Raw genomic sequence first — 115343 nt, 5'->3', positions numbered from 1 at the left:
CGCGCGGACGCTGCGTCGCCAGCTGAGCGGGGAAGAGGCGGAGAGGCTCGCCCGCGCGGAGACCGACGACCCCGAGGCCTATCGCCTGTACCTCAGGGCCCGGAGCTTCCTCGTCGGCAACCAGCAGGAGATGGACAAGAGCATCGACCTCTTCCAGCAGGCGGTGGCGAAGGCGCCGGAGTACGCCCTCGCCCACGCCGGGCTCGCGGAGGCCCACACCCGCCAGGCGTTCCTCCGCGGGAGCGGGCGGGAGGAGCCGCTGCAGAAGGCCCGCGCGGCCGTGGAACGCGCGCTCGAGCTCGACCCCGATCTCCCCGAGGTTCACGCCGCGCTCGGCCTCGTTCGGTTCTATTTCGAATGGGACTGGGCGGGTGCGGAGGCGGAGTTCCGGCGGGCGATCGAGCTGAACCCGGGGAGCCGGGTCGGCCAGGAGGAGTACGGGTGGTTCCTGACCGCCCTGGGGCGCCTCGACGAGGGGCTCGCGCACAGCCAGGAAGCGGCCCGGCTCGACCCCCTCTCCGTCGGCCCGGTCCACGACATCGCGATCAACTACATGGTGCGGGGCGAGCTGGAGCAGGCGGCCGCGACCTTCCGGCGTGCGATCGACATCGACCCCAACTGGACGTGGGGCTACGTCAAGCTGGGCCGCACCCTCGCGATGCAGCGGAAGTGCCCCGAAGCGATGGCCCAGGCCGAGGTCGCCGAGAGGAGGATCGCGGACGGCGGCGCACCGCTCTCCCGCGCCTGGCTGGGCGCGACCTACGCGATCTGCGGCGAGGCCACGCGGGCCCGGCAGAAGCTCGACGAGCTCCACGCCCTCTCGAAGGAACGATACGTGGACCCGTCGACCTACGCCGACATCCACGCCAGCCTCGGCGAAATAGACGAGGCGCTGCGCTGCTACGAGAAGGCCTGGGAGGACCGGACGCCGAACATGGCCTACGCGTCGATTGCGTCCCGGATCAACCCCCGGCTCGCGGGCAACCCGCGCATCGAGGCGATCGTGCGCCGGATGAGCTTCCCGGAACCGAAGCGCTGACGGGACGACGAAGCTAGACTGACCGGGACGCGGGTCTCCCGCGAGTGGCGGCCAGGTTCACCGCAGGCGGTCGCCGAAGGGCTGAAATGAAGCGTCTCGCGTTCCTATTTCTCGTCGTTGCCGCAGGCTGGCCGCGATGCATCCTCGCCCAGGTGACGGCGGCACAGGGGGCCAACGCCGCGGAGGCCGGGAAGCAGACCGAGTTCGCTTCGCCGATGGTGCTCGACATTCCCTTCCCCGACTTTCAGAAGCTCCCGCCGGAGAAACCCTGGACCACGACGGAGGCCAGTCGGTACTTCTGCGAGGGAGTCGGCGTCGCGTCGCTGACCGTCATTCCCGGCAAGGCGAGGAAGACGTGGCTGCTCGACGGAAGCGGCAAGGAGCGGGTGGTGGAGTACATGCTGGAGATGAGCCTCCGGGTCCTCCCTTCCCAGGACCGCATCGTCGACCTGCTCGTCGAGCTCAGGCTCGGCGATCGGACGCTCGCGTCCACCGCCATTCGAGGCATCGATGCCGAGGAGGAGAAGGTGAAGCGGGCAAGGGCGAATCTCGTCGCCAGGGCCGCAGACGTCGCGTCGCTGTTCACCGGTGAGGCGAAGCCGATGCTGCGCCTCACGATGTCCGTGCACTGAAGACGGCCTCGCACGCGAGGGCACCTCAGCCGAGCACGGCGATGCACTCCACTTCCAGCATCAGACCCGGAGCGGCGAGGGAGGTACAGCCGATCCAGGTGGATGCGGGCGGCGCGGCCGCGGTCCGTCATCGCGGAGCGCTCATTTGCCGCGGCGCGCCCGGGGCGCGCGCCGGGACGGCGACCGCGCCGTCCCGGCGCGGGTCGCCCCCCGCCTCCCAGGCCCCGGCGCGGGCGTTCCAGCCGACCGCGTTCAGGGCGCCGAAATCGCCGACGTCGGGGCCGGGGGCGTAGCGCTCCAGGTCGGCGTACCCGACGGCCCAGAGGAGGTTGGCGTCCTCGAGGAGGTAGGGGAGCGCGAGCTCGAGCTTCGGGGGTTCCGGCGTGCGCCCCTCCGACCAGATCGACCTGGGAGCCGCGACCGCCTCGGCGACGCCGAGATGGCCGTCGACGTAGCCGACGGTGACGTTCGCGATCGCCGGGGGGATCCGGTTGCTCCCGGCCGCGCCGAGGACGAGGACGGGGCGGCCGTCGCGGACGAGGATCGTCGGCGACACCGCCGTCCGGCTGGCCGCGTTCGCCGCCAGGTAGGCCGGCGACGACGGGTCCTCCACGTTGTAGGTCTCGAGGAACCCGTTGTAGGGGAAGCCGAGGCCTGGCGTGACGTGGGCCGAGCCCCACGTGTGGCCGAGGCTCTGTGTCAGGGAGACGGCGTTGCCCTCCCGATCGACGACGGAGAGGTGCGTCGTGTCGCGGTCCGAGAAGGCGACGGAGCGCGCCGAGCGCGGGAGGTCGTCCTGCGCGAGGAGCCGGCCGAGGCGGATGAGGCGGGCCCTCTTCTCGCCGAAGGCGGCGGTGAGCCGCGGCGACCGCCAGGGCCCCTCGGCCACCTCTTCGCCGGCGAGCGTGGGGCCGGCGTCGGCGAAGGCGATGCGGGCGGCGTCGAGCAACAGCTGAATGCGGGCCCAACTCTGCTCGGCGAGGACCTCGGAAGGGAACGCCTGGAGGATGTGGAGCGTCTCGAGGACGAGCGCCCCGCCGCACGGGTCCGGGAGGGAGAGAACGTCGACGTCCCGGTATCGGCCGCGGAGCGGGCTCGTCACGATGATGCTCGCGGGGACCCGGGCGAGGTCGTCGGCCCGGAGGAAAGCGTCGTATCGCTTCAAGTCGGCGACGATCTCCGCGGCGATCCTCCCGCGGTAGAAGTCGTCGGGGCCGGCCTCGGCGAGTCGCCGGAGAGTCCGCGCGAGGTCGGGGTAGACGACCCTCTGCCCCACCGGAACCGTCACCGCGTTCGCCTCGGCGTCGCAAACACCGGTCAGGTAGAGGGGGCGCAGGATCGGGGCGCCCTCGATTCTGGGCGCGTACCTGGCGAGGAAGCGGTGGTCCGTCGCGCTCACGGGGGAGCCCGTCTCGGCGATCGCGATCGCCGGCGCGAGCAGCTCGGCCCAGGGCCTCGTGCCGAAGCGGGCGTGGGCCTTCGCGAGCGTCGCCACGGTGCCGGGAGCCGTCATCGCGAGTGGCCCGGACATCAGGTCCCTCCGATGCGCCATGCGGGCCCGGGAGATGCTGACGTGGCGCGGCGCGCGCAGCGGGGACAGGAACGCGACGTCCTCGCCGGCGGCCGTGTGGACGAGGATCCATGTGTTGCCGCCCAGACCGGAGGCGCCCGGCGCGGCGGATCCGAGCGCGAAGGAACCCGCGATCGCCGCGTCGATCGCGTTGCCCCCCTGCTCCAGGACCTCCACCGCGGCCCGCGACGCCTCCGAGCGGTCGGAAGCGACCGCCCCGTACGGGGAGATCGCGCCGATCGGGGCGAAGGGCGACCCGACCTCGCCCAGGGGGAGCTGTTTGGCCCCCGTGGCGGGCCGTGACGGGGTGACGGCCGCCGCGAGGGCGAGGAGGGCGGCGAGGGCGGCGACGTAAGGTCGGCGGCGGGTCGGGCGGAACGGCATCGCGCGGGATGACAGCCCCTTCGTCCCCGCGTGTCAATTGGAGCCCGGCGCGGTTCCAGCCTGGTGGGGAAAGGTCAGGGCCGACCTGGAGCGGGGCCGGCCCGGACTCACCTCCGCTAAGCTCCTCCGGCGAGGTCCGTCACATGGAGCAGAAGTCGTCGGTGATCGTCGTCGGGGCGGGTGTCATCGGCTGCAGCATCGCGTTCCAGCTGGCGCGGATGGGCCAGCGGGAGGTCGTGGTGCTCGAGCGGGAGGCCCTGCCGGGGACCGGCTCGACGGCCCGGGCGAACGGCGGCATCCGGGCCCAGTTCACGACGGAGGCGAACGTCAGGATGTCCCTCCTCTCGATGGAGATCCTGGACGCCCTCGAGGAGGAGATCGGCCAGCCCCCGGCCTACCGGAAGGCGGGCTACCTCTTCCTCACCGACAGCCCCGAGAAGCTCGCCGCGATGGAGCGGGCGGCAGCGTACCAGCGAGGCTTCGGCGTCGACGTCGAGGTCCTCGACGCGGACGGGGTCCGAAGGCGCGTGCCCTGGGTCTCAGGGGAACGGCTCGCCGGCGGGACGTTCGGGGCGCGGGACGGCTTCATCGACCCGGGCCGGCTCTGCGCCTTCTTCGCCTCCGCGGCGGCGCACGCCGGCGTCTCGTTCCGGTACGGGCAGGAGGTCGTCGCGGCGGAGGAGACGGCGGGCGGCTTCGTCCTCCGGACCGCCGACGGGAGCTCGCACGCGGCCCCCGTCGTCGTGAACGCGGCGGGCGCCTGGTCCGGGCGGGTCGCGGCCCTCCTCGGCGTCGAGGTGCCGGTCGAACCGGTCCGCCGGCACCTCTTCCTGACCGGTCCGGTCCGCGACCTGCCTCCGGAGATCCCGATGACGATCGACGCGGACACGGGCGTCCTCGTGAGGCGGGAAGGGGAGCGCGTCCTCGTCGCCTGGTCGAACGCGGACGAACCGGCGGGCTTCGATACGGCCTGCGATCCGGAGTTCCCTCTCCGATTCGCCGAGGCGCTCGAAGCGAGATTCCCGTCCGTCGCCGCGGCCGGGATCGACCAGAAGCGCAGCTGGGCGGGCCTCTACGAGGTGACGCCGGACCACCACGCGATCCTCGGCCCGGTCCCCGGCCGACCGGGACTCTTCCTCGCCACCGGCTTCTCGGGCCACGGCGTCATGCACGCACCGGCCGCGGGGCGGTGCGTGGCCGAGATGGTCCTGCGCGGGCGCGCCGAGAGCATCGACGTCTCGGCCCTGTCACTCGCGCGCTTCGCGCGAGGCGAGCTGATCCACGAGACGATGGTCCTGTGACGTGACCGGAGCCGGCGCCGGCGGCCGGAGCGGGCGCCGGACCTCCGATCTCGCGTTCGGGCGAGGCATCATGGACAATGCCCGGTGGTGGCGGCTCCGAGAGTCCTCTTCGTCTCACCCGGCTGGCCGAAGGGGCGCCTCTGGGGCGAGATGTCGTTCCGGTTCCCGAGCCTCTCCCTCGCCGTCGTCGCCGCGTCGACGCCGCCGCACTGGCAGACGGACCTCTGCGACGAGGGGTTCGGCCCCGTCGACGTCTCCACCGAGGTGGACGTCGTCGCGATCACCGGCATGACGGCGCAGGCCGTGCGGGCCTACGAGATCGCGGACGCCTTCCGGAGCCGCGGAAGGACCGTCGTCATGGGTGGCTTCCACGCGAGCAACCTCCCCGACGAGGCGCTCGGGCACGTCGACGCCGTCGTCGTGGGCGAGGCCGAGGCGGTCTGGCCGCAGCTCCTGGCGGATTTCGAGGAGGGACGCCTGCGGAAGGTGTACCGGGCGGACGCCCTGGTCGACACGGCCGCGATCCCGTTGCGCGGCGCTCGATCTTCGACGGGAAGGGCTACCTCCTGACGAACACCGTCCAGACGACGCGCGGCTGCCCGTACGACTGCGAGTTCTGCTCGGTGACGGCGTTCTTCGGCCGGAAGTACCGCAAGCGCCCCGTCGAGGCGGTTCTCGCCGAGCTCGGCGAGATGAAGAAGCGGGGCTCGTACGCCTTCTTCGTCGACGACAACATCGTCGTCGACCGGACGTACTCGCTGAAGCTCTTCCGGGGGATGAAGGCGCTCGGGCTCAGGTGGCTCTCCCACGCCTCGCTCGACCTCGCCGAGGACCCGGAGCTCCTGAAGGCGATCGGGGAGTCGGGCTGCATCGGTCTCTTCGTCGGCTTCGAGTCGCTCGACGAGGACGCGCTTCGGGCCATGGGGAAGAAGACGAACCGGGTCGCCGGCTACGTCGACGCGGCGAAGGCCTTCCGCGACAACGGCATCGGAATCCTCGGCTCGTTCGTCCTCGGCCTCGACGGCGACGGGCCGGACGTCTTCGAGAAGGTCCTCCGGTTCTGCGAGTCCGCGCGCATCCAGGCGGGGATCTTCCCGATCCTCACGCCCTACCCCGGGACGAGGGTCCGCGAGCGCCTCCTCGCCGAGGACCGGATCCTCTCGAGCGACTGGCGGAACTACGACATGGAGCACGTGAACTTCCGGCCGAAGGGGATGACCGCCGAGGAGCTGCAGGCGGGCTACGACTGGCTGATGGAGAGCTTCTACTCCTTCGGCTCGATGTGGCGGCGCCTCTCCTTCCATCGTTCCCTTCCGGCCTTCGGCCCGATGAACTTCGGCTTCCGCAGCGCCCTCCGGCGCAAGGTGGCCGATGCCTGACACGCCGCGCGAGAGGGAGAACGAGGCGTGAGGGTCCTGATGATCTCGGCGAACCGGGAGCGGGATCCCTCGCCCGTCTTTCCCCTCGGCCTTGCCTACCTCGCGGCCGCGATCGAGAAGGCCGGCCACGCCGCACGCCTCCTCGACCTCTGCTTCGCCGGGGACGTCGGCGCGGAGGTGTGCCGGGCTCTCGACGAAACGGTCCCCGGGGTCGTCCTCGTCTCGATCCGCAACCTCGACAACGTCACGTGGCCCTCCTCCCGCTCCTACGTCGACGGAGTCCGGGAGGTCGTCGCCCTCTGCCGCGACCGGGCGGTCGTCGTCCTCGGCGGCTCCGGCTTTTCGCTCGAGCCCGTGTCGCTCCTCGCGGCGACGGGGGCCCACTGCGGCGTCGTGGGAGAAGGGGAGGAGGTCCTTCCGTACCTCATCGAGCGCATCGAGGCGGGCGTGCCGCTCCAGGGTCTTCCCGGCGTCGTCGTCGCGGGAGACGGCAAGCCTGCGAGAGCGCGGATACCGGCGTCGGTCGGGACGCCGAGCCGGAGACTCTTCGACGTCTCGCGCTACCTGACCGAAGGGGGAGCGGCGAACGTCCAGACGAAGCGAGGCTGCCCCTTCGGCTGCGTCTACTGCACCTACCCGATCCTGGAGGGAAGCCGGGTCCGCACCCGCCCGGCGGCCGACGTCGTCCGCGAGCTGCGCGGCCTCGTCGACGAGCACGGCGTCGACTACGTCGAGTTCTGCGACGACATCTTCAACTTCCCCGAAGCGGCCGCGCGGGAGCTCTGCGAGGCGATGATCGCCGACGGCCTCCGCCTCTCGTGGTCGGCCTTCGTCAACCCGGGCCACCTCGACGCGCGGCTCCTCGACCTGATGGTGCGCGCCGGCTGCGACGCCGTGGAGCTCGGCACCGACTCGGGCTCACCCGCCATGCTCCGGAGCCTCGGCAAGTCGTTCACGGTCGAGGAGGTCCGGCGGTCGTCGCGCTTCTGCCGGGACGCGGGCGTCGCGACGGCCCACTACCTCCTCTTCGGCGGCCCCGGCGAGAACGACGGGACGATCGCCGAGAGCGTGGCCTTGATGGACGAGCTCGCGCCGGACGCGGTCATCGTGATGATCGGGATCCGGATCTACGCCGGGACCGGCCTCTACGAGGTCGCCCTTCGCGAGGGGGTCGTGTCCGAGGGCCAGAGCCTCCTCGAACCGGTCTTCTACCCGGCCGAGCCGGAGCTGCGCCGGATCGCGGAGCGGGTGGCCCAGGAAGCGGGCCGGCGCCGGACCTGGATCGTCCCCGGCCTCGACGTGAACACGTCCACGCGCGTCCTGGAGATGCTCCGGAGACGCCAGCAGCGAGGGCCGGTCTGGAAGGTGCTCGGACAGCGCGCGACGTGGCGCGGCCGGACGCGGCAAGCCGCGGAGGCGGGCGCCGGAAGCCTCCCGGGACAGGGGCGCGTCCCTCTCAGTTGACCGACAGGACGATCCCCAGCCGGGTCAGGGTCACGGGGTGGCGGAGAAGGCCGCGGAGCCTGATGGTCCCGCGAAACACCTTCGACGCGACGGCGCGGCCCGCCGCGTCGAAGAGGTAAGGAAGCCCGCCGACGATCCGCACGTTCGAGAGCTCGAGGATGGAGTCGGAGTCGGCGGTGACGCTGGTCCTCGTCCCCGGGAGAATCCCGTCGTGGACGACGCATCGCCCGCGGTCGAAGACCAGGGTCAGGGAGACGCCGGCGTCGGTCGCACAGAGTCCGACCGACCCCTTCATGCGGCAGAAGACCCTCTTCTTGTAGGCGTTCGACTCGGTATTCGCCCTGAGGAGCTCGGCCACCATGTTGGCGAGCCCGTTCTCCTCGGCGCTCCTGTCGACGGTGATTCCCGGCTCGGTCACGCGCGGACTCCGTTCCGGCGTCCTAGAACGCGGCCCGGTAGACCTCGAGCAGCTCGTCCGCTCCGAGGACCGTCCTGCCGTTGTAGATGATCGAGGCGTCGGCGAGGGTCGCCTCGGCCAGCTCGGGAAGGGCGCTCTCGGGCACGCCCTGCGAGGAGAGCGTCTGCGGCAGGCCCGTCTTCGCCGCGAGGTCGGAGAGGCGCTCGGCCACCAGCTCGGCGCAGGCCTCGTCGGTGAGGCCGTCGACGGCGATCCCCAGGGCGGCGGCCACGGGGCGGTAGGTGGCGGCCACCTCGGCGGCGTTGAAGCGGACGACGTGCGGCATGACGATGGAGTTCGCGAGCCCGTGGTGGATCCCGTAGCGCGCCCCGACGGTGTGGGCGATGGCGTGCACGAGCCCGACCTGCGCGTTCGAGAACGCGGCGCCGGCCATGTTCGAGGCGATGAGCATCTGCCCGCGGGCCACGAGGTCCTTGCCGTCCGCGACGGCGCGCGGCAGGAACTCGCGGATGAGGCGGATGGCGTGGAGCGCCAGGCCGTCGGCGATCGGCTCGTTCTGCTGGGAGTGGATCGACTCGACCGCGTGCGACATCGCGTCCATCCCCGTGGCGGCGGTGAGGCCCGCCGGGAGACCGACGGTCAGGTCGGGGTCGAGAAGCGCCGTGTTCGGGATGATGTTGTAGTCGCCGAAGAGGAGCTTCTGGTGCGCCTCGTGGTCCTTGATGACCGCGACGTAGGTCACCTCGCTCCCCGTGCCGGCCGTCGTCGGAATCGCGACGTGCGGCGTCTGGGGCCGCTTCAGGACCTGGAACCCCTCGTAGTCGCGGAGGGAGCCGCCCTCCTTGAGGACGATGGCGATCCCCTTGGCGGTGTCGATCGCGCTCCCGCCGCCGACGCTGACGATGCAGTCGGCGCCCCGCTCGCGCGCGAACGCGGCGCCCGCGTCGACGATGTGGACGCCCGAGTCCGGCACGACGCCGGAGAAGACGCCCACGCAGGTGTCGCCCAGCGACTTCTCGATGCGCCCGGGGACGTCGGTGCCTCTCGCCAGACCCTCGTCGGTCACGATCACGGCTCGCGAGCAGCCGAGGGCGCGAACCTCTTCCCTCACGTCCCGGGACGAGCCCGAGCCGAAGACGACCCGGGTCGTGTTCATGAAGATGAACGAGAGGCTCGAATCGTAGGTCATGGCTCGTCCAGGAACTTGGTCGGCACGCGCGTGGCGCAGGTGACGAGAGCCTGGGCCGCCTTGACGTTGCGGACGATGATCTGGAGGTTGCCCTTGAGCTTGAGCTTGCCCTGCATCATCCCCTTGACCGGCTCGAGCTCCTTGTGGATGACCTGCTTCCATCTGGCGTAGTCGCCGAAGATGCAGAAGGGCGCGGTCTGCGCTTCCTCGACCGTGCAGTGGTGCGCCTCGCGGCAGACCCCCTCGTGGAGGTCGAGCCAGATGCCGTACGCGTCGGCGAGCCCGATCTCGGGCTGCGCGTTGACGACGAGGGCCGTCACGCCGTACGTCCACGGCTTGCCGCCCTCCTTGTACTCCGGGCTCTCGTTGATGGCCGTGAAGAAGGCCGTGACCCACTCTTCGGAAGGGAACTGAATCGACATGCTTTCCTCCGCAGTCCGCCGTGCTTCTAGGTTTCCTGGTGAAGGGCCACGCCGACTTCGGCGAGGCCCGCCTGCTCCAGAACCGCCCTGTGCGGCCGTCCGCTCTCGTCGAGGCCGCGCTCCTCGTAGTACTCGCGCAGCAGCAGCGCCTCGTCGGGGACGAGGCCGGCGGCCGCGCCGTCGGGAACCGGCGTCCGGATCTTCAGGGGCAGGCGGTCGTCGGCCCGCGTCACCCCCATCAGGTTGTTCAGGGACCGCTTCAGGAGCCAGAGGCGCTCCCCGGTGCGGCGGTACTCCTCGACGGAGTAGTCGGCCCAGCCGGTCACGGCCCGGATCGCCCGGACGAGCTCGTCGAACTGGTAGCACCACATCTCGAACTCGCAGAGGGCGAGCGCGTTCAGCGGGAGGCCGAGGTCCTCGCCGATGCGCACCATCGGCGCTTTCCCTCGCTCGTCAGGCCGTCGTAGTTCTCCTCGAGGCCGACGTCCTCGTAGGAGGCCAGCCCGTGCTCGATGGCCTCGACGAGGTGGGCCTTGTGGCAGGCGCCGCGGTAGGAGGTCATGTACGAGAGGGCGAGCCCGTGCGACCCGCGGGGGTCGTGCATCGGGATCTCGAGGCCCTTGATCTCTGCCGTCAGCTCTTCCGAGCCGCGCCCCAGGCGCCGGGCCGCTCCGCGGCTCCCCTCGGCGAGGAGGTCGCCGATCCCCTCCCGGCGTGCGATCTTGTGCAGCATCGCGATGGCGCCGTCCACGTCCCCGAACTCGAGCGCGATGCCTCCCGTGTCCTCGAGCGTGAGGAGCCCCTTCGAGAAGCAGTCGTAGGCCCACGCGATGGTGCACCCGGCGGAGATCGAGTCGACGCCGTAGCGGTTGCACCACTCGTTCGACTTGATCACCCCGGCGAGGTCCTTCTGGGCGAGCATCGTCCCGAAGGAGGCGCACGTCTCGTACTCGGGCCCGGGGCCCACCGCCATCTTGTACGGGCCGTCGGGGACCTCGACCTCGCGGCGGCAGGCGATCGGGCAGGCGTAGCAGGCGAGGCCACGCTTCAGGTAGGTCTCGGACATGGTCGGGCCCGAGAGGGCGTTCGAGAGCTCGAAGTCCTCGCCGCGGGACCAGTTCGCGATCGGGATGTCGCCGATCATCATCCCGAGGTCCATGGCCGAGTCGGTGCCCATCTCCTTCAGGGCCTGGGCGGGCACGGCCTCCGAGATCTTCCCGAGCAGCTCCTTGCAGATCGCCTTGTAGGCGACGGGATCGGCGATCGGGACGGTCCCCTCGCCGCGGCAGACGATCGCCTTCAGGCGCTTGCTCCCCATGACCGCGCCCATCCCGGTGCGTCCGACGAAGTCGTGCTTGTTGTTGGCGATGGCCGCGAAGCGGACGAGGTTCTCGCCGGCCTGACCGATGGAGAGGACGCTGGGCCGTTTCTTGCCGGCCATCGTCTCCCGAAGGCGGTCCGTCGTTTCGTAGGTGTCGAGGCCCCAGAGGTCGGTCGCGTCCCGGAGTGCGACCTCGCCGCCGTCGAGGACGAGCATGACGGGCCTCGGCGACTGGCCGGTGAAGACGAGACCGTCGACGCCGCAGCGCTTGAGGGCCGGGGCGAAGTCGCCGCCGCAGCTCCCTTCGCCCCAGATGCCGGTCAGCGGCGAGCGCGCCGCGACGGCGAAGCGGGAGCTCCCGGGCACGAGGGTCCCCGAGATCGGGCCCGTCAGGACGAAGAGGTCGTTGTCGGGCCCGAGCGGATCGGCCGTGTACTTCCCGCGAAGGAAGAACAGCCAGGCTGCCAGTCCGCTCCCGCCGAGGTACTTCCTCCGGACCTCGTCCGAGACCGGGAGCTCGCTGATCGAGCCGTGGGCGAGATCGACCTCCAGGTACCTGCCGACGTAACCGCCCATGCGTTCCAGCTCCTCTCTTCCGTTCGGGATCGAAGCCCGGACGAGTGTATGACGCGTCTTCCCGGGTGGTTTCTGTGAACGGTTCTCGAACGAACGGGGGCCTCTCATGAAGCTAGGCGCCGCCGTACCGGATGTCAACAGGCGAGTCCCGGCGTTGACAGCCTGCGGGCCGGTGCTAGCGTTCCTGGCGGAGGCGACGTCGATGCCGAGCATTCTCGTGACGCTCCCCGCACCGCTGCATCGCGCGGCCGGAGGGGTGGGCGAGCTGGTGGCCGAGGGCGAAACCCTCGCGCTCGCCCTCGCTGCGCTGAGAGGGAGCCGGCCCGCCGTGACGCGCCTGTTCCTCGAAGAAGGCAACGCCCCGCGGCGCGGGGTGAGCCTGTTCCTGAACGGGCGCGACGTGCGGACGCTCGAAGGGCTCGACACACCCCTTCAACCGGGGGACCGCCTCTCGGTCGTGCTGCTCATGGCTGGGGGGTAGCATGCCGAGAGCCGCCGTACTGGTCCTTTCCCTGGTCGTTTCGATCCTGGCCCCCGCGGCCCGGGCGGTCGAGCCGATCACGAACGCCGAAGCCGTCCGGATGACGTCGAAGGTGCTCGGCGAGGAGCGGACGATCCTGGTCTCGATCCCGCGCGGGTACGAGAACGGGGAAGGGCGCTTCCCGGTCCTCTACCTGACCGACGGGGACGCGCACCTTCTCCACACGCGCGGCACGGTCGACTTCCTGGCCCGCAACGGCCTGATGCCGGACCTGATCATCGTCGGTGTCACGAACACCGACCGGACCCGCGACCTGACCCCGACCCGGGCGTTTCGCCGTCAGGCCGACGGAACGACCGCGCTCGTCCAGGGCAGCGGCGGCGCCACGAAGTTCCTCGACTTCTTCGAGAAGGAGCTGATCCCGTACGTCGAGGCGACCTATCGGACCGAACCCTTCCGCCTCTTCGCAGGGCACTCGCTGGGCGGCCTCTTCGCGCTTTCCGCTCTCGTCGAGAGGACCGGGCTCTTCAACGCGACCATCGCCGTCTCACCGAGTCTCGACTGGGACGACGACGTGATCCTCCGCCGGACCGCGAAGTTCCTCGAGGGCCGCAAGGAGCTCCGGCACACGCTCTTCGTCACGATGGCCGACGAGGAGGCGGGCGACCTGCCCCCGACCCGCTTCGAGCGCCTCCGAAAGACGCTGAAGGGCGCGAAGGCCGCGGGCTTCGTCCGGGCCACGGAGCTGATGGAGGACGAGGACCACGGCAGCGTCGTCCTCCGCTCCCACTACGACGGCCTCCGGAAGGTGTTCGAGGGCTGGCGCCTTCCACGGGACCGGAAGGCGGGTGGCTACCCGGGGACGCTGGACGCGCTGAAGAAGCACTACGGGCAGCTCTCGGAGCGGCTCGGATACGCCGTCAGGCCGCCGGAGCTCACCGTGAACCTGGTCGGCTACCAGCACCTCCTCCGAAAGGACGTGAAGGGCGCCCTCCCGTTCTTCCTCTGGAACGTCGACCTCTACCCGGAGTCCGCGAACGTCCACGACAGCCTGGGAGAGGCCCTCGAAACGGCCGGAAAGAACGCGGAGGCCCTCGCCAGCTACGAGAAGGCCGTCGAGGTCGCGAAGAAGCTCTCCGACGCACGACTCGAGGTCTTCGTACGCAACCGGGACCGGCTGGCCGCCGCGGCTGGAAAGTAGCGGAGCGCCGGGGCATCGGGGAGGAACCGGTTCGAGGCCGTCAGCGTGCGGCGCGAGGCCGCATGTCCTGCGCCCGCACCCTGCGATCCTGCCGGGCCGTCCAGCTGATCCCGTCGCTCACGGCATAGAGGTTGGACCTCACGACGAGCGGGATCGCCGGTAGATCCTCACGAAGGATGGCGAGCGCGTCGCTCATCAGCTCCTGTCGCCGGTACGGGTCGAGGACACGGCCGGCCTCGTCGACGAGCCCGTCGAATGCGGCGCTCGCGTACCCGGAGGTGTTCAGCGCACCCGAGGAGGCCGAGCGCGAGTGAAAGACGGCGTCGAGGAGGTCCGAGGCGTCGCCCGTCCCCGCCGTATACGCGAATCCGCAGAGGTCGAGGTCGCGCCGCAGCCAGCGCGCGTGGTAGTCGTCCCACGGCAGCGTTTCCAGCCGGACCCGGATCCCCGCTTCCCCCAGGAGCGTACCGAGACGCGCACCGAGGGTGGCCTGTGTGTCGGGAAGGACGAGCGTGGCGTCCATCCCCGTGGGGTGACCGGCTTCGGCGAGGAGGGCCCGCGAGCGGGCGAGGTCGTGCCGCCACGGGCGGGACGGCGGCGCGTACCCGAAGACGGCGCCGGGGACGAACTGATCCGCGTTCACCGTGTACTCGCTCTCGGCGGCGTCGATCATCCGGGACCGGTCGATCGCGAGGGCGAACGCCTCGCGGACCCTCCGGTCGGCGTACGGGCTTCCCTCGCGAAGCGAGAAGCCGAGGAATGCCACGCCGAGGCCGATGCGCGCGGCCAGCGTCACCCCTTTACGGCTCCGGGCCCACGAGGTGAACTCGAACGGGAACCTGGAGACGACGTCCGCCCGGCCCTCGACGATGGCGTGCGCTCGCGACCGGGCATCGGGCAGCGGCACGACCCGGACGCGGTGAAACGCGGGGCGAGGTCCCCAGTACCGGTCGAACGCTTCTCCCTCGAGGGCCTCGCGAGGGGCACCCGAGACGAACCGGTACGGGCCGGTTCCCACCGGGCGAGAGATGGCCCGGTCTGCGGTCGACCTCGGCACGATGGCCACGAAGGCGAGCTTGTTGAGGAGGAGAGGGGAGGGCGAGGAGGTGATCACCTCGACCTCACGGGCGGTGAGGGCGGTCACGCTCGTGACGTTCTGGAGGTAGTGGACGACCTGCGAGCCTGGCAGGCGCCCGGCCCGCCTGAGGCTGAGGACGACGTCCTCCGCGGCGAGCGGCGTGCCGTCGTGGAAGAGGACTCCTTCCCTCAGGGTGAAGCGCCAGACCGTGTCGGTGGGGTTCGTCCACTTCACGGCGAGCTCGGGCCGGATGCTGAGGTCCGGGCCGAAGGCGACGAGCCGCTCGTAGAAATGGGAGAGCGCCGAGTGCGTCGACTCTTCGTCGTGGAGGTGCGGATCGAGACCGGTTGCGGACGTGACCTGGCCGATGACGACGGTCCGCGGCTCGGACTCGGGAGCGCGCTGGCAGGAGGCGGCGAGCAGGATCACCGCGAGGCTCCCGGCGAGGACGGGGCGGATGTTCATTCCCAGGAGAGCAATGACAAATTCTAACCGCGCACGGTCGTCGCGCCGTCGCACATTCTCGAGGGGACGTGAGGTCGACGGCGCAGCCTCACGTCGGCCCACTGCCGCCAGCCGTCAATTTGCAGGTCGACGGTTGCGCGGAGCAGGAAGGGAATCAGACGACGCGGATGCGTCCCGTCCCCGGCCCGGTGAAGCGCCCGATGCGCCGGGCCTCGGGAACGCCCTTCTCCCCCAGCGCCGCCAGGAGCGCCTCGCACCGGGCGTCCGGGACCGAGACGAGGAGACCGCCCGAGGTCTGCGCGTCGGCGAGGAGGACCTTGTCGACGCGCGAGAGGGCGGGCGCGAAGTCGACGTGGGGCGAGACGTGCGCGAGGTTCTCGAGCGTGCCGCCCGGGACGACGTCGGCGGCCGCGAGCTCGCGGGCCGGGTCGATGATCGGGACCGCCGCCATTTCGACCTCGGCGTCGAGGCCGGACGCCGCCGCCATCTCGCGGAGGTGCCCGAGGAGCCCGAAGCCGGTCACGTCGGTGCAGGCGGAGACGCCGGTCTCCAGCATCGCCTCCGCCGCCGCGCGGTTCAGCGTCCGCATGACGGCGACGATGCGCCGGGCCACGTCGTCCCCGGCTTGCCCGCGCTTGACGGCCGTCGCGAGGATGCCGGTGCCGATCGGTTTCGTCAGGACGAGTGCGTCTCCCGCGTGGGCCGAGGCGTTCGTCAGGACGCGGCCGGGGTGGACGACCCCCGTGACGGCGAGGCCGAACTTCGGCTCGGTGTCGTCCACGGTGTGCCCGCCGAGGATCGGGATCCCGGCCTCGCGCGCGACCTCGGCCGCTCCCGCGAGGATCCGTTCCAGGACGGAGAGGGGGAGCCGGCGCGAGGGGAAGGCGACGACGCTCAGCGCGAAGAGCGGCCGCGCCCCCATCGCGTAGACGTCGCTCAGCGAGTTCGCGGCGCTGATGGCGCCGAAGTCGAACGGGTCGTCGGCGATCGGCGTGAAGAAGTCGACGGTCGAGACGATCGCGAGGTCGTCGGTCAGCCGGTAGACGGCCGCGTCGTCGGAGTGCTCGGGGCCGACGAGGACGGCGGGGTCCGTCACCTTCGGGAGGGACTTCAGCACCGTCTCGAGGTCCTGCGGCCGCAGCTTGCACGCGCAGCCCATGCCGCGGGTGAAGCGGGTCAGCCTCACGGGGCCGTCGCCCTCGGGCATCGCCGGGGCGGCCGGGAGGTCGGGGCGCATCCGGTGCACGGCCTCGGCGACGACCCGGGCCGCCTCGTCGACCATCGACGGGGTCGTCCCGCGGCCGACGGAGAAGCGGACCGTTCCCATCGCGTACTCGAGCGGAACGCCCATCGCCTGGAGGACCGTCGAGACCTCGACGCCGGCGGCGTGGCAGGCCGCGCCCGCGGACGCGGCGACCTTCGCCCCGATTTCCGTCAGGAGCGCGCCCGCGTCGACGCCCGGGAAGCCGACGCTGAGCGTGTTCGGGAGGCAGCGCTCCCACGGGCTGTTCCGGCGCAGGCCCGGCACCTCGCGGGAGAGCGCTTCGAAGAGACGCTCCCGGAGCTCCTCGAACCGGCGGGCGTCGTGCGGGAGCCTCCGCGCGGCGACCTCGCACGCCTTTCCGAGGCCGACGATCTCGAGGACGTTCTCCGTGCCGGCGCGCCGCCCCGCCTCGTGGGACGCCCCGTGCAAGAGGCGGGGAAGCTCGATGCCGGAGCGGATGTAGAGCGCCCCGACGCCCTTCGGCGCGTAGAGCTTGTGCCCGGCCAGCGTGAGGAAGTCGACGCCGAGGGCCCCGACGTCGACCGGCACCTTTCCGATCGACTGGGCCGCGTCCGTGTGGACGAGGACGCCCTGGTCGTGCGCGAGGCGGGAGATCTCCGCGAGGTCCTGGATCGTCCCGACCTCGTTGTTCGCGTGCATGACCGAGACGAGGATCGTCTCGGGCGTCAGCGCCTCGGCGACGTCGCGCGGGTCGACGCGCCCCGACCCGTCCACCGGGACGCGGGTGATCCGGAAGCCCTCCTCCTCGAGGACGGCGCACGGCTCGAGGATGGCCGGGTGCTCGACGGACGAGGTGACGACGTGCCGCCCCTTCGCCCGGAGGAGGCGCGCGACGCCGTGGAGGACGGTGTTGTTCCCTTCCGTCCCGCCGCTCGTGAAGACGATCTCCTCGGCCCTCGCGCCGAGGAGCGCGGCGACCTGGCGCCGCGCTCCTTCGACGGCGGCGCGCGCTTCAGCACCGAAGGCGTGGCTGCTCGATGGGTTCCCGAAATGCGTCGTGAGGTACGGGAGCATCGCCTCGGCGACTTCGGGGTCCGGGGGCGTCGTGGCGTTGTAGTCGAGGTAGATCGGGCGCTCGGACATGCGCCGATTATTGGGGCAGGCGACGCGCGTCCTGGAGAAAAGCGGGTGCCGGAGGGCCGCCTTCACCTCCGGCACCCGGCGTGTCAGGGGAACGTGAACGTGCAGGCCTGGACTTCCGCGGCCGGCGAGACGTCGAGGAGCCCCGCGCACTTGCTTCCGGTCGTCGCCTGCGCCGCGTAGCTGAACCGGATCGTGGACGGGCTCCCCGTGCAGGTGGCTGCGTGCTTCACGAAGAGCGTGTACGTTCCCGGCGGGAGGCCGGTACCCTGGTAGATGACGCTCTCGGTGCGGTTCCCCGTACCGCAGGCTGCGGGGAGCCTCCGGCCGCCCGGCTGGGTGGCGACGTCGATGCCTCCGGGACCGGCGACCCGGACGTCCAGGTCCGAGTCTCCCGACCAGCTCGCCGTCGCGCCGAGGAACTGGGGAGTGCCCTGCGGGTCGACCCGCACGCTCGCGACGTTCGCGTTCGTCGCGGTGCCCCCCTTGCCGTCGGTGGCCGTGACGGACACGGTGAACGTACCGGCCGTCTGGTAGGTGAAGGTCGCGTTCGTCCCCGTCGCCGTCGCCGGGCCGAAGTTCCACGTCACGGTGACCGGGTCGTTGTCGGGGTCGGAGGTTGTCGCCGAGGCCGTCACCTGGAGCGGGACGGCTCCGTAGAGCGGGGTCACGGTCGCCGAGCCGATCGTCGGATTCCGGTTCGCGGGGGTCTCGTCGCCTCCGCCGCCGCTGGACGCCGCTACGGCCACGCCCACGCCCACAGCCGCGACGCCGGCGCCGATGCCGACGATCGCGCCCGTCGAGAGCCCTCCCGTCTTCACGGCCGCGGCGGCGCCCACCTTGGCTGCGGTGCCCGCTCCGGCCGCCGCGCCCGTCCCGGAGGCCAGCGCCACGGAGAGAGCCACCACGGCGCCCGTCACGAGGATGACCTTCGCGATGTCGTCCTTGTTGAACCCGGAGGGGACGGGAGCCTGGCCCGCGCGTGTGAGGCCGATCGTCAGCCCCGGCTTCGGCGCCGCGGGCCCGACAACGCCGGGCGATACCGCCCGCTCGTCGCGACAGACCGTCTTGTCCGTCACGGGCGGCGCGTAGTCCGGCGTCTTCTTCGGATGGCTCTCGCGATCGAGCGCCTGGACGAAGTAATCGATTCCCGTGAGGCCGGGAAGCGGCCGGGGCAGCTCGGCCACGACGTCTTCGGGTGCCCGCGGCCTCATCACGACGTAGTAGAAGTCCTCGGTGCCCGAGGCCCGGAAGAAGACGAAGCTCTGCTCCATCTCCTTGCCCGGCAGGACCCGGGCGTCCACGAGGGCGCGCGCGTCCGTCGAGAGGCACTTCAGCGGGTCGTGGGCGATCGAGAGCCGCGTGCTCTCGCCGGGCGCGGCCTTCTTCACGACCGGGTCCGCCTGGGGTGCCGGCGCGGCGAAGGCGCCGGAGGCGAGCGACACGGAGAGGAACGCCGCGGCGGCCTGCCGGACGGAGGACGGGACCCTGGGGAACGGCAGCGCGTATCTCACTTGAAGTCCTCATCGAAGCGCACGACGACGGGCCTGTCGGAAAGGATCCTGGCATCGAGGGTTTCCGGGAAACCCTGCGGAAGGAACGCGGAGAGGTCGAGGCGGGGCGACTCGCCCGCAGAGAGGGCGATGCGCCGCTCGACGACGAGGACGCCGAAGCGTTCGAGCCGGAGGAAGACGGTCGCCGCTTCCTCGGCATGCAGCCTCAGCGCGGGCCTCCGGCCCGAGCCGAAGCGGAGGCCGTCGACCGACGCTGCGAGGGCGGGCTCGACGTCGCCGCCCGGCGCCCTGGCCGATCGGGCGGGAGACGTGGCCGCCGTGACGGTCACCATGGTGAGCGTCGAGAGGCTGGAGCCGGACCCGTTCGTCGCCATGAGCCTCACGAGGTAGACGCCAGGCGCGGCGAACGCGAAGCGCGGGTTCTGCACGGAGGAGAAGCCGGCGTTCCCGAAGAACCACGCCCACGCCGTGGCCTGAGGGCTCGAGGTGTCGGTGAAGGCGATCTCCTCGCCGACCCGGGCGGACGTCTTCGAGGCGCTGAACGACGCGCCCGGCGGCGCCAGGGAGTAGGTGGCGCTGCTCGATTCCGTGCTCGGCCCCTGCTCGGGTACGCAGGCGTACGACCTCACGAAGAGCGTGATCGGGTCGAGCCTCCCGCGCGGTGCGATCCTCTCGACGCTCGTCTGGGTGGTCGAGGCGAAGGCCTCCGAGTTGATGCGCCACTCGAACCGCGAACCGTAAGACTGGGCCGACCACCGGGCGGTGAGGAAGTCCGTGGCCGTCACCGGTGCCGCCGGCGTTCCCGTCGGGACGATCTCCGGCGAGAGGGGCGGGATGGGAGGCGGGCAGGCGACGAATCGCGCCGAGCCGGCGCCGCGTCCTCCGCCGAGGATCGGCACCGCGAAGGGCTGTGCAGCGGACCGCGTGAACGGGGCCTTCACGAACAGCCCCGGCAGGCCGCCGCCCTGGCCGCTCGCGTCCTTGCCGCTGTTGCCGGTGATGAGGGCGAGCTGTCCGTCGTTCGAGATCGCCACGTCCTCGAAACCGGTCTCCGAGGTCACGAAGGCCTGGGGCAGGGCGATCTCCTCCACCGCCGACCCGCTCCCGAAAGGCGCCGCGATGGAGAAGAGGCGCGGAGAGAACGCGCTGACGACGAGGCACCGCTGTCCGTCGGGGGTGCAGTTGATCCCGTCGAGCCCGTCCGTGCCCGGGATGGTGAGGGCCTCCGGGACCGAGGAGGCCGAGAACGGAGCGCGGAAGACGTAGACGCGGCCCGCGTCCGGCGAGGTCGCCGTGGTCAGAATCGTGCTCCCGTCGGGCGTGATCGCGATGGCGCCGCTGCCGAGGTTCTCGACGGGCATCCGGAACGCGACGGAGGAGTACGGAGGATCGAGGACGTTCACCCAGCCCTGGATCGAAGCGGGCGGGTTCTCCGGATCGAAGCTGGGGCGCGTGAGAATGAAGGCCCGTCCGTTCCGGTCGAAGACGATCGCCTGCGTCTGGTAGGAGGCGACGTGCCCCTCGATGGCGAGAGGCGTGATCACGGGGTTGTCGAACGGCGCCCGGATCAGGGCGAACGTCGGCCGCCAGTTCGGGCTGCTGTAGGTCGAGCCGGCGCCGATCATCACGTCGAGCCTGGGAGAGACCGCGATCGTTCCCGTGCCGTCGTAGGCGCCCGTCGTCGGGATCGTCCTCACGAGCGTCCCCGTCGAGACCTGGACCACGTGGAGGCGGAAGCGGTTGAAGTCGGCGATGACCGCCTGGTCGCTTCCGATCACGGAGACGCCGTGCGGGAAAGCATCCTGCGGCAGGCCGGTGACCGCGCGCTGCTCGGGCGTGGGCAGGTTCGTCCCCGGAGAGGGGAGCAGGACGGCGAGGTTCCCGTCGCCCGCGGTTCCGAAGATCGCCTGCGCCGCGGCTGGAAGGGCCCCCAGGGCGAGGAAGAGGCCAAGGGCCGGGACGAGGACGCCACGCGAAGGACGATCACGCATCGCATACCTCCAGGACGGTTCTTTCCGTGTTGCTGCCGGGACTATATGCCGGATTTGAAAGCCCGTCTCAGGAGTGACTCGGGTCACATTCAGGTGCGGAGATCGGCAGAGAAGGGCACCTGTTCTTGCTAGCCTCCGCAGCACGTGAGCAACGCGAGGGGAGCCGGGACGCCGCAGCTGGTCCGCGCGTGGGGCGTGGGGGACTGCGTCCTCTTCGTCGTCGGGTCGATGGTCGGAACGGGGATCTACCTCTCGGCCGGAAACGTCGTCCGGAAGATCCCGTACCCGTCCTGGATCCTCCTCGTCTGGCTCGTCGGAGGCTTGCACGCTCTCGCCGCAGGCCTCACGTACGCCGAGCTCGGAGTCCGCCGGCCGGGCGCCGGCGGGCCCTACGACTACCTCCGCGAGACGTTCGGCGACCTCACCGCGTGGCTCTTCACCTGGGCGTTCTCGTTCGTCGTCATGACCGGCGCCGGGGCCGCTCTCTCGACCGGGCTCGCCGAGTACGTCGGGGCCTTCTTCCCGGCGCTCGGGACCCGCGTGCCCGCCTTCTCCCTCGGGCCGCTCGACGTCTCGCGCGGGCAGCTCGTCGCCGTCGCCCTCTGCTTCGCGGCGACGGCGTGGAACATGCTCGGAATCCGCGAGGGAGGGACGCTCAACAACGTCCTGACGGTCCTGAAGATCGGCCTCCTCCTCGCGTTCGTCGGCGCGGGTTTCGCCGCCCCCGCCGCGAAGCTGCCGCCGGTCGAGGCCTTCGCGATGCCGTTCTCTCTCCCGATCCTCGCCTCGGCGGGGGCCGCGCTCGCGGGAGCCCTCTGGGCGTACGACGGCTGGGTCGGCCTGTCGGCGCTCGGCGCCGAGGTGAAGGACCCCCGGAAGGACATCCCGGCCGGGCTGTGGGGCGGGGTTCTCGTCGTCGCCGGTCTCTACCTGGCGGCCAACCTCGTCTACCTCGCGGCGGCTCCCGTGTCCGCGCTCGGCGCCTCGCCCCGGGCCGCCGAGACGGCGATGCAGGCCCTCTTCGGGCCGGGCGCCGCCCACTGGCTCAACCTGGCAATTCTCGTCTCCATCGCGGGCTCGCTCGTCGCCAACATCATCCCCGGTCCGAGGGTCGCCTACGCCGCGGCCGTCGACGGCCGCCTGCCGCCGAGGTTCGGGAGCCTTCACCCTCGCCACGCCACCCCGGCCTTCGGGCTCATGGTCCAGGCGCTCATCGCCGCCGCGCTCGTGCTCTCGGGAACGTTCGACGGGCTCGTGGCGACCGTCGCCTCGTTCGGCACGTTCTTCTACGCGCTCGGCGGCGCCGCGATCTTCGTCTACCGGCGTCGCGAGCCCGACGCCGCCTGGAAGATGCCCGGCTACCCGTGGGTCCCGGCCCTCTACGTCGGCTCGTCCGTGGTCTTCGCGGTGACCATCGCGATCGATGCCCCGAAGGACGCCCTGCGCGGCGCCGTCGTCCTGGCGGCGGGCGTCGGCGTCTACCTCTGGGAGGGGAGGCGGCAAAGGGCGCGGAAGCCGGCCTGAACGGTCGCGTGCCGATCTAGACTCGATCGTTCATGCGGCCGCGCCTCCGCTTCCTCGACGACGCCCTCGCCGACCGGATCCTCGACGAGGCCCGCTCCGTCCTCGCGACGCTCGGCGTGGAGCTGCACGACGCCCAGGGGCGCGACCTCCTCGTCGCGCACGGCGCCACGGTCGCGAGTGGCGGAAAGAGGGTCCTCATTCCGGCGGACCTCGTCGATCGCGCCCTCGCGACGGCGCCGCGCGCGTTCGCCCTCTACGACGTCCTCGGGAACGCCACGCACGACCTCTCCGGCGAGAACGTCCACTTCACGCCCGGCTCGGCGGCGATCCGCGTCCTGGACCCGGCTACCCGGGTGCTTCGCGAGCCCGTCACCGCGGACTACGTGAGGTACGCGAAGCTCGTCGCGGGCCTGCCGCACCTGGCGGCCCAGAGCACGGCGTTCGTCCCGTCGGACGTCCCGCCCGGAATCTCCGACAGCTACCGGCTCTTCCTCGGCCTCCTCCACTGCGAGAAGCCTGTCGTCACCGGGGCGTTCTCCGCCGAGGCCTTCCGCGTGATGCTCGACCTCCAGCTCGCCGTCCGCGGCACGCCGGAGGCGCTCCGCACCAGGCCCCTCGCCGTCTTCACCTGCTGCCCCACGTCGCCGCTGGCGTGGAGCGAGGCGACGGGCCGCAACCTCCTCGACTGCGCCCGGGCGGGAGTCCCGGTCGAGATCGTCGCGGTGCCGCTCGCCGGCTTCCTCTCCCCGGTGACGCTCACCGGGACGCTCGTCCAGGGGGCCGCCGAGAACCTGAGCGGCGTCGTCCTCCACCAGCTCGCCGCGCCGGGAGCGCCGCTCCTCTGGGGCACCTCCGCCGCCGTCTTCGACATCCGCTCGGAAGGGGCCGCGACCGGGGCGATCGAGACGGCGATGCTGACGTGCGCGATGGGGGAGCTGGGCAAGCGGCTCGGTCTGCCGACGCAGGGCTACGCGGGTGTCTCCGACGCCAAGGAGCTCGACGCCCAGGCGGGCCTCGAGACCTCGTCGGGCGCGCTCCTCGCCGCGCTCTCCGGGATCAACAGCATCTCGGGGCCGGGCCTCCTCGACCTCGACAACGGATTCAGCCTCGAGAAGCTCGTCGTCGACCACGAGATCTGCGGGATGGCGCTTCGACTGTCGCGCGGTATCGAGCCCCGCGACGACTTTCCCGCGCTGCCGCTTCTCGGCGAGCTCCTCGCCGAGAAGCACCTCCTCATCGCGCGCCACACGCGGCGTCACCTCCGCAGCGAGATCACCTTCCCGGGGCCGGCGATCGACCGGTCGAGCGAGGCCCGGTGGCGCGAGGACGGCGGAGAAACGGTGCTCGCGCGGGCCGCCCGCGAGGTGGAGCGGCTCGTCGCCGCGTGGATCCCGTCCCGGCTGCCGGACACCGTGAAGCGGGATCTCGCCGGGGTGATGGAAGCCGCAGCGAAGCGGGCGGGGCTCGACGGGCTTCCGGCGCGGGGCGACGCGTGAGAAGGGTCCTCCACATCGACACGGCGGACATCCTCCCGTCGAGGCGCCGGGTCCTGCTGCGCGTCGGCGTCCCGGTGGACCGGATGCCCTCGTCGCGAACCCTCGCCCTCGTCAGGGAGGCCGTCGGCCTCTTCGTCGACGAGGCCCGGCCCGTCGGCGTCTTCGAGGAGATCTCGATCGAAGCGCTTCTCGCCATCCACCGGGACGCGCGGCCGCCGGGGGAGGAATCCGTCCTCGAGCGGGTGGCGCCGCAGGCGAAGCATCTCGCGCTTTTCGCCGCCACCGTTGGCGAGCCGGTCTGCGCGCGGATCCGCCAGCTCTTCGACGAGGGAGACGCCCCGCTGGGGTACCTCCTCGACGCCGTGGCCTCGGAGGCGACGGCAGCTCTCGCCGAGGAGCTGGGAGACGCGTTCCTCGACGATCGGCGCGGTCCCGGACTCGCCGTCCTCGCCTACAGCCCGGGGTACTGCGGCTGGCCCGTGACGGGGCAGCGGGCCCTCTTCGCGCGTCTCGAACCTGGTGACGCCGGGATCTCTCTCGGGGAGAGCGCCCTGATGGCGCCGGTGAAGTCGGTCTCCGGCGTCCTCGTCGCGGCGCCGCCGGCGGCCCACCGCTTCCGTCCCGACTTCGCGTTCTGCGAGGCCTGCACCGACCGCACGTGCCTCGCAAGGATGGCCTCGCTCCGGTCGCCGGCGGGGGATGCGCCCGCCGAAGAAGAGGCCTCGTGGACCTCCTGAATCAGCTCGCCGAGGACCTCCGCCTCGGTGAGGACGACGCCGTCCGGGCCGGGACCCAGGCCGCGCTCGCCGCGGGCGTGGCCCCCGGGGAGATCCTCCGGGAGGGCCTTCTCGCCGGGATGGCGGTCGTCGGCGAGGAGTTCGGACGGCGCGAGATCTTCCTCCCAGACGTCCTCCTCGCGGCTCGCGCCATGCAGGCCGGCATGGAGATCCTGAAGCCGCACCTCGCCAGCGACGGGGCCCCACCGGCCGGCCGCGTCGTCCTCGGGACGGTCCAGGGGGACCTCCACGACATCGGCAAGAACCTCGTCGGCATCCTTCTCCGCGGGGCGGGGTGGGAGGTCATCGACCTCGGCACCGACGTCCCCGCCGCGCGGTTCCTGGAGGCGGCGGAGAGCTCCGGGGCGCGCGTCATCGGCCTCTCGGCCCTCCTGACGACGACGATGCCGCGGATGGCCGAGGTCGTCGCGCTCCTGCGGGAGCGCGGCCTCGCCGGGCGGGTGAAGGTGGTCGTCGGGGGCGCGCCGGTGACGCAGGCTTTTGCGGACGAGATCGGGGCCGACGGCTGGGGCTTCGACGCCGAGAGCGCGGTCCGCAGCGTGAAGACTCTGATGGAGAGCGTATGAGTGTGGAGCCCTTTCTCGAGCGGCTGCAGCGCGGACCGGCGATCCTCGGCGACGGCGCCTGGGGAACGATGCTCTTCGCCCGCGGCCTTCCGACCGGAGATGCCCCGGAGCGGGTCTGCCTGGAGCGTCCCGAGCTCCTGACGGAGATCGCCGCGCTCTACCTCGAGGCCGGCGCCGAGGTCGTCACGACGAACACGTTCGGGGCGAACCCCGAGAGGCTCGGCCTCCACGGCCTTGGCCCCGATCTCGAGGAGATCTGCCGTGCGGCGGTCTCGGCAGTGCGGCGGGCGGTGGGGGAGCGGGCATGGATCTCGGGCTCCATCGGTCCGACGGGAGTGCTCCTTTCTCCCCTCGGCAGCCTCGATCCGTCCGTCGCCCGCGCCGGTTTCGCCCGCCAGGCCGCCGCGCTCGCCGCCGCCGGCGCCGACCTCCTCTGCGTGGAGACGATGACCGACCTCGCCGAGGCCGAGCTCGCCGTCCGCGCCGCCCGCGAAGCGGCCCCCGCTCTGCCCGTCGTCGCCACGATGTCGTTCGAGGCGACGCGGCGGGGTTTCTTCACCGTCATGGGGGTCACGCCGGCGAAGGCCGCCGCGCGTCTCGAGGCGGCTGGCGCCAGCGCCGTCGGAGCCAACTGCGGCGACGGTGACACGATGGCCGGGATCGCACGGGAGTTCCGCGCGCACTGCGCCCTGCCGATCGCCGTCCGGCCGAACGCCGGACTCCCGACGATCGCGTCCGGCGCGCTCGTCTACCCGGAGACGCCGGAGGCGATGGCGGCCCGCGTTCCCGGGCTGCTCGAGGCCGGCGTCGCGCTCGTCGGCGGCTGCTGCGGGACGACGCCCGAGCACGTCCGCGCTCTCTGGGAAGCGCTCGGCCGAAAGGTATGAAGGAGTCAGAGTGATGAACCAGGCCCCGCCCGAGATCACCTGGAACCGGTCAGCCGGGTGGCCCGGCGTCCCTCTGCTCATCGTCGTCGCCGTCCTCGCGGCGTCAAGCCTCGCACGCGCCATGGAAGCCTCGACCGTCGGGGTGAACGCCGGAGTCGCCGAGGCCGCTGCTCTCTACGACCTCTGGGCCGCCGAGCAGCTCGCCTACAACGGCGTACCGGGGGTCGTGGTCGGCGTCGTGACCCGGGACGGGCTCGCCTGGGCGAAGGGCTACGGCACGACCGACCTGGCGGGCGGCGTCCCGCTCACTCCGGCGACGCGATTTCGCATCGGGTCGGTGAGCAAGGTCTTCACCGCGACGGCGATCCTGCAGCTGCGCGACGCGGGGAAGCTCCGGCTCGACGACCCGGTGGTGAAGCACCTCCCCTGGTTCAAGGTGCCGAACCCGTTCCCGACCGCGCCGCCGATCACCGTCGAGCACCTCCTGACCCACACGTCGGGCCTCTCGCGCGAGGCGCCCTTCGACGCCTGGACGACCCATCAGTTCCCGACGCGCGAGGCGCTGCGCGCCGCGATGCCGCGGGTCACGGTGATCTCGCCTCCCGGGAAGACCTACCGCTACTCGAACCTCGGCGTGGCGCTTCTCGGCGAGATCGTCGCGGCCGTCTCCGGTGAGAGCTGGGCCGGCTACGTGCGCGCCCACATCACCGCCCCGCTCGGAATGACCTCGACGACCGGCGCGCCGACGGCCGCCGAGATCGCCTCTCTCCCGCGGCAGCACCGCCGGAAGCAGGCCGACGGCAGCCGCGGGACGCTCGACTACTACGAAACCGGCGCGATCGCCCCGGCGGCGGCGATCGTCTCGACGCTCGAGGACCTCGCCCGCTTCGCCGCGTTCCAGCTCACCGCCGACCCCGCCGGCCCCCCGGCCGGCGGAGCTCGGATCCTCTCCGGGCCGACGCTCGCCGAGATGCACCGTCCGCATTTCGTCAACGCGAAGTGGACCGGCGGTCGCGGCCTCGGGTGGGGCGTCTCGCGCCGCGACGGACGCACGTACGTCTCCCACGGCGGCTGGATCGGCGGCCACCGCGCCGACGTCCTCCTCGACCCCGAACGCGGCCTCGCCGCCATCGCTCTCACGAACGCCGACGACGCCAGCCCCGGCTTCTTCGCCCGACAGGCGCTCGCGGTCGTCGGCGGCGCCGTCGCGGCGTCCGGGGCCGGACCCTCCGCGGCCCCGGCACCGCCCGACCCCGGCTGGAAGCGCTACGTGGGCACCTACACGGATCCCTGGGACTGGGAGATCGAGGTGCTCGTCCTCGACGGCGCCCTCGCTCTCTACGAGCACTCCTACCCTCCCGAGGAAGCCGCGGAGGATGCGGTCAGCCGTCTCGCCCCCGCCGGCGAACACACCTTCAGGCTCCCCGACGGTGAGACCCTCCGCTTCGAGCTCGACGCGACGGGCAAGGTGACGAGGATGTACAGGCGATCGGACTACTACCTGCCGAAGGGTGCTGCCAGGTAGGAAAGGGAAGCTCCGAAGCCGCTGGCCGCCGCTCTGGTCGCTATGATGCCGAGCGGGGGTTGCCGCATGCGCGCACGTGTTCCTCGCCCGTTCGTCCTCTCGGCTGCCGTCGTGGCGGCCCTCGTTGCTCTTTCCGCTTCCGGCGCCGAGACGCCGCCGAGCTGGGACCTGCCGGCCGCCGACGTGCAGAAGGTCCTCGCGAGGGCGGGCGGAGCGGACGCCTTCCCCGGCGCCGCCGTCGTGACGGTCTTCGACCGCCGCGAGGTCGTGGTCGAGGAGAGCGGCATGGCGCGCACGGTGCAGCACACGCTCGTCAAGGCGCTCACGGCCGCCGGCGCGCGGCAGCTCGCCGTCGCCGAGCTCTCCTACGACCCGATGTCGGCCGCCGTCGAGGTGCTGCTCTGCCGCGTGCTGACCGCCGCGGGAGGCGTGCGCGACGTGGACGTCGCCGGCGTCCAGGACCATCCCGACACCCAGGGGACGATCCTGTGGAACGCCCGCCACAGGCTGGTGCCGGTCGGGCGGCTCGACGTGGGCGACGCGGTGGAGCTCGTGACCCGGCGGGTCGGCTTCACCTACGCGCTCCTCGACGGTGACGAAGGGTCTGCGGAGGCCCGGTTCGTCCCCCCGATGAAGGGCCACTTCTACGACATCGTGCCGTTCTTCGCGCCCAACCCGGTCGTCGAGCAGCGCTACCGGGTGACGATCCCGGCCGCGAAGAACCTCCAGTACCAGCTCTTCATCGGCGGCGCCGAGGTCGAGGACCGCACCGCCTCCGGGATGCGCACGGTGACGGTCACCCTGAGGGGCTGGAAGCCGTCGGAGCCCGAGAAGAACATGGTCGATTGGCCGGACGTCGCGCCGAAGCTGCTCCTGACGACGTCGCCCGACTGGCAGGCCAAGGCGGTCTGGTTCCACGGCGTCCAGGAGGACGCGAAGGCCTTCGCGGTGACGCCCGAGCTCAAGAAGGTGGCCGACGAGGTGACCGCCGGGCTCGAGCGCGCCGACGACAAGGTCGCCGCGCTGACCCACTGGGTCGCCGAGAACATCCGGTACATCGGCCTCCACATGGGCGAGGGCGAGGGCTACACGCTGCACCCCGCGGCGATGACGCTGCGGGACCGGGGCGGCGTCTGCAAGGACAAGGCGGGGATCCTCACCGCGCTGCTGCGCGCCGCCGGGTTCGAGGCGTACGCCGGCATGACCATGGCGGGCGAGCGGATCGAGAAGATCGCCGCCGACCAGTTCAACCACTGCATCACGGTGTGGCGGCGCCCCGACGGTGCGGCGCAGCTCCTCGACCCGACCTGGGTGCCGGGCGCCCGCGAGCTCTGGTCGAGCCGCGAGCAGCAGCAGGAGGTCCTGATGGGGCTGCCCGAAGGGGCGGACATCATCACGACGCCGATCTCGCCCCCTTCCGACCACCCGCTGGGCTTCACCGTCCGCTCGACGCTGCTCGCCGACGGCACCCTGAAGGGGACGCTGCGGCTCACCGCCGACGGGCAGTCCGACTCGGGCCTGCGCCGTCCCTACCGCGGCCGCACGCGCACGCAGTGGGCGGCGATCGACGAGGGGCTGCTGGCGGCCGTCGACCCGCGCGCGGTCGTCCGCGTCACGTCCCGGACCGACCCCGACGACCTCAGGGTGCCGTTCACGATCGAGGCCGAGTTCACGATCCCGGGCTACGCCCGCGTCCTCGACGACGGCGCGCTCCTCCTGACGCCGCTCGCGGCGCGCCACCCGGTCGGGGTCGCGGCGCGCGCCGAGGAGATCACGCTGCCGCTCAAGCCGAAGGAGCGGAAGTACCCGGTCCGGATCGGCTGCTCGAAGGTGGTGCGTCTCGACGAGCGCATCACGCTTCCGGCTGGCGCGAAGGTGGAGGGCCTCCCCGACGACGCGAAGCTGGACGGCGCGGGGAGCCTGCAGTCGACCTGGAAGCACGCCGGGAGCGAGCTCGTCGTCAGCGAGACGCTCACCCTCGACCGCCGCATCTTCGCCCCCGAGGAGTGGCCCGCGCTGCGGGCCGCCCTCGAGTCGTTCCGCAAGCTCGCCGAAACGCCGCTCCTCGTCAGGCCGGCCGGCAAGGGAAAGGGGAAGGCGTGATGCGCAACCCGGTTCGCTCGGGATTCGTCTTCCTCTGCGTCCTCCTCGCCGGGGCCGCGATCGCCGCGCAGCCGCAGGTCGTCACGAAGGCCACGGCCCCCTCCGCCAACGCGCCGAAGGCGTTCGCCTTCCCGGGCGGCCCGGACGCCGAGGCCCTGCTCCTCGCCGACCGCTACACGCTTCGCGCGGACGGGGCCGTCGTCCACGAGCGCACGCTGCGGATGAAGGTCAATTCCTCGCTCGCCATCAACCGCGACTTCGGCGAGAGCCGGATCGTGTGGGACCCGGCGGTCGAGACGTTCGAGGTGCTCTACAACCGCACGGTGCGGCCGTCCGGCGAGGTCGTGGAGGGGCCGGCCAACGCGATCGTCGACGAGCTGCCGCCCGGGGTCCACAGGAACCCCCTCTGGAGCAAGCTGCGCCGCAGGGTGATCGTGCACACCGCGCTCGAGCCGGGCGCGGTGATCGAGGCGTCGTGGCGCGTCACCCGTGCCGCTTCCACGCAGGCCGGGATGACCGTCGCCGAGCCGCTCGCCTTCGCCTTCCCCGTCGCCCAGCGCCTCGTCGAGGTCGAGGCCCCGGCCGGCGTCGAGCTCGTCGCTTCGGCCGCCGCGGAGGGCGGACCGGCGGCAGAGTGCACGACCACGGGAGCCAGCCGCACGTGCCGCTGGAGGCGCGAGAGCGTCGCCGCGCTTCCCGCGGAGCCCGGCACGCCCGCGCGCGTGGAGTTCGAGCCGTACGCGCTCGCTGCGGCGGGATCTCCCGCGGGAAAGGGCTGGGCCGCGGACGAGCTCCAGCGGCGCTGGGACGCGGCCGGACCGGTGCCCGCCGGCGCGATCGAAGCGGTCCGCAAGGCGGTCGGCTCCGAGCCGGATCGCGAGCGCGCCCTCCTCGCGGCGCTGACGGCCCTCTCCGACGCCATCAACGTCTCGGGCGCGCTCCCCGCGTCGCACACGGGCTGGGCCATTCACCCGCTCGCCGCCGTCTGGGCGGCGGGGTGGGCGTCGCCGCTCGAGATGGCGGCGCTCCAGGCGCGCGTCCTCGGCGAGCTCGGCTTCGAGGCCCGTCCCGGCCTCCTCCTGGCCGGCCCGCAGGCCGGCCGGGCCCCGGGTTTCGCGCTCCACGACCGGGCCGTCCTGCTGGTGCGGTTCGGCGCGGGCGACGATCGTCTCTACGACCCGGCGGAGCCGAAGGCCGAGACGCCTCTGGAACGCCACCTCGACCGCGCCCACCTCGTCGTCCCGGGCGACTCCGTCGATCTCGGCGCGCTCGCCGCGCCGTGGCGGCGCCGTCTCGTGGCTTCGCTGAAGATCGACGAGAAAGGCGGCGTCAAGGGTGAGCTGGCGCTGACGACGATCGGCGGCGCCACGCCCCACGTGGGGCTGGTCCGCGACCCGCAGAAGCTCGCGGAACGGCTCGCCGGCGGACTGATCGAGGGCGCCAAGGTCACGAGCGCCCGCACGACGCGGCTCCAGCGGGGCGAAGCGTCGCTCTCGGCGTCATTCGAGGGCGCGCTGCCCGAGAAGAACGCGCGCGGCCTTCACGCCGTGACGCTCGCCGGGGTCCCCGGCGGCGTCACGGACGAGCTGCCGCCGCTCCCCGGCGCCGGCCGGCTTTCGCCGATCGCGCTGCCCGGCCCGGGCAGCGAGGAGCTCGAGGTCACGCTCGACCTGCCCAAGGGCTGGACCGTCGCGACGCCGCCGAGCTCGGCGAAGGTCGCGAACACCCTGGGGGAGGTCGCCGCGAGCGGTACCTCCGGAGCCGACGGCAGGGTCGTCGTGCGAAGGAGCATCTCCCTCGCCACGCGCAGCGCGCCCGCCGCGGACGCGGGCAAGGCGAGAGAGCTGCTGGTCGCCTGGAGCTCGCCAGGTTCGCGCGTGCTGCTGCTCCGGCCGCCCGCCGGGAAGCCGTAGGACCCAGGACCGGCGTCCGGCCCCGGCCGTACGGCCGGGACCGGACGCTTTCATCGGGGTTCGGCAGGTTGGACCGGCAGGGCAGCCCAGGCCCGCACGCGCTCCTCGACGAACGGGAAGAACGGGTTCCAGGTGAGGCGCATGAGCTGCTCGACCGGGACCGTGAGGACGGCGCGTTCGCCCCGCGGCTGAAGCGTCCCGAGCTGGACGGGGAACGGGTCGTCGAGCGCGGGCTCGCTGCCGTAGAGGGGATCGTCCGGCGGGAACGGCAGCGCGACGTGGGAGAGCGAGTAGACCCCGTCAGGCCACGAAAGGCCGAGCGGGCGGACCCCGGCGTCCTCCCTCCCCGCGGCGACGTTCCGCTCGACGACCTCTCGTGTCCCGGCCGCGGCGTTCGTGACGACGGTCAGGCGGTAGGGCCGCGGGCGGCGCGGGAGAAGCCGGTCGAGGCGGCCCTCCTCGCGGCGCCTCAGGAAGGGCCTGACGACGGAACTGCGGTTCACGTCGAAGACGACGAGCTCGCTCCCGTTCGAGCCGAGCCGGTCGTAGAGGTCGCGGACGGTGGAGTCGGTTCTCACGGTCGCGTCGACGAGCGAGACGAACGTGAGGATCGGAGGGAGGCCTCCGATCGTCCTCGTCTTCACGGCGCGCGTCGTCTTCGCCCGGATCGCCTTCGTGAGGGCCGCGGTCTGCGTGGCGGCGTTCACCGGGAAGGAGACGTACTTGAAGGGGATGTACTCCGGCATGACGTCGAGCCAGCGGGACGTCTCGAAGTACGGGAAGACGCCGAGGAGCCCGAAGACGCGGGCGAAACCCGCGGCGCGCCCGACCCCGATCATCGGCGAGACGAGGACGAGGCGGTCGGCCTTCGGGAGCTTCGCGCCGTCGAGGACGTCGAGGGCGTAGTCGACCGCGAGGGCCCCGCCGTTCGAGTAGCCGACGATGTGGAAGGGAGCCCCTTCCCCGGCGCGGGCCTTCACGTGGCGCGCCCCGACGCGGACGGCCGCGGCCCAGTCGGTCCAGTCGGTCCGGGTGAGCGCGCCCGGGACGGTCCCGTGACCCGGCATCCGGAGGGCGAGGGCGTAGAACCCCAGGTCGCGGTAGATCTCCGCGAGGCGCCGCATGCTGTACGGCGCGTCCGTGAGGCCGTGGACGAGGAGGACCCCGCCGCGGATCCGCTCGGGGACGAGCTCGAACGTCCTGTTCCAGTCCTTCGGGAGCCGCGAAGGCGAGAGCGGCCCGTCGGGCCAGTAGCGGTTGGCGGGCTCCCGGTCCCCGGGGGCGATCACGGACTCGACGCGGGTCCGCACTTCTTCGAAGACGATCTCCTCGCGCGCGAGGTACTGCCGGATCGAGAAGGCGTCGTCGAGGTCGCGGGCGGTCACCTCCGAGGCCGGAGCGACCCTCTGCCACGGCTTCAGCGGCCCCATGTGCCGGGCGTCGAAGGCCCGGACCAGGACGATCGTGGCGAGGACGACGGCGGCGGTGGAGACGAGCCCGATGGCGGTCCGGCGGAGGCGGCGCAGGATGTTCATTCCGGCCCGCTCACGGCGCGAGGAGCGGCAGGACGAGGGGCAGGCGGGCGAATCTCGGCATGGAACGACCTCCGGCGCTCGCCGGGCGAGGCGCGGAGGGAGCATAGGCGAGGGCCGTGCGAAGGCGCTGACGGGTATCCTCGGCGGCCGGGTGCAGAGACGAACGCTCTTCCGCGTGCTTCTCCTGTCGGGCCTTCTCGTGGCCCTGTCGGGCTGCGCGACGGCGCTGCGCCTGCGCTACCGGCCGGCTCTGACTTCGCCCACGGCCGACCCGCTCGCCGCCTTCACCCTCGCGTCCGGGAACGAGCCGGTCGGGGGGAACACCGTCCGGCCCCTCGAAAACGGCGACGGCACGTTCCCGGCGATGCTCGGCGAGATCGCCTCGGCCGAATCGAGCATTCACCTCGAGGCCTACATCTACCGCGACGGCGTGATCGGCCGCCAGTTCGCCGAGGCGCTGGCCGAGCGCGCCCGTGCCGGCGTCGCCGTCCGGCTGCTCGTCGACGCCATCGGATCGTCCGGGTTCGGGGAGGCGAACGAGAAGCTCCTCCGAGACGCCGGCGCCACCCTCGTCTACTTCCGGCCGATCGGCGCTTCGACGCTCCTCAAGGTGCACCTCCGGACGCACCGGAAGGTGCTGATCGTCGACGGCCGGGTCGGCTACGTGGGCGGGATCTGCATCGACGACGACTGGCTCGGCGACGCCGACCGGCCGACCCGCTGGCGGGACACGGTCGTGCGCGTGGAGGGCCCGGTGACGCGCCAGCTCCAGTCCGCCTTCGGCCGCGCCTGGCTGGAGGCGACGGGCGAGCTGCTGGCGGGCCGGGCGCTCTATCCCTCCAACGGGAGCGCCGGCGAGGCGGTGTGCCAGGTCATGGATTCCACCCCCGGCTTCGATTCGAACCCGGCGCGCCTCTCGTTCCTCGTGGCGGTCGGCTCCGCCACGAGCCGGCTCGACATCACGAGCGCCTACTTCGTCCCGGACGGCCCCGCCAAGCGCGCGCTCGCCGACGCGGTGAAGCGGGGCGTCTGCGTGCGGGTCCTCCTGCCGGGGCCGCACACCGACATCCCCGCCGTGCGGTACGCCGGCCGAAGCGACTACCACGATCTCCTCGAGGCCGGCGTCGAGATTCACGAGTACCAGCGGTCGCGCCTGCACGCCAAGACCCTCGTCGTGGACGGCAAGTGGGCGAGCGTCGGGTCGTCGAACCTGACGAACCGCTCGTTCTCGTGGAACTACGAATCGAACGTCCACGTCTTCGACACCGGGTTCGCGGCGGAGATGGAGCTGATGTTCGAGCGCGATCTTCAGGAGTCCCGGCAGATCACTCTGGCCGCGTGGAAGAAGCGCTCCCTCGGACAGAAGTTCCTCGAGTGGATGTACGGTCTTCTGCGGTCGCAGTACTGACCGTCCCTCCCTCGATCCGGAGGAGCTTGCCCTGGACGAGCGCTTCCGCGACCCGGTGCCGCGCGTCCGCGACGATCCGCCCGAACGTCGCCCTCGAGACCCCCATCCGCGCTGCCGCCTCCTCGTGGTAGAGCCCCTCGAGGTCGGCGAGCCGCAGGGCCTCGAGCCCGTCGAGTCCGAGGACGACCTCTTCGAGGAGACGTCCCGGGATCCCGGCGGGCTTGAAGATTCCGGCCGGAGGTTCTCCGGCGATCCGGCGGCAGCAGCGCGGACGGGGCATCGGTTGCTTACGGGGGGCGGCCCGCCCCCTACTTGCTTCCGCGGGTGAAGAGGAGGTCGAGGTCTTCCTTCAGGCTCTGGAGGTCCTCCTCGTGCTCGACCTCCTGCTCGAGGATGGTCAGCGCCAGGTTGTACGTGACCATGTCCTTGTCCTTGGTGGCGTCCATGAGCTTCTTGTACGTGTCGATGGCGCACTGCTCTCCGGCGATGTTCTCGTCGAGGAGGACGGCGACGTACGGGTCCTTCGGGGCGTCGTAGGCGCAGGGGCTCTGGGCGAACCACTCCCGCGGGTCGAGGACGGGCGTCCCGCCCAGCTGGATGATGCGGCCGGCCAGGAGCGTCGCGTGGCTCAGCTCCTCCGTGGCGTGAATCGTCAGCTCCGCGGCGATCGCGTCCTTCATCGGCCCCTTGATGAGCTTCGCCCCGAGCCAGTACTGGTAGTACGCGAGCCACTCGCTCGCGTAGGCCGCGTTGAGCATCTTCAGCAGCGTGTCGACGTCGATCCCGACGATCTCGCGTCCTCTGGTTCCCATCGTTCTCTCCTTCGTGTCGAGCGCCGGCCCGGCGGGCGGACCGGCTCGACGGGTGAGCATATGCCCGTGCGCCGGGGATGGAAACCCCGGCAGCGCGACGAGGGGCGGGCCGGGGCGGTCGTCCTCTGCGTCATCACGAAGGAGCAGGCCCGCCGGCGCGGGACGGGGCGCCGTGCCCGTGATCCCGGACACGGAAAAAGGCCCGGGGGCCGAAGCCCCCGGGCCTTCCTGGACGGTCTCTCGAGGGTGCGCTCAGCTCTTCGGGGCAGCCGGCGCTTCCGCCTTCTTGGCGGCGTCGGCGGCGCACTTGGCCTTCTCTTCAGGCGTGCACTTCTTGCTGTCCTTGCAGGTGGCGGGGTCGCACTTCTTGTCGGCGGCGGTCGCGCCTTCCTTCTTCGCGCAGCACGTGGTCTTGCTGGCGTGACCGGCGCAGTCGGCGGCGAGGGCGGCCGGGGCGGCGAAGAGGGCGAAGGCGAGGGCGAGGGAAGCGATCTGACGCATGGAGGACTCCTTGGTTCTTTCGAATCTCGTGAGGTGAATCGTGCCGGCTCGCGCCGTTCACGGTGAGTTTCGTCGTGCAGGAGAAGGAGGTGCGGTCCGCTCTCGCGGCGCGGGGGACGAGCGGCCCCTCGCCGCGCCGGTCAGTTCCGGAACGTGCAGGCCAGGAGCCGGGGAGGAGGGGAAGCCTCTCTCACGGCCGTCAGCCGGACCGCCGAAACGGCGCGTGCCGGACCCGCCTCGACCGTCTCCGAAGCCGAGGTCGTCGACTCGGGGGAGCGGGAGTCCCGGGACTCGGGCGACGCCTCACCCGGGGGCAGGGCGGCGAGGGCGCAGCAGGTGGCCGTCCGCGATGGGGCTGCAGGCGCCGGCGACCGTCCCTCTCCGGGGCAGGCCGGGCAGGCCGGCGGTGCGCTCCGGGGGCAGCAGCCCGCGGGCATCGCCGCCGCCGGTGCGGCGCAGATCGCCTCCGCCGACGACGTCGCGACGAGAGGCAGGAGCCCCGTCACGAGTACGAGGGCGAAGAGCGATCTCATCTGGAAGGCGTGCCGGAGAGGCATCGAGAACATCCTATCGAAGATCCGTGCCAGGGGGCCGACCCGAACCGTTAGGATCCGCGGACCGCAGCCGGATTGCCGCGGTTTCCGAAGGAGCCGGCATGAACGAGCGTCTCTCGAGCACGACCTATCTCGTCCGTCGCAAGGTCTTCACGCTGGCCGGAGCCGCGTTCCACTTCTACGACGCTGAGGGCCGGCTCGTCCTCTATTCCAAGCTCAAGGCGTTCCGTCTGAAGGAGGACATCCGCCTCTTCACGGGGGAGGACATGAGGGAGGAGCTGCTGGCGATTCACGCGCGGAAGGTCCTCGACATTTCCGCGACCTACGACGTGACGGACTCGCAGACGGGGGAGAGAGTCGGTGCGATTCAGAGGAAAGGGATGCGGTCGCTCCTGCGCGACGAGTGGGTCCTCCGGGACGCCGCCGACCAGGAGATCGGCCTCGTCCGCGAGGACTCGATGGGCCTGGCGCTCCTGCGCCGGTTCCTGACGAACCTCGTTCCCCAGAGTTTCGACATCGAGGTGATGGGGGAGAAGGTCGCCACCGTGAGGCAGGACTTCAACCCGTTCGTCCTGAAGCTGACGGTGGACTTCTCCCGGGACCCGACCGGGCTCCTCGACCGGCGCCTGGGGCTGGCCGCCGTCCTCCTGCTCTGCGCGGTCGAGGGGCGCCAGGGCTGAGGGCGGAGGCCGCAGGAGACCTCAGCCCGAGCGCCCGCCGGTCTTCGCGTCCTTCGCGGTTCGGGCCGGGGCGGCAACGGGTTTCTCGATGAGCCGCCTCTCCACGGGCGAGGAGAGGACGATCGACGTCGACGTCGTGCCGAACGGGGTGAGACGGTCGATGAGGGCCTCGAGGTGGGCCACCGTCGCGACGGCGGCCTTGATCGTGAACGAGTCGCCGCCGGTGCCCCGGTGGCACTCGATCACCTCCGGCAGGCCCCGGACGAGGGTCGTGACGCGCGGGAGGACGTCGCCCACGACGTTCAGGCGCACGATGGCCAGGATCGGCAGGCCCAGCTTCTTCGGGTCGACGTCGGCCCGATAGCCCGTGATGACGCCGGCCGACTGGAGATTCCTCACGCGTTCGGCGACGGCGGGGGTCGAGAGGCCGACCCGGCGGCCGAGCTCGGAAAAGCTGAGTCGGGCGTCGAGCTGGAGCTCCCGGAGAATGGCCCAGCCCTTCGCATCGAGGAGCTTACTGGTCGGAAGCACTTTCTGACAAAACTCCTGCCATATGTTAAACGAATCTGCTGAAAGCCTTACGTTTGGAATTCTCCGGGACGGTCGCCGTCACTACGATTCCCCGTGACAGGAGGACGAGACGTGCCGCCCACCACACCTCTCCACGAACCCCACAAGATCAAGACCGTCCGGCTGATCTCCTTCCCGACCCTCGAGGAGCGCAAGAGGAACCTCTCCCGGGCGCACTTCAACACGTTCAACCTGGTGCCGTCTCAGGTCGCGTTCGACATGCTCTCGTACGGGACGAGCGCGATGAGCCAGGACCAGATCGCCGGTCAGCTCGTCGGCGACGAGGCCTACGCCGGGGCGCGCAACTTCGACACGCTCGTCGACGCCGTGAACCGCGTCCTCGGCCACACCTACGTCTGCCCGACGCACAACAGCCTCGGGGCGATCAAGCTCCTCGTCACGACGATCATCCCGAAGAGCTCGCTCGTCCCGAGCAACGCGATCGGCCGCGTCGACGTCTGGACGCCCCGCGCGATCGAGATCGCCGACGTCCGCGACCGCTACGAGCCCGTCTTCACCGGCAACGTCGACGTCCCGAAGCTCGATTCGCTGCTGTCCCAGCAGAAGGCCGCCGTCGTCCTCCTCCAGTCCTTCGCCGACGGGCAGCACCCCTTCAGCCTCGCGAACCTCCGCGCCGTCCGCGCCACGGCCGACCGGCACGGCCTCCGCCTCGTCCTCGACGTCTCCCGCGTCATCGAGAACGCCTGGTACATCCAGCGCCACGAGGCGGGGCAGGCCGAGCGGTCGATCGCCGACATCGTCAAGCAGATCGCCAAGACGGCCCACGTCGTCCTCCTCGACGGCGCGCAGGACCCGAAGTCGAACACGGGCGGCCTCCTCGCCACCGGACAACCCGGCCGACCACGAGCACTTCATGAACGAGGTCGTCCTCTACGAGGGGCTCCACACGTACGGCGGCATGGCCGGGCGGACGATGGAGGTCTTCGCGCGCGGCCTCTCCGAGATGTGCGCCGAGGACGAGGTCCAGTGGGTCATGCACCAGACGGAGCGCTTCACGGCGCGCCTGCGCGAAGGGGGCGTTCCCCTCGAGCGGGGCTGCGACGGCGCCTACATCAAGGCCGACGAGTTCCTGCCGCACGTGGCGGACGCGTTCCCCGAGCAGGCCCTCGCGGCCGCGCTCTACCAGTCGGCCGCCGTCCGCACGGTCGTCCCGGGGCGAAAGGGCCACGACCACCTCCTCCCGGTCCAGATCCCGCGCCTCGCGATGACGAACTGGCAGCTCGACCAGGTGGCCGACGCCGTCATCTCGCTCTTCCGCCAGCGCGAGAAGGTCGCCCCCCTCGACGTCGAGGCGGACAGCCCCTGGAACGACCAGCTCCGCTTCCGGTCGGTCTACGCCGACCTCGCCACCTACGAGTTCGACTGCTACCCGTTCGTCATCCACACCGTCGAGCCGATCGGGATGACGACCCGCGAGCAGCGCGAGAAGGCGGTCCGCGAGGCGGGGTGGAACACGTTCCTCCTCCGCTCGGCCGACGTGACGATCGACCTCCTGACCGACTCGGGCACGACGGCGATGTCGACCGAGCAGTGGGCCGCCTACGACGGCGCGAACGCCACCCCCGCGACGAGCGAGGCGTACCACCGCTTCGTCGACGCGATGCGGGAGATCTACGGCTACCAGTACATCCTCCCGACGCACCAGGGGCGCGCGGCCGAGCACATCCAGAGCGAGGTGCTCATCAAGCCCGGCCAGTACGTCCCGGGGAACATGTACTTCACCACGACGAAGGCCCACCAGGAGCTGCCGGGCGGCATCTTCGTCGACATCATCGTGGACGAGGCGCACCAGCCCGAGAGCGAGTTCCCCTGGAAGGGGAACATCGACATGAAGAAGCTCGACGCCATCGTGCGGGAGCACGGCGCCGCCAAGGTCGCCTACATCTCCTTCGAGCTTTCCGTGAACATGGCCGGCGGCCAGCCGGTCTCGATGGACAACCTCCGCGAGGTCTACGCCTACTGCCGCCCGAAGGGGATCCCGGTCCTCTTCGACGCGACGCGCGCCGTCGAGAACGCCTACTTCATCCAGAAGCGCGACCCGCGCTACGCGGACACGCGGATCCGCGACATCGTGCGCGAGATGATGGCCCACGGCGACGGCTGCACGGTGTCCGGGAAGAAGGACTTCCTCATCAACATCGGCGGCCTCCTCGCCTTCAAGGACAACGCCGAGTGGGCGCGCCTCGCCGAGGAGAAGCTCCGGATCTACGAGGGGGGCGTCCACGACGGCGGCCTCCCCGCGGCCGACCTCGCCGCGATGGCCCGCGGCGTCGAGGAGATGCTCGACGACCGCTACATCCGCACCCGCGTCGAGCAGGCCGCCTGGCTCGCGGCCCGGCTCGTCGAAGCCGGCGTGCCGGTCGTCGCCCCCACGGGGAGCCACGCGGTCTTCGTCGACGTGAAGCGCTTCCTGCCGCACGTCGACCAGGACGAGTACCCGGCCCAGCGCCTCGCCTGCGAGATCTACCTCGAGACGGGCGTCCGCGTCATGGAGCGCGGCAACGTCTCGAAGGGACGGGACAAGAACGGGAAGAACTACCGCCCCGCGCTCGAGCTCGTCCGGCTCACGATTCCGCGGCGCGTCTACTCCAACGAGCACATGCGCGCCGTCGCCGACGGCATCGCGCGGCTCTACGAGCGGCGCAACGAGATCAAGGGCCTCAAGTTCGTCTACGAGCCCCCGGCCCTGCGCTTCTTCCAGGGGCGCTTCGAGCCCCTGCCCTGACCCTCCCTCCTCCTTCGAAGCGCGGGCGGGGTCCGACCCCCCGCCCGCGCGGCCGCGCGATGAATCGTCTCGAGACCGCGAGACGTGTGTCAGAAGACGTCGCGAGACACGCCAGGCACACGGTCGCCGGCACGGGATGGTCGCTCGGGCCGGTGGTCCTGGCGGTGCGCGGTCATTCGCCACGCGGCACGACGCTTGCGTTCCACTCGACAGGAGACGAAATGGCGAGCGAAGGAACCAGCAAGGCGCGTTGGAGAATGCTCGTCATCGACGATTCCTCGTTCGTCCGGAAGCTGACCAAGGCGGTTTTCGAGGAGATCGGCTTCGAGGTCCTGACGGCGGCGGACGGCACCGAGGGCGCGCGGCTCGGGCTCGACGAGCTGTTCGACGTGGTCGTGGTGGACGGAGTCCTTCCGGGCCTCACCGGGCCGGACGTCTGCAGGAAGCTGGCGGCTCAGCCGCCGGAGCGCCGCCCGATCATCGTCTTTCAGTCGATGACGATGAACGACTACGCGTCGCGCCAGGCGGCCCTTTCCGCCGGGGCGAACATCTGCCTGCCGAAGGAGGCGCTCGGAAACAACCTGGTGGACTGGGTCCGGCAGATGCTGGACGCACGCCAGGTGACGGCGACCGCGGCCTGATGGGCCGAACCGCGGCACCGCCCCAGCCCCGGTCCGCCCGGAACCCGCGAGGCGGGGCGACCGGTTCGACTTCCTATTGCGACAGAACCGACTCGATCAGGCGCTCCAGCTCGGCTTCGCCGACCCGGGTCGGAGCGTAGAAACGGACACGGCCCTTCTCGTCGACGAGGGCGTACGTCGGAGTCGCCGAGGCGCCGTAGCGGACCATCGTCTCCGTGTCGACGGGGACGCTCACGCCCTCGAGGCCCGGATAGGCTTCTGCGAAGACCTTCCGGACGTGCGCCTTCTCTTCCGCGGGAGTGGCGTCCTTCTTCGCTTCGACCGAGCCGTAGAGCCGGGTGGGTGCCACGAGAACGAGGCCTCTCTTTGCGTACTTCTCGCGAAGGCGCGCGAGCTTGGCCGATTCGGCCTTGCAGTCCCCGCACCAGCTGGCCCAGAAGAAGAGAAGGACGGGACGGCCGGAGAGGTCCGCGATCCGAACCGGCGGGCCGGAGAGGGTTTCTGCGCCGAGGATCTCGGGAGCCAGCTCACCCTCGAGGGTCAGGATGTTGAGGTTCTTCCGGATTCTCGACCTGAGGGCAGTGTCCTTCGCGAGCGCCAGCTGGCCGTCGAGAAACCGGATCGCGGCGCCCCGTCCTCCGCTGGCGAGAGTCAGCTTTCCCTCGACTTCGATCGCGGCGCCGAGGGGAACGATCGTCTCCGGGGCTTCCCCGCGGATCTCGCGCCGCAGCTCGCCGACCCACGCGGCCGCTTTCTCACGCTTCCCGAGCATCTCGGCGCCGCGCGCGAGCCAGCCGACGGCGTTCAGGTACTCGGCATCGACGCCCTTCGAGAGCCGGTAGGCTTCGACCGCGGCCTCTCCACTCGACAGGTCGGCGGCGGAGAGCTTCGAACGGACGCCCTGGACCAGCTCCGCGGCTCGCACCGGGCCCGCGACGGGGACGACGGAGAGGAGCGAGGCCAGGGCCACCCGGAGGCGAACGGACAGATTTCGGCGACGTTGCATCGACGACCTCCTCGGTATCTGCCTGATCGGCAGGCAGGGCCGGGGTAGCGAGGGGCATGCCAGTGGAGGGGTGGGCTCTATAGTAGAAAATCAAGACCTGACCCCGGGCTCCGGGAGGGTCGCTATACTCGAATGATGAGAATGAAGCCGCTCCTGGCCGTCGCGCTCCTGGCACTCGGAAGCTCCTCTCTCGCCCTCGCCCAGCAGGGCCTCCCGGGCGACTGGGAGAAGAAAGTGGCCGCCGTCGTCCCCGAGGCGGAGCGGGCCCGGAACGTGTCGGAAGCCGGACGAAAGTACGACGCGACGCGGCAGGCGTCTCTCGACGCCATGAAGGCGTCGGCGGAAGAGGTGAAGAAGGCCTTCTTCAGCCAGGCCTCGTCCGTGGGCGAACGCCAGCTCTCCGTCGGCCTGCTCAGGGACGACCGCCGGAAGGCCGCGATGGCGGCCGTCGACGCGCTCTTCCGGGTGCGGTACTTCGTGTCGAAGAAGGAGTGGTCGCAGATCTGGCCCGAGGGCTACTTCGCTCCCGCCGGGCTGCCTCCTCTCATGGCCGGCAGGGTCCAGAAGGCGCTTCCGTCCGTCGTGACGGATCCGGCTCGCCTGAAGCAGGCGGACGGGGTCGCGGCGACCCTGACGGCGGCCGCGAAGAAGGACGAGTCGGCCCGCCTGAAAGCGACCGACAAGTTCTGGAAGCTCCTCGAGAACTACGATTCCCGGCGCGACGAATTCATCGACCTCGTGAACACGCTGGAGGAGACCCAGGTGAAGGCGGACGACGCGCTCGTCGGCTCCTCGGGCGAGCTGCAACGGATCCTGACGCCCGAGGAGTGGACCGCGCTCATGCGCCAGCTCTCCCCGGCGCCCTGACGGCGCAGGGCTGCACCCCGCGAGGCGGCGCGAATGCGGACGTTCCTATAATGGAAAATCAAGACCTGACCCCACGCTTGGTTCTCGTCGTCGCACTGGCTCTGGCGGGGCCGGCGTCGGGACAGGAGGCCGTTCCCCGGGGCGCGGTGACGGAGGCCGGTTCTGCCGCGGCGGTGGACACGAAGCCCTTCGAGCAGGTCGTCAAGCTCTGGAAGGCGGGGCTCTCGGAGGAGTTCCTCCTCAGGAAGGTGGAACGGGAGCCGGTCGTCTACCGGCTGTCGACCGACGACATCATCGCGTGCAAGGCGGCCGGGGTCCCGGAGTCGATCATCGAGGCGATGATGAAGACCGAGGGCCGGGAGGCGCGCGGAGCGGTGCCCACGGCACCGCCGGCGGCTGCCGCCCCGCCCGCGCCTCCCGTCGCGCCGCCGTCGGGGGCCGAGCTCGCGTGGGACGGCCTCGTCCGGCGGAGCCCGGGCGTCGTCCTGTTCCGGAATCCCTGGGAGCCGGGAAGCCTCTCCTTCCGGGGGGGGACGCTGTCCTGGCGCGCCACGGGAGACGCAACGAAGAACCTCGACCTGGCGGCGTCGGCGATCCGCGAGCACTTCCTCGTCTGTCCGAAGGACGCCTCCTCCGACGAGGCCTGCTTCGAGTGGGGCGTGAAGACCGCGGACGCCGAGTTTCGCTTCCGCGACGCGGCCTGGCAGCGCAAGGACAGCGCGAGGCCCCGGGAGATGTTCGCGTTCCTGGAAGCCCTTCATCCCGGCCTCGCGACGGCGCGGTATCGGGTGGAGAAGAAGAAGTAGACCGGCCCGCGTCGGTTCCCGGCTCAGGGAACGGCGGCCGCGAAGGGAAGACCGATGGCGGCGATCTGCGAAGAACGGGTGAAAAGCGCCGAGGGCGCCCAGGGCGCGCTTGCCCGGGCAAACAACCCATGTTACACCTCTGCCGTGCCGACGCGACGGACGCGCCCTCCAGCGAACGACGGACCCCGCTGGGGAGTCGAGCTGACGCGCATCGAGACGCTCCGCCTCCGCGAGGTCCTGAAGCTCGCCGGCCTGTCCACCACTTCAGCCCGCGTCGCCGTCCTCTGGGGCCTCCAGCGAGCCGGCGGCCCCTCCACGCTGGCCGAGGTGGCCGAGCAGTTCGGCAAGATGGGCTGGACGCGAACCGCGATTTCCAGGGCGATCAACGACCTCGTCGGGGCGGGCCTCCTGACGAGGGAGACCGTAGCCGGCCGCGGCGTACAGCTGCTGGTGGCCGCCACGGAGCCTCAGCTTCCCGACGGGACCGAGTATTACCTCTGCGAGGGATGCTCGGTGAACGAGTGCCTCGAGGATGCCCACGTGATCGGCGCGGGGCCCGGGAGCGGTCCGAAGGCGCTGCCGAGGGCCAGGGTCGACGAGATGGTCAGCGGGCTCTGCACCCGGCGCGAAGAGCGCGAGCAGACGCTTCTTCCCGCCCGGGCGCGCTCAGCCGAAGAGTGACACCGCGGCGAGGCCGCTAGCAGATCCGCGGGAGCTGGTCGCCCGTCAGGAGGTCGACGACGCGCCGGCCGCCGACGCGGCTCTTCAGGACGACCCTCCCCGGGTGCTCGTCCGTCACCTCGCCGACGATCGCCGCCTCCGCGCCGTAGCGGTGGGCGCGCAGCAGGGCGAGCGCCTGGTCGGCACGGTCGCGGGCCACGAACGCGAGGAGCTTCCCCTCGTTGGCGACGTAGAGAGGGTCGAGCCCCAGGATCTCGCAGGCGCCGCGGACCTCCTCGGCGATCGGGAACGCGGTCTCCGTGATCGACACCCCGGTCCCCGCGGCCTTCGCGATCTCGTTGAGGACCGAGGCGACGCCGCCGCGGGTCGGGTCGCGCAGGACGTGGACGTCGCCGCCGAGGGCGTCGAGGAGGCTCGCGACCATTCCGTGGAGCGGCGCGGAGTCGGTCTCGACCGTCGTTCCGAACTCGAGCCCTTCGCGCAGCGCCATGATCGCGATGCCGTGCTGGGCGATCGCTCCGGAGACGAGGATGACGTCGCCGGGCCTCGCCCTCCGCGGCGAGATCTCGATGCCGTCCGGGACGAGGCCGACGCCGGAGACGTTGACGAAGATGCCGTCGCCCTTTCCGCGATCGACGACCTTCGTGTCGCCCGTGACGATGGAGACGCCCGCGGCCTTCGCCGCCTCGGCCATCGACCGGGTGATCCGCCAGAGGTCCTCCATCGGGAGCCCCTCCTCGAGGATGAGCGCCGAGGAGAGGGCGAGGGGCCGCGCCCCGCACATCGCGAGGTCGTTCACGGTGCCGTGGACGGCGAGGGAGCCGATGTCGCCGCCCGGGAAGAAGTAGGGGCGGACGACGAAGGAGTCGGTCGAGAAGGCGAGCCGGCCGGCCGGGACGGGCAGGACCGCGCCGTCGTGCATCTCGGAGAGCGCGGCGTTGTCGAACGACGCCGCGAACATCTTCTCGACGAGCATCTGGGAGAGGCGGCCGCCGCCGCCGTGCCCGAGGAGGATGTTGGGGGTGTCGGAGACGGGAACGGGGCAGGAGAGCGCCAGGAGCTTCTCGCCGAGGTCGTCGCTCATCGCTCTCCCCCGATCCTCACTCGCGGCCGTAGGAGTAGTAGGCCGCGCAGGCCCCTTCGGAAGAGACCATCGGCGCGCCGAGCGGCTTTTCGGGCCTGCACTCCCTGCCGAACGCGGCGCAGTCGCGCGGCTTGGCGAGCCCCTGGAGGATCGATCCCGCGATGCAGACCGCGGGCTCCTCTGCGGTGACGGTCTCGACGTCGAAGCGCTTCGCCGCGTCGAACCTCAGGAAGCGTGGGGTCAGGGCGTAGCCGCTCTTCGGGATGACGCCGATGCCGCGCCACGGCCTGTCGCACGTCTCGAAGACCTCCGAGAGGAGCTTCTGCGCGGGCAGGTTGCCGCCGGGCGTGACGCAGCGGGAGTACTGGATCTCGACGCCGTGGCGCCCTTCCTCGAGGGCCGCGAGCGTCATCCGGATGCCGACCATCAGGTCGAGCGGCTCGAATCCGGTGACGACGATCGGGATCCGGTATCTCTCCGCGATCGGGTCGTACTCGTGCGTCCCCATGACGGTGCAGACGTGCCCCGCGGCGAGGAACCCCTTCACGAGGCAGGCCGGTGAGGAAAGGAGCGCCTCCATCGCGGGCGGGACGAGAACGTGCGACACGAGGACCGAGAAGTTCGGGAGGTCGAGCCGTTCCGCCTCGAGGAGCGCGCCGGCGATGGCCGGGGCCGTCGTCTCGAAGCCGACGGCGAAGAAGACGACCTGCCTCTCCGGCAGCTTCTGCGCGAGGCGGACCGCGTCGAGCGGCGAGTAGAGCATCCGCACGTCGCCGCCGCGGGCCTTCACCGAGAGGAGGTCGAGCTCGGAGCCGGGGACGCGGAGCATGTCGCCGAACGAGGCGAACGTGACCTCGGGGCGGCGGGCGATGGCGACGGCCCGGTCGATGAGCTCGAGCGGCGTGACGCAGACGGGGCAGCCCGGCCCGTGGACGAGCGTGACGAGGTCGGGGAGCATCCGGTCGAGCCCGTACTTGATGAGCGTGTGGGTCTGCCCGCCGCAGATCTCCATGAGGGTCCAGGGACGGGTGACGAGCGCGCGGATCGAGTCGGCGACCTTCCGGACGTCCGCCTCGCTGCGGTACTCGTCGACGAATTTCACGAAGCGTCGGCCTTCGTCGGGCTCTCGGGGCCCCCGAGCTCGCCCATCTCCTCGAGCGCCGCCCAGATGTCGTTGGCGTGTTCCTCGTCGATCTTCGAGATCGCGAAGCCGACGTGGACGAGGACGTAGTCGCCGACCACCGCCTCGGGAACGTAGGCGAGGCAGATCTCCTTCGTCACGCCGCCGAAGCTGACGATCCCCATCGTCATGCCGACGGGGCTCTCGTCGATGCGGAGGATCTGGCCGGGAACACCGAGGCACATGGCGACCCCCTTCGGGAAGGCGGGAAGTATAGGGCGAGGCGATCAGGCGCCGGTGGTGGCCGCGACGGCAGGGGAGGTGGTCCGGAGCGGCTCGCGGTCGAAGACAGAGGCGAAGTGGACGATGAAGCGCTCCGCCGCTTCGGCCACGGAGGGCGGAGGAAGTCCGGGACGCGCCCGCTCGAGCGACGTCACGCCGCCGTCCGGGATGCCGCACGGGACGAACAGGTCGAAGCGCTCGAGCTGCGTCGAGACGTTCAGGGCGACGCCGTGCGTCGTCACCCAGTCGGAGAGGTGGACGCCGATGGCGGCGAGCTTGTCGTTTCCCACCCACACCGACGACCACCGTGCCGGGACGTCGCTTCTCCGGGCGTCGACGCCGAAATCGGCCGCCGTGAGGATGAGGACCTCCTCGAGGCGCCGCACCAGGAGCTTGACGTCCCTCTCTCCTCCCTCGAGGCGGAGGATCGGGTAGGCGACGAGCTGGCCCGGCCCGTGGAACGTCAGCTTCCCGCCGCGGTCCGACGTGCGGAGGGTGATGCCGAGGCTCTCGAGCCGGCCGGCGGGGACGTGGAGGTCGCCGGTCCCCGCGTTCCTCCCCACGGTGATGACGTCCTGGTGCTCGAGGAGGAAGAGGGTTTCCCGCCCTCCCGCCTTCGCCCGGTTCCGGGCGTCCTGCTGGAGAGCGACGACGTCGTCGTAGGGACGCGGTCCGAGCGGGAGGAGGGAGACGACGTCGAGGTCGCGGCGCATTCTGGCGGGAATGTAGCAGCTCGTCAGGAGCCGGGAACCGGTCCGGGAGCGAGAGTGAGCCCGGCGTGACAGAAGAGGCTTCGCCGGAACCGGCCGTTGTCGAGGAAGTCGAGGTACTGCTCCCGCTCGATCCGGCTCGTGGCGAGCCGGTCGAGGGTCTGGTCGACCTCCGGGGCCCGGGTCTCGTCCGGGCTCCCGTGACGCACTTCCGCCACGTACTGGAGGCCGTGCCTTCCGACACGCTCGACCATCTCCGAGAAATAAACGGGGTTGTTCTCCGCCTCCAGGTCGTCGTGGAGGAGGTACCAGTCTTTCGCTTCCTCGACGTACGAGGCCTGCTCCTCGAGGAGGATCGACCAGAGGGTCCCTTCGGCCTTCGCGGAAGTTGCGAGGAAGCGCATGAGCTCCCGCACCTGGCGGAGGCGCTCGGCGGGGTCCGGGGTCTTCCGGATCCGGAAGAGCATCATCTCCCGGAACATGAGCCCGAGGTGCCAGCCGGGGAAGGTGTTGTAGCTGAGATAGACGATGCCGTTCGGCGACAGCCGCTGCGCGCAGACCTCGAGGAGCGCCTCCTGGACGTCGGGCGGGACCCACGAGTAGAGGCCGTGCCCGATGACGTAGTCGAACCGGCCGAAGCTCTCGTCGAGGTCGCGAAGGTCCATTGCGTGAAACGTGGCGTTCGCCGTTCCAGCCTCCGCGGCCGTGGCCTTTGCTTCCTGGATCTGCTTCTGGGAGAGGTCGATGCCGACGAACGCGGCGTCGGGCATGGTCCAGGCCATGGGGACGAGGTTCGCGCCGCGGCCGCAGCCCAGCTCGAGGACGCGGGCGCCGGCGAGAGGGGGCGGTTCGAGTCCGCACCTGAGGGCCGTTGCCGCCAGGACCTCCGGATGCGTGTGCGCGAACGAGGCGGCCAGGTAGGGCACCTCGTCGTAGGTCGTTCCTGCGAATCCCCTCACGCGCCTCCCGTCACCGCGGCTTCCGTGCTGCCGGAACGAGAACGGGGAGCCCGGAGGCCCCCCGTTCCCGTTTCCCGCGGCCGTGCGAGGCCGTCCTCAAGTCAATCGATCTCCGGGAAGCTCCCGCTCTCGAGCGTGGCCTTGACGACGCCCATGAACGCGTCGGCCTCGGCGCCGTCGACGAGCCGGTGGTCGAACGAGAGAGCCAGGTAGCCCATCGTCCGGACGGCGATGGTGTCGGTGCCGTCGGGCAGCTCGACGACCTTCGCCCGCTTCTCGATCGTCCCGATGTTCAGGATGGCCACCTGCGGCTGGTTGATGATCGGCGTGCCGAAAAGGGAGCCGTAGACGCCAGGGTTCGTGATGGTGAAGGTGCCTCCCTGCACGTCGTCGGGGAGGAGCTTCTTCGTCCGCGCCCGGCCGGCGAGGTCGTTGGCGGCGCGGGCCAGGCCGACGAGCGAAAGATCGTCGGCGTTCTTGATGACCGGGACGATGAGGCCCCAGTCGAGCGAGACGGCCACGCCGAGGTTGATGTCGCGGTGGTAGACGATGTCGTCGCCCGAGACCGACGCGTTGACGGAGGGCCGAGCCTTCAGGCCGGCGATGACCGCCTTGAAGATGAAGGGCATGTAGGAAAGCTTCGTCCCGTACTGGGCTGCGAAGCGGTCCTTCACCTTCTCGCGCAGCTTCGCGATGGCCGTGTAGTCGACTTCGAACACGGTGGCGACGTGGGCCGAGGTCGCCTTCGACTCGACCATCCGCTGGGCGATCTTCTTGCGCATCGGCGACATCGCCTCGACCGACACGTTCGCGCCGGCGGGGAAGGCAATGACGGGAATGGCGGGCGTGGGCCTGGTGGGGGCGGCCGGAACGGGAGGAGCCGCCGCTGCGACCGGGGCGACGGGCGCGGCAGGGACTGCGACGGTGGCCGGGGCCGGAGCCGGCGAATGCGCGGTGGCCGCGGCCGCGGGAGCGGGAGCGGGAGCGGGTGTGCCTCCGGCCTCGAGGAACGCGGTGAGGTCCGACTTCGTCACGCGACCGGAGATGCCCGTGCCGGGAACCTGCGCCAGGTCGACACCCTTCTCCTCGGCGATGACCCGCACCACCGGCGAAGAGCGGCGCTTCTGGAGGTCTTCCTTCGTTTCCCCTTCCTGGGGCGGGGTCGTGAAGTGAGGGGCCGCCGGGGGAGCCGTGGACGCGGGCGGCGGCATCACGACGAGGGCGGCCGGGGCCGGGGCCGGAGCGGGAGCGGCGACGGGCGCGGCCACGGGGACGGGAGCCTCGGCCGCGGGGGCCGGTGCAGGAGCGGGACCGGCTGCCGCCTCCGCAGGGGGCGCGGCCGCCGTCGCCTCGCCCGCCTCGCCGATCTTCGCGACGACGGTGTTGATCGGAACGGTCGTCCCCTCCGGAACGAGGATCTCGAGGAGAACGCCGGCGGAAGGGGAAGGAATCTCGGCGTCGACCTTGTCGGTCGAGATCTCGAAGAGCGGCTCGTCGCGCTTGACGCTGTCGCCGATCTTCTTCATCCAGCGGGTCAGGGTTCCCTCGGCGATCGACTCGCCCATCTGCGGCATGATCACGTTCGTCGGCATGGTCCGATTCTCCGTCAGTCTTTCATCGGGTCAGTACGCCGCGAGTCTACGCGCGGCGGCGAGAAGGGTGGAGAGGCCGGGCAGATACGCCGCCTCGAGGCTCGGGGCGAAGGGTATCGGGGTGTCGGGGGCGGTCACGCGGAGGACCGGCGCGTCGAGCCACTCGAAGGCCTTCTCCGCGAGCGTGGCGGCGATCTCGGCCCCGATCCCGAGCGTCCGGGCGTCCTCGTGGAGGAGGAGAGCCCTCGACGTCTTCTTCACCGACGCGACGACCGTCTCCTCGTCCATCGGGAGAAGGGTGCGCAGGTCTATGACCTCGGCCTCGATTCCCCCTTTCGCGAGCTCTGCAGCCGCGTCGAGGGCGAGCGGGACCATCGCCCCGTAGGTCACGATCGTCAGGTCGCGGCCGGTGCGCCGGACGGCCGCCTTCCCGAGGGGGACGACGCCGTCGCCTTCAGGAAGGACTTCCTTCGCCCGCCGGTAGAGGAGCTTGTGCTCGAGGAAGAGGACCGGGTCCTCGTCGCGGATCGCCGCCTTGAGGAGGCCGCGGGCGTCGGCGGCGGTCGAGGGAACGACGACCGCGAGACCGGGTGTCCGGGCGAAGTACCCCTCGGGGCTCTGGGAGTGGAACGGCCCCGCGTGGACGCCGGCGCCCGACGGCCCGCGGATGACGATCGGGACGCCGAGGCCGGTCCGGTAGCGGTGCTTCGCCGCGAAGTTCGTGATCATGTCGAACGCCCGCGCGGCGAAGTCGAAGAACTGCATCTCGACGACGGGGCGCAGGCCCCTCAATGAGGCGCCGATGGCCGCGCCGACGATCGCCTCCTCGACCACGGGCGTGTCGATGACTCGCTGCGGACCGAATCGCTCGAGAAGGCCCGCCGTCGCCTTGAACGCGCCGCCGTAGACGCCGATGTCCTCGCCGAGGAGGATCACCCGCTCGTCGCGATCCATTTCCTCCGCGAGGGCGATCCGGATCGCGTCGACGTAGGTGACCTCGTGGTCCGTTCGGCCGCTCAACGGAGCCCTCCGACGAACGTCTCCGCCCGCCGCCTCACGGCGGCTTCCTCGTCGGCTCTCACGCCCCGGAACTCGGGGTCGGGGACCGGTGCGGGGGAGGCCTCGGCCTCGGCCACGGCGGCGTCCAGCTCCGCGTCGATGTCAGCCCTCACGGCCTCCCGCGCCGCGGCGTCCATCACGCCGGCCGCGTCGAGGTGCCGCTCGAACCGGGCGATCGGGTCGCGCCGCGTCCACTCGGCCAGCTCCTCCGCGTCGACGTAGGCCTGCCCGTCGTGCTCGGCGTGCCCCTTCCGGCGGTACGTCTTGCACTCGAGGAGGAACGGGCCGTTTCCCGCGCGCGCCCATGCCACGGCGCGCCGGGCCGCCTCGACGACGGCGAGGACGTCGTTCCCGTCCACGATCGCGCTCGCGACGCCGTAGCCGGCGGCCTTGTCGGCGAGGGTGGCGGCGCCGCACTGCATCTCGGACGGCGTCGAGTAGGAGTAGCGGTTGAACTCGAGCACGACGACGAGAGGGAGCTTCTGAACCGCGGCGAAGTTGATCCCCTCGTGGAACGCGCCCGTCGAGGTCCCTCCCTCGCCGAGGTAGGTCATCCCGACGGTCCTCTTCCCGAGATACCGGTCCGCGAGGACCATCCCGGCGACCACCGAAACGGCCGTCCCGAGCATCGCGATCGCGGAGTAGAGCCCCTTCTCCGGCAGGCAGAAGTGCAGGAACCCGTCGCGGCCCCTCGCCGGGGCGTCGGCCTTCGTCATCACCTGCCGGAGGATGTCGACGGGCCGCGCACCGCGCACCAGGGTCGCGCCCAGGTCGCGGATGATCGGAACGAGGAGGTCTCCCTCCTCCAGCGCGAACGCCGTCCCGACGGCCGTCGCCTCCTGCCCCAGGCACCGGAACAGCCCCCCGGTCATCTTCCCCTGCCGGTAGAGGCTCACCATCCGCTCCTCGAGGAGGCGGGTGAGAAGGAGGTGCCGGTAGAGGGTCTTCTGCTGTTCGGGAGAGGTGGTCATGGCGTCGGGCGGAGGCCCAACTCGTCATTATCGGCACCGGTTCCGCAATGCGTCAAACTCGGGGAGTGACCCGCCGCCCTCCCAAGACTTCCCGCCTCGGCCGGCTCTTCGAGCTGGGGAGCCTCGCCGCCCGGGCGGGAGCGTCGACGGTCGTCTCCCGCCTCTCGGGCGTGGGCCGCCCGGCGCCCGCGCGGGCGGCTCTCCGGTCGGCCGACCTCGTGAAGAACGCCCACCGCCTCGTCGCGACGCTCGGAGACATGAAGGGCGCGGCGATGAAGGTGGGGCAGATGCTCAGCCTCCAGGAGGCGTTCCTGCCGCCGGAGGTCGCGGTCGTCCTCCGGTCGCTGCAGGGAGAGACACCGAGCCTGCCGCTCGAGATGGTCGAGGACCAGCTCGCCGCGGAGCTGGGCGACCCGCTGCAGATCTTCGCGAGCTTCGAGCCCGAGGCGTTCGCGGCGGCCTCCATCGGGCAGGTCCACCGGGCCGTCCTGCGCGACGGGCGGCGGGTCGCGGTGAAGATCCAGTACCCGGACATCGACCGGATCGTCGAGGCGGACCTCGGGAATCTCCGGAGGGTGCTGAAGTCGGTCGTCGCGCTCTTCTCGAAGGTCGACTTCGAGCCGATCTGGAAGGAGCTGCAGGCCAGGCTCCGCGAGGAGCTCGACTACCTCCACGAGGCCGAGCGGATCCGCCGGATGACCGAGCTCCACGCCGGAGTCCCCGAGATCGTCATACCGCGGGTCGTCGAGGAAGCCTCGACGGCGCGCATCCTGACGATGACGTTCGAAGAGGGGCTCTCGCCCGACGAGGCCTGCTCCGACGCGATTCCGCAGGAGCTGAAGGACCGGTGGGGCCTCGTCCTCTTCGACTTCCTCCTGCGCGGCCTCCTCGAGCACCGCCTCCTCCACGCCGACCCGAACCTCGCGAACTTCGCGTTCCGCAGGGACGGCCGGGTCGTCGTCTACGACTTCGGCTGCGTCAAGGAGGTCCCTCTCCGGCTCGCGCGCGGGTACCGCGACCTCTGCCGGCGCGCCCTCGCCGGCAGGGTCGACGAGCTTCCCGACCAGCTGAAGAAGATGGGGCTGCACCGGATGGACGGCCGCCCGCTCGACCAGGCTCTCGTCGCGCCCTGGGCCGCGATCGTCCTGGAGCTCCTCCGATCCGCCCCGCCCTACCGCTTCGGCGCGGACGACACCGTGGCGACCCGGATGTTCGACGCGGCCCGGACGAGCCTCGCCGAGGCGGCGGACGTCCGTTTCCCGTCCGACATCGTCTTCGTGAACCGGACGGTCGGTGGGCACTTCGGAAACCTGACGCGGCTGAAGGCCGAGGGGGCCTGGCGAGCGACGCTGGAGCGGTACGTCGGTGCGTGAACCCTTGCCCGGGGGAATCGAACTTCCTATCCTCGGCTGAATGCTCGCCGTCTTCGTCCTCTACATGGTGGCGACGGTCTTCATCGCCTGGTGGTATTCGCGCGGAGAGAGGACGCACAGGGAGTTCGTCCTCGGCGGCGGGCGCTTCTCGGGGACGGCCCTTGCGCTCTCGGAACGGGCCACGGGCGAGTCGGCCTGGCTGCTCCTCGGCCTGACGGGGCACGCCTACGCCGACGGGCTCAGCACCATCTGGGTCGCCCTGGGTTGCGTGATCGGCATCCTGTTCATCTGGATGGTCATGGCCGGCCGGCTCCGCGAGGAGACCGAGAAGACCGGCGCCATGACCGTCTCGAGCCTTCTGGCGCGAAGGTTCCCCGGGGCGGAGAAGCCGATCGGCATGCTCTCGGCCGTGATCCTGATCTTCTTCTTCCTGCTCTACATCGCCGCGCAGTTCAGCGGCTCCGGCAAGGTGCTCCAGGGGACGTTCGGCCTCGACCCCTTCTGGGGAATCGTCATCGCCTCGGTCGTCGTGACCGTCTACTGCGGCCTTGGCGGTTTCATCGCGGTCGTCGTGACCGACGTCTTCCAGGCCCTCCTGATGATCTTCACGCTCGTCGCGTTTCCCGTCATCGCCCTCTTCATCGCGGCCAGCCACGACCTGCAGATCGCCGGGGCGCTTCGGGAGGCCGGACCGCACTACCTGTCGCTGACGCGGGGGATGACCGGTTCCTCGGCCGTGATCCTCGTCCTGAGCGGCCTCAGCTGGGCGCTCGGCTACACCGGCCAGCCGCAGCTGCTCACGCGGATGATGGCGATCCGAAACGAGAAGGAGGTCCGGCGCGCGGTGGGAGTAGCCACGGTCTGGACCCTCCTCGCCTACACCGGGGCTATCCTGATCGGCCTTTTCGGCGTGGCATTCGTGAAAAGCGGGCTCCTCGGGGCCGGGGCCTCCGCGGTTTCGACCGATGCCGAGAAGATCCTGCCGGCCATGGTCGTCGCCCTCGTGAGCCCGATCCTCGCCGGGGTCCTGCTGTCGGGCGTCATCTCCGCGATGATGTCGACCGCGTCGTCGGAGGTGACGGTCTCTTCGGCCTCCTTCACCGAGGACATCTTCACGAACCTGAGGAAGAGGGCCACCTCCCCGAAGGGAATGCTCTACCTGAACCAGGCCGTCACGGTCGCGGTGGGGGCGGTGGCCATCGTCCTGGCCCTGACGATGCGGGACACCGTCTACAGCCTCGTGTCCTACGCGTGGTCGGGCATCGGCTCGTCGTTCGGGCCGGCCCTCATCCTCCTCCTCTTCTGGAAGAGGCTTTCCCGTGCGGGGGTCTTCGCCTCGCTGATCACCGGCACGGTGGCGACGGTCGTCTGGAAGACGTTCTTCGAGCAGCCGACCGGGGTCTCGGAGAGGCTCGCCAGCTACGTCATCTCGTTCACGATGGCGGTCCTCTTCTCGCTCGTCTTCCCGGAGAAGGGCGGCGGCCGGCCGTCCCCGACGAGCACAGTGTTGACACCGACGGGCGGGCCCGCCTAGAGTCCGGCCGCAATGAGCCCCTGCTCCACCCGAAAGCGGACGACGACCACGATGAAGCGCACGCCGCGAGGCGGGCCGGCGGGGGACCGGACGACCGTGTAGGACACGGGCGTACGGAACCGGAGAAAACGCAGGGCCCGCCGGCGACGGCGGGCTCTTTGATTTCCGGCGGGAGCGCCGGGGAACGGAACGAGAGGACGAGATGGCAGCGGAAGGACGAGACAGCCGGATCCCGGTGGCGATCCTCGGGGCGACGGGGGCGGTGGGGCAGCGGATGGTGTCGCTTCTCGCCGGGCACCCGCAGCTGAGGCTCGCGGAGGTGGCGGCCTCGGAGCGCTCGCAGGGGAAGACGTACTTCGAGGCGACGCGTTGGATCCTGCCGGGCGACGTTCCCCAGGACGCTCGGGGCCTCGTCGTGAAGTCGGTCGAGGAAGCGCTGGGATCGCGCCTCGTCCTCTCGGCCCTCGACGCGAAGGTGGCGGACACGGTCGAGCCCCTGCAGGCCTCGCGCGGCCGGCTCGTCGTCTCGAACACGAAGTCGTTCCGGATGCAGGCCGACGTGCCGCTCCTGATCCCCGAGGTGAACGCGGACCACCTCGCGCTCCTCGACCGGCAGGAGTGGGCGGCCGCGGGCGGCGGCATCGTCACGAACCCCAACTGCGTCGTCGTCGGCCTCGCGATGGCGCTCGCGCCGCTCCACCGCGCGTTCGGTATCGAGGCGGTCTGCGTCACGACGCTCCAGGCGCTGTCCGGGGCGGGCTATCCGGGCGTTCCCTCGCTCGACGCGCAGGGGAACGTCATCCCGTTCATCGACGGCGAGGAGGAGAAGATCGAGACCGAGCCGGGGAAGATCCTCGGAACGCTCGAGAACGGTCGGGTCGTCCCGGCAGCGTTCCCGATCTCCGTCTCGGTCAACCGGGTCCCCGTGCGCGACGGGCACACGGAGTCGGTTTTCGTGAAGCTCTCGCGGAAGGCCTCGCTCGGGGAGATCCGGGAGGTACTCGAGGGGTTCAGCGGAGAGCCGCAGCGCCTCGGCCTCTCCTCGGCGCCCCCGCGGCCGATCGTCGTCCGCGACGAGCCGGACCGGCCGCAGCCGATCCGGGACGTGGAGGCCGGGCACGGGATGGTGGTCAGCGTCGGGCGGCTGAGGCCCGACCCGGTCTACGACGTCCGCTTCACGCTCCTCGTCCACAACACCGTCCGCGGCGCGGCGGGGGCGGCGCTCCTGAACGCCGAGCTCCTCGCGGCGACGGGGCGGCTCTGAGGGCCTCTCCATGCTCGTGATGAAGTTCGGCGGCACCTCGGTCGGGACCGGCGAGCGGATCGCGGGGGTGGCGGAGCTCGTCGCGTCGAGGCTTTCCGAGGAGCCGTTCGTCGTCGTCTCGGCGATGGGGGGCGTCACCGACGCCCTCCTCGCGCTCTCCCGCGCGGCGCGCGAGGGGGACCGGGCGGCCGCGGCCGCGGCGCTCGTGACGCTCGGGGAGAAGCACGTCGCCGCGGTCGAGTCACTGGGCCTCGCGGGCGGGGCGGCCGGCGCGCTCCGGGAAGAGATCTCGCGCGAGATGGCGAGGCTCGAGAGCCTGACCACCGGAGTGGCGCTTCTCGGCGAGCTCTCGGCCCGCACGTCCGACGCGATCTGCGCGGCGGGGGAGCTCCTCTCGGCGGCGCTGACCGCCGCGGCGCTTGAGAAGCGGGGCGTCGCGGTCGCGCGGGTGGATCCCCGCGAGTGGATGGCGACCGACGCGACCTGGGGCGCCGCGACGCCCGACGAAGCCGCCCTCGCGCGGAAGGCCGCGAGCCGGCTCCTGCCCGAGCGCGCCGCCGGAAAGGTCGTCGTCACCGGGGGTTTCGTCGGGGCGGCGCCCGACGGCTCGACGACGACGCTCGGGCGAGGCGGGTCGGACTTCTCGGCAGCACTCCTCGGTGCGGCGCTTCACGACGCCGGCGCGCCGGTCGAGGCGATCGAGATCTGGACCGACGTCGACGGGATCCTGACGGCCGACCCGCGCCTCGTCCCGGGCGCGCGCCTCGTACCGGAGGTCGGCTACGCCGAGGCGGCGGAGCTCGCGTTCTTCGGCGCGAAGGTTCTCCACCCGGCGACGATCCGGCCGGCCATCGCTCGCGGCCTCCCGGTGCGCGTGAGGAACACGTTCCGGCCCCAGGTCCCGGGGACGACGGTGCGGGCGGAGGCGTCCGGCGCGGGCGTGAGGGCGCTCGCGATGCGGACGGGCGTGGCGGCGCTCTTCGTCGGGAGTCCGCGCATGCTGATGGCCCACGGCTACGCGGCCCGCGTCTTCTCGGTGTTCGAGCGGCACGCCGTCGCGGTGGACGTCATCGCGACGAGCGAGGTGTCGATCTCGATCACGGTCGACGGCGGGGCTCCCGTCGCGGCGCTCGTCCGGGACCTCTCGACGTTCGCGGAGGTGTCGGTCCTCCACGACCTCGCCGTCGTCTCGGTGGTGGGGCGCCGGCTCAGGACGACGGCCGGGGTCGCGGCGCGGGTCTTCGCGGCGCTCGGCGACATCAACGTGGTCCTGATCTCGCAGGGAGCCTCGGAGACGAACCTGACGTTCGTGGTCCAGGCTCCGGATGCGCCCGAGGCGCTTCGGAGGCTCCACCGCGACCTGTTCGAGAAGGAGGCGGCGTGAAGGCTCTCATCGTGGGCCCGGGAAAGATGGGACGGGCCATCGAGGCGGTCCTCGTCCAGCGCGGGCACGGCGTCCGCGCGCGGGTCGGGCGGCGTGACGACCTCGAGGCGCTCGAGCCCGACGTCGTCGACGTGGCGTTCGAGTTCACGACGCCGGAGGCCGCGCCGAGGACGGTGGCGGCGCTCCTGATGCACCGGGTCCCGGTCGTCTGCGGGACGACCGGCTGGGACGTCGCGCCGATGAAGCGGCTCGCGGGGGAGCGGAACGTGCCGTTCCTGCACTCTCCGAACTTTTCCATCGGCGTCGCGGCGCTGCGGCGCGCGGCGATGGTCCTCGGCGGCGCCCTCGCCCGCTTCCCCGAGTTCGAGCCGGCGATCGTGGAGCGCCACCACTCCGCCAAGAAGGACGCGCCGTCGGGGACCGCGAAGGCGATCGCCGAGTCCGTCGGCGTGGGGCGGGCAGCGGGGGAAGAGATCCCGATCGTCTCGCTGCGCCACGGGGGCCAGCCGGGGGAGCACGTCCTCGTCTTCGAGGGGCCTGACGAGTCGATCGAGCTCGTCCACAGGGCCCGTTCCCGGAGCCTCTTCGCCCTCGGTGCCGTCCAGGCCGCAGAGTGGCTCGTCCGGTCGGGGCTGACCGGGCCCGTCAACTTCGACGACTTCCTCGACCGGAGGACCGCATGAAGACGCAGGAGCCGACCCGCATCCACCTCACGGGGGTCTTCACGGCGCTCGTGACTCCGTTCACGGAGAAGGGGGACCTCGACGAGCCGGCCCTCCGAAAGCTCGTGCGTCGCCAGGTTGCGGGAGGCGTCGCCGGCGTCGTCCCGTGCGGGACGACCGGGGAGTCCGTGACTCTCGATCCCGACGAGCACGAGCGGGTCGTCACCGTGACGGTGGAGGAGGCGCGGTCGGCCCGGCGCGCCATCCGGGTGATCGCCGGCTGCGGGTCCAACGACACGCGGAGGTCCCAGAAGCTCGCCGAGCGGTGCCGAAAGGCAGGGGCCGATGCCCTTCTCGTCGTCACGCCGTACTACAACAAGCCGACGCCGCGCGGCCTCCTCGAGCACTTCCGGGCCGTGGCCGACGCCGGGCACCTGCCCGTCGTCGCCTACAACGTCCCCTCGCGCACAGGGGTGAACATGCTCCCGGAAACGGTCCTTCAACTCGCGGAAGACACGCGGATGTGCGCTGTAAAGGAAGCCTCCGGGAGCCTCGACCAGGCGTGCGAGATCCTGCGGAATCGGCCGGCCGGCTTCTCCGTCCTCTCGGGCGAGGACTCGCTCGCGCTGCCGATGATCGCCTGCGGCGCCGACGGCGTCATCGCGGTCATCTCGAACGAGGTGCCCGCGCTCCTGGTGGCGCTCGTGGAGGCCGCCCTCACGGGCGAGCGGGGCGAGGCCGCGCGCCTCCAGGCGAAGCTCCTGCCGCTGATGCGGGCGAACTTCCGCGAGTCGAACCCGATCCCGGTGAAGTGGGCCCTCCACCGCCTCGGCCTGATCCACGACGTCCTGCGTCTCCCGCTCGTTCCGCTCTCGAAAGGGCAGCACAAGCCGATGGAAGAGGCCCTGAAGGAAGCCGGGCTCCTCGACGACGCGGGGAACGCGGTCGAGGAGGCGTCGTGAGCGGCGTGCTCTCGCGCGACGAGGTGCTGGCGCTGCTCGACCGGCTCGAGAGGGGAGAGCTCCGCGCCGCCGAGCCCGTGGGCGACGGCTGGCGCGTGAACCCGGAGGTGAAGGAGGGGATCCTCCAGGCCTTCCGGCTCGGCGTCGACACCGACCTCTCGATGCCGCCGTTCGCCTTCCGCGACCGCGACACGCTCCCGCCCCGCGGCGGGCTGCCACCGGGCGTCCGCGTCGTCCCCGGGGGAACTGCCATCCGGCGCGGCGCGTTCGTCGCGAGGGGCGTCGTCGTCATGCCGCCGGCCTACGTGAACGTCGGGGCGTACGTGGACGAGGGAGCGATGATCGACAGCCACGCCCTCGTCGGCTCCTGCGCCCAGGTGGGCAAGAGGGTCCACCTCTCTGCCGCGGCCCAGCTCGGCGGGGTCCTCGAGCCGGTCGGCGCCCTCCCGGTCGTCGTCGAGGACGACGTCTTCGTGGGCGGGGGCGTGGGCCTCTACGAGGGGGTCCGCGTCCGCTCCCGCGCCGTCCTCGCCGCAGGGGTCATCCTGACCGCGTCGAGCGTGATCTACGATCTCGCGAACGAACGCGAGCTGCGTGCCACGGGATCGGCACCCCTCACCGTGCCGGAGGGGGCGGTCGTCGTCCCGGGCTCCCGCCCGGCGCCCGGCTCCTGGGCGCACGTGCGGGGCCTCTCGATCTCGGCGGCGGTCATCGTCAAGTACCGCGACGGCAAGACCGACGCCCGGACGGCCCTCGAACGGGCCCTCCACCGAACGGACTGAATCCCTGGGACGAGGAGGCCACTTCATGACGACCGCAGCGGCGAGCAGCTACGACGAGGTCCCGTACAGCGATCGGTGCTTCTTCATGACGCATCCGGATCACCTCGCGACCCTGGCGATCGTCCACGGGGTTCCCGTGCCGCCGGTGGAGCGGTTCCGGGTGCTCGAGCTCGGCTGTGCGCGAGGGGGCAACCTCCTGCCGATGGCGCTCGAGGCCCCGGAGTCGACCTTCGTCGGCGTGGACCTCTCCGTCCTGCAGATCGAGGAGGCTCGCGAAAGGGCGGCGCAGCTCGGCCTCGAGAACGTCGTCCTCCACGCCATGAGCCTCGCCGACATCGACGCGTCCTTCGGGCTCTTCGACTACATCGTCTGCCACGGCGTCTACTCCTGGGTGCCGGACTTCGTGCGCGAGCGGATTCTCTCCATCTGCTCGGAGAACCTCTCTCCGAACGGCCTGGCCTTCGTGAGCTACAACACCTACCCGGGCTGGCACGAGCGGGGCATGGTCCGCGAGCTCATGCTCTACCACGCGCGCCACCCGGCGAGCGTGTCGGAGCGGCTGGAGAGGGCGAGAGGCATCGTCGAGGAGCTGACGGGGGTCCTTCCGAATCCCTCCAGCCCTTACGGGACCGGTCTTCAGGTCGAACGTGAGGTGCTTCGGGACGTCTCTGATGCCTACCTCTTCCACGAGTTCCTCGAGGACGAGAACCAGCCGACGCACGTCCACGAGTTCCTGACGCGCGCGGCGAGATTCGGGCTGGAGTTCGTGGCCGAGGCGAGCACGCCGGGGCTGCTCCTGGGCTTGCCGGCACAGGCCCAGGAGGCGATCGCCCGCTGGGCGACGGACGTCACGTCGCGAGAGCAGTACCTCGACTTCGTCATCAACCGGTCTTTTCGGCGGACGGTCCTCAGGCGGGCCGGCGGACCCGCGGCGACCCGCACGTCGCCCGACGTGGTCGCCGGACTCTGGGTCACCGCGGCGGTGATGCCGGGCGTCCCCGACCCGGTCGTCTCGGACGACTCTGCCGTGGAGTTCGCACGGCCCGAGAAGGCCGGCTCCGTGACCACGAACAGGCCCGTCGTGAAAGCCGCCCTTCTGACGCTCTTCGAGGAGCGTCCGCGCGCGCTCGACTTCGAGACGCTGTGGTCCGGGGTCCAGGCGCGCCTCGCAGCACCGGGCGGGCCGGTCATCGCGGGCGGGACCGAGCTGCGGAACGAGCTCATGGGCGCGATCCTCCAGCTCTACGTCTCGGATCTCGTCGGCCTTCACGTCCGGCCGCCCCGCCCGGTCACCGAAGTTTCCGAACGCCCGGTCGCGAGCTCGTACGCGCGGCTTCAGGCCGCGACCGCCACGCGCGTGACGAGCCTGCGACGCCGGGGTGTCGAGCTCGAAGAGTTCGACCGGGCCGTCCTTCTCCTCCTCGACGGGACACGCGACGTCGATCGCGTACTGGACGCGCTCGTCGAGGAGGTCCTGGCGGGGCGCTTCGACTTGAGCCAGGCGGGCGAGCCCGTTCGGGACCCGGACGTCATCCGGGCCGTCTTCGCGAGCGAGGTCGAGACGACGGTTCGACGCATGGCGTCCGATGCCCTCCTGATGGGTTGACGGGAGGCGGACAGCCGGGGTGCGATCGGGCCGATCGTCCGGAGGGAACGCGGCGGAAGGCCCTGCGGCCTACTGCCGGCCCGGCTGCGTCAGGAAGACCCGGACCTTTCGCGGCGTCACGCGAAGCCGCTCGCCGGACTGCGGCGCGAGCTGCTCGAACCGATCCCGGGAGATCTCCACCTTGAGAGTGGAGCCGTCGTCCGGGTCGAGCTCGAGGCGTACGACGGCGCCCGCCACCGCGACGTGACGGACCGTCGCGAGGAATCCTTCGGTGCCGCCGGTGTCCCGGGCCAGGTCGATCTCCCACGAGCGCGCGTAGCCGGACGCCGGGGCCGGCTCGGAGTGGGGGTGTTCGGGGTATTCGACGGAGAGGGGCCCGAGGAGGGCGCGGCCGCTCTCGACCCGGCCGTGGAAGATGTTCACCGAGCCGAGGAAGTCGAGGACGAAGGGGGTGGCGGGCCTCTCGAAGAGCTCCTGGGGGGTGCCGTCCTGGACGATCCGTCCGCGGTCGAGGAGGACGACGCGGTCGGCGACCTCGAGCGCCTCCTCCTGGTCGTGCGTCACGAAGAGGCTCGTGAGGCGGATCTCGTCGTGGAGCCTGCGGAGCCAGCGGCGCAGCTCCTGCCGCACGCGGGCGTCGAGCGACCCGAACGGTTCGTCGAGGAGGAGGACCTTCGGCTCGACGGCCAGGGCCCGCGCGAGGGCGACCCGCTGGCGCTGGCCGCCGGAGAGCTCCGAGGGGAGCCTGTCGCCGAGCCAGTCGAGCTGCACGAGCTTCAGGAGGTCGGTGACGCGCTTGCGGACCACGGCCTCGGGCGGCCGCTCGTCGCGCGGCTTCACGCGCAGGCCGAACGCGACGTTCTCGAACACCGTCATCCGCCGGAAGAGGGCGTAGTGCTGGAAGACGAAGCCGACGCGGCGCTCGCGGGCGTCGCGCCGCGTCGCGTCCTCGCCGTGGAAGAGGACCGTGCCCCGGCCGGGCTCCTCGAGCCCCGCGATGATCCGGAGCAGGCTCGTCTTTCCCGAGCCCGAGGGGCCGAGGAGGGCGACGAGCTCGCCGTCGCCGACGCGCAGGGAAACGTCGTCGAGCGCGAGGAAAGTCCCGAAGGACTTCGAGACGGACCGGACCTCGATGCTCACGGGGCCTCCTCCCCGGCGTGCCGGGAGAGGAACGCCTTGGCCAGCATGGCGGCGAGCGCGACGAGGGTGAGGAGCGACGCGGCCGCGAACGCGCCCTGGAACGCGTACTCGTTGTAGAGCGTCTCGACGTGCAGCGGAAGCGTGTTCGTCGCGCCGCGGACGTGCCCGGAGACGACGGAGACGGCGCCGAACTCGCCGACGGCGCGGGCCGTGCAGAGGACGATGCCGTAGAGGAGCGCCCACTTCACGTTCGGGAGGGTCACGCGGAGGAACGTCGTGAAGAACCCGGCGCCGAGGACGCGCGCCGCCTCCTCCTCGTCGGTTCCCTGCGACTGCATGAGCGGAACCAGCTCGCGGGCGACGAAGGGAAAGGTGACGAAGACGGTCGCCAGGACGATGCCCGGGACGGCGAAGACGACTTCGACGCCGTGCGCGGCGAGCCAGCCGCCGAGGAGGCTCGACCTGCCGAAGGCGAGGACGAAGACGAGCCCGGCGACGATGGGGGAGACGGCGAACGGCAGGTCGACGAGCGTCAGGACGAGGTTGCGACCCGGGGAAGCGGAACTTTCCGAGGGCCCAGCCGGCGGCGAGGCCGAAGACGGCGTTCACCGGGACGGCGATCGCCGCGACGAGGAGCGTCAGCTTCACCGCGTGCCGGGCGTCGGGGTCCGAGACCGCGGCGAGCCACGCCCCGGTGCCGTTGCGGAAGGCTTCGACGAAGACGGCGGCGAGCGGGACGATGAGGAAGAGGCCGATCGCCGCGAGCGCGAGGCCGATCAGGACGAGCTGGACGGCGCGCGGCTCGCGGGGGCGTGGGGCGCTCATCGCCTTCGACCTTCTGCCCACGCCTCGAGCCGGTTCAGGACGAGGAGGAGGAGGAACGAGGAGACGAGGAGGACCACGGCCAGGGCGGTGGCCCCGGCCACGTCGTACTGCTCGAGCTTCGTCATGACCAGGAGCGGGGCGATCTCGGTCTTCATCGGCATGTTCCCCGAGATGAAGACGACCGAGCCGTACTCGCCGAGGCCCCGCGCGAAGGCGAGAGTCGTCCCCGTCAGGAGGGACGGGAGTACTTCCGGGAAGAGGACGCGCCGGACGGTTTCCAGCCGCGTCGCACCGAGACTCGCGGCGGCATCCTCGACCTCGGGGTCGAGGCTCGCCAGGACGGGCTGAAGGGTCCGCACGGTGAACGGGATCCCGAGGAAGACGAGCGCCACGCCGATGCCGAGCGGCGTGAAGGCGACAGGGACGCCGAGGGCGGCGAGCGGCTTGCCGAGCCAGCCGTTCGGGGCGTAGAGCGTCGTGAGCGTGATGCCGGCGACGGCCGTCGGCAGGGCGAAGGGGAGGTCGATGAGGGCGTCGAGGACGCGCCGGCCGGGGAACCGGTACCGCACGAGGACCCAGCCGAGGAGAAGGCCGAGGAGGGCGGAGACCGCCGCGGCGCCGAGGGAGAGGAGGAAGGAGAGCTTCAGGGCGGCCAGGACGCGGGGGGTCGTCACCGCCGCGACGAACGCCTCGGGGCTGCCGCGCAGGGAGGTCGCGAGGAGCATTGCGAGCGGCGCGAGGACGACGAGCGAGAGCCCGAGGAGCGTCACGCCGAGGGCCGGGCCGAAGCCGGGGAGGAGCGACGGGGTGACGCGCGCCCTTCTCACCGGTTGACGAAGAGCGCGTCGAAGACGCCGCCGTCGTCGAAGTGCTTCTTCTGCGCGGCGCGCCAGCCTCCGAAAAGCTGATCGACGGTGAACGTGGCGACCACGGGGAACGTGCGCCCTGCCCTCGCGGCGGCCTCCGGAACGCGCGGCCGGTAGTGGTGCTTCGCCGCGAGCGTCTGGCCTTCGGGCGAGTAGAGGAAGCGGAGGTAGGCCTCGGCGACGGCGCGGGTCCCCCTTCCGGTCGACGACGGCGTCGACGACGGCCACGGGGGGCTCGGCGAGGATGGAGCTCTTCGGGACGACGATCTCGACGCGGCCTCGGCCCGTTTCGGCCAGGGCGAGGTGAGCCTCGTTCTCCCAGGCGAGGAGGACGTCGCCGAGACCGCGCTGGACGAACGTCGTCGTGGAGCCGCGGGCGCCGGTGTCGAGGACGGCGACGTTGCGGAAGAGCCCGGCCACGAGCGCCCGGGCGGCGGCCTCTCCCTTCCCGGCCTGCAGCGAGGAGCCCCACGCGGCCAGGTAGTTCCACCTCGCGCCGCCGGAGGTCTTCGGGTTGGGCGTGACGACGGCGATCCCCGGACGCGCGAGGTCGGTCCAGTCGAGGATCTTCTTCGGGTTGCCGGGCCTTACCAGAAAGACGATCGTCGAGGTGTAGGGCGTGGAGTTGTGGGGGAGCCTTGCCTGCCAGCCGGGCCTCACGAGGCCGCGGTCGGCGAGGACGTCGACGTCGTAGGCGAGGGCCAGCGTCACGACGTCGGCCTGGAGGCCGTCGAGGACGGCGCGGGCCTGCTTTCCCGAGCCGCCGTGCGACATCCGGACCGTCACGGACGTGCCGGTCCGCTCCCGGTACTGTTTCGCGAAGGCGGCGTTGACGTCCTTGTAGAGCTCCCGCGTCGGGTCGTAGGAGGCGTTCAGGATCTCGACCGGAGGCGGCAGGCCGGCGGCGTGTCCGGACAGGGCGTGGCCGAGAGACAGAAGAACGGCCGCGGCGCCGGCAAGGGAGCTGCCGCGGCCGGGCGAGCTGTTACCGAGGAATGTCACTTCGGCTCCAGTGCGACGTCCGCTTCCTCGTGCCGCGCGACGAGGATCCTCCGGTCGCGCTCGAGGAGGTCGGCCAGGGTGGTGTTGTCGAGGATTGCGGCGGCGGCGTTTCGGACCTCGAGGAACAGGTCGAAGAGGCCGGCGTGGCGCGGTTCGGTCTTCACCAGGCGCGCGAGCTCGGCAGCGTCTCCGAACGGGGCGAGCGGCCCGTCGAGGAGCCTCACGATGTCTCCCACGACGACCTCGGCGGGAGGGCGGCGCAGCTCGTAGCCCCCTTCCCGGCCCCTCCGGCTCTTCACGATCCGGGCGTTCTTGAGGGCCAGCAGGATCGCCTCGAGGAACTTCTCGGGAATGTCCTCGCTTTCGGCGATCTCGTGGGTCGTAACGGTCCCTCTATTCCACCTTTCCGCGAGGTGGATCAGCGCCTTGAGGGCATAGAGGCCGCGCTGGGAGATTCTCAGATCTATTCCTACCGGAATACTAGGGTATTCGCGATGGAACGAAGGGTCAAGGAGGTCGAAGGGCGAGTCGAAAGGAGACGCGTCCGAGACCTGTCGGCACAGCGGGTGTCGACCACGGTTTTCACGACGAACGACTGGGGTTCTGTAGTCTCCAACCAGTTCAACCGGTCCGTTGGCAGCACGAACGCCGTTCGTCGGGGGAACCATGAACGAGAAGCGGACGTTTTCGAGATTGAAGAAGCGGCTCCTCGTCGACATCGCCGTCGAAGGAAGGACGGCCTCCGGCTTCACTTGGGATATCTCCCACACCGGGCTCTCCATTTCGAGCCAGTACGTGCCGAAGCTCGGCGAGCATCTCCAGACGACCGTGCACCTTCCGAACGGGAAAACGGTGAAATGCCATGGGACCGTCGTTCGCGTGCGTCGCGTTCCGCTCGCGCTCGCGGATGAGCTGGGGGGAAGCGGCTTCTGTCTCGCTCTCGGGGGCTACTTCGAGGAGTACTCCCGCTTCCTGGGAGACCTGAAATAGGAATCGCCCGGGAGCCAGGGCTCCGGGGCGATCCCGTGGGCGAAGGACACCGGGAGTCTCAGCGGTCAGGCTCGGGGCAGAAGCGGTCGAAGCCGCGCGCCCGCTCGCGCCGGGCGAGCCGGTCGTCCTCGGCAGGCAGGATCCCGAGGCGCACGAGCTGGGGCCGGAATTCGTAGCGGATCCTCAGCCGGGCAGCAGGGGTCCGTTCGAGCTCGAGGTCGACGCGCGTCACGTCGTGCCGTGTCCGCTCTCCCATTCCCGTCGCGGCGTACTCGTCGGCGAGCGACGAGGCGGCGCTCTTCTCCTGCCGCGAGGATTCGGCTTCTCCCTTCGCCCTCGGTGCCGGCGCCTCGGCGGCGGGCCTGCCGGCGGAGTCCTTCGAGTCGCATCCCTGCGGCAGGACCGGCACGAACCGGCGGACCTTCTCGCGGAAGAAGACGGCTTCGATGACGCCGAGGTTCTCGGTCCTGCCGAGGGCTGCGCCATAGGAATCCCGCTCGCCGGTGAAGACGAACCGGCGGGCGTCGGAGAGGTTTACCTGCCACCCCTCGAGGACGATCGACTGGTACGGCTCGAGGATCCACTTCGTCGCGGAGACGGCGTCGCGGTGCGAGGCGTCCACGGTGTTGAGGCCGTCGACGGCGAGGGCGACGCCGACGCGGACCCCGAAGGGGTTCGTGACGCGCAGCGCGTACTCGCGCCCTTTCAACGCCTCCACGTAGACGGTTCCGCCCTTGTGGAACTCGGGGCGCGGGGCGCCGTCGACGAGGACGGAGAGCTCGAACCCTCCCCGGGCCGCGGCGTGAGCCGGGGCGGCGGCGGCGAGGGCGAGGGTCAGGGCGGCGGCGATCGGCGTTCTCATCGATGTCCTCCGCCGGGTGAGACCCGCACGGGGCCGGTCGGTTCCCGCTCCCCCGGTGATTCGCGAGATCCCCGGGGCTCGCCCGCCGCAACGCAGCGCGTTATGATGTCCCGCTGGCCTTCTACGCGCCCCGGAAGTGGTTTCCGGCGGGTGTGGGGAGGCAACACCGGAGACGCCATCAGAACCAGAACGACACGCCGGAACGCTGCTCGGACGAACGCGGGGAAGAGCCCTTCCCGGCGGCCTCGCCCGGCATCCCCCGGCACGGGAAGAAGAGCATGAACGTACTCGTCCTCAACTGCGGATCCTCGTCCCTCAAGTTCGCGGTCATCGACCCCGACACCTCCGTCGAGCACGTCTCGGGCATCGCCCAGAGGCTCGGCTCGCCCGAGGCCTCCCTCGACGTCAAGCGAAACGGCACGAAGACGTCGAAGCCGATCGCCGGCGCGCTCCACGACGAGGCGCTGCACGCCATCGTCGACGTCCTTCGCGAGCTCGGGCTCGCCGACGGCCTTCTGGCGGTGGGGCACCGCGTCGTCCACGGCGGCTCGAAGTTCGCGGGCTCCATGGCGATCACGCCGGAGGTCATCGCGAAGGTCGAGGAGTGCATCCCCCTCGGGCCGCTCCACAACCCGCCGAACCTCGTCGGCATCCGGATCGCGCAGAACCTCTTCCCGGGGCTCCTGCAGGTCGGGGTCTTCGACACCGCCTTCCACCAGACGATGCCGCCGGTCGCCTACACCTACCCGGTGCCGCACGAGTGGCTCGAGAAGTACGGCGTCCGCCGCTACGGCTTCCACGGGACGAGCCACCGCTTCGTGGCCCGCGAGGCCGTACGCCTTCTGGGGCTCCCCGCGGACGACCACGGGATCGTGACGGCTCACCTCGGCAACGGCTGCTCCTGCGCGGCCGTGAAGAACGGCAAGAGCGTCGACACGACGATGGGGCTGACCCCGCTCGAGGGGCTCATGATGGGGACCCGCAGCGGCTCGATCGACCCGGCGATCATCGGCCATGTGGCCGACGCGATGGGCACGCACCCGAAGGAGATCCTCGACGTCCTGAACAAGAAGTCGGGCCTCCTCGGCGTCTCGGGGCTTTCGAACGACATGCGGACGGTCGAAGAGGCGGCGGCCGGAGGGAACGAGAAGGCGAAGCTCGCCCTCGACCTCTTCTGCTACGGCCTCGCCAAGGCGATCGCGGCGCTCGTGGTGCCGCTGGGCCGTCTCGACGCGCTCGTCTTCACGGGCGGCATCGGAGAGAACTCGACGACGGTCCGCCGGATGACGATCGAACGACTCGGATTCCTCGGCCTGACGCTCGACGCGGATGCGAACGCCACCCACGGACGCTCGCAGGGCGGGCGCATCACGACCGGTACGAGGCCCCAGGCCCTCATCGTCCCGACGAACGAGGAGCTGATGATCGCTGAAGACGCCGAGCGGATCGCCCGCGCGGTGTGAAGCGGAAGGGAAACGGAGACACCATGCGTACGACCGTCCTCGTCGCCCCCGCCGGCCGCGGCGTCGGCATCACGACAGCCTGCCTCGGCATCGTCCGCGCCCTCGACCGCGAGGGAATCCGCGTCGCCTTCGCCAAGCCGGTCGCGAACCGCGAGCCCGACCACACGATCCCGCTCCTCTCCCTCGGCGCCCACTTCGCCATCCCGCCGGCCGTCCCGCGCGGCGAGGCCGAAGGTCTCCTCGCCGCGGGCGACGACCAGACCCTCATGGAGCGCGTCGTCGCCATCGCCGACCAGGCGGGCGAGGACGTCGACGTCCTGATCGTCCAGGGGATGCACCCCGAGATGGGGATGGTCCACTCCACGCGCGTCAACGCCCTCATGCTGAAGGCGCTCGACGCAGAGCTCGTCCTCGTCGCCGCGCCCTCCGACCAGACGGCGGTCGAGCTGGCCGAGACGGTCGCCATCGCGGCACGCGGCTTCGGCGCCCTCTCCGAGGGACGGACCGTCGGCTGCATCCTGAACCGGATCTGCGAACGAAGGGGGGAGCCTGGCGAGGTCGACACCGACTCGTTCGGACCGGGCTCCGCCGGCTGCGCGGGGTGCGCCGTTCCCGGGCTCTCGGAGGCGTGCCTGAAGGAGCACCGCGCGGCGCTCGAGGCCGAGGGGCTGCGCCCGATCGCGATCGTCCCGTGCAACTCGGAGCTGATGGCGCCGCGGGTGAAGGACATCGGCGACGCGCTCCACGCCCAGGTCCTCTTCCCGGGCGAGGCCCGGACCCGCCGCGTGAAGGACGTCGCGGTCTGTGCGATGACCGTCCCGAACGCCCTGAAGGCGATGAGGCCGGGAACTCTCATCATTACCCCGGGCGACCGGAGCGACATCCTCCTCGCCGCCGCGATGACGGTCCAGAGCGGCACTCCGCTCGCGGGCGTCGTCCTGACCGGCGGCCTCGCCCCGGACCGGCGCGTCCTCGACCTCTGCCGGAAGGTCTTCGACGCCGGCCTCCCGCTCCTGCAGGTGCAGGCCTCGAGCTACCGCGCCGCCACGCACGTCGCCTCCATGAACCCGACGATCCCGGTCGACGACGCCGAGCGCGTCGAGAAGACGATGAGCTACGTCGCCGACCACGTCGACCTCGTCTGGGCCCGGGCCTTCGCCAAACCGGCGCGCGTGCCGCGTCTTTCGCCGCCCGCCTTCCGCCACCGCCTCATCGAGACGGCCCGGGAGGACGTGAAGCGGATCGTCCTCCCCGAGGGGTCCGAACCGCGCACGGTGGCGGCCGCGGCGATCGTCGCCGCCAAGGGCATCGCGAAGTGCGTCCTCCTCGGCAACCCCGACGAGATCCGCGACGTGGCGGGCCGCCAGGGAATCACGCTTCCTTCTTCCGTCGAGATCGTGAACCCCGTCGAGGTGGCCCCGCGGTACGTCGATGCGCTCGTGGAGCGGCGCAAGGCCAAGGGGATGACCCCCGACCGCGCCGAGGTCGAGCTGCAGGACCCGATCATGGTCGGGACGATGATGATGGCGCTGAACGAGGCCGACGGCCTCGTGTCCGGCGCGATCCACACGACCGCCCACACGATCCGGCCGGCGCTCCAGATCATCAAGACGGTCCCGGGCTGCAGCCTCGTGTCGAGCATCTTCTTCATGTGCCTCCCCGACCAGGTCCTCGTCTTCGGGGACTGCGCCGTGAACCCGAACCCGACGGCGTCCGAGCTCGCCGACATCGCGATCCAGAGCGCCGACTCGGCCATCGCCTTCGGCGTCCCGGCGCGCGTCGCGATGCTGTCGTACTCGACCGGGGCGAGCGGCACCGGCGAGGACGTCGAGAAGGTCAAGGAAGCGACGCGGATCGCGCGGCAGCTGCGCCCCGACCTCGCCCTCGACGGCCCGCTCCAGTACGACGCCGCGGTGATGCCCGACGTCGCGCGCCTGAAGGCGCCGAAGTCGGACGTCGCGGGGAAGGCGACCGTTCTCATCTTCCCCGACCTGAACACCGGAAACGTCACCTACAAGGCGGTCCAGCGCTCGGCGAACGTCGTCAGCATCGGGCCGATGCTCCAGGGCCTCGCAAAGCCGGTGAACGACCTCTCCCGCGGCTGCCTCGTGGAGGACATCGTCTTCACGATCAACCTCACCGCGATCCAGGCCCAGCAGACTGCGCGGGCGAAGGCGGGCACCGTCTAGAAGCAGCTTCGCCGGGGACGCGGGCGCTCTCGCGCCCGCGTCCCCCGCATCTCTTCCCGCGCCGATCGTGCCGGGCCGCCCTATCGCCTTCCGAGGAGCGAGAGGAGGCCGACGGACATCGCCGGGACGTAGGTGATGAGGAGGACGCCGGCGCCGAGGATCAAGAGGTACGGCACCGCGTGCCGGTAGAGCCTCGTCAGCGGTATGCCGAAGCGCGACGAGGTGAGGAAGAGGTTCAGGCCGACGGGCGGGAAGAGGAAGCCGAGCTCGAGGTTCGCGAGGAAGATGACCCCGAGGTGGATCGGGTCGATGCCGAAAGCGGCCCCCATCGGCGCCACGAGCGGCGCCAGGATGACGATCGCCGAGTAGATCTCGAGGACGCTCCCGAGGACGAGCAGGATCACGTTCAGGACGAGGAGGAAGACGAGCGGCGAGGAGACGTGCGTCTTCACCCACGCCAGGAGCGCCGTCGGGACCTGGGCGTCGACGAGCCAGCTCGTCAGTCCCATCGCGACCGAGAGGAGGAGGAGGACGGCGCCCATGAGCGCGCCCGCCTTCACCAGGACGCCGGGGAGGTCGCGGAAGGGGTGGAGGTCGCGCGTGACGAAGCACTGCACGACGGCGGCGTAGGCGCAGGCGGCCGCCGACGCCTCGACCATCGAGGCGAAGCCGCTCGCGAAGAGGCCGATGACGAGGAGCGGGAGGGCCAGCTCCCACTTCGCGTGCCAGAACGAGACCGCGAGCTCGCGCAGGTGGAAGGGAGGCCGCTTCCGGCCCGCCGCGTCGAGGCGCAGCCCCTGCCGGATCCCCCAGGCGGCGACCAGGACGACGAGGAGGAGGCCGGGGAGGAACCCGGCAATGTAGAGCGAGTCGGCCGGGACCGACGCCACGACGCTGTAGAGGATGACGGGGAGGGACGGCGGAAAGAGGAGCCCGAGGCTCCCGGCGGCGGTGACGAGGCCGAGAGAGAACCCCTCGGGGTAGCCGTCCTCGCGCAGGATGGGGTAGACGAGGCCGCCGAGGGCGATGATCGTCACCCCCGAGCCGCCCGTGAACGTCGTGAAGAGGGCGCAGACCGCGGCGACCATGACGGCGATGCCGCCGGGCATCCAGCCGAAGAGGGCGCGGAAGAAGCGGACCAGCCGCCTCGAGGCGCCCCCCTCCGCCAGGATGTACCCGGCGGCGGTCAGCAGCGGGATCGCGGGAAGGGTCGGCGAAGCGACGAGCCGGTAGACCTCGGCCGAAACGGCCGCGACGGGGACGGCGTCCTTCCAGAAGAGGAGGCAGGCGAGGCCCCCCATCGCAACGAAGACGGGCGCCCCGAGGAGCGCCGCCAGGAGGATGACCGCCGCCAGGGGGAGAACGAGCATGGGAGCGGCTGCCTCGGGGAGGAGGGCGAGGAGTGCCGGGGAAGCGAGCGTCACGAGGGCCGCGGCACGCCCCCTGAGCCCGTCGGTGGCCATCCACGCGAACCGCACGGCCATCAGCAGGAGGGCGGCCGGCATGATCGTCTCGGCGACCCACTCCGGAAGGCCGAACGAGAGGACCTTCCCCTGCTCCCGGTCGGCCCTCACGAGGCCGACGCTCGCCCACGCGAGGACGGCGCAGACGGCGGCGGCGACCGAGAAGGAGAAGAGCTTCGCGACGCGCCGGACGCGCTCGCTCCGGATCAGCTCGACGGTGGAGAGGGTGAGGTGCTTGCCCTCGCGCGTCGCGATGAGGCCGCCGACGAAGGCGGTCCAGAGCGTGACGAGCTGGAGGATCGAACCGGCGCCCGGGACGTGGAAGCCGCCGAGCGGGCGCCCGAAGGCGTCGAGGAGGGGGAGGACCGTCGCGACGGCGAGCGCCGCCACGAGGAGCCCCTGCTCGCCCCGCCGGAAGAGGACGCCGGCCGTCACTTGCCGCCGGTCGCTGGCTTCTTCGATCGGTATTCGGCCAGGATCCTGCGCACGTCGTCGAACGCCGCCTCGGGGACGACCTTTCCGCGGGCCTTCGGGTAGGCCGCCTCGGCAGCCGCCCGCCAGAGGGCCTCGGCCTTCGCGTCGACGGCGACGACGTTGAGGCCGCGCTTCTTCATCGCGGCGATGTCCCTCTCCTCGGAGGCGCGGCTCTCGGCCCGGAGGCGCGCGCCCGCCTCGGCGGTCGCGGCGCGGATCGCCTTCTGGTCTTCGGGGGAGATGCGGTCCCAGGTGGGCTTCCCGATCATCGTTGCCCCGAGGAGGACCGCCCACTTCACGTCGGTCATGTTCTTCGCGTGCTGGTACCACTGGAGGAGGACGGCGGCCTGGGGCGTCGTCGGCAGGGCCGAGACGAGGCCCGTCTGGAGGGCCGTCGAGATCTCGGTGGACGGGAGCGGCACGGGGTTGAAGCCGGCGTCCTTCCAGATCTCGATGTAGTCCGTGTCGTTCCCCCAGGCGAAGAGCTTGAGAGGCTTCAGGTCGTCGGGCGTCTTCACGGGCGTCTTCGTGAAGAAACGGACCCAGCCGGCGTCGGCCCAGTTCAGGACGACGAACCCCTTTGCCGAAAGCGCGGCCTCCAGCTTCGGGCCGTAGACCGAGAGGACGTGGTCGACCTCCTCGTACGAGGAGTAGAGCATCGGCACCTGGAGCGCCATGACGGACCTGTCGACGGCCGCCACGCCGGCGCTCGTCAGGAGGCCGGCGTTCAGGCTCCCGAGTCGCATCTTGCGGACGACGTCGGTGTCGTCCCCGGCGACGCTCCCCGGGTAGAGTCGGACGGTCACGCGCCCCTGCGTGGCCGTCTTCCACTTCTCGGCCATTTCCTTGAGGATGAGGTGATAGGTCGAGCCGTCCGGGGCGAGCGTCGCCATCTTCACGAGAACGTCGGCGCGACCGGGTAGGGCCCCGCCGAGGACGAGCGCGAGCGCGGGAACGAGGAGCCGCGCGAAGGCGGCGTGTCGGCGACGATCTGTCATCGGTCTACTCCAGGAAGAGCTCGTCGGCGCGGGCGAGGAGCCAGGCGGCCCGGCGTTGCGAGACGGTGTTGGCGAGCCTCAGTCCGGGGACGGCGTCGGGGTCGACGGCGAGTGCCTTTCCGAGCATCTCCTCGAACTCGGCGCGATTCTGCGCGCCCACCGAGACGCTCTCGGCAAAGGAGACGTAAGGGGCAGCCCGTTTTCCGTGGGAGAGGGCGACGGCGCGCTCGAGGTGACCGCGGGCTCGCTCGACCGAGCCGCCGGCGGCGGCGGGCCGGGCCCCCTCGAAGGCGATGAAGAAATCGTGGATCGTCCCCTGGCCGAACCCCTCGTCGAGAGCGAGCGCGCGCCGCTCGAGCGCCTCGACGAGCCCCTGGTCGGCTGTCAGGTCGGCGTTCTCCTTGGAGAGGGAGATCGCGGCGCCCCAGGCCGCTCCGGTCCAGTAGAGAAACGGGACGTCGGCCTTCGTCGCCGCGCCGAGGGTCTTCTCCCGCAGGCTGTCCTCGCGCAGGCCCGCCTCGAATCCGGGGTGCCTCACCTCCAATCCCCGGAGACCGTAGCGGAGGGCGCGGGCGTAGAGCTTTCGGGCGCGGGCCCTGTGGGCGGTCGCCCGGGCGAGGTCCTTCTCCTCGACGATGTCGGCCTCCGCCTGGACGAAGGCGTACGCGTACTGGGTGAAACCGCCTGACGCGGCGAGCAGAAGGCCTTCGTGCCGGGGGCTCTCGGCGAGGAGAGCCTCGATCGTCTTCAGGCCGAAGGGGATCGCCGCTGCGACGAGATCGGGGTCGTCGTCGGTGGCGTAGGTTTCGCCCCCGGCGGCGAGCGCGCCGGCCAGGGAGTTCACGGCCACTTTCCGGACCGAGCAGCAGGGGCAGAGGACCCCGGCGAGGAGAACGAGCATGGCGGGGCTGGCGGAGCGCCGGATCGAGGGGAACATCCCTTACGAGAATAAACCGCCCCGAGGGATACCCGCATCGCCGGTTGCTGCTAAAGTCGAGCTAACCGGCCCACGGACAAGAGACGCCTGAGGTACCCGACCAGGGTCCCTGAGGCAAAAAAGGAGCGACGATGTCGCAGAGAGCGATCCTCCGCGGTTTCTTCCTCTGCATCCTTGCCGTCCTCGCGGCGATGCCCGGCTGGGCGCAGACGATGACGATCTCGCCGAGCACCGTGAACTTCGGTATTGGCGAAACGTCCCCGCTCATCACGGCCCAGATCGAGTTTCCGGTGGGCGCACCGGTGCCGACCGGCACGGAAACGCTCTACTTCAGCTTGCCGTGGGGCGTGTCGACCTTCCCGTCGACGATCACGTACACGGTCCCCGCGGGACAGTACTCGGCGACGGTCACGTTCCGGCTCGTCGCCTCCCAGGAAGCGTGGCCGGGAGGTTTTGAGGCGTCGATCTACAGCTCTCCGAGTCAGGTTTCGGGCTCGTACTACATCGACATCAACGGCCTCACGGTCACACCCTCGACGGTGAACGTCACTGCCGGAGACGAATCCCGGGACTTGAGCGCGCTGGTGGGTATCCTGACCGAAGGGGACCCGGGTCCCCAGGAGCTCGTCTTTACGGGGCTTCCCCGCGGCGCCTCCCCCGTACCCTCTCCCGTGTCCTTCGTCTTCCCGACGGGGCAGCAGGGATACGGATACCAGCGGTATGCCATCGTCGGCTTCCGCATCGCCGCAGACGCGGGAACGAACCCTGGCACTTACGAGGTGGGTGTCCAGACGACTCCCTCCACGACCGGGTCGGACACCTTCAGGCTCACCGTCGTGGCACCTGTCGTTCCCGGCGACCTGGGGATCGCAGTGGAGAAGCCCTCTGTGAACGCCTGCCCGGGCGGCCCGGCCGTCGCGAACTCCGTCACCATCACGCCGCTCGACGGCTACTCAGGGTCGCCGACAGTCACGTTCCCGTCGCTTCCGTCCGAGCTCAGCATCTCGCCGACCTCGATTCCGGTCGGCTCTCTTCCCCCGGCCCGGTCCGTTTCCTTCGAAGTCACTGCCCTTCCGGGGGCGTTGCCGGGGCAGAAAGTCGTGAACGTACTGGTGAAGGACCCGGGCGGGCCGGCCGGCTTCACGAGCTTCGTCGTCAACGTCGGGGCGGCTGATTTCTCCCCGGTCATTTCACCCGCGACGATCGAGCTCACTTCGGGGGGCGACCCGGTGCCGGTCACGGTGTCCCTGGCTCCTGGCGCCTGCTCGCCGCCGTCCTCGATCACCGTCACTCCGACCGGCCTGCCGGCCGGTGTCACCGTGACTCCGGCATCGGCCGACCTGCTGGCCCCTTCGTACTCTCCGGTCGTCTTCACGTTTTCGGCCGCCTCCTCGGTTCCCGCGGGGACCGTGGAGGCCACGTTCACTTTCACCCCGTCCACGGGTGAGCCGAAGTCGACCACGACCCCGGTCTCCGTCGTCAGGAACGGGCAGATCGGCGTATCGGTCGAACGCGCTGCGATGGACGTCTGCCCGGGAGGCGCCGGTGGCACGAACTCGCTGACGATCACGCCCCTGGACGGCTACTCCGGCACGCCGACCGTGACGTTCCCGACCCTGCCCGACGGACTCACGGTGACGCCTTCGACGATCCCGGTCCCGGCGATGCCGCCGGTCCGAATCGTGTTCTTCGACGTCGCGGCTGCCCCGGGCACTCCGTCCGGTCCGGCGACGCTGACCGCGCTGGTCAGCGACCCGCGCGGCATCACCTCGACCGCGACGTTCATCGCCAACGTCCTTCCGCCGGCCTTCACTCCGGCGGCGGCTCCGTCGGCCGTTACCCTCAACGCGGAGGATCGGCGGGCACGATCACCGCTTCGCTCGTGGCGGGGGATTGCATCCCGACGTCCGACATCACCGTGACACCGTCCGGGCTCCCGCCCGGGGTCACGGTCACCCCCGCGTCGGCCGCGATCGTCCCTCCCGCCCTTGGTCCGGTCACGTTCTCCTTCGAGGCCTCGTCTTCGGCAGCGCCGGGCCCGTCGACGATCGTCTTCACCTTCCGGACGGGCGAGGGCCTGGACAGGACCACGACGGCCGTGATCACGGTCTGCGGGCCGCCCGAGGCTCCCGTGTCGCCGGTCGTGTCGCCCCAGGGCAATCCGCAGGGACCCGTCACGGCGACGGACTTCCTCGCCCTGAAGTGGGGTGCTCCGGCTTCCGGGTCCACGCCGACGCGCTACGAGTGGAGGATCAACGGAGGCACGTGGAGCTCCGTCGCGGGGACCTCGGCGTCGGCGCCGCCGCGCGGCGCGATCGACCCGGTGCAGCTCTTCGTCCGCGGTTACGCCTGCGATCCCGAGAGGGGGCCGGGAGCGGAAGCGGCGAGCCCCGTCTACTCCCTCGCGGCACCCGTCGCGAGCTTCGCCGTTCCCGCCTCGATCGTGGCGGGCCGGGCCGTGACGTTCACCGACACGTCGTCCCCGCAGGCGACGAGCTGGCTCTGGTTCCCCGGTGACGGGATGCCCGCGACGACCGTTCAGTCGCCCACCGTGACGTTCCCGGCGGCCGGGCCGAAGGTCATCGTCCTCGTTGCCTCCAATGGTTCCGGCTCGTCCTCGAAGGCGACGACCGTCAACGTCCTCCCGGCCTCGGCGGTGCGGGCGGCGGCGGGCTTCGCCGTCCGGTCGCTGGAGCGCCAGCCCGACGGCCGGCTCGCGCTCGGCCGCGTCGAGGTCGAACCCGGAGCGACGCTGCTCCTGCGCCGGCTCCAGGGCGAGGGGGAGGCCGTGGCGTTCCTTCGGTTCGTCGAGCCCGACGGAAGAGTCGTTCTCGAGAGGCGGCTCGTCCTGGCCGCGGGAGAAGAAGCCCGCCACGACCTCTCGGCCTGGGGCGCCTCCGGCGCGTTCCGCGTCGAGCTGGTCGGTCCGGACGGCCTCGAGGCGGCCGTCGAGGAAATGTCCATTCCCTTCGGAGCGCCGGAGCTGCCGGTGACGCCGCGGCACCCGCGCAGCACCGTGATTCGCTGAAACGGGAGGGGACCGGGTCGTCGACCGTCAGAGGCGGACGACGACCCGGTTTCGCCCGGCCGACTTCGCCTCGTACATCAGGCCGTCGGCCCGCTTGAGGATGTCGGCGATCTCCTCGCCCTTCCTCACCAGCGTCGCGCCGATCGACACCGTGACCTTCAGCGACCCGTCGGCCAGCGGCAGCTCCGAGTGCTCGACGAGGCGCCGGGCCCTGTCGGCGACGAGGGGAAGGTTGAAGTCGGTCACGTTCGCCAGGAGGACGACGAACTCCTCGCCGCCCCAGCGCCCGACGAAGTCGAGTGAGCGGGCCGAGCGGGCCAGCGTCGTCGCGACCATTTTCAGCGCAGCGTCACCCGTGTCGTGTCCGTGGGTGTCGTTGACGTCCTTGAAGCGGTCGACGTCGACGAAGAGAACGCCGAACCGGAAGCCGTAGCGCGTCAGCTCGGCCATCTTCTCCTCGAGGACGACCTCGGCGTAGCGCCGGTTCCCGATTCCCGTGAGCGGGTCGAGAAACACGATCTCGGTCAGCTCCTCGACGCGACGGATCGCCTCCATCCGCTCGGTCTGGTCGGTGAAGACCTCTACGGCGCCGACGACGGAGCCCGCGGCGTCGCGGACGGGGACGACCTCGACGCGGACCGGGACGCGGTGTCCCGCCCGGTGGTGGAGGAAGACGTCGGCCCGGTGCGGCTTTCCGTCTTCGATCGTGGCCGAGATCGGACAGCTCGTCCGGCAGAGCTCGTTCCCTTCGGCGTCCACGTGCCTCAGAACCGCGTCGGGGCAGGAACGGCCGATGACGTCGCGAGGCGCCCAGCCCGTGATGGACTGGGCGCCCCGGTTCCAGAACGTGATCTTCCTGTCGCGGTCGACGAAGTAGACGCCGTCGTTGAGGTGGTCCAGCAGCTCCTGCGTGAAACCCTCGGGAAGTACCACGCGGCGTTTCTTCCCGGCCTCAGAAGGGGGGGTTGAAGACCTTCAGGACCTGCTCGGTCGTCAGGTCTTCGTACCCCTCCATCGCTTTCACACGTTGCGCCTCGAGCCTGTCGAGAAGCGAGGGTTCGTGCGCCTCGTAGAGGACGCCCGTCGTCAGGACTTCCCTTTCGCGCATGTAGCCGAAGGCCGCCGCCCTGCTGGTGCGGTCGTAGCCCTCCGGGAGGCTCCTGAGCTTGGCCTTCATCACCTTGAACTGGTCGTCGCCGCGCCACGTGACGCACGGGGACATGACGTTCAGGAAGGCGAAGCCGTGGTGGCTCATGCCGGCGACCATCAGGTCGACGAGGCTCTTCATGTCGCCCGAGAAGCCGCGCGCGACCCACGTGGCGCCGAACGAGATCGCGAGCTCGCACGGGTCGACGGAGGGTTCGGGGTTCCCGAAATAGGTCGACTTGGTCTTGTCGCCCGTCGGGGTCGTGGGCGCCGCCTGCCCCTTCGTCAGCCCGTAGATCTCGTTGTCCATCAGGACGTAGCAGATGTCGAGGTTCCGGCGGGAGGCGTGGAGAAAGTGGTTGCCGCCGATGGCGAGTCCGTCGCCGTCGCCCCCTACGGCCACGACGTTGAGCTCGGGCTTGGCCACCTTGATTCCCGTGGCGATCGGGAGCGCGCGCCCGTGGACGCTGTTGAAGCCGTAGGCCTCGACGTAGCCGGGGAGGCGCGAGGAGCAGCCGATACCGGAGACGACGACGGTGTTCCAGGGCTCGAGCTGCAGCTCGGCCATCGCGCGGTACATCGCGGAGACGACGCCGAAGTCGCCGCAGCCGGCGCACCAGACGGGTTTCAGGTCGCTCTTGTAGTCGCCCGGCTGGAAGCGGGGCAGGGCGGGGGTTTCGACGACACTGCTCACGCGGTCACCTCCTCGCGGACGCCGGTTCCCGAGAGGACGCTCTCGATGCGGCCCTTCACTTCGGTCACGGAGAGGTTCATGCCGCCCGACCGCGAGAAGACGCGCGTTCCGGCGGGGAGATCGACGATGGTCCGCAGGTAGTGGTAGAGCTGCCCGACGAAGTTCACCTCGAGGAAGACGAGCGTCTTCACGCTCGCCATGTACTCGAGGAGGGCCTTCTTCGGGAACGGCATGATGATGCGCGGGACGAAGGCCGAAACGCTGACGCCCCTGGCCGCGAGCTCCTTCAGCGCCTCTTCGACGGGACCCTTCGAGGAGCCCCAGCAGACGATCCCGATGTCGGCCCTCTCGGGGCCGAGGTGGACGAAGAGCGGGTACTTCTCCTCGACGAACTCGAGCTTCTTGAACCTCTTCCTGCTCATCTTCTCGTGCATGACGTGCGAGGAGGCGGGGCGCGCCGTCTCGTCGTGCTCGAGGCCATTCGTCTGGTAGATCCCGCCCTTCGTCCCGGGGACGCTCATCGGCGAGACGCCCGTGGGGGTCTGGGCGTAGCGCTTGTAGTCGGCGAGCTCGTCTGCGTTGGGCGTCCGGCGGTCGATGACCTCGTGGACGAGGTTCGCCTTCTCGACGGTCTGTCGGCTCTGACCGACCGCCTGGTCGGAGAGGATGATGACCGGGAGCTGCGTCTCCTCGGCGATGTTGAAGGCGTCGACGGTGGCGTGGAAGCAGTCTTCCACGTCGGTCGGCGCCAGGACGATGCGCGGCATGTCGCCGTGCGAGCCGAAGACGGCGAGGTAGAGGTCCGACTGCTCCGACTTCGTCGGGAGGCCCGTCGACGGGCCTCCGCGCTGGACGTCGAGGATGACGGTGGGCACCTCGGCCATCGCGGCGAGGCCGAGCATCTCGGCCATCAGCGAGAGGCCGGGACCCGACGTCGAGGTCATCGACTTCACCCCGGCGAAGGAGCCGCCGATGATGGCGCCCAGGGCCGACAGCTCGTCCTCGGTCTGGATGATCCGGCCGCCGGCGCGGGGAAGCCACTCCGAGAGGAAGTGGAGGACCTCGGAGGACGGGGTGATCGGGTAGCCGGCGAAGAAGCGGCAGCCTGCGTGGATCGCCGCGACGGCGCAGGCCTCGTTCCCCGTCATGACGAGCTTGGACTCGGTGACGGTGTACTCGAGCCTGCGGGCCGAGACGTCGATGCCGAGGGACTGCGCGAACTCGCGCCCCGCGGTGAACCCCTTCAGGTTCGCCTCGAGGACCCCCGCCTTCTTCTTCCCGAACTTGAACTCGACGGCCCGCCTCACCGACTCCGGCGGAATGCCGAACAGCTCGGCCAGGATGCCCAGAGTGACGATGTTCTTGGCGGCCTTCGTTCCGGTCGCTTTCGTGGCGAGCTCGATGAAGGGCACGGGGATCCACGTCGCCTTCTCGGCGGCGGGGATCTGCACGTCCGAGATGGGCGTCGGGTCGGCAGCCTCGTAGAGGATGACCGCGTCGACCTTCGGCACCACCTCGCCCTTGAAGCGGGTGAAGTCGGCCCAGTTGAAGACGACGAGGACGTCGACGGCGTCTCCCTGCGCGGAGATCGGCTCGGCCGACATCCGGAGGGTGCAGGACGACTCGCCTCCACGGATCTGCGGCCCGTAGGCCTCTACCTTGATGACGTTCAGGCCGTCGCGGGCGCCGGCCTGGGCCATCATCTCGCCCATCGTCACGACGCCGTCGCCGCCCGAGCCGATCATCGCGAGCGTGAGGTCTCTGGTAGGCATCTTAGGAACCCTCCACGGGCCGCCACGCGGCCCCCAAACAGTCGCAGGAGTCTCTCCCCGTCGCGCGCCGAGATCCATGATGCCGATGCATCAGGGACTCCCCGCCGAGGCGCATTACTATACTCTCGGCAATCGCATGAGCTCTTTCCTGGGGCGTGCTGTTCTGGCCCTCCGTCCATCTTCGACCCGGGTTCCCGGACCCTTCGACGGATTCGTCGATTCCGTCGTCCAGAAGCTCGAGAACTGTCGAGCGGGGCTGACGGACGAAGCGCTCGCCCGTGGCCCCTCCGGGGTGGAGGCCTGGGCCGAGGCGCTCTACGTGGAGGAGGTCCCCCGCCTGAGGGACGCCATCCGGCAGGAGGAGCCGCACCTGACACACGAGGCGCGGGAGGAGCTCTTCCGGAAAGCGGACGACCTGGTGAGGAGAGTCGTCGTCCCCGGCTGGGTCCGGCTCGCGTCCCGCTTCACGTCGCGAGAGCGGAACGGCTTCTACGCCCTCGCCGAGCCGCTCCACGGCGTCGAGCGGGCTCTGTGGGCCGTGCTCGGAATGGCGATCGGGCTCTTCGTCGTCTGGGCTCCGTTCATCCCGCTCTGGTCGAAGGAGTGGGTCCTGCCGTTCGCGGTGGGCGGCCTCGTCTTCCCGGAGCTTCGCCGCTGGCTCTCCCTGCGGCAGTACGAAGGCGAGCTCAACCAGCTCGTCGGGAGAGCCGACCGGGAGATCGCCCGCGTCGACCTCGCCTATCTCACCGAGTCGACCGCGGTCGCCGAGCGCGAGGCGCTCGACTCCGAGGAGGCGGTGCGCGCAGCGGCCCGGGCGAGGGCCGCCGGGGGCGTCGCCGGAAAGGAAGGGTGACGCGATGGTCACAGTCGCAGGCGCGGAGGGGGCGCTCCGGAAGCTTCTTGGTTCGATTCGACGCATCGGCCTCCTCTCCGGGCTGACGGTCTTCGGCGTCCTCGTTTTCTACGGCGCCTGCACGGCACGCGTGAATCCGAACGAATGGGGCGTGGAGCAGGTGCGCTTCGGGCTCAAGACCGGCATCAAGGAGCGGGCCTTCACGCCCGGCCTCTACTTCGTCCCGTTCGGGACGACGATGCACGACTTTCCCCGTGAGATCCACGTCCTGGAGGCGTCGTTCGACCGGACCGAATCGCTCGGCAAGGCGAAGACCGAGGACGTGAGGGAAGGGGTCGAGAAGTACTTCCAGCGCCGCGACAAGGTCCTGGGACGCGCGACGCACCGCGTCATCGACGCTTTCAACGTCCAGACCTCCGACGGCTACGCCGTCATCTGCGACGTGACGCTCCTCTATTCGATCTCCGACCCGGTGCGGATCGCGAAGGACTTCGGCTGGGGCTCGCTCTACGTCGACAGCTTCGCCGTCAACACCTTCCGCAACGGCGTCCTCCAGACGATCGGAAAGATGAATGCCGAGACGTTCTACAACGAGGAGCTGCGGATCGCGGCGGTGAAGGACGCCGAGACGTTCCTCAGGGCCCGGTTCGCCGAGCGGGGCTTCAAGGTGGAAACGCTCCTCCTTCGCAACTACGTCTACGCGGAGAACTACGAGAAATCGCTCCAGGAGAAGAAGGTCGCCGTCCAGATGGCGGAGAAGAACCGCAAGGAGGCGCTCGTCAACGAGGAGCACGCCAAGCTGGAGCAGATCCAGTCGAAGGGGAACGCCGCCATCACGATCGCCGAGTCGGCGGTGAACGCCGAGATCGCGAAGATCCGCGCCGAGGCCGAGCTCTACGCCTCGCAGACGCGGGCGAAGGCCGACAAGGAAGTGAACGTGGCGCAGGCGGAGGCGAAGCGGCTCAAGGCCGACGCCCTGAACAGCACGGGCGGGCGGTACGTCGTGGCCCTCGAGACGGCGAAGATGTTCGAGAACATCGAGGGGGCCGTCATGACCCCCGAGCAGTACATCTCCTTCATCCGCAACGCCTGGGCGGTCATCGGGGTCAGCAGCGGGACCGCCCCTGGTCCGGCGCCCGTCGGGGTGGGGGTGAAGAAGTGAGGCGCGCGACGGCTGCCCTCGCGGTCCTGGCGTCCACGGTCCTCGTCGGCTGCCGGCCCACGAACTCGACCGAGGTCGGCGTGAGGACGAGCCTCTTCGGCATCCTGGAGAAGCGGGGCGCCCAGGAGGTGTACTCCCCGGGCGGCGTCTACACGGTCCTGCCGGTCGTCAACTCCTGGACGACGCTCTCCGTGGCCCAGCAGAACCTCCTCATGAACGCGAACCCCGCGGAGGGGGACCGCCCGATTCCGGACGACATCACGTTCAAGACGAAGGACGGCAACAACGTCCACATCGACGTGAACGTCATGTGGCGGATCGACCCGAAGAAGGCCGGCTTCCTCATCACGAACGTCGGTCAGACGGTCGAGGAGATCCGGGAGCGCATCGTGAGGCCGGTCTCGCGGTCGGTGATCCGCGACATCTTCAACGAGATCACCTCCGAGGAGTACTACCAGGTCGCCATCAAGAACGCGATGGCGGAGAAGACGAGGAAAGCGCTGGTCGCTTCGCTCTCGCCGTACGGAATTCTCATCGACTCGCTCCAGGTGCAGCAGCACCGCTTCGACCCGGCCTACCAGGCCGCGATCAACGCGCAGAAGCAGGCCGAGGCCGACCAGCAGAAGCTCGTGGAGCAGCAGAAGTCGATGGAGGTCCAGAAGCGCTCGGAGCTCGAGGGCCGGCGGGCCGGCTGGAACAAGCTGCTCGAGGACGCCCGGGGCGAGGCGGGGCGCCTGCGCAACGAGGCCGACGGCTACTTCCAGACGAAGACGAACCAGGCCAAGGCCGTCGTGGCCGTTGCCCAGGCCGAGGCGGAGGGAATCCGCAAGGAGGCCGAAGCCCTCGGGAAGATGGGGGGCGACGCCTATGTGAAGATGCAGGTCGCCAAGCAGTTCGCGCAGAAGAAGATCCTCATCGTCCCGGGATCGAACGTCTCGACGATGAACGTGAACGAGATGGTCGACTTCCTCGTGGGACGTGCCGCGAGGCCGGTGCCGGGCAGTGTGGCACCGGCGCAGCAGCCCGTTCCGGCGCCACAGGAGCCGGAGAGGCGGTAGCGAGAGGGGCGTTGGGGGGCCAGGCGGCAGGGGAACCGGAGGAAGTACCATTGGAGGGCATGAAGACGCACTCCTACCGCTCGTCGTCCCTCGCCGTCCTCTTCCTCGCGGCGTCCCTGTCCCTCGGCTGCAGCAAGTCGGCAACCCCCGCCGCAGAGGCGCCGCCGGCCACGCCCGAGGTCGCCCTCGCCGGAGCCCACGACGGCGCGCCGGCCGCGGCGGGGTCGAACGCCGCCGTCACCTCCGTCACCGGCACGATCCTCGAGACGATGGACGCGGCGGGCTACACCTACCTGAAGCTGAAGACGGCTGAGGGGGAGACCTGGGCCGCGGTCAACGAGTCGAAGGTCGAGAAGGGCCAGACGGTCACCGTCCTGAACCCGATGCCGATGAACGGTTTCGAGAGCAAGACGCTGAACCGGACGTTCGACGTGATCCTGTTCGGGACGCTCGCGCCAGGAGCGGGCTCCGCCGCGACGGCGGACGCGTCCGCCGCCCCCGCCATGCCTTCGGGGATGGGAGGTGGCGCATCGGCGGTCCCGGCCTCGATGGCCGCTCAGCACGCCGCCGCGGCCACCGGCCCGGACGTGACCGAGAAGATCTCTGTTGCCAGGGCTGAAGGCGCAGAGGGGCGGACGGTCGCCGAGGTCGTTGCCCAGCGCGCCACGCTGAAGGGGAAGACCGTCGCCATCCGGGGCAAGGTGGTCAAGTTCAACGCCGGCATCATGGGGAAGAACTGGATCCACCTCCGGGACGGCTCCGGGACGCCCGAGGGGAAGGACAACGACGTCACGGTCACGACGAACGACACCGTCGCCAAGGGCGACGTCGTCCTCGTGAAGGGAACCGTCGCCGTCGACCGGGACTTCGGCTCGGGCTACACCTACGCGCTCGTCGTCGAGGACGCGAAGGTCACGAAGTAGGTCCGTCGCCCCGGCCGCCCGCCTTCCCGAGCCAGTGCGGGTCGGGGAGGCGGAGGCCGAGCCGGACGGAGGCCATCCGGAGCAGGACGATCGTCGCGAAGCCCGCGCCGTCGGCGTATGTCTGCGAGATCTCGAGCCACGGCCCGGCGAGGACCACGAGGCAGCCGAGGAACGATGCCGCGGCGTAGAGGGGGCCGGGCCGGAATATGGCGGGTATCTCGCGGATGAGAACGTCGCGCAGGACGCCGCCGAACGTCCCGGTAATGACCCCCATCAGCGACGCGGGGAGAGGCGGAAGGCCCGCCTCGAGGGCGTACCGGACGCCCGTCAGGCTGAAGAGGGCGAGGCCGAGGGCATCGATGAACACGGCCCTGTTGTCGAGCACGCCGGCGAGCGCGAAAGCGCGGCGGTTGTAGACGAAGGCGAGGCAGAGGAGGAGCGTCAGGAAGACGTACCCCTCGTTCGCGACCCAGAAGAGGGGCCGCCTCTCGAGGACGAGGTCCCGGAGAGTTCCCCCGCCGAACGCGGTGACGAGGGCGAGGGTGAACGTCCCGATCAGGTCCATCCGGGCACGCGCCGCCGTGATCATCCCCGAAACCGTCGCGACGACGACGGCGGCCGCCTCGACGGCGGTCGTGAGCTGAGGAAGGGCAGGCTTCACGGCGGGGGGAGTGTAGCGGGGGTCCCGGGCGGCCCGGCGACCGGCTTCAGGCGCGCGAGCGGTACGAGGTAGAGGGCGAAGACGACGCCCGTCGCGGCCAGGGCGCCCCGCAGGCCGACGGCCTCTACGAGGGCGCTGCCGGCGAGAGGGCCGACCATCATGCCGACGGCGTAGGCGACGTTCACGAGGGAGAACACGCTCCCGAACGAGCGGGTCCCCATCGCCTCGACGGCGTCGGCGAGGCCCGGGCTCACGGGGCTCATCACGAAAGAGGCCGTGACGCCGAGGGCCGCCATCGAGAGAGCAACGGCTCCCTTCGAAGAAAGGAACGCCGGAATGGGAACGAGGAGCGCCGCCAGGACGAACCCGACCCTGATGACCTTCAGCCGGCCGACACGGTCCGAGAGCCGGCCCATGAGGGGCGAGGTGAGCGTGTGCGCGAGCGCCGCGGCAGCGAAGAGGATGCCGATCTCCGAGGCGCGCATCCCGAGCGTGGCGTCGAGGTGGAGCGGGAGCGTCGACTCCAGGATCGCCCAGAGCGCGGCCCCGAGCGCCATCGCCCCCGCGAAGGTCCGAACGGTAGCGTTCGTGAGGAGCCCGGAGAGACCGACACGTTCCCCCGGCGGAGGATCGGCGTCCCGCAGGAACCCCACACGGGCGGCCGCGTCGGCCAGGGCCAGGCCCGCGGCGAGAAGGAACGGGCTTCGCGGCCCGAAGCTCTCGGTCAGGAAGCCCGAGATCGGCGGGCCGAGAAGGACCCCGATGTTGGCGGCGGCGAAGGCGGTCGCCATCGCCTGGCCACGGCGCTCCGACGGGAATCCCTCGGCCAGCAGCGCCAGCCCCGACGTCCAGGTCGCGGCCGCGGCCAGGCCCTGCAGGACGCGGGCGAGGAGCAGGAGCGGATAGGAGGAGGCGAAGGCGAAAAGAACCGTTGTTGCAGCGAGGCCGACGAGACCCCACAGGAACGGCTTGCGGCGGCCGATGCGGTCCGCGAGGCGGCCGAGCGGCCAGGTCCCGGCGAGGATGGCGGTCGCGTAGGCGCCGAAGAGGACTCCGACTTCCATCTGCGTGAGGCCGAGGGACTTCGCGTAGTGGGGGAGGAGCGGGACGAGGAGGTAATAGAGAACCGAATCGGTGAAAAAAGCGAGGCCGACGACGAAAAGGAGCATGGCGGGAGAGGTGCGGCGCGGCACGCCAGGCATGGTATCCGGACGAGCGGGCGAACGCTCCCGCGCCTAGAATGTCGTCGAGGGTCCTCGATGACGGAAAAAGCACTCGGGGCCACCTGGCAAGTCTTCCGCCTCACGCTGCGCGATACCGCCGGGGAGTACGCGAGAGCTCACCTGGCTCGGGTCTCGGCGTTCCCTCTGGAGCCGACGGCTCCCGAGCGGCTGGCACCGGTCGTCGATGCGATCCTCGCCGAGCTCGACCGAAGCTGCGCCGCGGAAGAGGCGAGCCCGGTCCTGCGCGTGATCAAGAGGACCTTCCGTCCGAGCCGGGAGGAGCAGTACCGAAAGCGACTGAAGAAGGCGTTCGACGCCTACTCCGGCGCCTGGAGGGCGCGGGCCGCGAGCTGACGGCCGATCCCGGGTCCGGGTTCAGGGTAGGAAGCGCCCGGCGAGGTGAGCGGGCAGGCGAGGGCACGTTCCCCGTGGCCGTGCAAGGAGCCGCCCACGGGTCCGCGCCACGGCCCGATAGACGCCGTCCCTGAGAGGTCGGGGGACGACTTTCACGACGCCCGCGACGAATCGCCAGGCACCGCCGAGCCGGTCCAGGGCGTGCAGTACGGCGTCGCTCCTGGTCCGGAGCCGGCCCGTCTCGTCGAGAACCGCCACGGTCCCGGAGGGAAGCGGCCCGTCGCCGCCAGCCACGAGCCGGACCGTGGCCGTTGGGCCTCCGAGGGGCGCGAAGACGAAAAGGCTCCCGTCCCGGTCGCGCCGGGCCAGGAATGCCACGCTTCGGTGGCAGAGGCCGCATCCACCGTCGTAGAGGACGAGGTCAGGCACGAAGCGAGTGTGCTCCCGATCGGTCCGGGAATCGCGCCGGATCCATGACGGACGTCATGCGGGGGGGCATGAACCGTTCAGAAGGCTCTTGACGCGATGCGTCACACGCCCGACAGTGCGGGCGTGAACTCGAAAGCCGGTCTTCCCACAGCACCGGAGGCGGGTCCGTGAGGCGGGGCATTGCCCTCGCCGAGACGCTGGCGGGCCTTCTCCTCGGCACGGCCCTGGGCGTCGGGACCTACACCTTCGTCTACGCGAAGGGCGCCTCGTACCTCTCCAGCGACCCGAACGCGTGCGCGAACTGCCACGTCATGACGGAGCAGCTCGACGGCTGGTCGCGGGGGAGCCACCGGGCGGTCGCGACGTGCAACGACTGCCACACCCCCCCGGGCTTCGTCGCCAAGTACGCGACGAAAGCCTCGAACGGGTTCTGGCACTCCTTCGCCTTCACGACGGGGCGCTTCCCGGACCCGATCCGGATCACGGAGCGAAACCACCGCGTCACCGAGAAGGCCTGCCGGAAGTGTCACGCGGACGTCGTCCACGACATCGACCGGATCACCCGCAAGGGCCGCGAGCTCTCCTGCGTCGCGTGCCACCGGTCCGTCGGCCACCAGCACTGAAGAGAAAGCGCGAGAAGCGAGGCATCGAGATGACCGAGAAGCAGACCAGCACCGCGAGGACGATCCTCGTCACCGCCGCGATCGCCGCGTTCGCCGCCGTCGGCGTGACCGCCCTCCTCGTCAACATCATGGAGCACAAGCAGGAGGCGAAGAACCCGTTCTTCCGCGTCGTCGAGCTGACCGACGACACCGAGGACCCGGCCGCCTGGGGGAAGAACTTCCCCGTCCAGTACGACTCCTACAAGCGGACCGTGGACATGGTGCGGACGAAGTTCGGAGGGAGCGAGGCGCTTCCGCGGACGCCGACCGAGAAGGACCCGCGCGGCCTCGTCACGACGTCGAAGATCGAGGAGGACCCGCGGCTGAAGAGGATGTGGCTTGGGTACGCCTTCGCGATCGACTTTCGCGAGGAGCGCGGCCACGCCTACATGCTCGACGACCAGACGTTCACCGAGCGCCAGCAGGTGGTGAAGCAGCCCGGGACCTGCATGAACTGCCACGCCTCGACGTACGTCACGATGAAGAAGCTCGGCGAGGGAGACGTCGTGAAGGGCTTCGAGAAGATGAACCAGATGACCTACTTCGACGCGCGCAAGCTCGTGAAGCACCCCGTTGCGTGCATCGACTGCCACGATTCGCAGTCGATGGCGCTGCGCATCACGCGCCCCGGCTTCATGGAGGGGATCCGGGCGTTCAAAGCCTCGCAGGGGGTCACCGACTACGACGTGAACACGCAGGCGACCCGGCAGGAGATGCGCACCTACGTCTGCGCCCAGTGCCACGTCGAGTACTACTTCAAGGGACCCGAGAAGCGCCTCACGTTCCCTTGGCACAAGGGCCTGAAGGCCGACGAGATCCTGGCCTACTACGACGAGGTCGGCTTCAAGGACTGGACGCACGCCGAATCGGGCTCACCGAACCTGAAGGCTCAGCACCCCGAGTTCGAGATGTACAGCCAGGGAATCCACGCGCGGTCGGGCGTGGCGTGCGCCGACTGCCACATGCCCTACACGAAGGTCGGAGCGATGAAGGTCTCCGACCACCACGTCAGGAGCCCGCTCCTGAACATCAACAGGGCCTGCCAGACGTGCCACCGCTGGTCCGAGGAGGAGCTCAAGGGGCGCGCCGAGACGATCCAGGCGCGGCACACCGAGATGCGCAACCTCGCGATGGACGCCCTCATGTCGCTCATCGACGACCTGAAGGCCGCCAAGGAAGCGGGGAAGAGCGACGACGAGATGGCGGTCGCCCGGAACTTCCAGCGCCGCGCCTCGTTCCTGCTGGATTTCGCCGAGGCCGAGAACTCGGTGGGCTTCCACGCGCCGCAGGAAGGGGCGCGGATTCTCGCGCAGTCCATCGATGCCTCCCGCAAGGGGCAGCTCGCCATCCGCGGGGCGCTCCCGGCGACGCCGCAGCCGCAGCAGAAGGTTTCCGCGCCCCCGGTCGCGCCGGCTCCGGGCGTATCCGTGAAGGTCGCGGCCGTCTCGACGCCCTGACGCTCCCGGACGCGGGCCGGGCGAGAATCCCCGCATGGACCGCCCGGCCTACGACGCCTTCACCCGCGCCCTCTCGACCGCCCTCGCCGGCGACCCCCGGATCGTCGGCCTCGTCGCCCTTGGCTCGATGTCGGGGGATGGGGTCCCGCCCGACGCTTATTCCGACCACGACTTCTTCGTCGTCACGGTGCCTGGCGCACCTGAGTCTTTCCGGACGGATCTCGCCTGGCTTCCCGGCGCGGACCGGGCGGCCCTCGTCCACCGCGAGACGGCGCACGGGCTGAAGGTCGTCCTGCCGGACGGCCACCTCCTCGAGTTCGCGGTCTTCGACCTCGACGAGCTTCTCGTCGCCCGCGCGAATCGATACGCGGTGCTCCTCGACCGCGGCGGCGTGGCGGCGAGGATGGCGGAGATAGCGGGCAAGCCCGTCGAATCTCACCCCGACCGGTGGCTCTGCGGCCAGCTCCTCGGAAACCTCCTCGTGGGCGGGGTGCGCGCGGCGAGGGGCGAGCTCCTGTCGGCGCGCCTCTTCGTGGCGGGGCACGCGACAGGGCACCTCCTCCGGCTCCTCGCCCGCCACGTCCCGGCGGAGGCGGACGTCCCTCTCGACGACCTCGATCCGTTCCGGCGTTTCGAGAGGGCGTATCCCCGTCTCGGCGGCGAGCTCGACGGCGCTCTGGCCCGGGACCCGCTCGAGGCGGCGATCGCCCTCCTCGACCTCGCCGGGCGCGAGCTGCGGCCCTATTTGCCCGAATGGCCCTCGGCCGCGGCCGAGGTCGTCGGAAATCGGCTCCGTGAAGCCCGGGACGGGCTTGCCGCCGGGTAGAATCCCCGGTTGCCATGCTGTTCAAGACGATCATCGAACCCTTCCGTATCAAGTCGGTCGAATCGGTCAAGTTCACGACCCGCGAGGAGCGCGAGAAGGCGCTCGTCGAAGCCGGGTACAACGTCTTCCTCCTCCGGGCGGACGACGTCCTCATCGACCTCCTGACCGACTCCGGGACGGGCGCGATGTCGTCGGCGCAGTGGGGCGCCCTGATCCAGGGCGACGAGAGCTACGCCGGGAGCCGGTCGTTCTACCGCTTCCGCGACGTCGTGACGGACCTCACCGGGTTCAAGCACGTCATTCCGACCCACCAGGGACGTGCGGCGGAGAGGATCCTCTTCCACACGATCCTGAAGCCGGGAATGGTCATCCCGAGCAACACCCACTTCGACACGACGCGCGCGAACATCGAGGTCGAGGGGGCCGAGGCCCGCGATCTCGTCATCGCCGAAGGGAAGGTCCCGTCCCTGATCCACCCGTTCAAGGGGAACATGGACCTCGCCAAGCTCGAGAAGACCCTCGTCGAGGACGGCCCGCGGGTCCCGATCGTGATGGTGACCATCACGAACAACTCCGGCGGCGGCCAGCCCGTCTCCCTCGAGAACATCCGGGGAATCCGCGCCCTCTGCGACACGTACGGCAAGCCCTTCATCATCGACGCCTGCCGGTTCGCCGAGAACGCCTGGTTCATAAAGGAGCGCGAGCCGGGGCAGTCGGAGCGGACGCCGAAGGAGATCGCGCAGGAGGTCTTCTCCCTCGCGGACGGCGCCACGATGTCGGCCAAGAAGGACGGCCTCGCCAACATCGGCGGCTTCCTGGCGATGAACGACGACGCGCTCGCCGCCTCCTGCCGGAACCTCCTGATCCTCACCGAGGGCTTCCCGACCTACGGTGGCCTCGCCGGGTACGATCTCGAAGCGATCGCCCGAGGGCTCGAGGAGGTCGTCGAGGAGCCGTACCTGCGCTACCGGATCCGCTCGACGGCCTACCTCGCCGACAAGCTGACCGGCGCGGGCGTCCCGATCATTCAGCCGCCGGGCGGCCACGCCGTCTACATCGACGCACGGGCGATGCTCCCGCACGTCCCGCCCCTCCAGTACCCCGGCATCGCCGTCGCGAACTCTCTCTACGTCGAGGCCGGCATCCGGGGCGTCGAGATCGGGACCGTGATGTTCGGCATGCAGCCGGACGGAACCGAGAAGCCCGGCGCGATGGACCTCGTCCGTCTCGCCATCCCGAGGCGCGTCTACACCCAGTCGCACATCGACTACGCGGCGGAGGGTGTCCTCGAGGTCTTCCGCAAGCGTGACGGGCTCCGGGGCCTCAGGATCACCGAGGCCCCGAGCGTCCTCCGGCACTTCACGGCGAGATTCGCGCCGCTCTGACCCGCGTCAGGTCCGGGGAGGCGGGCCGGGCGGCACGTCGAACGCGCCCGAGCGGGGGGGGGCGGAGCCGTCGGGGATGCGAATCGTGAACGCGCTCCCGAGTCCCGGGGTGCTCCTCACGGAGATCTCCCCGCCCAGGAGGGAGACGAGCCGCCGGGTCAGTGCGAGGCCGAGGCCGGTTCCGCCGAATCGGCGCGAGGTGGAGGAGTCGGCCTGGGTGAAAGGCTGGAAGAGCCTCTCGAGCTGATCGGCGGGGATGCCGGGGCCGTCGTCCTCGACGACGAAGACCGCCTCGGCCCGTCCGGCCCGGTTCTCCCGGACGATCGAGATCGTGACATTTCCGTTCTCGGTGAACTTGCAGGCGTTCCCGGCGACGTTCACGAGCGCCTGGCGCACCTTCGTCCGGTCGCTGGTCAGGGCGCCGGCGGCCTCGGCGCCGCGGAACATGAGGTGGTTGCGGTTCTTGAGGGCGAGGGGCTTCACGAGCGCCTCGACCTCGGCGCAGAGGTCGAGGACCGGGAACGTCTCCAGCTCGATCTCCATCTTCCCGGCCTCGACCTTCGAGAGGTCGAGGATCGTGTCGATGAGCTGAAGCAGGTGGCGCCCGGCGGCGCGCACCTTGCGGATGTCTCCCGTCAGCTCGGGCCGTCGCGCGAGGTGGACCTCCTCCTCGAGGATCTCGCTGTAACCGATGATCGCGTTCAGCGGCGTCCGGAGCTCGTGACTGACGTTCGCGAGGAACGTGCTCTTGGCGATGCTCGCCTGGCGCGCGCGCTCCTCCGAATCCGAGAGACGCTCGACGGCCTCCTGCAGCTCGGCGGTCCGCTCCACCACCCTTTGCTCGAGCGTCGAAGCCCTCGCGCGCAGCTGCCGCAACCTCCACTGGACGGTCGCCCCGACGAGCAGCGCGGCGGCCAGCCCGTAGAGAGCCCAGGCCCACGGCGCCCGCCACGGCGCGGTCGAGATGGAGAACGGGAAGGAAACGGGCCCGGAGACGTTGCCCGAGCCATCCCGTCCGCTCACGTGGAAGACGTAGTCCCCCGGCGGCAACGACGCGTATTCCTTCTTCCAGTCGGGAAGCCAGTCGGACTCCGTTTCGTCGAGCCCCTCGAGCCGTGTCCTGTAGCGCGTTCCCGATTCCCGGTAGTCGGAAAGGAGCGCGAACTCCATCACGACGTGGTTCTCGTCGTGGCGGAGCCGCTCTCCTTTTCCGAGGGCGCGGGAGCGCCCGCCGACGCGCGCGGCTTCCAGGATCAGGGGCTTCGGGGTGGTGTCCGCCTCCTCGCGGGAGACGTCGAGAACGGCGAGCCCCCCGACCGTGCCGGCCCAGAGGCGGCCCAGACGGTCGAGGTGCGCGGCGAAGCACTCGTTTCCCGGGAGGCCGTCGTCGACGTCGTAGGTCGAGACGTCGTACGCCGCCGGATCCGCGTCGCCGGGAGTGCGAGGGGTGAGGCGTGCGACGCCCCGGTTCGTCAGCACGTAGACGCGTCCGCGACCGTCACTTTCGATCTGGTTCACGGAACGCCCCGGGAGGGCGGGGACGGTCGTGTCGGACAGGAGCACGAAGCGCGGGGGGCGGGAGGTGGGATCGATACGGACCGCGCCGCCCCGCGTCGCCGCCCAGATCCAGGCGCCGCCGGCCGGGCGTTTCTGGAGATGCAGGGAGACGACGACGTCGTCGGGGAAGCCGCCGCGACTGTCGAGGAAGCGGATCTCTCCGTCCTCGAGCCACGCGAGCCCTCCCCCGAAAGTTCCCATCCAGAGGACCTTCTGTCCGTCCGCGTCGAAGGTCTCGGCCAGCGACGTCACGGGATTGGTCGGAAGGCCGTTCGCCATGGTCCATGTCTCGAAACGCCCGGCCCCGAGGCGCGCGAGGCCGCCGTGAGTCCCGACCCAGAGGTCGTCGCCCGAGGGCAGGAGCGCCCAGATCCTGTTGCTCGGCAGCCCGTCCGCGGTCGTCCAGCTCCTGAGTCGCCTGTCGGCGAGACGGGCGAGCCCCCCTTCGGTTCCGATCCAGAGGGCGTCTCCCGATGCCCGTGGGACGGGTGCGAGGGCGTTCACGGACGCGTCCGGAAGGCCTGAGGCGCGGTCCAGCACGGTGAACCGGCCGTCGGCGAAACGGGCGAGGCCGGCGTCGGTGGCGATCCAGAATGCGTGCCGGTCGTTCGGCTCGTGCGTCTCGCGGATGGCGTAGACGGTGTTGTTCGGCAGGCCCGCGAGCTTGTCGAGGGTGCGGAACGCCCCCAGGCGGAGGCGGACCACGCCGCCTCCTTCCGTGCCGACCCAGATCGTGTCCCCGGCGCCGCCGCCGCGCAGGAGCGCGAGCGCTCCGTTGGTCGGAAGGCCGGCGGCCGTTCCGTACGAGACGACATCCGTCGGGCCGATGAGGTGAATCCCGCCCCCGAGCGTGGCGACCCAGAGATGGGCGCCGTCGGGGCCGGAGGCCTCGAGCAGGGCGTTCACGGTGGAGCGCGGGAGGCGCCGGTCGGTCTCCGGCGTCGTCCAGCCGCTCGTGGAGAGGACGTAGAGACCTCTTCGGGTGCCGACGAAGAGCCGGGTGCCGCCATTGCGGGCCGGTGTCTCGAGGAGCGCCTTGACGGCCGGGCGCGGGTCTTCGGGAGGGGGCGGAACGGCAGTGACCTTTCCTCCCTCGAGAAGGACCAGGCCCGCCGTCGTCCCGACCCAGAGGGCCTCGGGGTCCCCGGCCGACCGGGCCGGAGCGAGCGCCTGGACGGCGTTGGCAGGGAGTCCGTCCTTCGTCTCCCACCGCATCCAGGATCCGGCGCGCAGCCTGTAGAGACCCCAACCTGCGGTGCCGGCCCAGATCGAGCTCTCCCCGTTTGCCCCGCGCGTCTCCGCCAGAGACCAGACGACGTCGGCCGGGCCGGGCAGCGGCGGGACGCTCGTGTCGAACTCGCCGTCCCGGTAGTGCAGGAGTCCGCTTCCCTCCGTCCCGATCCAGAGGCTTCCGTCGGATGCGGCGAGGAGCGTCCGCACCGATTGGGACTTCACTTCCCGGGGAAGCCGGACTCCCCGGAAGACCCGGCCGTTCCACACTCCCAGCCCGTCCTGGGTGCCGACCCAGACGTAACCGCGGGTGTCGAGCGCGAGGGCCTGGCCGGTATTCTGGGGAAGGCCCTCCCGGTCGGTGAAGACCCGGAACGAGGGTCGCGCGAGGGCCGCCGGGTCGTCCCGATCCGCGGCTCCCGCCACGCCGGTACCCAGGAGGAGCGCGAGGAAGAGTCGTCTCAAAGGGAGATGGACCCCTTTCGAAACGACGTCTTTCCGAGAAGCGCATTCACCACGACGGGGCGGCCCGTCCGGGCGCGACGGAACGCCTCGGCGAGCACGGCAGGAGCTTTGGCCGGGTCGTCGAGGAGGAGCCCCTCGCCGCCGAGGCCGCGGGCGGCCTCGTGGTAGTCGGTCGCGCGCAGGACCGTGCCGACGTCGTCCTTCAGCACCTCTACCTGCTCGCGCGCAATCTGCGTCCAGCCGGCATCGTTCCCGATGACGGCCACGACGCCGAGGCCGTGTCTCACGAACGTGTCGACCTCCACCAGGCCGTAGCCGGCCGAGCCGTCGCCCCAGAGAAGGAGGACGTCCTCGTCCGGTCGGCAGAGCGCTGCTCCGAGCGCGAATCCCGCGCCGACACCGAGCGTTCCGAAGGCTCCGGGGTCCAGCCACGAGAGTGGTCCGCGCGGCCGGAGGACGTACGACGCCGTGGCGACGAAGTCCCCGCCGTCGGCGACGACGACGCTCCTGGGCGGGAGGACCTCCTCGATCTGCCGGCAGAGCGTGACCGGGTCGAGCGATCCCTTCTCTCCCTCGGGCGAAGCAGCGATCTCGGCGTTGCGTGTCGCGTCGCGCCCGCCGAGCCGGCCGAGCCAGGTGGCGCGGGGGAAGCCAGCAGGGACATCCGCGGCGAGCGAGCGGACAAAGAGCGCCGGGTCGCCGTGAACGCCCAGCGTGGGGCGCCTGTTCAGCGTCAGGGCGCCCCGATCGCGGTTCACGGAGACGAGCGTGGTCGAGCGGCCGATCTGCCTCCCGTAGTCGAGGCGGAAGTCGCAGGGCACGCCCGCGAGGAGGACGAGGTCGGCCTCGCGCAGCGCCTCTTTCCGCCGGTGGCGGACCTGCAGGGTCGAGGCCGGCCCGAGAAGCCCTCGGGCCGTTCCCGAGAGGAAGACCGGGAGTCTCAGCGTGTCGACCGCCCGCGCGAGGCTCGCCGCGTCGGCGGGCGACATCATCGCGCCGCTCCCGAGGACGAGCACGGGGCGCTCGCTGCGCGCCAGGAGGAGCGCCGCGGTCCCGACGCTTCCGGCCTCGGGCGCCGGAGGGGCCGGCGCCTCGGAATCAACCGGGGCCGCGTCGGCCGCCCCTGCGAAGATCGCGTCGAGGTGGCGGCCGAGGTACCACTTCGTCGCCGTCTCGACGAGCCCCTTCGGCTCGCCGGACTTCCCGCCGTACCAGCTGCGGACGAGCGCCTCGTCGTAGAGGAGATCCACCGGGCACTCGACGAAGACCGGACCCGGGACCCCTTCGCGACAGACCGAAAAAGCGCGTTCGAGCGCCGGGACGAGGTCCCGAACCTTCGTTACCGCCGTCGCCCACTTGACGATGGGCCGGATGAAGCCGAGCTGGTCGATGTCCTGGAGCGCGCCGCGCCCCCTGAGGACGGTGGCCGTCGCCCCGCCGAGAAGGACGAGGGGCGACTGTGCGAGTCGGGCGTTCTGGAGCGCGGTGACCGCGTTCGTCACGCCCGGGCCGGCCGTCACGGCCGCCACGCCCGGCACACCCGTGAGCCGGGCGACGGCATCGGCCGCAAAAACGGCGGTCGCCTCGTGCCGCGTGTCGACGACGCGGACGCCGCGCGCCTTCGCCGCGGCCAGGATCGGCGAGATGTGGCCTCCGCAGAGCGTGAACAGGAACCTCACGCCCTGCCGGACGAGGACCTGGGCGACGAGTTCGCCCCCGGACGTCACAGACACTCCCCGTGGGGAGGAACTCCGGCGGACCGCATCATCTGAACTCCCGTGAGGAGATTAGCAGCGGTTGCCGCATGCGTCTTCCTTCGGCGCTGCTCAGCCGAGAGCGCCGCCCCCGCCCCCCGTCGCAAGCCGGGCGAGGGGGAGCGCGGCCGAGAGGAACGCCGAGCGGAGCGGCGCGATGGCGAGAGCCGCCTTGACCGGCGGCGCGGACTCGAGGAGCTTGACGACCCGCCCGATCGCCTGCATCGGAAGGCTCTCGACGTCCTCGAGGAGGAGGTCGGCGAGCTTGCCGCGCTCGATCGCCATCGCGACGTAGCGCTCGAACGTGTCCTCCGGGGTGAAGACCTTCTTCTCGCGCGGCCGCATCGAGATGGACCCGAGCCGGCACGCCGAGTGGCAGACGCCGCAGCCGAGGCAGAGCGCCGGGTCGACGACGGCCTTGCGGCGCCGCCGGCCGCTCTCGTCGACCTCCACGAGGCCGATCGCGTCGACGGGGCATGCCTTCTCGCACTTCCCGCAGCCCCCGCACTTCTCGCGGTCGACCTCCATCAGGAAGCTCGAGCTGACGATCGCCTTCGTCATCCCGTGGGTCTTGAAGGCGCGCATCATTCCGCAGCAGCAGCCGCAGCAGTTGCAGATGTAGCCCACCTCGCGCTTCACGTTGTCGCCGGTCTGCGCCAGGCCCGCCGCCTGCGCTTCGCGGAGGATCCGGAGCGCCTCGGCGCGGTCGACCCGCTCGGCGTGGCCGGTCCTCACGAGGGCGTCGGCACCGGGCCCGAACGAGAGGCAGACGCGCCGGGGGGCGTCGCAGGCCGTCCCGAGGTGCTCGGAGTGGTGGCGGCAGGCGCAGAGAGAGACGGCCGCGCTGCGGGCCGTCTCGACGATCCGCGTCGCCCGCTCGTGGTCGAGGACCTCCGTCGCGTCCTCCGGGAGGGCCGTCTCCCGGACGAGCGAGCGTCCGATCTGCGTGTCGCCGCCGAAGACGGCCTTCGCGAAGGCGGCGTCTCCCTCGAAGAAGTACTCCTCGAAGAGGCGCGCCAGCTCGGCGCGGGGCAGGTCGTCGCCCGCCCGCATGAACGTCAGCTCGAAGAAGCCGATGACGACGGGAGCGAGCGAAACGTACCGCGTGCCGTTCTTCGTCAGGTCGAAGACGAGGCCGCGCCGGGCCATGTCGGCGAGGCGCTCGTCGAGGCGGGCCGTGTCGAGGCCGAGCCGGGCGGCGAGGCGGTCGACCCGGATCGGCTTCGTCGGCACCTGTGCGGCGAGGTCGGCGTCCTCGGGGCTGAAGAGGATCTCGAGCGCACGGCGGAATGCGGGGGAGTCGGGTGCCCCGGTGACGTTCCGGTCGAGCCGCTCCTGGAGCCTGTCGTAGCGGCGGTCGGAATTGACGAGGTGGTGGCCCATGATCGCCTCTCCCTTGCGCGCCCCGGACGCCGGGGCCCGGACGGCGGGCCTTCTCGGGCCTCGTTCCGCTCCAGTTTACCGCGCAGCCATGGCGCTGGCAGAGCGCAGGAGGCCCTCGAGGCGGGTCACCCGCTGTCCTGCCGACGACCTCTTCGCCGCGATCGCCACGGCCCGCCGGTCGCCGACGAGGACGACGAGCTTCCTGCCGCGCGTCACCGCGGTGTAGAGGAGGTTTCGCTCCAGCATCGCGTAGTGGGTCATGCCGAGCGGGATGACGACCGCCGGGTACTCCGACCCCTGCGACTTGTGGATCGTGGTCGCCCACGCGAGCTGGAGGACGTCGAGCTCGTCGAAGCCGTACGTCACTTCGCGCCCGTCGAAAGAGACGCGGAGCTCTCCCTCGTCGAGGTCCACCGCCGTCACGACGCCGAGGTCGCCGTTGGTGACCTCCTTGTCGTAGTCGTTCTCGACCTGCATCACGCGGTCCCCTGGAGCCAGCTCCTGGCCGAAACGCGACACGCGGGGCGTCCCGCCCGGGTTCAGCGCCTTTCCGAGCGCCTCGTTCAGCGCGCGCGCGCCGAGCGGGCCACGGTGGACCGGGACGAGGACCTGCACGTCGCGCGTCGGGTCGAGCCCGAACCGGCGCGGGATCCTCTCGGAGACGACCTCGACGACGCGCCGTGCGGCGTCTTCCGGATCCATCGCGTCGAAGAAGAAGAGGTCGGTGCCGGGCGGGTTCGTCAGGTCGGGGAGGTGCCCGTCGCGAATCCGGTGCGCCCCGACGACGATCCGGCTCTCGGCCGCCTGCCGGAAGATCTCGGTCAGGCGCACCGCCGGGACGGCACCCGACTCGAGGAGATCGCGCAGGACCTGACCCGGGCCGACGCTCGGCAGCTGGTCCGCGTCGCCCACGAGGAGGAGCGCGGCGCCCGGCGGCATCGCCTCCAGCAGCGAGCGGGCGAGGAGGACGTCGATCATCGACACCTCGTCCACGACGACGAGGTCGGCCTCGAGAGGGTTGTCGCGCCCACGCCGGAAGCGCCCTGTGGACGGGTCGACCTCGAGGAGGCGGTGGATGGTCTTCGCCTCCATCCGCGTGCTCTCCGAGAGGCGCCGGGCCGCGCGCCCGGTCGGGGCGGCGAGAGCGATGCGGAGCGACTCGGCGAAGACGATCCGGAGGAGGGCATCGACGAGCGTCGTCTTCCCGACGCCCGGCCCGCCGGTGAGAACGAGGACCTTGGACTTCAGGAAAGCGGCCACCGCCTCGCGCTGGCTCGGCGAGAGGGTGATTCCTGCCCGCGCCTCGACCCACGGGATCGCCGTGGTGGGATCCGAGTGGCGCCACGGCGGAGTGCCCGCCGCGAGCGCGGCGATTCTCTCGGCGATGACCCGCTCGGCGGCGTGAAGCGACGGGAGAAAGACACAGGGCTTTCCGCCGGCATCGTCGGCGACGACGTGGCGTTCGGCGAGCTCCAGCTCGAGGGCCTCGGCGACCTGCTCCTCGGGCCGCTCCAGCAGTTCGGCCGACCGCGGGACGAGAGTCCCGCGCGGGAGGCCGCAGTGCCCCTCGTCGAGCGCCTCGGCGAGGACGTGCGAGACGCCGGCCCGGACGCGGATCATCGCGTCCTCCGGGATGCCGAGCCGCCGGGCCAGTGCGTCCGCCGTCACGAAGCCGATGCCACGGACGTCGCGGGCGAGGCGGTAGGGATCCTTCGAGACGACCGAGATGGCGTCGGCGCCGTAGGTCCGGTAGATCCGGACCGCGCGCGACGTGCCGACCCCGTGGGAGTGGAGGAAGACCATGATCTCCCTCACCCCCTTCTGCTCCGCCCAGCTCGCGACGATCCGCTCCGCCCGGAGCGGGCCCACGCCCGGCACCTCGCGTAGTCGGGACGGCTCCGCCTCGATCACCTCGAAGACAGCCGTACCGAACGCCTCCACGAGCCGCCGCGCGAAATGCGGCCCGACTCCTTTTACGAGGCCGGAGGCGAGGAAGCGCTCGATCCCCTCGGGCGAGGTCGGCGTCACGGTCGTCACCGTCTCCGCCTTGAACTGCGGGCCGTGCTTCGGGTCGTTGGTCCAGGTCCCCGAGGCGCGCAGCTCTTCTCCGGGCGAGATCGCGGCCGCGTGCCCGACGACCGTCACCGCGTCGTGCTTGCCGCGCACCCTCACCCGGAGGACGGCAAAGCCCGACTCCTCCGAGTGGAACGTCACCCGCTCCACCTGGCCGGCGAGGAGCTCGCGTTCCGGTGCCTCCCGTTCGGGCTTCATGCGGAGGCATCGTAGCCGCAGAATGGACGCCGTGAGACGCGCCATTCTCGCCGGGCTCCTGCTCTGGTTCGGGAGCCATCTCGCGGTTCTCGCCGGCCCGCAGGAGCCGTCGCGGAAGGGAGGCATATCGGCGAAGGCTGCCGTCGAGAAGGTCCTCGTCGACGCCTACGTCCTGGGTCCGCGGGGGGGCGCCCTCCTCGACCTGACACCTGCCGATTTCCTCCTTCTCGTCGGTGGTGAGGAGGTGCCGGTCGAAGACGTCGAGTTCATCCCGGCGGCCCGTTCCGAGCTGCCGCCGAGGGCGCCGGACGCCGTCGGGGAGCCGGGGACGCCGGAGTTTCCCGAGGGGCGGCTCATCGTCCTCTTCTTTCAGGCCGACTTCGGCCGCTACCGGACGAAGGGGCTCATGCGGATGGCGAACGAGATGGTCGCCTTCCTCGACCGCCTGCTCCCGACGGATCGTGTGGCCGTCGTCTCGTACGACTCCCACCTCAAGCTTCGCCTCGACTTCACGGACAACCGGGCGGCCATTCACCGTGCGCTCTTCGACACCCTCAAGATCGGCGGCGCTCCCGAGCCGCCTCCCCCGAACCCGTTTCCCTCACTCGCCGCCCACTTCGACGTGAATGCCGCGCGCAAGTCGGCCACCGTCGAGAAGGGACTGTTCGTTCTGGCCCAGGCGCTGCAGAAGATCCCCGGCGGCAAGGTGATGTTTTTCCTCGGCTGGGGGCTCCACGTGAACCGGCAGCCGACGGAGTGGAGGTGGCACGCCCTCGCCGTCAACGCCCTCCAGCAGGCGCGCGTCAACGTCTTCACCCTCGACGTCTCCGACGCCGACTGGCACACCCTGGAAGGGACGCTCATGCAGCTCGCCGACCTGACCGGCGGCACCTACGCGAAGACCCACGTCTTCTCGGCCCAGGCCCTCGATCTCGCTTTCCGCGCCATCGAGGGGCGGTACGTCGTCCTCTTCGCCCGTCCCGAACGTCCTCCGGGCCGCCACGCCATCGAGCTCACCCTGCGGACGAAGAAGGGAAGGGTGCTCGCCCGGACGTTTTACGACGATCCCTAGCGCCCTGAGTCGGAGATCCGCGAACGAAGTCGGCCGAGGGGCTCGAAGATCGGGTCGACGGACGTCCGGACGAACGCGGGGAGCTCGATCCTGTCCCCGTTCGCCACGACGGCCGAGGCCGTATCGCGAGCGAAGCCCGCTGCATGCCGGGGTCAGGCCTCGGGCGGCGATGACCTTCGGCGTGCCGGCCTATTGGCCCGCCGGTGGTTCCCAGAGTTCGATCTTGTTGCCTTCGGGATCGAGGACCCAGCCAAAGCGACCGAACTCCGATTCGTCGACCTTGTCGAGAACGTTGCAGCCTTCGGCGCGGAGGGCGGCAAGGAGGCCATGGAGGTCAGTGACGCGATAGTTGACCATGAACGGTGACGTGCTTGGGGCAAAGTCGTCGCTACTGGAGCCTGTAATGTTCCAGGCCGTGGTGCCCGGTACGGGGTTGCCATCGGCGTCGGTCCACGGAAATACTGCGCCGCCCCATGCTTGAACGTCGACCCCGAGGTGTTCCTTGTACCAGGTGCGCAGGGCCCCGGGATCCTGGGCCTTGAAGAAGATGCCCCCGATGCCAGTGACTCTTCGCATGTGAGCCTCCTCAGTGGTGAAGACGCCAGATCGTAGCGTGCCGAGGCCTAACCGGGGCCTCAGCGGCGAGCAAAGCGAAGTCCGCTGCAAGCCGGGTTAGGGCACGGCTCAACTGGCCTTCGACAGGACCGGAACCTCATGAGCGATGCGTGCCCCGGTGCGGTCGCGCTCGGTCTCGAGTTCGAATCGAACCTGGAGGTTGAGCCAGAAGCGCTCGGAGGTGCCGAAGTACCGCGAGAGCCGAAGAGCCGTGTCAGCGGTGATGCCGCGCTTACCGAGGACGATCTCGTTGACACGCCGAGCGGGAACACGAATGTCCTTGGCCAGGCGGTACTGGCTGAGACCGTGAGGCTCGAGGAACTCGGCCAGGAGGACTTCGCCAGGATGAATGGGTGCGAGCTTTGCCACGGCGGTCACCTACGAGTGGTAGTCGACGATCTCGACGTCGAAGGCATCGGTGGCGCACCAGACGAAGCAGATGCGCCACTGATCGTTGATGCGGATGCTGTGCTGGCCAGCACGATCGCCCCTGAGAGGCTCGAGCCGATTGCCGGGCGGAACGCGCAGGTCGGCGAGGGAGTCGGCCGCATCGAGGATGACGAGTTTCCGAAGCGCGACGCGTTGAAGGCTGGCGGGCAGACGACGCGGGCGGCGACGTTGAAAGAGCGCTTCCGTGTCGGGGTCGCGGAAGGTGCGGATCACGCGCCGGAATAGTAACGGACGCCGTTACTACGAGTCGAATATGCCGGAGACCTGCCCACCGTGGCCTAACCGTGGCATCAGCGGCGAGCGAAGCGAAGTCCGCTGCATGCCGGGTTAGACACCACTGCCGAGATGGCAGGCATGGCGGACCTATGGCCGGTCTGGAGAGGTCAGGAGACGCTTCACGAGGGGGCGAGGTAGACGGGCGCTCGCGACCACGTGTCGGTATGTCTCTCTCGTCCAGTCGGAGGTTAGATGGCCGAGGCGTGAATACGACTTGAGGTTCTCGAGCAGAGCTACCTGCTTGAATCGTCATGCAGCCGCGGAGCAGAACAAGGCAACGAAGGTACTCGAAGTCCTCGTACCAGCCTCTGTGAGCGTTACGCCAGGCGAGGGGCAACGAGAAGCCCTGCGACGGTTGCTCCTCGTGCTGCTGTGCGAAGGCGCTGAAGTCGAGAGCGCCGTCCACGGTGCGGGGAGGAGCCGCCGGCACAGCCGCGACGTGACCCCATTCGTCGGCCATGGAGACGACGACGGAAGGCCGAGCGCTCGGAGCGCGAGAGTCTGATGATCGACCGATGACTGTTACCGCAATTCCAACGGGATACTGGTCCCGGAGATCGGCGAGGCGCCGTGCCGACGGGCTGCAGTCGGGAGCGCTGCCGAAGAGATACACCTCGACAGAGGAGCTTGCGCGGGATGCGAGCACGGGTGTTACGACGCGCACCGCCAAACCGGGTACTTGCGCCGCCCCGAGAATGGGACCGGCAGACTCTGAATAGCCGACGACGACCCTCGAATGCCACGGTGTCGTCGGGCACGCGCGCCGGCGGTAAGGCGATTGTTGCGCATGCGGCGGCGGAGCGACCGAGGACGGCCGTTGGCGAGAAGAAGGAGCGCGACTTTCATGTGTTTGATGATGGTGTCTAACCGTGGGCGTCGGTGGCGAGCACAGCGAAGCTGTGCGAGTCCACTGCACGCCGGGTTAGGGCTGCACCCAGTGTTGACGGGGGCTGGCGCGACTGACAAATGCCGGAGAGATGACGGCCTTCAGGTTCGGGGCACGCGGCGGTGGCGGATCGAACGGCAGCCGACTGGCGATTCAGGAGTGAGGAATGTGCGAAGGGGATGCTAGGCGCGCGCAAGAAATGAGACCAGGAGAAGCAGGAAAGCCGCGACGAGTGCGAGGACGATGAGGGCGACCGGACGGAAGCCGGCGCAACGGGAGCAACCGGCGCAGTGCGGGACACCGGGCAGGGGTGCGATGACGGAACGAGCTGCGGAAAGGACTTCGGTGGGCACGAGGACGAGCCAGAGCGTGAACGATGTCTGGCCGGGCGTTGGCGCTTCGCCGGTGTCGGAGTAGTAGACGTCGGTTGCGGGAATACCCGCGTCGCTAAGCGCGGTGAGCACGAGTTCGATCTCGTGTCGCTGGCCTGACTCGTAAGCGACGGACTGGCCATGGGTAATCGTATGGATCGGTGCTGCCTAACCGTGGCATCAGCGGCGAGCATAGCGAGTCCGCTGCATGCTGGGTTAGCAGCCCGTGGCAAAAGTCAGCGCTCTGGCGGCACGTCCCGTGCTTCGATTTCGGCACGGCGACAAGCTGACGCGGGGTGACGGTCGATGGCGATGGGACGGAAGGAGCGGGAGCGACAGGACACGCTGTGGGTGGCGGTTTCCGACATAGCGCGGAGCGAAGGCCACGTGTTCTACAGGGCCCTGAATCAGCTGTTTCGGCGTCATGGCTTCGACGGGTTCGTGGAGGGGCTGGTCGAGAAGAGCGGGATCTTCTCCAACGGCATGGGGCGTCCTTCGGTCGCGCCCGGGGTCTATTTCCGGATGTCGATGGTGGGCTACTTCGAAGGGCTTTCTTCCGAGCGCGGGATCGCCTGGCGGTGCGCCGACTCCATGTCGCTGAGAGAGTTCCTGGGGTACGAACTGACGCAGGAGACGCCGGATCACTCGACGCTGTCGCGGTGGAGGCGAAACCTCCCGGAGAAGCTGCACCGGGAGGTGTTCGAGTGGGTGGTCGGGGTGGCCCGTGAAGAGAAGATCCTGAAGGGGCGACGGATCGCGATCGACTCGACGACGATGGAAGCGAACGCGGCCATGAAGTCGATCGTGCGAAAGGCCGATGGAGCGACGTACCAGGACTACCTGAAGAAGCTGGCGAAGGCCGAGGGGATCGAGAACCCCACACCGCAGGATCTCCAGCGGATCGACCGGAAGCGGCGCGGGAAGAAGGTTTCGAACAAGGACTGGAAGAGCAAGACCGACACTCACGCGCATCGCGCGGATGAAGGACGGTCGGACCCGCATGGCCTACAAGGTCGAGGACGCGATGGATATCCAGAGCCGCATCACGGTGGCGGCCGAAGTCCACCTGGCCGATCAGGGAGACCCTGCGACGGTCGGAAAGACGCTGCGTTCCGCGGACGAGACGGTCATGAACGCGGGAGTCGAGGGAGGGATCCGCGAGGTCGTCCTCGATCGCGGGTATCACGCCGACGCTGTCCTGGAGACCCTCGATGAGAAGGGCTTCCGGGGTTACGTCGCCGAGCCGAAGAGGGGGCGGAGAAACTGGACGAAGCAGAGGCGTCGAGACGGAGAAGAATGCGTTACTCGTCGGAAGCGCGCTCTCTACGGCAATCGCCGACGGTCCCGCAGCCGTCGAGGCAGGCAGCTCCAGAAACTGCGAGCGGAGTTCCCGGAGCGAGGATTCGCCCATCTGAAACGGACGGGTGGGCTTGCACGGGTCTTCGTGCGAGGGAGACGAGAGGTCACGAAGAAGGTCCAGTCGTAACGTCGCGGCGGCGAATCTGAGCGTCATCCTGCGGGCGCTGCTCGGAATGGGAACGCCGCGAGGCCTGCAGAGCCGTCTTCGGGAAGCTCTGGCGGCCATTCTTTTCATCTGTCGTCTCCTCCACGCGCGACTCGCGTCCTACTCGCGCCCGCTGGCCGGCCGCCGCTTCTGCAGCGCCCAGGAGCGACCCGTCGAGTTCAACCAAGCCAGCTCAGGCCTGTGGATTCGAAAACGGGCTTATGCCACGGGCTCTTAGGAGGCGCGCTGCCAGCGGGATAGGGCTTCACGATTCGGGGACGTCCTTGTTCTCTTCGAGGTGACAACGCAGTGGATGGAACAGGGGCACCGCCGACAGGGCTTCCGTTCTCAGGACCGGGGCGCCCAGGCGAACGATTGAGAGCCGCGGAATGGGAAGCCTCAGTTGCAGGTACGCCAGGACTTTGTGGTGGCCATCAAGTATGAACTCCGACCACCCCTCAAACGCCGCGATCGTGATCACGAGGGGCCGATGGCCGGCCTCGATCTGGTTCACGTAGTCGCGGACTAGGCTCGCGCGAATCGTCGTTGACGACTGCGTGGCGACTAGGGCGCCGCATCCTGCGTAGAAGTGTTTGAAAGCCCGTTCGCCACAGTCAGTCGGATCAAGGGCGACATACTCGACGTCCTGCCATGCGTCGCTCACCGCCAATCGGTAGCGTCCAGGCGCCAGGAGAGACACTACTTGCGAGAAATGACCGGACAACGACGTCCCGGATGTCGGCCACGTCTCGACAGAGTGCCGAAAGGCGAGAACGTCCAGCAGGGGTTCTGCAGATGCGCGCTGGATGAGGTACTGCGCAACGCTGCCCTCCAAGTCCCGCCACTGATACGCCACTAGCGTGCTGCCGATTCGAAGCAGGGAGTCGAAATCGGCGCCCTTGACCTCCACGGTTCCTGTGGTGGCGTGAACAGTGATCTCTTCGGACATTGGGACTGTCACGGAAGCCTCCTAACCGTGGGCGTCAGCGGCGAGCGCAGCGAGTCCGCTGGACGCCGGGTTAGGCTATGTGTCAACGGATGCCACGCTACCTGGTGCTTTTCCCCGGTCTAGTCCGGTCTAGTCCGATACATTTGAACGCAGAAGCCAGAAGTAGGCCTCTGCCTTCGTGTGGAGACCCTCTGGAGGAAATCGGCGGAAGAGGTAACCAACCCATAGAAGCGCATTCAAGAGAATGGTTCCCACGAGTACAACCCGGAGCGCTTGAACGGAGGCGCGCCGCAGCGCCAAGCGTGGAAAGCGAAGGGCGCTGATAAGGGTAAGGCACGGGAGCGATTCAATGAACGCACGGTTTCCAAATGAATCTCCAAACCACCAGCACCACCAACTGCCGTTCACTAACACAAGAAGAACAAAGGACGCGACAGACCCAGCTGCGAGGGCGCGGAGAGAGCTATCGAAGAGCGCTGCAAGGCAGAGGCCGAGAAGAACTACGTACCACGGGTGATACACGAAAAGCCCGTGACGGTCGGGAACGAGGGGTTCCCAGAACGCCGCTCCACCCGCCTGCGAAAGACTCTGCTGGATACGGTAGGAGCCGTGGTTCCCCCAGAGAGAGTACAGCGCCAGTGGTTGAAGGCTAGCCACGACGAGCGCGGACGCGGTCATTAGGAACACAGGACGGGGGCGACGGAACGTCCTCGAAAGACTAGAGTGGCGAGTATCGGAGCAAGAACCATGTTCGTGTTGCGCACGAGAAACAGCATCCCAGCGGAAACGCCGACCAGAATGAGAGACCCGCTTCCAATCTCCTCCCAGCGCGACGGCCACCCGCTCAGGAGGAAGAGCACAACACAGCAGAGCGCCAGTCCCGCCCCATGTGCCATTGCCGGTTCCTTGACAACATAGTGCCAGAGGTTCGTAGCGACAAGCATAGCCGAACAGAACAAACCCGCCGCCGGGGCAGGTGCGCCGAAGCGGCGGGCGGCAAGATAGAGAAGGTAGATGCTGTATAGGTAGAACACGGCAAGCGATAGCGTGACTGATAGCTGGTACGGTGCGGATGCGCCGTTGGTGGGCCAGGCGCCAACGACGAGAGCTATTCCGTGGCCCAGTAGTAGGCCGGGCGTTTCCAAGAGCGCCATCCCGACGGGTACTTGTTTACGATCAGCCCGGCGGGGGTTAGCTGGTCAACCTCGGGAGGAAGGGGATCCGGTGGATACAACAAGCTGTAGTCATTGCGGAAGTCCACGTCCCCGTCGAGAATAGTCGACCGTGTCCAGGCATAGTACTGTGCGCCGTCGCCCACGATCAGGGCGGAGGACTGTCCCCGGATCATCGAAAGTGTCAGTGTGGAAACGCAAAAGGCGCACGCTGCCAGGAGGAAGGCGGCCATCCAGCGATTCGTGAATCTGCCGTCAAGATCCAAGGGGCTTCCGGCGCTTCGACAGTCACGCATACCATTTCCATTGTGACCGCCGGAAGCGTTCAGAAGAGTGTTTGCCTACCGCACCGGCGGTCGAAGGCTCACTATTCGTCGCTCTCCGGCCTTCAGGCATCCAGTCCCTCGCCTAAGCCTCTTCGCGTCCGATTGAACCAAGCATGGAGCGTGCGGATTTCGGCGAGAAAGCGTTGTTGCATGGTGCCTTTATCGGATTCTATCCCGGCCGCACTTCAGAGGGAGTTCAGCGAAAGGACACGCACGTACGGTGTCCCTTTGGGGTGGGTTCGGAGGTCCTCATCCATTGGTGCAGGAAGGCGTTCCCCTATTAGGGCTTGTTGCATGGCAGTAAAAGCACCGGCTGATTAGGCCAGAGCGTGTTCAGTGTCTCAGAGTAGGTCACGACGCCGTCGTCGACCAACTCGTAAAATACCATTCCCCAAGGCCTGGCGTAGTAGTAACGCTCGACATAGGCGGGATTGCTTAGATTCACTTGGGTTAGGCGCAGCGCACTGACAGTCCCGACACTTCCGCCAAGGTATAGCGTCTCTGGACCGGAGACGCCCATTTGAAACGTTGGCCCTCCCGTGCCCGCGGGCCCTCTGTGCCAACGTGCGTGAGACACCGACCCCCCTGGTAATTACTGTAGAACGAGGGCGGGGAGAGATGATGAATGAGCAAGGTACAGAGACACCTCCCCAGGGCCGTGCCCGACCCCGTCGTGGGGGCCGAGCGGAGCGTAGGCGACCGGAGGGAGCCGGAGCGTAGCTCGGCCCCCACGACGGCCGCGCCGCCCCCCCTGCCCGCGAGTCCCGCCGCACCGCCTCCCGACCCCGAGGTCCCGACGGATCGCCCGAGGCGCCGGACATTCACCGCCGAGTACAAGAAGCGGATCCTCGAAGAGGCCGACGCGTGCTCGGCGTCCGGCACCGTGGGTGTCTTGCTCCGGCGCGAGGGCCTGTTCTCCTCCCACCTGACGGAATGGCGGCGGCAGCGCGAACAGGCCACGATCGCCGGGCTGACCCCAAGGAAACGCGGACGAAAACAGAAGGTCGTCGACGCCATGGCCGTACGCGTTGCAGAGCTCGAGCGCGACAAACGGCGGCTCGAGGAGCGCCTGCGCACGGCCGAGATCATCATCGACGTCCAAAAAAAAGTCTCGCTGCTCCTGGGCGTGCCGCTGAGCGCCCCGAAGACCGAAGGCAACGACTGATGCCCGCCGTCAGCGATCTCTCCCTGGCCGTCGGGACGGCCCGTGCCTGCGATGCGCTGGGCCTGGCCCGAGCCTCGTACTACCGCGGCCTGCAACCGCAGCCGCCGGCCAGGGAGCGCCCCACTCCCGATCGCGCACTCAGCGCCGCCGAGCGCCAGGTCGTCCTGGACACCCTCCACTGCGAGGCCTTCGTCGACAAGGCGCCCGCAGAGGTCTGGGCAACGCTTCTGGACCAGGGCACCTACCTCTGCTCGCCTCGCACGATGTACCGCATCCTCGACGACGCCCTGGAAGTTCGCGAACGCCGCGACCAGCTGCGCCACCCCGCCTACAAGAAGCCCGAGCTCCTCGCCCTGGCACCCAACGAGGTCTGGAGCTGGGACATCACCAAGCTGCTCGGCCCGGCGAAATGGACGTACTTCTACCTCTACGTGATCCTCGACATTTTCAGCCGCTACGTGGTGGGCTGGATGGTCGCCGACGGCGAGTCGGCCACTCTCGCCAATCAGCTCATCGACCAGACCTGCGCCAAGCACTGCATCCCGCCCGGCCAACTCACCCTCCACGCCGATCGCGGCACCTCGATGAAGTCCAAGGCCGTGGCACTGCTCCTCTCGGATCTTGGTGTCACAAAGACACATAGTCGCCCTCACGTCTCCGACGACAATCCCTTCTCCGAGAGCCATTTCCGCACTCTCAAGTACCGTCCCGACTTCCCCGGCCGCTTCGGCTCGATCCAGGACGCCCGCTCCTTCTGCCGGAGCTTCTTCCCCTGGTACAACGCTGAGCATCGCCACTCCGGCATCGGGCTGCTCACCCCGGAGAGCGTCCACTACGGCCGCGCCGCCGACCTGCTCGCCCAGCGCCAGTCCGTCCTCTCCGACGCCTACGCGGCCCACCCGGAACGCTTCGTCAGCAAGCCGCCGACACCACCCGCTCTGCCGTCCGCCGCCTGGATCAACCCCCCGAAGAACGAGCCCATCGAGAAGGAACCAGCTGTTCAGTAAATTCGACCCGTCGCTGTCTCAAAGTCGTTGACACGTCCCGGAGTGCCGGAGTCAGGACGGTCTCGTAAAGAAGGTGCCGCCTCCGTCCTCCTCGTACCCCCTCGACCCAGTGCCGCGGGATGCGAAGCGGTGACGAGGAACCACCGCGGTAGGTGATTGATTTCGTGGGTGTGCCGGGCGCGGCGCTAACGTCTGGCATCAGCGGCGAGCGTAGCGAGTCCGCTGCATGGTGCGCCCGGCATGGGCGCGGAACAGGAGGTGGAAGTCCTCTTGGGGCCCTGACGGAGGGAACCCAACACCGACGAGGCAGGGGCGTTGTTCAACGAGAGGAGAAGGCGTCCGATGGAAGCCTGAGGTGAAACCCGGCACCGAGCGTAGAGCGAAGCGTCTGTGAGGCTTGTGGCCCGTGGGTGAGCTGACCATCAGCATGCCAGGCCCAGTATCCGTCGGCGGGAACGAGTAGAGACGACGGTGATCCGGGGGAAGTTCCGCGTTCTTACCCGGGGAGACCTCTCGGCCTCCGTGCATCCGATTCGGATGGGCGGTAGTTGTCGAGGACGAAAGGACGAGATGACGAAGGGACGAGAGGAGTCGGATGGTCTCGTTGTACCGCAAAGCCGTCGAAAGGCGGCCTCAACCGTTGGGGCGACCCGACGGGGAGGGAAGGGGACCACGGCCAGAGAAGTGGCAGAGCAGCTTGAACTGATCCTCGAGACAGCCGAGAGCCCGAAAGGGGACGACGGCGGAAGGGACAGGGGCCGACCCCAGCCTCAACCGCGCGCGGTGCCGAAGTCGAGGAGCACGACAGGAAGAGCCCTGACCGCGATGACGATCGAGGAGGTGGCGCGAGAAGAGAACCTGAGGGAGGCGTTTCGGAAAGTGGCGTCGAACGACGGTGCCCCGGGACCGGACCGGCAGACGGTGGAGCAGGTGCAGCAGCGCCTGGATGCCATCGTGCCGGTGTTGAGCCGCGAACTGACGACGGGGGAATACCGACCGGGAGACATCCGGAGGGTATGGATCCCGAAGACGGGAGGCGGCGAAAGGGGCCTTGGCATCCCGAACGTGATCGATCGGATCGTGCAGCAGGCTGTGGCGCAGGTGCTCAGTCCGCATTACGAGCCGACGTTTCACCCGAGTAGCCATGGTTTCCGGCCGGGCAGGAGCTGTCACACGGCGATCGCCGAAGCGAAGCGGCATCTGGAGGAGGGCTACGGGATCGTGGTGGACCTGGATCTGGACAAGTTCTTCGATCGGGTTCACTGGGAGCGGTTGCTGGCCCGGCTGGGGAAGCTGGTGAAAGATGACCGGCTCATCGCCTTGATCCGACGGATGTTGAAAGCGCGAGTGGTGATGCCGGACGGAGTGGTGGTGACGACGGAAGAGGGGACCCCACAGGGCGGGCCGCTCTCGCCGCTGCTGTCGAACATCGTGCTCGACGAGCTCGACTGGGAGCTTTCGAGACGAGGACACCGCTTCGTGCGCTATGCCGATGACCAGAACATCTATGTTCGCAGTCAGCGGGCAGGCGAAAGGGTGATGGCCAACGTCAGGGACTTCATCGAGCGCAAGCTTCGGCTGAAGGTAAACCTGGCCAAGAGCGCCGTGGCGAAACCAGAGGAGCGGCACTTTCTAGGGTTCCGGCTCAGGCGCGATCCTGAGGACGGGGCCGTGGAGGTGGACTTGTCGAAGCGTTCGAAGGAACGCGTGGACGAGAAGATCCGCCACAAGACGCGACGGAACCGGGGGCAGTCGCTGTGGGCGACGCTGCGGGAGCTGAACGAGTACCTTAAAGGCTGGATCGGGTTCTTCTGGATCGTGACCGGAGAGACAGCGGAACGAACGCTACGAAATCTGGATGCCCACATCAGGCGCCGACTCCGTGCGGTGCTGCTGAAGCACTGGCGGAGCAAGCGCTCGATCGCGCGCCGACTCATCAAGCTCGGGTGTCCACCGAAGAAGGCCTGGCGAACGGTCTACGAGGGGCGACGACGCCTCTGGGACCTGAGCCGAACTGCGGCGGTGCAGAAGAGTCTCCGAAACGAATACTTCGAAAAGCGGGGACTGTTCTCGCTGACGGCATGGCACGGACAGAGGTGGGCACGAGAGCTCGCCCCGGTACAGCTCAATCTGGGGCTGGAACTGGGATAGCTGCGGGGGCGCAAGCCCTGGCACCGGCATAAGGGCTTCGGCCCCGACCCCGGTGTCCCGAAGAGCCGGATGTGAGATCCACAAGTCCGGTTCCGTGGGAGCTGGGGGAGGGCAACCTCCCCTGGCTACCCGACGTGCGCCCGGCATGGGCGCGGAACAGGAGGTGGAAGTCCTCTTGGGGCCCTGACGGAGGGAACCCAGCACCGAGGAGGCAGGGGCGTCGTTCAACGAGAGGAGAAGGCGTCCGATGGAAGCCTGAGGTGGAACCCGGCACTGAGCGTAGAGCGAAGCGTCTGTGAGGCTTAAGGCCCGTGGGTAAGCTGACCATCAGCATGCGACGCCCAATATCCGTTGGCGGGAATGAGTAGAGACGACGGTGGTCCGGGGGAAGTTCCGTGACCCTTACCCGGGGAGACCTCTCGGCCTCCGTGCATCCGATTCGGATGGGCGGTAGCCATCGAGAACGAAAGAACGAGATGACGAAGGGACGAGAGGAGTCGGATGGTCTCGTTGTACCGGAAAGCCGTCGAAAGGCGGCCTCAACCGCGCGGGAGAGCGCGCGGGGAGGGAAGGGGACCACGGCCAGAGAAGAGGCAGAGCAGCTTGAACTGATCCTCGAGACAGCCGAGAGCCCGAAAGGGGACGACGGCGGGAGGGACCGGGGCCGACCCCAGCCTCAACCGTGCGCGGTGCCGAAGTCGAGGAGCACGACAGGAAGAGCCCTGCCCGCGATGACGATCGAGGAGGTGGCGCGAGAAGAGAACCTGATGGAAGCGTTTCGGAGAGTGGCGTCGAACGACGGCGCCCGGGACCGACCGGCAGACGGTGGAGCAGGTGCAGCAGCGCCTGGATGCCATCGTGCCGGTGCTGGAGCCGCGAACTGAGGACGGGGAATACCGACCGGGAGACATCCGGAGGGTATGGATCCCGAAGACGGGAAGGCGGCGAAAGGGGCCTTGGCATCCCGAACGTGATCGATCGGATCGTGCAGCAGGCCGTGGCGCAGGTGCTCAGTCCGTATTACGAGCCGACGTTTCACCCGAGTAGCCATGGCTTCCGGCCGGGCAGGAGCTGTCACACGGCGATCGCCGAAGCGAAGCGGCATCTGGAGGAGGGCTACGAGATCGTGGTGGACCTGGATCTGGACAAGTTCTTCGATCGGGTTCACTGGGAGCGATTGTTGGCCCGGCTGGGAATGCTGGTGAAGGATCACCGGCTGATCGAGCTGATCGGACGGATGCTGAAAGCGCGGGTGGTGATGCCGGACGGAGTGGTGGTGACGACGGAAGAGGGGACGCCGCAGGGCGGGCCGCTTTCGCCGCTGCTGTCGAACATCGTGCTCGACGAGCCTGACTGGGAGCTCGAGACGAGGACACCGCTTGTACGCTATGCCGATGACCAGAACATCTATGTTCGCAGTCAACGGGCAGGCGAAAGGGTGATGGCCAACGTCAGGGACTTCCATCGAGCGCAAGCTCCGGCTGAAGGTGAACCTGGCCAAGAGCGCCGTGGCGAAATCAGGGGAAACGGCACTTCCTGGGGTTCCGGCTCAGGCGCGAGCCTGAGGACGGGACCGTGGAGGTGGACTTGTCGAAGCGTTCGAAAGAACGCGTGGACGAGAAGATCCGCGGCAAGACGCGTCGGAACCGGGGCAGTCGCTGTGGACGACGCTGCGGGAACTGAACGTGTACCTAAAGGCTGGATCGGGTTCTTTGGATCGTGACCGAGAGACAGCGGAACGAACGCTACGAAATCTGGACGCCCACATCAGGCGCCGACTCCGCGCGGTGCTGCTGAAGCACTGGCGGAGCAAGCGCGCGATCGCGCGCCGACTCATCAAGCTCGGGTGTCCACTGAAGAAGGCCTGGCGCACGGTCTACGAGGGGCGACGACGCCTCTGGGACCTGAGCCGAACTGCGGCGGTGCAGAAAAGCCTCCGGAACGAATACTTCGAGAAACGGGGGCTGTTCTCGCTTGAAGCGTGGCGCCGTCAAAGGTGGGCGCGAGAGCTCGCCCCGGTACAGCTCCCTCTGGAGCTGGAACTGGGATAGCTGCGGGGGCGCAAGCCCCGGCACCGGCATAAGGGCTCGTGAAGCCCCGACCCGGTGTCCCGAAGAGCCGGATGTGAGATCCACAAGTCCGGTT

At 70.1% G+C, this 115343-nt stretch carries 99 protein-coding genes and 5 pseudogenes (1 of these 104 running past the window's edge); 52 read left to right on the top strand and 52 right to left on the bottom strand.

Going from position 1 to position 115343, the window contains the following annotated elements; genetic code table 11:
- On the top strand, positions 1–1039 hold the 3' portion of the coding sequence (locus IPN03_23580; protein MBK9376614.1) for a protein kinase. It extends 1271 nt beyond the left edge of the window; the window shows 1039 of its 2310 coding nt (coding positions 1272–2310); the start codon falls outside the window, past its left edge; its stop codon occupies positions 1037–1039.
- An 86-nt stretch (positions 1040–1125) separates the two neighbouring features.
- Positions 1126–1671: a hypothetical protein gene (locus IPN03_23575; GenBank protein ID MBK9376613.1), complete on the top strand. Its 546-nt coding sequence runs from the start codon at positions 1126–1128 to the stop codon at positions 1669–1671.
- 127 nt (positions 1672–1798) lie between these two features.
- On the opposite strand, the gene IPN03_23570 is transcribed toward IPN03_23575, so the two are convergent.
- Positions 1799–3625 carry a gamma-glutamyltransferase gene (locus tag IPN03_23570; protein MBK9376612.1) on the bottom strand — a complete coding sequence of 609 codons (1827 nt, stop codon included), beginning with the start codon at positions 3623–3625 and terminating at the stop codon, positions 1799–1801.
- A gap of 143 nt (positions 3626–3768) precedes the next feature.
- Here IPN03_23570 and IPN03_23565 point away from each other — a divergent pair, with 143 nt between their 5' ends.
- From IPN03_23565 to IPN03_23555, 3 genes and pseudogenes are all read left to right on the top strand, one after another.
- Positions 3769–4926, top strand: a complete 1158-nt coding sequence (locus IPN03_23565; GenBank protein MBK9376611.1) for an FAD-binding oxidoreductase — start codon at positions 3769–3771, stop codon at positions 4924–4926.
- A 150-nt stretch (positions 4927–5076) separates the two neighbouring features.
- Positions 5077–6305: pseudogene (locus IPN03_23560) on the top strand (B12-binding domain-containing radical SAM protein).
- Positions 6306–6332: 27 nt separating this feature from the next.
- A complete protein-coding gene (locus IPN03_23555) occupies positions 6333–7769 on the top strand; it encodes a radical SAM protein (GenBank protein ID MBK9376610.1) in 1437 nt (478 codons plus the stop codon).
- On the opposite strand, the gene IPN03_23550 is transcribed toward IPN03_23555, so the two are convergent.
- From IPN03_23550 to IPN03_23530, 5 genes are read right to left on the bottom strand one after another with little or no spacing between them, the layout of a single operon-like run.
- Complete coding sequence (locus tag IPN03_23550) at positions 7762–8187, bottom strand: hypothetical protein (GenBank protein MBK9376609.1); 426 nt, start codon at positions 8185–8187, stop codon at positions 7762–7764. The two genes, IPN03_23555 and IPN03_23550, sit on opposite strands and share 8 nt — an antisense overlap.
- Before the next feature lie 22 nt (positions 8188–8209).
- Entirely contained in the window at positions 8210–9376 is a 1167-nt protein-coding gene (locus tag IPN03_23545; protein ID MBK9376608.1) for an iron-containing alcohol dehydrogenase, read from the bottom strand.
- Positions 9373–9798 carry an SCP2 sterol-binding domain-containing protein gene (locus IPN03_23540; GenBank protein ID MBK9376607.1) on the bottom strand — a complete coding sequence of 142 codons (426 nt, stop codon included), beginning with the start codon at positions 9796–9798 and terminating at the stop codon, positions 9373–9375. Before IPN03_23540 ends, IPN03_23545 begins: the two co-directional genes overlap by 4 nt.
- 26 nt (positions 9799–9824) lie before the next feature.
- Positions 9825–10232, bottom strand: coding sequence for a hypothetical protein (locus IPN03_23535; protein MBK9376606.1), 408 nt, complete (start codon positions 10230–10232; stop codon positions 9825–9827).
- Complete coding sequence (locus IPN03_23530) at positions 10196–11695, bottom strand: aldehyde ferredoxin oxidoreductase family protein (GenBank protein MBK9376605.1); 1500 nt, start codon at positions 11693–11695, stop codon at positions 10196–10198. Before IPN03_23530 ends, IPN03_23535 begins: the two co-directional genes overlap by 37 nt.
- 202 nt (positions 11696–11897) lie before the next feature.
- Here IPN03_23530 and IPN03_23525 point away from each other — a divergent pair, with 202 nt between their 5' ends.
- Both IPN03_23525 and IPN03_23520 read left to right on the top strand, forming a co-directional pair.
- Positions 11898–12176: a MoaD/ThiS family protein gene (locus IPN03_23525; GenBank protein MBK9376604.1), complete on the top strand. Its 279-nt coding sequence runs from the start codon at positions 11898–11900 to the stop codon at positions 12174–12176.
- 1 nt (position 12177) lies between these two features.
- Complete coding sequence (locus tag IPN03_23520; protein ID MBK9376603.1) at positions 12178–13377, top strand: alpha/beta hydrolase; 1200 nt, start codon at positions 12178–12180, stop codon at positions 13375–13377.
- Between the two features lie 40 nt (positions 13378–13417).
- On the opposite strand, the gene IPN03_23515 is transcribed toward IPN03_23520, so the two are convergent.
- From IPN03_23515 to IPN03_23495, 5 genes and pseudogenes are all read right to left on the bottom strand, one after another.
- Positions 13418–14920, bottom strand: coding sequence for a hypothetical protein (locus IPN03_23515; GenBank protein ID MBK9376602.1), 1503 nt, complete (start codon positions 14918–14920; stop codon positions 13418–13420).
- 154 nt (positions 14921–15074) lie between these two features.
- A complete protein-coding gene (gene selD / locus IPN03_23510; protein ID MBK9376601.1) occupies positions 15075–16127 on the bottom strand; it encodes a selenide, water dikinase SelD in 1053 nt (350 codons plus the stop codon).
- Between the two features lie 24 nt (positions 16128–16151).
- Positions 16152–17288 (bottom strand): annotated as a pseudogene (locus IPN03_23505) (cysteine desulfurase).
- Positions 17289–17371: 83 nt separating this feature from the next.
- Complete coding sequence (locus IPN03_23500; protein ID MBK9376600.1) at positions 17372–18799, bottom strand: PKD domain-containing protein; 1428 nt, start codon at positions 18797–18799, stop codon at positions 17372–17374.
- On the bottom strand, positions 18796–20790 hold the full coding sequence (locus tag IPN03_23495; protein MBK9376599.1) for a PKD domain-containing protein: 1995 nt from the start codon (positions 20788–20790) through the stop codon (positions 18796–18798). Before IPN03_23495 ends, IPN03_23500 begins: the two co-directional genes overlap by 4 nt.
- Positions 20791–20934: 144 nt before the next feature.
- Here IPN03_23495 and IPN03_23490 point away from each other — a divergent pair, with 144 nt between their 5' ends.
- From IPN03_23490 to IPN03_23455, 8 genes are all read left to right on the top strand, one after another.
- On the top strand, positions 20935–22314 hold the full coding sequence (locus tag IPN03_23490) for an amino acid permease (protein ID MBK9376598.1): 1380 nt from the start codon (positions 20935–20937) through the stop codon (positions 22312–22314).
- 32 nt (positions 22315–22346) lie between these two features.
- The gene (locus tag IPN03_23485; GenBank protein MBK9376597.1) at positions 22347–23810 is read left to right on the top strand and encodes a trimethylamine methyltransferase family protein; all 1464 of its coding nucleotides are present in this window, start codon (positions 22347–22349) and stop codon (positions 23808–23810) included.
- Between the two features lie 83 nt (positions 23811–23893).
- Positions 23894–24547 carry a hypothetical protein gene (locus IPN03_23480; protein MBK9376596.1) on the top strand — a complete coding sequence of 218 codons (654 nt, stop codon included), beginning with the start codon at positions 23894–23896 and terminating at the stop codon, positions 24545–24547.
- Entirely contained in the window at positions 24535–25173 is a 639-nt protein-coding gene (locus IPN03_23475; GenBank protein MBK9376595.1) for a corrinoid protein, read from the top strand. The genes IPN03_23480 and IPN03_23475 overlap by 13 nt, the downstream gene beginning before the upstream one ends.
- Positions 25170–26060, top strand: a complete 891-nt coding sequence (locus IPN03_23470) for a homocysteine S-methyltransferase family protein (protein MBK9376594.1) — start codon at positions 25170–25172, stop codon at positions 26058–26060. The genes IPN03_23475 and IPN03_23470 overlap by 4 nt, the downstream gene beginning before the upstream one ends.
- 13 nt (positions 26061–26073) lie before the next feature.
- Positions 26074–27585: a beta-lactamase family protein gene (locus IPN03_23465; protein MBK9376593.1), complete on the top strand. Its 1512-nt coding sequence runs from the start codon at positions 26074–26076 to the stop codon at positions 27583–27585.
- 66 nt (positions 27586–27651) lie between these two features.
- Positions 27652–29688 (top strand): DUF3857 domain-containing protein, encoded by a 2037-nt coding sequence (locus IPN03_23460; protein ID MBK9376592.1) that lies wholly within the window; start codon positions 27652–27654, stop codon positions 29686–29688.
- Positions 29688–31601, top strand: coding sequence for a DUF3857 domain-containing protein (locus IPN03_23455; GenBank protein MBK9376591.1), 1914 nt, complete (start codon positions 29688–29690; stop codon positions 31599–31601). Before IPN03_23460 ends, IPN03_23455 begins: the two co-directional genes overlap by 1 nt.
- Positions 31602–31651: 50 nt before the next feature.
- On the opposite strand, the gene IPN03_23450 is transcribed toward IPN03_23455, so the two are convergent.
- Positions 31652–33136: an alpha/beta fold hydrolase gene (locus IPN03_23450; protein ID MBK9376590.1), complete on the bottom strand. Its 1485-nt coding sequence runs from the start codon at positions 33134–33136 to the stop codon at positions 31652–31654.
- A gap of 151 nt (positions 33137–33287) precedes the next feature.
- On the opposite strand from IPN03_23450, the gene IPN03_23445 reads away from it, so the two are divergent.
- A complete protein-coding gene (locus tag IPN03_23445; GenBank protein MBK9376589.1) occupies positions 33288–34544 on the top strand; it encodes a cardiolipin synthase B in 1257 nt (418 codons plus the stop codon).
- Here the strand turns inward: IPN03_23445 and IPN03_23440 are convergent.
- The 4 genes from IPN03_23440 to IPN03_23425 form a co-directional block, all read right to left on the bottom strand.
- Complete coding sequence (locus IPN03_23440) at positions 34462–34824, bottom strand: DUF134 domain-containing protein (GenBank protein ID MBK9376588.1); 363 nt, start codon at positions 34822–34824, stop codon at positions 34462–34464. The genes IPN03_23445 and IPN03_23440 overlap by 83 nt on opposite strands.
- A gap of 28 nt (positions 34825–34852) precedes the next feature.
- Positions 34853–35356: a ferritin-like domain-containing protein gene (locus IPN03_23435; protein ID MBK9376587.1), complete on the bottom strand. Its 504-nt coding sequence runs from the start codon at positions 35354–35356 to the stop codon at positions 34853–34855.
- A 252-nt stretch (positions 35357–35608) separates the two neighbouring features.
- Positions 35609–35857, bottom strand: a complete 249-nt coding sequence (locus IPN03_23430) for a hypothetical protein (protein ID MBK9376586.1) — start codon at positions 35855–35857, stop codon at positions 35609–35611.
- Between the two features lie 140 nt (positions 35858–35997).
- On the bottom strand, positions 35998–36414 hold the full coding sequence (locus IPN03_23425; GenBank protein MBK9376585.1) for a hypothetical protein: 417 nt from the start codon (positions 36412–36414) through the stop codon (positions 35998–36000).
- 98 nt (positions 36415–36512) lie between these two features.
- On the opposite strand from IPN03_23425, the gene IPN03_23420 reads away from it, so the two are divergent.
- The gene (locus IPN03_23420) at positions 36513–37091 is read left to right on the top strand and encodes a hypothetical protein (GenBank protein MBK9376584.1); all 579 of its coding nucleotides are present in this window, start codon (positions 36513–36515) and stop codon (positions 37089–37091) included.
- A gap of 21 nt (positions 37092–37112) precedes the next feature.
- Here IPN03_23420 and IPN03_23415 read toward each other — a convergent pair whose 3' ends face one another.
- Positions 37113–37622 carry an Lrp/AsnC family transcriptional regulator gene (locus IPN03_23415; protein ID MBK9376583.1) on the bottom strand — a complete coding sequence of 170 codons (510 nt, stop codon included), beginning with the start codon at positions 37620–37622 and terminating at the stop codon, positions 37113–37115.
- Positions 37623–37880: 258 nt separating this feature from the next.
- On the opposite strand from IPN03_23415, the pseudogene IPN03_23410 reads away from it, so the two are divergent.
- The 3 genes and pseudogenes from IPN03_23410 (at position 37881) to IPN03_23400 (ending at position 41048) form a co-directional block, all read left to right on the top strand.
- Positions 37881–38531: pseudogene (locus IPN03_23410) on the top strand (hypothetical protein).
- A 355-nt stretch (positions 38532–38886) separates the two neighbouring features.
- A complete protein-coding gene (locus IPN03_23405) occupies positions 38887–40407 on the top strand; it encodes a tryptophanase (protein ID MBK9376582.1) in 1521 nt (506 codons plus the stop codon).
- Between the two features lie 59 nt (positions 40408–40466).
- Entirely contained in the window at positions 40467–41048 is a 582-nt protein-coding gene (locus IPN03_23400) for a response regulator (protein ID MBK9376581.1), read from the top strand.
- 73 nt (positions 41049–41121) lie between these two features.
- On the opposite strand, the gene IPN03_23395 is transcribed toward IPN03_23400, so the two are convergent.
- Complete coding sequence (locus tag IPN03_23395; GenBank protein ID MBK9376580.1) at positions 41122–42054, bottom strand: TlpA family protein disulfide reductase; 933 nt, start codon at positions 42052–42054, stop codon at positions 41122–41124.
- A gap of 135 nt (positions 42055–42189) precedes the next feature.
- Here IPN03_23395 and IPN03_23390 point away from each other — a divergent pair, with 135 nt between their 5' ends.
- The 3 genes from IPN03_23390 (at position 42190) to IPN03_23380 (ending at position 44408) form a co-directional block, all read left to right on the top strand.
- Positions 42190–42921 (top strand): hypothetical protein, encoded by a 732-nt coding sequence (locus IPN03_23390; GenBank protein ID MBK9376579.1) that lies wholly within the window; start codon positions 42190–42192, stop codon positions 42919–42921.
- A 77-nt stretch (positions 42922–42998) separates the two neighbouring features.
- Entirely contained in the window at positions 42999–43727 is a 729-nt protein-coding gene (locus IPN03_23385; protein ID MBK9376578.1) for a hypothetical protein, read from the top strand.
- Between the two features lie 54 nt (positions 43728–43781).
- Complete coding sequence (locus IPN03_23380) at positions 43782–44408, top strand: MarR family transcriptional regulator (protein ID MBK9376577.1); 627 nt, start codon at positions 43782–43784, stop codon at positions 44406–44408.
- Between the two features lie 16 nt (positions 44409–44424).
- Here the strand turns inward: IPN03_23380 and hypE are convergent, their stop codons facing one another.
- The 8 genes from hypE to IPN03_23340 all read right to left on the bottom strand — a co-directional run bounded on the left by hypE (position 44425) and on the right by IPN03_23340 (position 52185).
- Positions 44425–45492 (bottom strand): hydrogenase expression/formation protein HypE, encoded by a 1068-nt coding sequence (gene hypE / locus IPN03_23375; protein ID MBK9376576.1) that lies wholly within the window; start codon positions 45490–45492, stop codon positions 44425–44427.
- A gap of 16 nt (positions 45493–45508) precedes the next feature.
- Positions 45509–46594, bottom strand: a complete 1086-nt coding sequence (hypD, locus tag IPN03_23370; protein MBK9376575.1) for a hydrogenase formation protein HypD — start codon at positions 46592–46594, stop codon at positions 45509–45511.
- The gene (locus IPN03_23365) at positions 46591–46857 is read right to left on the bottom strand and encodes a HypC/HybG/HupF family hydrogenase formation chaperone (GenBank protein MBK9376574.1); all 267 of its coding nucleotides are present in this window, start codon (positions 46855–46857) and stop codon (positions 46591–46593) included. Before IPN03_23365 ends, hypD begins: the two co-directional genes overlap by 4 nt.
- A 42-nt stretch (positions 46858–46899) precedes the next feature.
- On the bottom strand, positions 46900–47607 hold the full coding sequence (gene lipB / locus IPN03_23360) for a lipoyl(octanoyl) transferase LipB (GenBank protein MBK9376573.1): 708 nt from the start codon (positions 47605–47607) through the stop codon (positions 46900–46902).
- 23 nt (positions 47608–47630) lie between these two features.
- Positions 47631–48563 carry a class I SAM-dependent methyltransferase gene (locus tag IPN03_23355; protein ID MBK9376572.1) on the bottom strand — a complete coding sequence of 311 codons (933 nt, stop codon included), beginning with the start codon at positions 48561–48563 and terminating at the stop codon, positions 47631–47633.
- Between the two features lie 101 nt (positions 48564–48664).
- The gene (locus tag IPN03_23350; GenBank protein MBK9376571.1) at positions 48665–50155 is read right to left on the bottom strand and encodes a 2-oxo acid dehydrogenase subunit E2; all 1491 of its coding nucleotides are present in this window, start codon (positions 50153–50155) and stop codon (positions 48665–48667) included.
- Positions 50156–50185: 30 nt separating this feature from the next.
- Positions 50186–51109 (bottom strand): alpha-ketoacid dehydrogenase subunit beta, encoded by a 924-nt coding sequence (locus IPN03_23345; protein ID MBK9376570.1) that lies wholly within the window; start codon positions 51107–51109, stop codon positions 50186–50188.
- Between the two features lie 62 nt (positions 51110–51171).
- On the bottom strand, positions 51172–52185 hold the full coding sequence (locus IPN03_23340) for a thiamine pyrophosphate-dependent dehydrogenase E1 component subunit alpha (protein ID MBK9376569.1): 1014 nt from the start codon (positions 52183–52185) through the stop codon (positions 51172–51174).
- A gap of 65 nt (positions 52186–52250) precedes the next feature.
- On the opposite strand from IPN03_23340, the gene IPN03_23335 reads away from it, so the two are divergent.
- From IPN03_23335 to IPN03_23300, 8 genes are all read left to right on the top strand, one after another.
- Positions 52251–53558, top strand: a complete 1308-nt coding sequence (locus IPN03_23335) for an AarF/ABC1/UbiB kinase family protein (GenBank protein MBK9376568.1) — start codon at positions 52251–52253, stop codon at positions 53556–53558.
- Positions 53559–53598: 40 nt separating this feature from the next.
- The gene (locus IPN03_23330) at positions 53599–55092 is read left to right on the top strand and encodes a sodium/proline symporter (GenBank protein MBK9376567.1); all 1494 of its coding nucleotides are present in this window, start codon (positions 53599–53601) and stop codon (positions 55090–55092) included.
- Positions 55093–55294: 202 nt separating this feature from the next.
- Complete coding sequence (asd, locus tag IPN03_23325; protein ID MBK9376566.1) at positions 55295–56356, top strand: aspartate-semialdehyde dehydrogenase; 1062 nt, start codon at positions 55295–55297, stop codon at positions 56354–56356.
- A 10-nt stretch (positions 56357–56366) separates the two neighbouring features.
- Positions 56367–57740, top strand: coding sequence for a lysine-sensitive aspartokinase 3 (gene lysC / locus IPN03_23320; protein MBK9376565.1), 1374 nt, complete (start codon positions 56367–56369; stop codon positions 57738–57740).
- On the top strand, positions 57737–58423 hold the full coding sequence (locus IPN03_23315; GenBank protein ID MBK9376564.1) for a 4-hydroxy-tetrahydrodipicolinate reductase: 687 nt from the start codon (positions 57737–57739) through the stop codon (positions 58421–58423). Before lysC ends, IPN03_23315 begins: the two co-directional genes overlap by 4 nt.
- Positions 58420–59364: a 4-hydroxy-tetrahydrodipicolinate synthase gene (locus tag IPN03_23310; GenBank protein MBK9376563.1), complete on the top strand. Its 945-nt coding sequence runs from the start codon at positions 58420–58422 to the stop codon at positions 59362–59364. Before IPN03_23315 ends, IPN03_23310 begins: the two co-directional genes overlap by 4 nt.
- 23 nt (positions 59365–59387) lie before the next feature.
- Complete coding sequence (locus IPN03_23305; GenBank protein MBK9376562.1) at positions 59388–60146, top strand: 2,3,4,5-tetrahydropyridine-2,6-dicarboxylate N-succinyltransferase; 759 nt, start codon at positions 59388–59390, stop codon at positions 60144–60146.
- Positions 60147–60171: 25 nt separating this feature from the next.
- A complete protein-coding gene (locus IPN03_23300) occupies positions 60172–61752 on the top strand; it encodes a methyltransferase regulatory domain-containing protein (GenBank protein ID MBK9376561.1) in 1581 nt (526 codons plus the stop codon).
- A 69-nt stretch (positions 61753–61821) separates the two neighbouring features.
- Here the strand turns inward: IPN03_23300 and IPN03_23295 are convergent, their stop codons facing one another.
- The 5 genes and pseudogenes from IPN03_23295 to IPN03_23275 all read right to left on the bottom strand — a co-directional run bounded on the left by IPN03_23295 (position 61822) and on the right by IPN03_23275 (position 66304).
- On the bottom strand, positions 61822–62892 hold the full coding sequence (locus tag IPN03_23295) for a sulfate ABC transporter ATP-binding protein (protein MBK9376560.1): 1071 nt from the start codon (positions 62890–62892) through the stop codon (positions 61822–61824).
- Positions 62889–63717, bottom strand: a pseudogene (cysW, locus tag IPN03_23290) (sulfate ABC transporter permease subunit CysW). Before cysW ends, IPN03_23295 begins: the two are co-directional and overlap by 4 nt.
- Positions 63714–64544 carry a sulfate ABC transporter permease subunit CysT gene (gene cysT / locus IPN03_23285; protein MBK9376559.1) on the bottom strand — a complete coding sequence of 277 codons (831 nt, stop codon included), beginning with the start codon at positions 64542–64544 and terminating at the stop codon, positions 63714–63716. The pseudogene cysW and the gene cysT overlap by 4 nt, the downstream one beginning before the upstream one ends.
- A pseudogene (locus IPN03_23280) lies at positions 64541–65519 on the bottom strand (sulfate ABC transporter substrate-binding protein). Before IPN03_23280 ends, cysT begins: the two are co-directional and overlap by 4 nt.
- A 62-nt stretch (positions 65520–65581) precedes the next feature.
- Positions 65582–66304 (bottom strand): Rrf2 family transcriptional regulator, encoded by a 723-nt coding sequence (locus IPN03_23275; GenBank protein MBK9376558.1) that lies wholly within the window; start codon positions 66302–66304, stop codon positions 65582–65584.
- Here IPN03_23275 and IPN03_23270 point away from each other — a divergent pair.
- Positions 66279–66575 carry a PilZ domain-containing protein gene (locus tag IPN03_23270; protein MBK9376557.1) on the top strand — a complete coding sequence of 99 codons (297 nt, stop codon included), beginning with the start codon at positions 66279–66281 and terminating at the stop codon, positions 66573–66575. The genes IPN03_23275 and IPN03_23270 overlap by 26 nt on opposite strands.
- Positions 66576–66633: 58 nt before the next feature.
- Here IPN03_23270 and IPN03_23265 read toward each other — a convergent pair whose 3' ends face one another.
- Positions 66634–67437: a hypothetical protein gene (locus IPN03_23265; protein MBK9376556.1), complete on the bottom strand. Its 804-nt coding sequence runs from the start codon at positions 67435–67437 to the stop codon at positions 66634–66636.
- A 278-nt stretch (positions 67438–67715) separates the two neighbouring features.
- On the opposite strand from IPN03_23265, the gene IPN03_23260 reads away from it, so the two are divergent.
- Both IPN03_23260 and pta read left to right on the top strand, forming a co-directional pair.
- Positions 67716–68900 carry an acetate kinase gene (locus IPN03_23260; protein ID MBK9376555.1) on the top strand — a complete coding sequence of 395 codons (1185 nt, stop codon included), beginning with the start codon at positions 67716–67718 and terminating at the stop codon, positions 68898–68900.
- A gap of 23 nt (positions 68901–68923) precedes the next feature.
- Positions 68924–71089, top strand: a complete 2166-nt coding sequence (pta, locus tag IPN03_23255; protein ID MBK9376554.1) for a phosphate acetyltransferase — start codon at positions 68924–68926, stop codon at positions 71087–71089.
- 80 nt (positions 71090–71169) lie between these two features.
- Here the strand turns inward: pta and IPN03_23250 are convergent, their stop codons facing one another.
- Genes IPN03_23250 through IPN03_23240 form a run of 3 tightly spaced genes read right to left on the bottom strand, consistent with a single transcriptional unit; the run spans position 71170 to position 74868 of the window.
- Positions 71170–73020 (bottom strand): TRAP transporter large permease subunit, encoded by a 1851-nt coding sequence (locus IPN03_23250; GenBank protein MBK9376553.1) that lies wholly within the window; start codon positions 73018–73020, stop codon positions 71170–71172.
- Positions 72984–74024, bottom strand: coding sequence for a TRAP transporter substrate-binding protein DctP (gene dctP / locus IPN03_23245; protein ID MBK9376552.1), 1041 nt, complete (start codon positions 74022–74024; stop codon positions 72984–72986). Before dctP ends, IPN03_23250 begins: the two co-directional genes overlap by 37 nt.
- A 4-nt stretch (positions 74025–74028) precedes the next feature.
- Entirely contained in the window at positions 74029–74868 is an 840-nt protein-coding gene (locus IPN03_23240; GenBank protein MBK9376551.1) for a TRAP transporter TatT component family protein, read from the bottom strand.
- Between the two features lie 224 nt (positions 74869–75092).
- Between IPN03_23240 and IPN03_23235 the strand changes: the two genes are divergently transcribed.
- Together IPN03_23235 and IPN03_23230 are read left to right on the top strand one after the other, a co-directional pair.
- Entirely contained in the window at positions 75093–76883 is a 1791-nt protein-coding gene (locus IPN03_23235) for a hypothetical protein (protein ID MBK9376550.1), read from the top strand.
- Entirely contained in the window at positions 76880–77989 is a 1110-nt protein-coding gene (locus tag IPN03_23230; GenBank protein MBK9376549.1) for a PKD domain-containing protein, read from the top strand. Before IPN03_23235 ends, IPN03_23230 begins: the two co-directional genes overlap by 4 nt.
- Before the next feature lie 27 nt (positions 77990–78016).
- Here IPN03_23230 and IPN03_23225 read toward each other — a convergent pair whose 3' ends face one another.
- The 3 genes from IPN03_23225 to IPN03_23215 are packed head-to-tail and all read right to left on the bottom strand — an operon-like array spanning position 78017 to position 81601.
- Positions 78017–78922, bottom strand: a complete 906-nt coding sequence (locus tag IPN03_23225) for a diguanylate cyclase (GenBank protein MBK9376548.1) — start codon at positions 78920–78922, stop codon at positions 78017–78019.
- Between the two features lie 19 nt (positions 78923–78941).
- A complete protein-coding gene (locus IPN03_23220) occupies positions 78942–79829 on the bottom strand; it encodes a 2-oxoacid:ferredoxin oxidoreductase subunit beta (protein ID MBK9376547.1) in 888 nt (295 codons plus the stop codon).
- Entirely contained in the window at positions 79826–81601 is a 1776-nt protein-coding gene (locus IPN03_23215) for a 2-oxoacid:acceptor oxidoreductase subunit alpha (GenBank protein MBK9376546.1), read from the bottom strand. Before IPN03_23215 ends, IPN03_23220 begins: the two co-directional genes overlap by 4 nt.
- Before the next feature lie 136 nt (positions 81602–81737).
- On the opposite strand from IPN03_23215, the gene IPN03_23210 reads away from it, so the two are divergent.
- From IPN03_23210 to IPN03_23195, 4 genes are read left to right on the top strand one after another with little or no spacing between them, the layout of a single operon-like run.
- Entirely contained in the window at positions 81738–82454 is a 717-nt protein-coding gene (locus IPN03_23210; GenBank protein MBK9376545.1) for a hypothetical protein, read from the top strand.
- Positions 82455–82458: 4 nt separating this feature from the next.
- The gene (locus tag IPN03_23205; protein MBK9376544.1) at positions 82459–83616 is read left to right on the top strand and encodes a hypothetical protein; all 1158 of its coding nucleotides are present in this window, start codon (positions 82459–82461) and stop codon (positions 83614–83616) included.
- Entirely contained in the window at positions 83613–84674 is a 1062-nt protein-coding gene (locus tag IPN03_23200) for a hypothetical protein (protein ID MBK9376543.1), read from the top strand. Before IPN03_23205 ends, IPN03_23200 begins: the two co-directional genes overlap by 4 nt.
- A 59-nt stretch (positions 84675–84733) precedes the next feature.
- A complete protein-coding gene (locus tag IPN03_23195) occupies positions 84734–85597 on the top strand; it encodes a nucleotide-binding protein (protein ID MBK9376542.1) in 864 nt (287 codons plus the stop codon).
- Here the strand turns inward: IPN03_23195 and IPN03_23190 are convergent.
- Positions 85587–86258, bottom strand: coding sequence for a trimeric intracellular cation channel family protein (locus tag IPN03_23190; GenBank protein MBK9376541.1), 672 nt, complete (start codon positions 86256–86258; stop codon positions 85587–85589). The two genes, IPN03_23195 and IPN03_23190, sit on opposite strands and share 11 nt — an antisense overlap.
- Positions 86255–87451 carry an MFS transporter gene (locus IPN03_23185; protein ID MBK9376540.1) on the bottom strand — a complete coding sequence of 399 codons (1197 nt, stop codon included), beginning with the start codon at positions 87449–87451 and terminating at the stop codon, positions 86255–86257. The genes IPN03_23190 and IPN03_23185 overlap by 4 nt, the downstream gene beginning before the upstream one ends.
- Positions 87452–87517: 66 nt before the next feature.
- On the opposite strand from IPN03_23185, the gene IPN03_23180 reads away from it, so the two are divergent.
- Positions 87518–87835, top strand: a complete 318-nt coding sequence (locus IPN03_23180; GenBank protein MBK9376539.1) for a hypothetical protein — start codon at positions 87518–87520, stop codon at positions 87833–87835.
- Positions 87836–87856: 21 nt separating this feature from the next.
- On the opposite strand, the gene IPN03_23175 is transcribed toward IPN03_23180, so the two are convergent.
- Complete coding sequence (locus IPN03_23175) at positions 87857–88264, bottom strand: DUF393 domain-containing protein (protein MBK9376538.1); 408 nt, start codon at positions 88262–88264, stop codon at positions 87857–87859.
- 167 nt (positions 88265–88431) lie between these two features.
- Here IPN03_23175 and nrfH point away from each other — a divergent pair, with 167 nt between their 5' ends.
- From nrfH to IPN03_23155, 4 genes are read left to right on the top strand one after another with little or no spacing between them, the layout of a single operon-like run.
- On the top strand, positions 88432–88887 hold the full coding sequence (gene nrfH / locus IPN03_23170; GenBank protein ID MBK9376537.1) for a cytochrome c nitrite reductase small subunit: 456 nt from the start codon (positions 88432–88434) through the stop codon (positions 88885–88887).
- A gap of 29 nt (positions 88888–88916) precedes the next feature.
- A complete protein-coding gene (locus IPN03_23165) occupies positions 88917–90383 on the top strand; it encodes an ammonia-forming cytochrome c nitrite reductase subunit c552 (GenBank protein ID MBK9376536.1) in 1467 nt (488 codons plus the stop codon).
- Between the two features lie 34 nt (positions 90384–90417).
- On the top strand, positions 90418–91209 hold the full coding sequence (locus tag IPN03_23160) for a hypothetical protein (protein MBK9376535.1): 792 nt from the start codon (positions 90418–90420) through the stop codon (positions 91207–91209).
- 14 nt (positions 91210–91223) lie between these two features.
- A complete protein-coding gene (locus tag IPN03_23155; protein MBK9376534.1) occupies positions 91224–92594 on the top strand; it encodes a tryptophanase in 1371 nt (456 codons plus the stop codon).
- 6 nt (positions 92595–92600) lie between these two features.
- On the opposite strand, the gene IPN03_23150 is transcribed toward IPN03_23155, so the two are convergent.
- The 4 genes from IPN03_23150 to IPN03_23135 form a co-directional block, all read right to left on the bottom strand.
- Positions 92601–95846 carry a hypothetical protein gene (locus IPN03_23150; protein MBK9376533.1) on the bottom strand — a complete coding sequence of 1082 codons (3246 nt, stop codon included), beginning with the start codon at positions 95844–95846 and terminating at the stop codon, positions 92601–92603.
- Entirely contained in the window at positions 95843–97573 is a 1731-nt protein-coding gene (locus IPN03_23145; GenBank protein MBK9376532.1) for a thiamine pyrophosphate-binding protein, read from the bottom strand. Before IPN03_23145 ends, IPN03_23150 begins: the two co-directional genes overlap by 4 nt.
- 99 nt (positions 97574–97672) lie before the next feature.
- Positions 97673–98983, bottom strand: coding sequence for a 4Fe-4S binding protein (locus tag IPN03_23140; protein MBK9376531.1), 1311 nt, complete (start codon positions 98981–98983; stop codon positions 97673–97675).
- A gap of 75 nt (positions 98984–99058) precedes the next feature.
- Positions 99059–101254 (bottom strand): ATP-dependent RecD-like DNA helicase, encoded by a 2196-nt coding sequence (locus IPN03_23135; protein ID MBK9376530.1) that lies wholly within the window; start codon positions 101252–101254, stop codon positions 99059–99061.
- Positions 101255–101285: 31 nt separating this feature from the next.
- Here IPN03_23135 and IPN03_23130 point away from each other — a divergent pair, with 31 nt between their 5' ends.
- Positions 101286–102326, top strand: a complete 1041-nt coding sequence (locus IPN03_23130) for a hypothetical protein (GenBank protein MBK9376529.1) — start codon at positions 101286–101288, stop codon at positions 102324–102326.
- A gap of 189 nt (positions 102327–102515) precedes the next feature.
- On the opposite strand, the gene IPN03_23125 is transcribed toward IPN03_23130, so the two are convergent.
- From IPN03_23125 to IPN03_23105, 5 genes are all read right to left on the bottom strand, one after another.
- The gene (locus IPN03_23125; GenBank protein MBK9376528.1) at positions 102516–102902 is read right to left on the bottom strand and encodes a VOC family protein; all 387 of its coding nucleotides are present in this window, start codon (positions 102900–102902) and stop codon (positions 102516–102518) included.
- 108 nt (positions 102903–103010) lie between these two features.
- On the bottom strand, positions 103011–103310 hold the full coding sequence (locus tag IPN03_23120; protein ID MBK9376527.1) for a HigA family addiction module antidote protein: 300 nt from the start codon (positions 103308–103310) through the stop codon (positions 103011–103013).
- Positions 103311–103319: 9 nt separating this feature from the next.
- The gene (locus tag IPN03_23115; protein ID MBK9376526.1) at positions 103320–103604 is read right to left on the bottom strand and encodes a type II toxin-antitoxin system RelE/ParE family toxin; all 285 of its coding nucleotides are present in this window, start codon (positions 103602–103604) and stop codon (positions 103320–103322) included.
- A gap of 1131 nt (positions 103605–104735) precedes the next feature.
- Positions 104736–105017 carry a hypothetical protein gene (locus tag IPN03_23110; protein ID MBK9376525.1) on the bottom strand — a complete coding sequence of 94 codons (282 nt, stop codon included), beginning with the start codon at positions 105015–105017 and terminating at the stop codon, positions 104736–104738.
- Between the two features lie 548 nt (positions 105018–105565).
- The gene (locus IPN03_23105; GenBank protein ID MBK9376524.1) at positions 105566–105718 is read right to left on the bottom strand and encodes a hypothetical protein; all 153 of its coding nucleotides are present in this window, start codon (positions 105716–105718) and stop codon (positions 105566–105568) included.
- A 206-nt stretch (positions 105719–105924) separates the two neighbouring features.
- Between IPN03_23105 and IPN03_23100 the strand changes: the two genes are divergently transcribed.
- Positions 105925–106410, top strand: coding sequence for a transposase (locus IPN03_23100; GenBank protein ID MBK9376523.1), 486 nt, complete (start codon positions 105925–105927; stop codon positions 106408–106410).
- A 283-nt stretch (positions 106411–106693) separates the two neighbouring features.
- Here the strand turns inward: IPN03_23100 and IPN03_23095 are convergent, their stop codons facing one another.
- Together IPN03_23095 and IPN03_23090 are read right to left on the bottom strand one after the other, a co-directional pair.
- Positions 106694–107389: a hypothetical protein gene (locus tag IPN03_23095; GenBank protein ID MBK9376522.1), complete on the bottom strand. Its 696-nt coding sequence runs from the start codon at positions 107387–107389 to the stop codon at positions 106694–106696.
- Positions 107390–108054: 665 nt separating this feature from the next.
- Positions 108055–108531 carry a hypothetical protein gene (locus IPN03_23090; GenBank protein ID MBK9376521.1) on the bottom strand — a complete coding sequence of 159 codons (477 nt, stop codon included), beginning with the start codon at positions 108529–108531 and terminating at the stop codon, positions 108055–108057.
- Between the two features lie 1188 nt (positions 108532–109719).
- Here IPN03_23090 and IPN03_23085 point away from each other — a divergent pair.
- The 5 genes from IPN03_23085 to IPN03_23065 all read left to right on the top strand — a co-directional run bounded on the left by IPN03_23085 (position 109720) and on the right by IPN03_23065 (position 115249).
- Positions 109720–110040, top strand: a complete 321-nt coding sequence (locus tag IPN03_23085; protein ID MBK9376520.1) for a transposase — start codon at positions 109720–109722, stop codon at positions 110038–110040.
- The gene (locus IPN03_23080) at positions 110040–111047 is read left to right on the top strand and encodes an IS3 family transposase (protein ID MBK9376519.1); all 1008 of its coding nucleotides are present in this window, start codon (positions 110040–110042) and stop codon (positions 111045–111047) included. The genes IPN03_23085 and IPN03_23080 overlap by 1 nt, the downstream gene beginning before the upstream one ends.
- An 825-nt stretch (positions 111048–111872) precedes the next feature.
- Positions 111873–113198, top strand: a complete 1326-nt coding sequence (gene ltrA, locus IPN03_23075) for a group II intron reverse transcriptase/maturase (GenBank protein MBK9376518.1) — start codon at positions 111873–111875, stop codon at positions 113196–113198.
- A 970-nt stretch (positions 113199–114168) separates the two neighbouring features.
- Positions 114169–114921 carry a hypothetical protein gene (locus IPN03_23070; GenBank protein MBK9376517.1) on the top strand — a complete coding sequence of 251 codons (753 nt, stop codon included), beginning with the start codon at positions 114169–114171 and terminating at the stop codon, positions 114919–114921.
- A 64-nt stretch (positions 114922–114985) separates the two neighbouring features.
- Positions 114986–115249, top strand: a complete 264-nt coding sequence (locus IPN03_23065) for a hypothetical protein (GenBank protein ID MBK9376516.1) — start codon at positions 114986–114988, stop codon at positions 115247–115249.
- The last annotated feature ends 94 nt before the right edge of the window (positions 115250–115343 follow it).

The organism is Holophagales bacterium, assembly GCA_016719485.1.
Taxonomy (GTDB): Bacteria; Acidobacteriota; Thermoanaerobaculia; order UBA5066; family UBA5066; genus UBA5066.
This window is presented reverse-complemented; position numbering and strand designations above follow the sequence as displayed.

Excerpts from the sequence above, each read along its gene's own strand:
- IPN03_23575 (MBK9376613.1), top strand. The coding sequence starts at position 1,126 with ATGAAGCGTCTCGCGTTCCTATTTCTCGTCGTTGCCGCAGGCTGGCCG.
- IPN03_23570 (MBK9376612.1), bottom strand. The coding sequence starts at position 3,625 with ATGCCGTTCCGCCCGACCCGCCGCCGACCTTACGTCGCCGCCCTCGCC.
- IPN03_23565 (MBK9376611.1), top strand. The coding sequence starts at position 3,769 with ATGGAGCAGAAGTCGTCGGTGATCGTCGTCGGGGCGGGTGTCATCGGC.
- IPN03_23545 (MBK9376608.1), bottom strand. The coding sequence starts at position 9,376 with ATGACCTACGATTCGAGCCTCTCGTTCATCTTCATGAACACGACCCGG.
- IPN03_23540 (MBK9376607.1), bottom strand. The coding sequence starts at position 9,798 with ATGTCGATTCAGTTCCCTTCCGAAGAGTGGGTCACGGCCTTCTTCACG.
- IPN03_23535 (MBK9376606.1), bottom strand. The coding sequence starts at position 10,232 with ATGGTGCGCATCGGCGAGGACCTCGGCCTCCCGCTGAACGCGCTCGCC.
- IPN03_23530 (MBK9376605.1), bottom strand. The coding sequence starts at position 11,695 with ATGGGCGGTTACGTCGGCAGGTACCTGGAGGTCGATCTCGCCCACGGC.
- IPN03_23525 (MBK9376604.1), top strand. The coding sequence starts at position 11,898 with ATGCCGAGCATTCTCGTGACGCTCCCCGCACCGCTGCATCGCGCGGCC.
- IPN03_23520 (MBK9376603.1), top strand. The coding sequence starts at position 12,178 with ATGCCGAGAGCCGCCGTACTGGTCCTTTCCCTGGTCGTTTCGATCCTG.
- IPN03_23515 (MBK9376602.1), bottom strand. The coding sequence starts at position 14,920 with ATGAACATCCGCCCCGTCCTCGCCGGGAGCCTCGCGGTGATCCTGCTC.
- selD (MBK9376601.1), bottom strand. The coding sequence starts at position 16,127 with ATGCCCGAGGGCGACGGCCCCGTGAGGCTGACCCGCTTCACCCGCGGC.
- IPN03_23495 (MBK9376599.1), bottom strand. The coding sequence starts at position 20,790 with ATGCGTGATCGTCCTTCGCGTGGCGTCCTCGTCCCGGCCCTTGGCCTC.
- IPN03_23485 (MBK9376597.1), top strand. The coding sequence starts at position 22,347 with ATGCGGCCGCGCCTCCGCTTCCTCGACGACGCCCTCGCCGACCGGATC.
- IPN03_23480 (MBK9376596.1), top strand. The coding sequence starts at position 23,894 with ATGCCCTCGTCGCGAACCCTCGCCCTCGTCAGGGAGGCCGTCGGCCTC.
- IPN03_23470 (MBK9376594.1), top strand. The coding sequence starts at position 25,170 with ATGAGTGTGGAGCCCTTTCTCGAGCGGCTGCAGCGCGGACCGGCGATC.
- IPN03_23465 (MBK9376593.1), top strand. The coding sequence starts at position 26,074 with ATGAACCAGGCCCCGCCCGAGATCACCTGGAACCGGTCAGCCGGGTGG.
- IPN03_23460 (MBK9376592.1), top strand. The coding sequence starts at position 27,652 with ATGCGCGCACGTGTTCCTCGCCCGTTCGTCCTCTCGGCTGCCGTCGTG.
- IPN03_23455 (MBK9376591.1), top strand. The coding sequence starts at position 29,688 with ATGCGCAACCCGGTTCGCTCGGGATTCGTCTTCCTCTGCGTCCTCCTC.
- IPN03_23450 (MBK9376590.1), bottom strand. The coding sequence starts at position 33,136 with ATGAACATCCTGCGCCGCCTCCGCCGGACCGCCATCGGGCTCGTCTCC.
- IPN03_23440 (MBK9376588.1), bottom strand. The coding sequence starts at position 34,824 with ATGCCCCGTCCGCGCTGCTGCCGCCGGATCGCCGGAGAACCTCCGGCC.
- IPN03_23435 (MBK9376587.1), bottom strand. The coding sequence starts at position 35,356 with ATGGGAACCAGAGGACGCGAGATCGTCGGGATCGACGTCGACACGCTG.
- IPN03_23430 (MBK9376586.1), bottom strand. The coding sequence starts at position 35,857 with ATGCGTCAGATCGCTTCCCTCGCCCTCGCCTTCGCCCTCTTCGCCGCC.
- IPN03_23425 (MBK9376585.1), bottom strand. The coding sequence starts at position 36,414 with ATGCCTCTCCGGCACGCCTTCCAGATGAGATCGCTCTTCGCCCTCGTA.
- IPN03_23420 (MBK9376584.1), top strand. The coding sequence starts at position 36,513 with ATGAACGAGCGTCTCTCGAGCACGACCTATCTCGTCCGTCGCAAGGTC.
- IPN03_23405 (MBK9376582.1), top strand. The coding sequence starts at position 38,887 with ATGACGAACTGGCAGCTCGACCAGGTGGCCGACGCCGTCATCTCGCTC.
- IPN03_23400 (MBK9376581.1), top strand. The coding sequence starts at position 40,467 with ATGAATCGTCTCGAGACCGCGAGACGTGTGTCAGAAGACGTCGCGAGA.
- IPN03_23395 (MBK9376580.1), bottom strand. The coding sequence starts at position 42,054 with ATGCAACGTCGCCGAAATCTGTCCGTTCGCCTCCGGGTGGCCCTGGCC.
- IPN03_23390 (MBK9376579.1), top strand. The coding sequence starts at position 42,190 with ATGAGAATGAAGCCGCTCCTGGCCGTCGCGCTCCTGGCACTCGGAAGC.
- IPN03_23380 (MBK9376577.1), top strand. The coding sequence starts at position 43,782 with ATGGCGGCGATCTGCGAAGAACGGGTGAAAAGCGCCGAGGGCGCCCAG.
- hypE (MBK9376576.1), bottom strand. The coding sequence starts at position 45,492 with ATGAGCGACGACCTCGGCGAGAAGCTCCTGGCGCTCTCCTGCCCCGTT.
- IPN03_23365 (MBK9376574.1), bottom strand. The coding sequence starts at position 46,857 with ATGTGCCTCGGTGTTCCCGGCCAGATCCTCCGCATCGACGAGAGCCCC.
- lipB (MBK9376573.1), bottom strand. The coding sequence starts at position 47,607 with ATGCGCCGCGACCTCGACGTCGTCTCCCTCCTCCCGCTCGGACCGCGT.
- IPN03_23350 (MBK9376571.1), bottom strand. The coding sequence starts at position 50,155 with ATGCCGACGAACGTGATCATGCCGCAGATGGGCGAGTCGATCGCCGAG.
- IPN03_23345 (MBK9376570.1), bottom strand. The coding sequence starts at position 51,109 with ATGGATCGCGACGAGCGGGTGATCCTCCTCGGCGAGGACATCGGCGTC.
- IPN03_23340 (MBK9376569.1), bottom strand. The coding sequence starts at position 52,185 with ATGACCACCTCTCCCGAACAGCAGAAGACCCTCTACCGGCACCTCCTT.
- IPN03_23330 (MBK9376567.1), top strand. The coding sequence starts at position 53,599 with ATGCTCGCCGTCTTCGTCCTCTACATGGTGGCGACGGTCTTCATCGCC.
- asd (MBK9376566.1), top strand. The coding sequence starts at position 55,295 with ATGGCAGCGGAAGGACGAGACAGCCGGATCCCGGTGGCGATCCTCGGG.
- lysC (MBK9376565.1), top strand. The coding sequence starts at position 56,367 with ATGCTCGTGATGAAGTTCGGCGGCACCTCGGTCGGGACCGGCGAGCGG.
- IPN03_23310 (MBK9376563.1), top strand. The coding sequence starts at position 58,420 with ATGAAGACGCAGGAGCCGACCCGCATCCACCTCACGGGGGTCTTCACG.
- IPN03_23300 (MBK9376561.1), top strand. The coding sequence starts at position 60,172 with ATGACGACCGCAGCGGCGAGCAGCTACGACGAGGTCCCGTACAGCGAT.
- IPN03_23275 (MBK9376558.1), bottom strand. The coding sequence starts at position 66,304 with ATGTCGACGAGGAGCCGCTTCTTCAATCTCGAAAACGTCCGCTTCTCG.
- IPN03_23265 (MBK9376556.1), bottom strand. The coding sequence starts at position 67,437 with ATGAGAACGCCGATCGCCGCCGCCCTGACCCTCGCCCTCGCCGCCGCC.
- IPN03_23260 (MBK9376555.1), top strand. The coding sequence starts at position 67,716 with ATGAACGTACTCGTCCTCAACTGCGGATCCTCGTCCCTCAAGTTCGCG.
- pta (MBK9376554.1), top strand. The coding sequence starts at position 68,924 with ATGCGTACGACCGTCCTCGTCGCCCCCGCCGGCCGCGGCGTCGGCATC.
- dctP (MBK9376552.1), bottom strand. The coding sequence starts at position 74,024 with ATGACAGATCGTCGCCGACACGCCGCCTTCGCGCGGCTCCTCGTTCCC.
- IPN03_23235 (MBK9376550.1), top strand. The coding sequence starts at position 75,093 with ATGTCGCAGAGAGCGATCCTCCGCGGTTTCTTCCTCTGCATCCTTGCC.
- IPN03_23215 (MBK9376546.1), bottom strand. The coding sequence starts at position 81,601 with ATGCCTACCAGAGACCTCACGCTCGCGATGATCGGCTCGGGCGGCGAC.
- IPN03_23210 (MBK9376545.1), top strand. The coding sequence starts at position 81,738 with ATGAGCTCTTTCCTGGGGCGTGCTGTTCTGGCCCTCCGTCCATCTTCG.
- IPN03_23205 (MBK9376544.1), top strand. The coding sequence starts at position 82,459 with ATGGTCACAGTCGCAGGCGCGGAGGGGGCGCTCCGGAAGCTTCTTGGT.
- IPN03_23195 (MBK9376542.1), top strand. The coding sequence starts at position 84,734 with ATGAAGACGCACTCCTACCGCTCGTCGTCCCTCGCCGTCCTCTTCCTC.
- IPN03_23180 (MBK9376539.1), top strand. The coding sequence starts at position 87,518 with ATGACGGAAAAAGCACTCGGGGCCACCTGGCAAGTCTTCCGCCTCACG.
- IPN03_23165 (MBK9376536.1), top strand. The coding sequence starts at position 88,917 with ATGACCGAGAAGCAGACCAGCACCGCGAGGACGATCCTCGTCACCGCC.
- IPN03_23160 (MBK9376535.1), top strand. The coding sequence starts at position 90,418 with ATGGACCGCCCGGCCTACGACGCCTTCACCCGCGCCCTCTCGACCGCC.
- IPN03_23155 (MBK9376534.1), top strand. The coding sequence starts at position 91,224 with ATGCTGTTCAAGACGATCATCGAACCCTTCCGTATCAAGTCGGTCGAA.
- IPN03_23140 (MBK9376531.1), bottom strand. The coding sequence starts at position 98,983 with ATGGGCCACCACCTCGTCAATTCCGACCGCCGCTACGACAGGCTCCAG.
- IPN03_23135 (MBK9376530.1), bottom strand. The coding sequence starts at position 101,254 with ATGAAGCCCGAACGGGAGGCACCGGAACGCGAGCTCCTCGCCGGCCAG.
- IPN03_23125 (MBK9376528.1), bottom strand. The coding sequence starts at position 102,902 with ATGCGAAGAGTCACTGGCATCGGGGGCATCTTCTTCAAGGCCCAGGAT.
- IPN03_23105 (MBK9376524.1), bottom strand. The coding sequence starts at position 105,718 with ATGGCCGCGTTCGCTTCCATCGTCGTCGAGTCGATCGCGATCCGTCGC.
- IPN03_23100 (MBK9376523.1), top strand. The coding sequence starts at position 105,925 with ATGGCCTACAAGGTCGAGGACGCGATGGATATCCAGAGCCGCATCACG.
- IPN03_23090 (MBK9376521.1), bottom strand. The coding sequence starts at position 108,531 with ATGGCGCTCTTGGAAACGCCCGGCCTACTACTGGGCCACGGAATAGCT.
- IPN03_23080 (MBK9376519.1), top strand. The coding sequence starts at position 110,040 with ATGCCCGCCGTCAGCGATCTCTCCCTGGCCGTCGGGACGGCCCGTGCC.
- ltrA (MBK9376518.1), top strand. The coding sequence starts at position 111,873 with ATGACGATCGAGGAGGTGGCGCGAGAAGAGAACCTGAGGGAGGCGTTT.